This window comes from Caballeronia cordobensis (genome assembly GCF_001544575.2).
Lineage (GTDB): Bacteria > Pseudomonadota > Gammaproteobacteria > Burkholderiales > Burkholderiaceae > Caballeronia > Caballeronia cordobensis.
Genome location: NZ_FCNY02000015.1, coordinates 1 through 111,825, shown reverse-complemented (window position 1 = coordinate 111,825; position 111,825 = coordinate 1). Strand labels below are relative to the sequence as shown.

Below are 111,825 nucleotides of genomic sequence, written 5' to 3'. Positions count from 1 at the left end.
TCGCGGCGCTTTTTCAACTGGATCACATCCTGGCCTTGGTTTTTTCAGTGGTGCTGGCGCTTCATCACATCATCTGGTTCGCCGCTCATAGACAAATGCACATTCCGAGCGATGCATTCTTCAGAAAGTGGTATCCGTATCGGTGGCTCGCGCGCAATCACTGGATGCATCACCGGTATCGACAAGTGAACTACAACCTCGTCTTTCCGCTCGCCGACCTGCTGTTTGGCACGTACAGGGCGCCGAACGAACGCGACCGCGAACTGATGTCGAAGAACCGCGTGTGAAGGCCTTGCGTTTCAGGCCGCGCCAGCTTCGTCCGCGAGCGGCGGCATCGACCAGTTCACGTCGATCGTGCCGCATATCTGTCTTGTGCCGATCTGCTCAAGCCTGTTGGCCCATCGCCGACGTCTGCCCGATTCCCTCTCTACGCGCAGCTTGACGCTGCGCGACATCCGCCACAACCGTCGCGGACTCATCAATTTCCTCAGCAGCGCAGCACTCACGAGTGAAGCGCATTCTTCAAACGTATCGTTCGGCTCAATGACGACGGTCCGCCCGTCTGCCGCTCCCGCGCTCGCTTCCACGCCGTTTCATAAGCGATTGACAGAACACGATGTCTTCAAACGAAGCCACCCCCGTTCGTCCTCTCAATGCGTCCGGGACGATCTACCCGACTTGCATCGCCACGCGTGGACGCGTGACATCCGGATAGCGCGCTGGCAGGCGCCACGTCCATCAACCGATACGAAGGTGACCACGATGACGATCCCATTCAGCGGCGACGCCGCACCCCTGGACGAAGAAGGTGTCGGGACCGCGCTGGACACGCTCGGGCTCAAGGCGCCGGAACTGTGGGCCGTACTGGCGGTCGAGACCCGCGCGTGCGGCTTTCTGCCGGACGGACGGCCCGCGATCCTGTTCGAGCGTCACAAGTTTCACGATCAGACGAACGGCCGCTTCGACGCGACGCATCCCGAGATCAGTGCGCCTTCGTCGGGCGGCTATGGGGAAGGCGGCGCGCATCAGTACCTGCGTCTCGCGGAGGCCCAGGCGCTCGACGAGACGGCTGCGCTCAAGAGCGCGTCATGGGGCCTCGGGCAGGTGATGGGGTTCAACTTCTCCACGGCGGGATACGCCAGCGTGCAGGCCATGATCGCCGCGATGACGCGGTCGGAAGACGACCAGTTGCTCGCGACGGCGCATACGATGGCAGGGAACGGATGGCACAAAGCGCTGCGTCAACACGACTGGGCCACGTTCGCGAGAAGCTACAACGGCCCGAGCTATCGCGCCAACAATTACGACGTGCGGCTTGCTGGCGCCTACAGCAAGTTCGCCTCGGGCGGCACGCCGGACCTCGTGCTGCGCGCGGCACAGGTGTATCTGACGTATCTCGGGCTCGCGCCCGGCGCCATCGATGGCGTGATGGGCAGGTTCACCCGCTCCGCGCTGAACGCATTCCAGACGCAGCGTGGCTTGCCGCTCACGGACGGCATCGATCCGGATCTGCTCGGTCTGCTTAGGCAGGCGGCGCAGGAAAAGCGAGCGCTTCATTGAGGCAACCGCGAGCGAGCGCTGGCCGATGTCGCCGCCCGCCGAGGATTCGCCCACGCACACCGGCGCATCCCGGTCACCACCGCACGGTCAGTCCGCGGTAATCGAGGTATTCCAAGCCCGGTCGCCCTTGCTTGGCCAGCAGCACATTCACGACCCCAGGAACGCTCTCCTCGATCGACAGTGTCCCATCTGGCCCGCCCAGTTCGGTGCGCACCCAACCCGGTGCCATTAGCAACATGGCGCGGGGCGTTTGAGCCTGGCGCGCGGCAAAGCAGCGCATGAACTGATTCAGTGCCGCCTTGCTGCCACGGTAGACCTCTCGCTGGCCGGACTCGTTGTCGGCAATGCTGCCCTGTCCGGACGACATGACCCCGATCAGCCCTGTGGGCGGAACAAGATCGCACAGGCGTTCCACCACCCGCATGGGGCTGAGTGCATTGGTGATCATGAGGCTCACGTAATCGTCGGTCGACACCTCGCCGATAGTTTGGGATGGATCCGGATTGGTGGTACCAGCATTGACGAACAGAATGTCGAACGTCCGGTCGGACAAGCGCTCGTGCAGGGCCCGGATCTCATTAGGGCGGGTGATGTCCAGAGTCTCAATTTCGACCTTGTCCCGATGCTCATCGGCAAGCGCATGCAGCGGGGTCCGGCCGCTGCCGGCGCGCACGGTACCCACGACGCGCCATCCCTTCTTCAGAAACTCAGCCGCCATGGCATGGCCAAGTCCGCGCGAGGCGCCGATGAGCAGAATCGTGGGCGTGTGAGTGGGGTTTAGCGCTTGGGGCATGAGCGTTCCTTCTTCGTCGGCGTGATGTTGGTTATTCTGGGGACCACTCCAGCTTTGCACCAGACGCTCTGCCTGCAATCCATGATTGCACCAAACGCCACACCTGACCGCCTTTCCGCTATGCTGGCGCGATGTCACGCGTCGACCTCAACCTCCTGACGGCCCTGGATGTGCTGCTGACCGAACGCAGCATTACGGGAGCGGCCCGGCGCCTGAACCTCAGCGTCTCGGCCATGAGTCGCACGCTCACGCGTCTGCGTACGGCCACTGGCGATCGCCTACTGCTGCAGGCCGGCCGCACGCTGGTTCTCACGCCCTACGCGGAGCAGTTGAGCCAGCGCCTCCCTTCGCTGACGCGCGAAGCGCAGGCGTTACTGAGCCCTGCAGACCACGTGTTCGACGCCGCCACCCTCGAGCAACGCTTCACCCTGCGAGCGGGAGAAGGCTTTATCGACCTGCTCGGTGTGCCTTTGATGAACAGGATCCAGCGCGCGGCCCCCGGCGTGAAGCTTTGCTTCACGCCCAAGCCTGACTGGGACGCCCAGCCACTGCGCGAAGGCATGATTGATCTCGAGATCGGCATCGTCGGGACCAAGGCCCCCGAGATCCGTACGCGCCTGCTCTTTCGCGACCGCTACGTGGGCGTGTGCCGACTCGGGCATCCGCTTATGGGCGGCACCGGTTTCAGCATCGAGCACTGGACTTCGTGCGGCCATGTGGCGACTTCGCGGGTCAAGGATGCGGTTAGCACGGTGGACGCGGCCCTCGAAGCACTGGGCCTGCGGCGGAAGGTGGTGATGGTGGTTCCGTCCTATACCAGCGCCATGCAACTAGCCCGTTACTCAGACTTGCTTTCCACCATCCCGCATTCCTGTCTCGGCAACCCGTTCACACCCGACCACGCCGCGGCCAACGGGCTTCAATACTTCGAGCTGCCTGTGCTCACACCCGCTTTCAATGTCTCGGCGATTTGGCATCCCCGCCTGGACCAGGATCCGGGCCATCGGTGGCTTCGCGCCGAGGTGCTGGAGATGTGCCAGGCGGCCTATCCGCGAGATCCGAAGCCGGAAGATTCACTGCGATCCAATCGCTAGTCCGGTCGCACACTCCTCATCTTTTGACGCGTCGTTGCTCTCCTGCGATTGGCTGTGTGAACGACCGCAATCAGTTCACCGCGGATCCAACATCCGCGCCGCATGCTGCAGACACTCCAGCAACAACGCGGCGGCGGGCGTCAACGGACTGTCCCGCCGCGTCACGACGCGAACCGACACCGCCGGCAACGGATCGGCAATGGGGAAAATCGCGAGTCCCTCGCCGACCCACGGATGGTCGAGCAGCGCGGCCGGCATCGCAGCCAGCGCATCCGAGCCACGCAGCAACCCATGCGCGATGATGAAGCTCGGACACTCGATCACGCGCCCCGGCACCGTGAGCCCGCGCTCCGCATACGAATCCAGCAGCGCCTGCGTCGAGCTTTCCGGCGACGGATTCAACAGCCATTCCGCCTCCGATAACTCCGCGAGCGACGTGCAATGCCTCAGCGGATGATCCGCGCGCCCAACGATCGCCGAGCGGCTTTCGTACAACTCGATGTGATCGAACTCCGGCGCGAGATGCTCGGGCACGACGACCGCGACCACGAAATCGAGCGAGCCATCGCGCAGGCGCGGCATCGCCACGCCCGGAAAGCCTTCGATGAAACTCACGCGCGCATTCGGCATCTGCCGGCGAAACGCGCGGTACGCCTGCGGCAATATCGATAACGCCGCGGTCGGCGTAACGGCCGCGCTCACACTGCCCGCGCCCGCGCCTTTCATCTGCGCGATGTCGTCCTCGGCGCGCCGCATCTCGCTCACGATCAAATGCGCCCGCACGCGCAACTGCTGCCCGAACGCGGTCAGTTGCACCCCGCGCGCGGTGCGCAGAACCAGCGGCACGCCGAGATCCTGCTCCAGCTCCTTGATCGCTTTCGTCAGCGCGGCCTGCGACAGGTGCAGGCTGCGCGCGGCCGCGCGGATGCTGCCTTGCTCGGCGGTCGTGAGAAACGCACGGAGCTGGTGATACTTCATGCTCATGAGGGACATCCTAGGGTTATTTCCGACAACCATCGGTCATCACGCAATAAATTTACAGTCTTTTGGTTTGCGTTTCGGCTTTATATGCTTGGGACACTTGAAAAACGCATCGAGCAAGGAGTGTCACATGTTGTCAGTCGAGCCCGTCGTTCCAGGCATTGCCGCCATCGCGGCCGAATTCGTCGATGTCCGGCGGCGCATTCACGCGCATCCCGAAATGGCGTTCGAAGAAACGCAGACGAGCGATCTGGTCGCGCAATCGCTCGCGCAGTGGGGCTACGAAGTGCATCGCGGGCTCGGCAAGACGGGCGTCGTCGGCGTGCTGAAAGCGGGCGAGGGCGGCAAGCGCATCGGCCTGCGCGCGGACATGGATGCGTTGCCGATCGAGGAAACCACCGGTCTGCCGTATGCGAGCACCCACGCCCGCACGATGCACGCATGCGGCCACGACGGCCACACCGCGATGCTGCTGTGCGCCGCGCGTTATCTCGCTGAAAGCCGGCAGTTTTCGGGCACGCTCATCGTGATCTTCCAGCCCGCCGAGGAAGGCGAGGCGGGCGCGCGCGCGATGATCGAAGACGGCCTCTTCGAGCAATTCCCGTGCGACGCCGTGTTCGGCCTGCACAACATGCCCGGCCTGCCCGCGGGCGACATGTTCTTCACGCCGGGGCCGGGCATGGCGTCGTCGGACCGCGTGAACATCACGGTGCGCGGCGTCGGCGGTCACGGCGCGATGCCGCACGTCGCACGCGATCCGATGCCCGCGGTCGCATCGATCATGCTCGGCCTCAACAGCATCGTCGCGCGCGAAGTGGATGCGCAAAAACCCGCGGTCGTCACCGTCGGCAGCGTGCAGGCGGGCGAGGCGTGCAACGTGATTCCCGAAACCGCGCTGATGAAGCTCTCCGTGCGCGCCCTCGACGCGGGCGTGCGCGAACTCTTGCAGGCGCGCATCACCGTGCTCGCGAACGCGCAGGCGCTCGCTTACGGCTGCACGGCCGAGATCGATTACGAACTCGGCTATCCCGTGCTCGTGAATCACGCCGAACCGACGGCCTTCGCCACCGATGTCGCCGTGAAGATGCTCGGCTCGCAACGCGTCGAGCCGGCCGCCAAGCCACTGATGGGCAGCGAGGACTTCGCGTTCATGCTCGAAGCGTGTCCGGGCACGTATGCGTGGATCGGCAACGGCGTCGGCTCGAAGGGCGGCTGCATGGTTCACAACCCCGGTTACGACTTCAACGACGACATCCTCGCCATCGGCGCGAGCTACTGGGTGCGCCTGGCCGAAGCCTGGCTCGCCGACTGATTCCCTCGGAGCACATCATGAACGCACCCACCTTCGCCAGCGCGCCGGCGAATGCATCGACGCAGACCAGCCGCGCAGCGCGCACGCGGCTCGTGATGGCGGCGGCGGTCGGCAACGCGCTGGAGTTCTACGACTTCACGGTCTATGCGTTCTTCGCGCTCGTCATCGGCAAGCTGTTCTTTCCGGTGCACGATCCGGTTGGCCAGTTGCTGCTCGCGGTGGCGAGCTTCGGCGTCGGATTCTTCACGCGTCCCATCGGCGGCCTGCTGATCGGCATGTACGCCGACCGCGCCGGCCGCAAGAAGGCGATGCTGCTCACGCTCGGCCTGATGGCGCTCGGCACCGCGATGATCGCCGTCGCGCCGACCTACGCGCAGGCGGGCGTCGCGGGTCCCGTCATCCTCGTGATCGCGCGTTTGATCCAGGGCTTTTCGGCGGGCGGCGAAGTCGGCGCATCGACGACGCTGCTGCTCGAACAGGCGCCCGCGAACCGGCGCGGCTTCTACGCCTCGTGGCAGTTCGCGAGCCAGGGCTTGTCAGCGCTCGCGGGCGCATTGACGGGCGTCGCGCTCACCGCATCGCTGAGCGCGTCGCAACTCGAAAGCTGGGGATGGCGCGTGCCGTTCATCATTGGCACCGCAATCGTGCCGGTCGGCTGGTGGCTGCGGCGCACGATGGAAGAAGCGCCGCGCGAAAGCGTCGCGGCGCAACCGAAAGCCCCGAAGATTCCGCTCGTCACGGTGCTGCGCGAGCATGGCCGCGCCGTGCTCAACGGGCTCGGACTGACGATCGGCGGCACGTCGGCGCATTTCATCATCGTGTTCTATCTGTCGATCTATGGCGTGAAGCAGCTTGGCTTGCCGAGCTGGACCGCGATGCTCTCGGGCTGCGTGTCGGGCGCGATCCTCTTCATCGTCGCGCCGATCGGCGGCTATCTGTCGGATCGCATCGGCCGCAACAAGCTCGCGCAGACGACGCGCGTTCTGCTCATGCTCGCGATCTGGCCGGCCTTCGCGCTGCTGAACCAGTCGCCGACCACGGGAACGTTGCTCGCGGTGGTCACGGCGTTGTCGATCGTGCATTCGCTCAATGTCGGGCCGACCGGCGCGATGCTCGGCGAGCTTTTTCCGCGATCGGTGCGCGCGACGGGCGCGGCCATTGTCTACAGCCTGGGCGTTGCGATCTTCGGCGGCTTCGCGCAGTTTTTCGTGACCTCGCTCATCGTCATCACGAAGAGCGCGATGGCGCCCGCGTGGTACGTGATCGGCTGCGGCACGCTCTCGGTGATCGCGGTCGCGTGCATGCGTGAACGGTCGAGGGAATCACTCGACTGATCGTCAAATCTTGCGATAGAAAGCGCGCCGGGCCTGCGAGCGGGGTGTATAACTCGACAGGTCCGGTATCGAAACAAGGCCGCGCTCGCGGCCTTTTTCTCTGGATCCCACAATATGACGAACGCGCATCAAAAAGGGGACATTCATGCGCAAGCTACGCTCTCAAAGCTGGTTCGGCGGCAAGGACAAAGACGCCTTCATTCATCGCTCGTGGATGAAAAACCAGGGCATTCCTCACGATAACTTCGATGGCCGCCCGGTCATCGGCATCTGCAATACATGGTCCGAACTCACGCCGTGCAACGCGCATTTCCGCGAGCTCGCGGAATACGTGAAGCGCGGCGTGCGCGAAGCGGGCGGCCTGCCGCTCGAATTCCCGGTGATGTCGCTCGGCGAATCCAATCTGCGGCCCACCGCCATGTTGTTCCGCAATCTCGCGTCGATGGATGTCGAAGAGTCGATACGCGGCAATCCTATCGATGGCGTCATTCTTCTCGTCGGCTGCGACAAGACCACGCCCGCGTTGCTGATGGGCGCGGCATCGTGCAATCTGCCCGCGCTCGCCGTATCGGGCGGCGCGATGCTGAACGGCCGCTTTCGCGGCGGCACGCTTGGCTCGGGCACGGGCGTGTGGCAGATGTCGGAGGAAGTGCGCGCGGGCACGATGACGCAGGAAGAATTCGTCGAGGCCGAGTCGTGCATGAACCGCTCGCGCGGCCATTGCATGACGATGGGCACCGCCTCCACGATGGCCTCGATGGTCGAATCGCTCGGCATGGGTTTGCCGCAGAACGCCGCGATTCCCGCCGTCGATGCGCGCCGTCAGGTGCTTGCGCATATGGCGGGGAGGCGCATCGTCGATATGGTCAAAGACGATGTCACGATGGACAAGATCCTCACGCGCGAGGCCTTCGAAAACGCGATTCGCACGAACGCGGCTATCGGCGGATCGACGAATGCGGTCGTGCATCTGATCGCGCTCGCCAAACGCATCGGCGTGGAACTGACGTTGGAGGACTGGGAACTCGGCAGCAACGTGCCATGCCTCGTCAATCTGCAACCATCGGGCGAGTACCTGATGGAAGACTTCTATTACGCGGGCGGGCTGCCCGCGGTGTTGCGTCAGCTCGGCGAGCAAGGGCTTTTGCATCGCGATGCGCTCACGGTGAACGGCCGCTCGATCTGGGAGAACGTGAGCGACGCGCCGAACTACGACGAGAAAGTCATCACCACCTTCGCGCAGCCATTCAAGCCGCATGCGGGCATCGCGGTGCTGAAGGGCAATCTCGCGCCGAACGGCGCGGTCATCAAGCCATCGGCGGCGACGGCTTCGCTTTTGAAGCATCGCGGGCGCGCGGTCGTGTTCGAGAACGTCGAAGACCTGCACGCCAAGGTCGACGACGATTCGCTCGATATCGACGAGCACTGCATCATGGTGTTGAAGGGCGCGGGGCCGAAGGGCTATCCGGGTTTCGCGGAAGTCGGCAACATGCCGCTGCCGAAAAAAGTGCTTCAGAAGGGCATCACGGACATGGTCCGCATCTCCGATGGCCGCATGAGCGGCACGGCATACGGCGCGGTCGTGCTGCATGTGTCGCCGGAAGCGGCGGCGGGCGGCCCGCTCGCGCTCGTGCAGACAGGCGACATGATCGAGCTCGACGTCGAGGCGCGTCGCCTGCATCTCGACGTATCGGACGAAGAACTCGAACGACGCCGCGCCGCGTGGCAAGCGCCGGAGTTGCCGAAGCGCGGCTACTACCGCCTGTATGTCGAGCACGTCTTGCAGGCGGATCAGGGCGCGGATCTGGACTTCCTCGTCGGATCGAGCGGCGCGCCGGTGCCGCGCGACTCGCATTGATCGGAGGCGATTCATGACAGACCAGCATCAAGCGCCGCCGCCGGGCATGTGGCCGGTTCTCTATGCGTTCTTCGACGCGCTGAACCGCATCGACAGCGACGCCACGCGCAAGCAGATTGACGCGACCATCGCGGCGGGCGCGCCCGCCATCGTCACGCTCGGGCTTGCGACGGAAGTGAATCGCCTGTCGGAAGACGAAAAGCGCACGATGATCGACGATTGCGCCGCGCATATCGCAGGACGCGTGCCGCTCGCGGTCACCATCACGGGCGATAGCGTGGAGCGTCAGGTCGCGCTTGCCGATTACGCGCTCGAGCGCGGCGCGTCGTGGCTCATTCTTCAGCCGCCTTCAAGACGCGGCGAGCCCGAGGCGTTCTACTACGACTTCTTCGCCTCGGTGCTCGAACGAACCGGCGCGAGCGCAGGCCTGCAGAACGCGCCCGAATATCTGGGCGTGGGTTTGTCGGCGGAATCGATCGCCGCGCTCGCCGCCGAGCGGCCCAACTTTCGCCTGCTCAAGGGCGAAGGCCCGGCCGTGACGATACGCGCGACCATCGAGCGCCTGCGCGCGCTCGAACAGACGCTCGCCGTGTTCAACGGGCGCGGCGGCCAGGAACTCATCGATAACCTGCGCGCGGGCTGCGATGGCCTGATCGTTGCGCCGGATGCGTTCGATCGTCAGGTGGCGATCCACGAAGCGTTCGCCGAAGGCCACGAGCATGACGCCGAATCGCTCTACGCCGAAGTGTTGCCTGAGATCGTCTTCGTGATGCAGTCGCTGGAAACGCTCACCTGTTACGGCAAGCGCATCGCGGCGTGGCGCATGGGCTTCGATGTCGCGCACGATCGCGGCGCGCGCCCTACGTCATTCGGCCTCGAATGCGCGCGGCGGTTCGCGCAACATCTCGGTCCAACCTCACGCGTCTTGCGCCGCTGAACCGTCAGGCCGGGCGGCGCGTGAAGCGCTGCTCGGTCACCGCCTTGCCCCATTGCTGGCCTTCGGCTTCGTCCGTCAGCGTGAAGCCGAACGACTCGTACAAGTGACGCGCGGCGTCGAGACTCTTGAAGGTCCACAAATACGTCTCGTCGTAATGCGCGTCGGCGAAGTCCATTGCGCGCGCCATCAATTGCCGGCCCACGCCGCTGCCGCGCAATGCATCGTCGATGATGAACCAGCGCAGATGCGCGACGCGCGTCGCGGCATCGCCATCGATTGCGAGCGAGCCGAGCGTGCGCTCGCCTTCCATGACGAGCCACAAGGCCTTGCCTTGCGCCGGCAGATTCTCGGCGAACGCGGCCAGTTCCGTTGCCACCTTGCGCTCGAAGAACACGCCGAAGCCCGCATGATGCGCATAGAAGCGCGCGTGCAGACTCGCGATATCGCCGATGCATCCCGGCCGATAACCTTCGACGATACAGGCGCTTTCGGTATGCGCGGCGCGCGCCTTTTCGTGCTGGTGATCGTGACCGTGCGCGAGTGCATCGGCGTAAAGCGCGAGCGAGCGCACGAGCGTCTGCTGATCTTCGGGCACCATGCGGCGCAGCGCGTCGGAAACCTGGTCGGTGGCGAACTTGTCGATCTTTCGGCGCAACTTCTGCCCGGCCGACGTGAGATAAAGTTCCGACGAGCGCGCGTCGTCGCTCGAAGTCTGGCGCGTGAGCAGCCCCGCCGCCTCCAGCCGCGCGATCTGACGGCTCGCGTTCGACTTGTCGAGCCGCAGAATCGCGGCGATATCGCGCGCCTGGATGCCGGGCGTCGCGCCGATCTCGATGATCGCGTGCACCGCGGAAGGCGCGAGGCCGCTGTCCGCGAGCGTGTTGCGCATGAAGCCCAGTTCGCGCACGAGCTTGCGCGAAAACTCGCGTAATTCGAGGATGGTTTTGTCGCGGGATTGAACGGGGGTATCGACGAAGTCCATGACGGTTCCATTGGTTGCGAAGCGCAACGATGTTCTCGTAGACTAGTTGCGCCCCGCAACTTTTGCAAGCGAAACGATGCGGTAAATCGTGCTCCCGCAAAATCTCACCTTGCGGCAAACCGGCAAAAATGGACAGGCAAAAAAGAACCCGGCTCAAGGCCGGGTGAAGGAGATCGGGCGAGTTCCGAGTCACGCCCGATCGCGTGGCACGCTGCTGCGCGGTGATTCGCCGGCGAGCCGGCGCGTTCGACGTATAGTGCGTGGCCCAACCTTATGCGATGCTTAAAGCCTGCGCTTCACTTGGCCGTTGCCGGGCGACAATGTGCGTTCGCGCGCGTGACTTAAGTGGCGGTTAAGCATGCGGGCGGGAGAATCGGCGGCGACGCGTTAGAGCCTGGAGAATCGCATGCGCCTGTTACTGGTGGAGGACGACGAGATGATCGCGGAAAGCGTGCTCGCGGCGCTGCGCCGCGCGAGCTACACCGTGGACTGGGCGCAGGACGGCCGGGCCGCGGAGCTTTCGCTCGGCAACGACGTGTACGACCTCGTGTTGCTGGACCTGACGCTGCCCAAGCGTGACGGCATCGATGTGCTCGCGGACTATCGCAAGAAGGGCGGCGCCGCGCCCGTGATGATCCTGACCGCGCGCGATGCCATCGACGACCGTATCCGCGGCCTCGATACCGGCGCGGACGACTATCTGATGAAGCCCTTCGATCTGGACGAGCTTGCCGCCCGCGTGCGCGCGCTGCTGCGGCGGCGCACCGGCCACAAGCATCCCGTCTATACGCACGGCGAACTGACGCTCGACCCCGCCGCGCACGAAGCGGCCAAGGGCGGCGTCGTGCTCAATCTCGTGCCGCGCGAATTCTCGCTGCTGCAGGCGCTGATCGAAGAGCCGTCGCGCGTGTTCCGCCGCAACGAGCTCGAAGAAAAGCTGTACGGCTGGGGCGAGGAAGTCGGCAGCAATGCGATCGAAGTCCACGTGCACAGCCTGCGGCGCAAGATCGGCGCGGACGAGATCGTGACCGTGCGCGGCGTCGGCTATCGATTGAAGAGGATCGGATGACATCGATTCGCCGATGGCTGCTCGGCTGGCTCTTCTGCGGCCTCGGCATCGCGTGTCTGATCGCGGGAATCGGCATTTTCAGCGCTGCGCGGCTGGAGGCGGGCGAGCTCTTCGATTACGAACTGCGCACCGTCGCGCTTTCGCTGCCGCACAACATCACCGCCGACGGCATCGCAGAGGGACGCGATCCCGAACTGCACGGCATCGCGGACGACAGCCTCGTCATCGACATATGGGACCGCTCGGGCCGCCTCATTTATCACTCGCCGCGTGAGCCGGCGTTGCCGCGCTTCGGCGAGGGCTTTCAATCCGCCGATCGTGAAGGCTATCGCTGGCGCGCGTTCGGCGTCACGCAGCCGGATCGTTTCGTGCAAGTCTCGCAGCCCTACTTCATTCGCGACGACATGGCCGTGACGCTCGCGCTGCGCACCATCTGGCCGCTTGCGCTGCTCATTCCGGCGATCGTCGTGATCGTGCTTGTCGTCGTCGCGCGCGGGCTTTCGCCGGTGCGCTGGCTGTCGCAGTCGCTCGCCGCGCGCTCGCCGGAATCGCTCGAACCGATTGCATTGACCAAGCCGATGCCGGACGAACTGCGCCCGCTCGTCGACGCATTGAACGGCCTGCTCGCGCGCCTGAACGACGCGTCGCAGGCGCAACGAACCTTCGTCGCGGATGCGGCGCACGAGCTGCGCACGCCGCTCACCGCGCTGAAGCTGCAAATCCAGGGCGCTATCGGCGACGGCTCGCTACAGGTCGATCACGGGACGATCGCGAAAATCGACGGCCGCCTGAATCGTCTCATCCACCTCGCGCAGCAGTTGCTCAGCATGGCGCGCGAAGATGCCGCGCCCGAAGCCGCTATCGCGCCGATGAGCCTGCGCGCGCTCTGCGAAATGCGCGTCGCCGATTTCTCGCTGCTGGCGGAAGCGCGACACATCGATCTCGGTCTGGAACTCGAACACGCGCTGAGCGATGACGACGCCTTCACCATCCTGGGCGACACGCACGCGTTCGCCGCGCTCGTCAACAATCTGCTCGACAACGCGATTCGCCATACGCCGCCCGGCGGTCGCGTCGACGTGACCTTGCGGCGCGAAACGCAAGGCATTACGTTGACCGTGCTCGATTCCGGCACGGGCATTCCGGAGAGCGAGATCGACCGCGTGTGCGACCGCTTCTATCGTTGCAGCGGCACGTCGGGGCACGGCAGCGGGCTCGGGCTCGCCATCGCGCTGCGGGTCGCGCAACGGCACCATGCGACGCTCGATGTGAAGAACCGCGCGGACGCGAGCGGCCTCGCCGTCTCGGTGCGCGGCTTGCGCGTGGCGGCGTCGTCCTTGCGCGAGAGCGATATCGTCAGCGGAATGAATGCGTGAATGAAAGCGCAAGAAGCGGGGCGTCGCTATTTTCGCGCGCGACGATGCTGGTTGTTTCCATCCTTGCCGGCGGGCCCGTCATGAAGAAGCTCGTGCTCATCTGTGCATGCATTGCGTGGAGCGGCGCGGCGCATGCCGTGGAGGCAGCCGCATCCGAGGCCGCGTCCGAACCGAAAACCCTGAAAGAGCGCCTCGGCGACAAAGCCAGCGACGAGCAACGCGTGGACGATTGCAAGGTGCCCCCCGAACGGCGCGGCGCGAAGCATCGTCCGGATTCGTGCGTGCACTGAAAGCCGAACGGCGCACGATTGTGGTACCTTTCGTGAGTGAACCGTTTGGTACAAATTCAAGGAGCCGCCTTGTCGTCCACTCAAGCCTCTTCCGTCCTGCGCCTCGGCATTCTCGGCGGCGCGAACATCGCAAGACAATTCACGCGTGACGTCCGCCCGAGCGAGACCGTGCGCGTCGTCGCGGTCGCGAGCCGCAGCGATGAAAGCGCGAAGGCGTTCGCCGAAGCGAACGGCATCGAAACGTGGTTCGGCAGCTATGACGCGCTGCTCGCCTCCCCGGACATCGACGCGGTCTATATCCCGCTGCCGAACAGCCTGCATGCCGAATGGGCGATCAAGGCCGCGGACCACGGCAAGCACATCCTGTGCGAAAAGCCGCTCGCGCTCGATCGCGACGAAGCCGTGCGCATGTTCGAAGCCGCCGATCGCAATGGCGTGATGCTGCTCGAAGCGTTTCCGTATTACTTCCAGCCGCAAACGACCGCGATGATGACGCTGATCGGCGAAGGCGCGATCGGCGACGTGCGCGCGATCCAGGCCAGCTTCGGCTTCACGGTGGGCAATCCCGGCGCGAACATCCGCATGAAGCCGGAACTCGGCGGCGGCGCGCTGCTCGATGCGGGCAGCTATCCGCTGAGCCTCATTCGCCTCGTGATGGGCAGCGCGCCGCAACGGGTCGATGCCGTCGCGACGTGGGCCGATAGCAAGGTCGATATCAGCCTCATGGCGACGCTCGTCTATGCCGATGGCCGCCGCGCGCAAGTCTCGTGCTCGATGGACGCGGCCAATCATCGTCATGCGACGCTCATCGGCACGCAGGGCACGATCGACACCGAATATCTGAATCACACGAGCGCGCAGACTGCCGGCGATCAGTTCGGCTATTTGCCGAGCCAGTTGCGCGTGCGGCGCGGCATTCCGAATTCGGTGCCGTTCGAGACGGTCGCATCCGAAGCGGGCAGCGGTTTCTTCTTCGCGGCCGAAAGCTTCGCGCGCATGATCGCGACGCACGATGCCGCCGCAATCGAGTATTACGCGCAAGTGAGCCTCGACAATGCCGCGACGCTTGCGGCCATCATCGAAAGCGCGCGCAGCGAAAAGCCTGTGATGCTCTGAGTTCGCCGGGCGGCTCATGCGCCGTGCGGGCGCGCGAGCCGCTCACGACTTCAGCGCCTGACGATCACCACTTCGAGATACTCGCTCGGCACCACGAGCGACGCCGCGCCCGCCACGTTGCAGCGTTCGAGCAAGGCCGTGATATCGCGTTCGAGATCCGCCTGTTTCGCGGCATCGAGCGCGGCGAACGCACGATGCACCGGCCCGTAGAAATCGCGGAACACCTGAATCCAGTGCGCGCTCGATTCATAGCGCATGTTGAAGTGCTTGCGAACGCAACGGATATCCAGCGCTTCCGAGCCGAACAACGCGACCAGATGCGGCTCGGTGCCCCACAGCGCCGGCGATTGCAGGCCCGCGGGCGGCGGCACATATCCGCCGATCAGCTTGAATAGTTGTCCGATGAAACCTTCGGGCGTCCAGTTCGCCATGCCGATGCGCCCGCCGCTCTTCGCAACGCGCAGCATTTCGCTCGCCGGGCGCTTGTGATCGGGCGTGAACATCGCGCCGAAGGTGGACAGCACGACATCGAAGCTGCCGTCGTCGAAGGGCAGCGCTTCGGCATCGGCTTCCTTGAAATCGACGGCAAGGCCTTCGGCCTGCGCGCGCGCACGGCCCTTTTCGAGCAGCGCGGGCACGTAATCGGTCGATGTCACGTGAGCGAAACGGCGAGCGGCGGCGAGCGTCGCGTTGCCGTTGCCCGCGGCGATATCGAGAACACGTTCGCCTGCGCGCACGTCGATCGATTCAGCGAGCATTTCGCCCACGATCTGCAAGGTCGTGCCGATCACGGCAAAGTCGCCGCTCGCCCATGTGGCTTGCTGCTTGGCCTTGATCGCGGCGAAGTCGGGTTGTGCCTTGATCGGCTCGTCGCAGATCGCGGATGTATTCAACGCATGCATGGTTCCTTCTCCAGGTTCCCAGTTTCCAGATGAGGTGTCGAGCATCGCCCTGATGGCGGGCACAGGCAGTATCCCGTTACCATCGCTTCGATGCCTGTCCGCGAGTCGCCGCGAATTGCCCGATCGTCCGCTTTGCGACGCGCCGATGCTTTCGCTCACCGGGAGCCCACATGAGTCACGACATCCTGTCCGATGTGCTGCGCACGGTGCGCCTGCGCGGCGCGCTCTTCTTTCATGTGAGCGGAAACCGTAGCTGGGCGGCCGAGGCGCCGCCCGCGCGCGACATCGCCAGCATCGTCATGCCGGATTGCGAGCACGTGATGGAGTATCACGTCGTGACGCATGGCAACTGCTGGGGCGCGCTCGTCGGCGAAGCGCCGGTGCGTCTCGCGAGCGGCGACATCATCGTGTTTCCGCATGGCGATGCGCATGTGATTTCGAGCGCGCCCGGCATTCGCGCGGAGGCCGATATCGATCCGCTCTCGATGAAGATCGATCAGTTGCCCTTTACGCTGACCTATGACGCGGTCGAAGCGCGCAACAATCCGCGCCCCGCGGATTCATACGAAACAATGCTCGTGTGCGGCTTTCTCGGCTGCGATCTGCGGCCGTTCAATCCGCTGATCGCCACGTTGCCGCGCCTGCTTCATCTGAGCGAGACCGGCACGCAAGGCTGGATTAATCACTTCATGCAGCAGGCCGTGGTCGAATCGCGCCATAAGCGGCCCGGCGGCGAGGCGATGCTCGAACGCATGAGCGAAATGATGTTCGTCGATGCGGTGCGCCGTTACGTCGAAGTGCTGCCTGATCAAAGCCGCGGCTGGCTCGCGGGATTGCGCGACCGGTTCGTGGGCCGCGCGCTTGCCGTCATGCACGACGAACCGTCGCACGAATGGACCGTCGAGGAACTCGGCGAGCGCGTGGGTCTCTCGCGTTCGGCGTTGCACGAGCGCTTCGTCGACATGATCGGACTGCCGCCGATGCAATATCTCGTCAACTGGCGCATGCAGGTCGCATCGGGTCTCTTGCGCAACACCAACTCGACGATCGCGTCGGTTGCGCAGGACGTGGGCTACGCGTCCGAAGCGGCGTTCATCCGCGCGTTCAAACGCCTCGTCGGTAAGCCGCCCGCGACGTGGCGCCGCGAGAAAACGCGCGTGGAAGCCGTGGCGCAAACGCATTGAGCTTGACGCTGGCGTATTCTCTGACTAAGGTCAGAGAATTGAACTCGCCTTGGGCATCGCCATGAATCCGGCCGACATCAATCAGATTCGCAGCTTCAATCGCACCGTTGCCGAGGGCATCGGCGCGCTCAACGATCATTTTCTCGGACGCGGCCGGCCCATGGGCGAGTCGCGGCTGCTCTGGGAGATCGGCGCGCAAGGCGTCGATCTTCGCGTGCTGCGCGAGCGTCTCGGGCTCGACTCGGGCTATCTGAGCCGCACGCTGGCATCGCTCGAACGGCAAAGGCTCGTCGCGGTGGAATCCCGTCCCGACGACCGCAGGGTGCGCCGCGCCGTATTGACCGAAGCGGGCCGCGGCGAACGCGACGAACTCGAACGGCTGTCGGACACCGTCGCGGGCAGCATGCTGGAACCGTTGAACGAATCGCAGCGCGAGCGGCTCGTCGCGGCAATGGCGGAAGTCGAGCGCTTGCTGCAACCTTCGCTGATGCGCTTCGCGATCGAAGACCCGGCGAGCGACGATGCGCGATGGTGCATCGATCAATACTTCACCGAATTGAATGCGCGCTTCGATGCGGGTTTCGATCCGTCGCGCAGCCTGTCAGCCGATGCGCGCGAACTCGTCGCACCGCGGGGCGCGCTGATCGTCGCGAGACTGCGCGGCGCGGCGCTCGGCTGCGTGGCGCTCAAGTTTCATGGCAAGTCCGCGGCCGAACTGAAACGCATGTGGGTGAGCGCGTCCGCGCGCGGCCTCGGCGTCGGACGGCGCTTGCTGGGAGAAGCCGAGCAGCACGCGCGCCGAAGCGGAGCGAAAGCCGTGCGTCTCGAGACCAACAAGACGCTGAAGGAGGCGATCAAGCTGTATCGCCAGGCGGGTTATGTCGAAGTCGCGCCGTTCAGCGATGAAGCGTATGCCGATCACTGGTTCGAGAAAGCGTTGCGTTGATGCGCGCCGTCAGCGATTGCCGGTGAGCGCGATGACGAGATCGAGAAACGCCCGCGTCTTTGCCGGCGGATGATGCCGCGACGGATAAAACGCATAGAGCGGAAAGCGCTCGTCGGGCCAGTCGGGGAAGAGGTCGATCAGCTTGCCGTCCGCGAGCAGATGCTCGTGACCGAGCGCGAGAATCTGCGCGATGCCATAGCCCGACAGCAGCGTGCTCAGCATCGTGCCGGGATCGTTCAATGTCAGACGGCCGTGTGTCTGAACCGCGATGCGCTTCTTCTTCCGATGAAACTCCCACACGAACGGCCGCCCCGTTTCAGGGTCGCGAAACTCGATGCACGTGTGCGCGTCGTCGGCGAGCGACTGCGGCGTCGCGGGCTTGCCGCATCGTTTGATATAGGACGGCGCGGCGACGGTGTGCACCGGCGTATCGAGCAGCTTGCGCGCGATGAGACTCGATTCGCGCGGCTCGCCGAAGCGCACGGCGAGATCGAAGCCGTCCGCGATCATGTCGCCCAGCCGGTCGCTCGTGATGAGTTCCAGTTGCAGATCGGCGTGCGCCTTGAGAAACGCATCGAGCTTCGGGCCGAGCAAAAGCCGCGAAAAAATCGGATCGACATTCACGCGCAAGCGTCCGCGCACGGACGTCGAACTGCCCGATGCGGTGGCCGCCGCCTCTTCGAGCCCCGCGAGATGCGGCATGACCTGGGCGAAGAAGCGCCGGCCGTCGTCGGTGAGCGCGACGCTGCGTGTCGTGCGGTCGAAAAGCCGAATCTTCAGGCGCGCTTCGAGACGCGCGATGGCGCGGCTCACGCCGGGCTGCGACATGCCGAGACGATCGCCCGCCGCGGCGAATGTGCCCGCGTCGACGATCGCCGCGAACACGCTGATGCCGTTGAGGATGCGTTCGTTGAAGCCCGCCATTCATAACTCCGCGTCATCGATGAATTGGCATTCATGTTAAACGCTCACGCCGACTCGAAACGCCGGGCGCAAAAAAAACGGGCCCCGAAGGGCCCGTCAAACACTCCAGCACGGTCGATTTATGCGTGGCGCGCCTTCGCGACCTTGTCCACGTTCATCGAGTCGGCGCGCAGGCGCTCGTACTCTTGCTCGCTCATCGGCACGGCGTCCTTCTTGCCGAGATCGTTCAGGCGGATGCGATACGTCTCACGTGCCGAGTAAGCCGCGATTGCCGCGATGATCGTCACGCCGAAGGCAATGGCGCCGACCGTCAGCGGGATGTTGTCCGATCCCGGGGGCGCCACCGCTGCGAACAGCGCGGGCAGGAGCGCGGTGATGGTCGTGCCGACGTTCTGCGCAATCGCCATGGCCGAGACACGCGAGCGGGTCGGGAAGAGTTCCGGGTAGAAGCTCGGGAAGATCGCGTTGTAGCCCTGGTACACCACGCCCCACATCAGCAGCGACATCAGGAACGCGAGCGTCACGCTGTGGATGCTGATCGCATACAGATAGCCGAAGGCCAGCACGCCGGAGATCAGCGAACCGCCGATCATCATCGGGCGGCGGCCGATCTTGTCCGACAGATTGCCGACGAACGGAATCACCAGCACCGCGACGATATTGCCGACCACCGGAATCCACAGATACACGCTCTTGTGGAAGCCGATGCCATACGACGACTGCACCGCATACGCCGCACCGAAGATCGTAGCGACGACGGGAATCACGTTCATCAGCGCCATGCAGACGACGCGGATCATGTCGGGCGTGCTGTTGGCGAACGCTTCCTTGATCGGCGACTTCGGCAGATCGCCGTGCGATTCTTCGGACGTGAACGCCGGCGTTTCATGCACTTCCTTCCGGATGATGTAGCCCGCGACCAGCACGAAGGCCGACAGCAGGAACGGAACGCGCCAGCCCCACGAATTGAACATGTCTTCCGGCATGAACGTGGCGAGCGGCAGGAACACGGCGGCGGCGAGAATCTGGCCGGCCTGCACGCCCTGCAGCGTGAAGCTCGCGTAGTAACCGCGGCGTCCGAACGGCGCGTGTTCGAGAATCATCGAGCTTGCGCCGGAGATTTCACCCGCCACCGCAAAGCCCTGAACCAGACGCAGCACGACGAGCAGCGCCGGCGCGAGCATGCCGATCTGGTGATAAGTCGGCAGGAGACCGACCGCCATCGTCGAGAGACCCATCAGGAACATGCAGATGAGCAGCACGTTCTTGCGGCCGTGCGTGTCGCCGAGATGGCCGAGCACGAACGCGCCGATCGGACGAGCCACGTAGCCCACGCCATACGTCGCGAGCGACGCGATGATCGCCACCTTCGGATTGCCCGACGGGAAGAACAACTGCGGGAAAATGAGCGCTGCTGCCTGGGCGTAGATGAAGAAGTCGTAATACTCCAGCGCCGAGCCGATCCAGCCGCTCGCGGTCGCTTTTTTCGCCTGGCGGCCGCCGTGCGCGTCTTCCTTGAGGCTAGCCATAGAGATGTCTCCGAACAATGGGTTTATGGAGTTGAGCCTGAGAACCTGGGCGAGCGGCAGGGCATTCGGAAGGTCTGAATACGCGTCGCTCTGAAAGTGATTGGAGAATAAGAGCGCAACCCCTTTCGATCAACGTTTTATGATAAATTTTGCGCGATTATCGCACGCGCGTGTCCGATAATCGATCACTTTGGGGGTTAGCACTAGCCATTGGCTATTGTGGGAGGCCGAAACATCCCGTGATCCATAACTAAACAAGCATGTCAGCATGACTAAACCGGCACTCGACAAACGCGACTGGATCGCCGGCCTGGAAAAGGGCCTGGCGATTCTCGAAGCCTTCGACGATCAGCACGCCCGCATGACGCCGACGCAAGCCGCCATGCGCACGGGCTTGACGCGCACCGCCGCGCGCCGCTATCTGCTGACGCTCGCGCATCTCGGCTACGTGCAGACCGACGGCAAGCTCTTCAATCTCACGCCGCGCGTGTTGCGCATGGGCTGGTCGTATTTCGAGTCGGCGCGGCTGCCGCGCATCGTGCAGCCTTATCTGCAGCAGTTGAGCGCGTCGATACACGAGTCGGTGTACGTGAGCGTGCTGGACGACTGGGATCTCGTCATCATCGCGCGCAACGGCTCCACGCGCGTGATGACGACGGGCTTCGTGCTCGGCGCGCGCGTGCCGGCGGCGTTGATGTCGGGCGGCATCGCGATGCTCGCCTACAAGGACGAAGCCTCCGTGCGCCAGTGGCTCGACGCGACCGAGTTCAAGCCCTTCACGCCGCTCACGATCACCAACAAGGAAAAGCTCTACGAGAAGATCCGCCAGTCGCGTGTGGATGGTTACGTCGCGATCGAGCAGCAATTGCAGATGGGCGTGCGCGGCGTCGCGGTGCCGATGAAGAACCGGCATGGCGAAGTGGTGGCCGCGCTGTCGGTGAACATGCCGATCGGAAAAGAGACGAGCGAGGCCGCGCTGCTTCGCGTGCTGCAGCCGTTGCAGGAGACGGCGTTGTCGATGCTGAACGTGATCTGAGGTGAGGGTTTTCGGGAACGTGGGTTTGGAGCGCGTTTGAGGCCTTTGTTTTAAGGGGTTTCGGCGCGGCGGGGAGCGGGAAAGGTGAGGGTTTTCGGGATCAGCGATATTCAGGCCGGTCCCGGCGCTCACCGGCGATTCCCGCTCACGACCCACCCGTAAAGATCGGACCTTGCCCGCCCGGCACAAACGCGCGCGGTGCATGATCCGCATGCGCGCCCGACGCATCGCGGGCAGCCGAAGCCGATGCCGCCGGCGCAGGATCGCGCAACGTCACGGCCGTCTCCGGCGTGATCGGCACGCTGGGTTGCGCGAGCAGCTCCGTCTTGCGCATCGAGCCCGCCGACGTCCCGAAGTAATAGCCGATGATGCTGATCCACGCCGTCCCGAGCGCGCCGACCACGACGTTGACGAGATCGCGATTCGCCTCGGGCAAGGCGCGCAACGCCATCAAGAGCAGGATGCCGAAGAAGCCGGCGGTCACGCTCATCGCGAGCACCTTCGGCACCCAGTCCTTGTTGGCGATGCCCATTGCGCGCGCATCGGCGCGGTCGCCCGCCGCGATGCGCGCCATGTCCGCTTCGAACGACAGGCGCGCCTGCGCCGCTGCCACCACAAGCTGCTGCAACTGAAGCGAGTTCGCGTTTTCCGCTTTGCCGATCTTGTCGAGCGCGTCGGGATCGTTGAGCGCGGTCTCGACGACATCCGGATCGCTCGGCGTGCCGAGCGCATGCGAGATGATCGCGGCCGCCGTCGTCACGCCGAGACCCACCGGCCCGCCGATGAGACCCGCCAGAAGAGGCGCCTTCGCGCCGATCGTTGCCGCCACTTTCGACCAGTCCATCATGCTGCTCCCAAAAGAAGATTCACGGCCATGCGCTCGGTCCAGCCGCGGCTGAACGTCGGCCATGCGTGCAGGCCCTTCAGATAACGCAATCGATAAGCAATGAATCGGAGTACGAAACGCATCGGATCGGCGGCTTTGACGGCATCGACCGTATCGGGGCCGAACTTGCCGTCTTCCTTCGCGCCCGATGCCTTCTGCATCCACAGCACGACGAGTCCGCCGTTGTAGTTGGCGTCGAAGATCTGGAAGGCGACGCGCGGATCGAATTCATCGAGATGCAGCGGGTCCCAATACTTCTGCTTGGCGATACGCCTGGCGAGGTCGAGCGGCAGGTCCTTCATCGCGCCCGCATAGCCGTAGCCTCGCGCGACGCGCGCCGTCACACCCCACATCGTTTCGCCGCCCGGGTCCGCCGGGTGGAACGAGTAGCCGCCTTCGCTGCCGATGAGCGCTTCGAAGGCGTCGTCGAAGTTGTTCATGGTCGATTCTCCTTGTCGCCTGCGCGCGCCGCCGCAAGCTGAAGGCGCGGCGCCGGATGAAACGGGCCGGCGCGCGAGGCGGCCGGCCCGGTCGCATCAAACAGTGGCAGGCAGTCATGACGCGACGGCTAGGCCTTATGCATCGGCCGTGCCAGTCGTGCGGAAGGCTTCTGCTGCAAGGCTTCGCGGCATTCAGCGTGAACAAAGCGGAAGCGAACTGTCGTGCGTTGGCCGACGCTTTTCACCGCATTTGTTCGGGCGGCGCGAACAGCGTTGCATGCTCATTCGAGGCTCATTCTCCGTTCCTACGATGCAAGGCATCAGGCGGCGCGATTTCGACGAAGCAGCACGCACTGCCTTCAGTTGACGATGTTTCATCGAGGAGATAAGCCATGCGTCACTATCCATCGGACAGTCCCCGCGCGGCGGCGCGCATCGTCGTGATGTCGCTGATCGCGGACGGGCATATCGGGCGAGCGGAAATCGAAGAGCTCGAACGGTGCGGATTCTATGCGCGCCTAGGCCTTGCACCCGGCGATCTTCACGAGATCGTGCGCGAAGTGTGCGAGGACCTCATGCGCCATTCACCGCTCACATGGGACGACGCATGCCGCGTCGATCCTCACATCGTGCAGCAACTGGCCGAAGAAGTGCGCGACGAGCGCATGCGACGCGACGTGCTCACGTTATGCGAATCGGCGGTCGTCGCGGACGGCTTCATGACGTGCGCCGAAGCCGACGTGATCGATGCCGTGAAGCGCACATGGCGCATGCAGTGAAACGCGATCGACTGGAGACGACATCATGCAAAAACATATCCTCGTCGCGGTGGGGCCGGGCTTGAGCCATGCCGCGCTCACGCTCGGCATTGCCCGGGCCCGCGAATTCAACGCGCGTCTCACGGCGCTGCATATCGTGGACCGCATGCCGTTCTGGGCGGTATCGTCGGCACAGTACGACCTGGGCGCGGCGCTCGCGCATGTCGACCGGCTGGCGCGCGAAGTCGAGCGCCACACCTTGCAGACGATGCGCGCATCGGACGTGGACGGCGTCTGCGTCACGATGGATCTGCCGATGCGCGCGACGCTCGGGCGCGTGATCGCCCAGGCGGCGCGCGAGTTCGATGCGGATCTCATCGTGATTGGCCGCGCGAAGGGCGCGCACTGGCGCTTCTGGGAAGAGCGCGTGTCCGACGCGGTGAGCCGTCACAGCAACCGCCGCGTGCTGATCGCCTCGAACCGTGCGGGCGACGACGATGAAGCGCTCGCTGAAACAAAAGCGACACCGTTACGTTTTACCATCGTCGATTCGTCGCAGCGCAACGCTGCCCCATCATAGAGTTCGAGAGGAACGCCCATGCCGGATCGCATCGTCAAACCGTCCCGACGCACCTTGCTGAAGGGCCTCGTGTCCGGCACGGGGCTCGCGCTCACGGGCGCGGGTCTCGCCGATGCGCTCGCGCAAGGCGTGGCGCCCGCCGTCGTCACGGCGGACAGGCTGCGTCCGCAACTGCCCGGCGGCGTGATGAGCGGCGACGTGACCGCGACGAGCGGCATCGTCTGGAGCCGCACGGACCGGCCCGCGCGCATGATCGTCGAATACTCGACGAGCGAAAACTTCGCCACGTTTCAGCGGCGCATCGGACCGGCGGCGCTCGAAGGCAGCGGCTTCACGGCGCGCGTCGATCTGACCGCTCTGCCGCCCGGCGCGGACGTGTTCTATCGCGTGCGCTTCGCCGATCTCGTCGATGGCAAGGCCTATAGCGAGCCGGTGACGGGACGCCTGCGCACCGCATCGCCCGATGCGGCCAAGCCGATCACCTTCGTCTTCTCCGGCGACGAAGCGGGGCAGGGCTGGGGTATCAACGAGCGCTTCGGCGGCTATCGCATCTATGAAGCGATGCGCCGCGAGTCGCCGGATTTTTTCATCCATCAGGGCGATCAGATTTATGCGGACAGCGTGATCGAACCGGAAGTGAAGCTGCCCGACGGCACGATGTGGACCAACATCGTCACCGAGGGCAAGTCGCATGTCGCGCAGACGCTCGACGATTACCGCGCCGCGTTCGCCTACAACCAGCTCGATAAAAGCAAACGCCGCTTCGCCGCCGAAGTGCCGTTCCTCGTGCAATGGGACGATCACGAAGTGCGCAACAACTGGTATCCGGGCGAGCAGATCGGCGAGGCGGAGAAGCGTTATCAGACGCGTTCGATCAATCTGCTCGAAGCGCGCGCGAAACAGGCGATGTTCGAATACAACCCGTATCGCATCAATCAGCTCGATCCGGAGCAGGTCTATCGCGGCTTTCAGTTCGGCCCGCTGCTCGATGTGTTCATGCTCGACGAGCGTTCGTATCGCGGCGCGAATTCGCCGAACAGGCAGACGCGCCTCGACGCCGACTCGGCCTTTCTCGGCTCGCAGCAGAGCGAATGGCTGAAGGCGTCGCTGAAGGCATCGCGCGCGACGTGGAAAGTGATCGCGAGCGACATGCCGATTTCGCTCGTCGTGCCCGATGCGAACCCCGACGTGCCGAAGGGCACCTTCGAAGCCTGGGCCAACGCGGACGACGGCGCGCCGCTCGGCCGCGAGCTGGAGCTGCGGGACATCCTCGCCTTCATCAAGCGGGAAGACATCAAAAATGTCGTGTGGATCACGGCCGACGTGCACTACGCGCAGGCGACGCATTACGATCCGTCGCGCGCGCGGTTCACGGAGTTCAAGCCGTTCTGGGAGTTCGTCGGCGGGCCGATCAACGCGGGCACGTTCGGCCCGAACGATCTCGACATGACCTTCGGTCCCGAACTGCGTTATGTGAGCGTGCCGAAGGACAATCCGCAGAACCGCTCGCCCGCCGCGCTGCAACAGTTCTATGGCCGCGCGAAGATCGATCCGGCGAGCCGCGCGATGACGGTTTCCCTGCATGATCTGAACGGCAAGTCGCTTTACGAGGTGAAGCTCGACGTGGAGGCTTGAGCGCCGGGCGTCCGCGACGCCGCAACTGGCCCGCCCGCTCGAACCCAAATCGTTCATGGACGCGCCCGGCGTGGCTCGCCGACAATGCCGTACATTCCAGCCCGATGGAGATGCGACGGCCATGACCGACCACGCCCTGTTCAGCGCAAACCTGCTCATCGCGTATTCCGCGTACTTCGTCGGCACCGCGAGCCCGGGGCCGAGCAATCTCGCGATCATGTCGATCGCGAGCACCTCGGGCCGGCGCGCGGCGTTCGCATTCGCGGCGGGCGTGATGTCCGGCTCGTTCTTCTGGGCGATGCTCGCGGCGCTCGGCCTGTCCGCCGCGCTCACGGCGTATTCGGGCTTTCTCATCGGCGTGAAGATCTGCGGCGGGCTGTATCTGCTGTGGCTCGCCTTCAAGTCGGGGCGCGCGGCGCTCAGGCCGCCGGTGCGCGCATCGTCCACGGACGCGTCCGGACAGAGCGGCCGCAAGCTCTACGCGCGTGGCGCGCTCCTGCATCTCACCAACCCGAAAGCGATTCTCGTGTGGATGTCCGTCGCGGCGCTCGGATCGTCGTCGGGCGAGGGGGCGGGGCACATGCTCGTCGTCGTCGCGGGCTGTCTGTGCATCGGGGTGTGCGTGTTCGGCGGCTATGCCGCGCTCTTTTCGATGGCATCGGCGCGGCGTGTCTACCGGCGCATCCAGCGCGGACTGGACGCGTGCCTCGCGCTCGTGTTCGGCGCGGCGGGCATCCGGCTGCTGACCTCGCGCGTGTAGCGGATTTGCCGCACCGCGCGCAGTTCGGCTTTGCATCTGGACGACAGGCGGCTACGCTCAAGCAAACGCCGCTCTTTCGCCAGAACGATGCCAACCGACGATTCTCCCCGAAGCGCCCAGCCCATCCTCCATGAAAGCGCCGCGGCACTGGGCGCGCTTGCCCACATCGTCCGGGATGCCTTCGCGTCGCTCGGGCGCGAGCTGATCGCGATCCGGCCGACGCCCGCGCGCGCGCTTTTCGCCACGCAGGCCATGCTTTCGGTCGGGCTCGCGGTGGCGCTCGCCTATGCGTTTCACCTGAGCAACATCTGGTGGGCCGCGATCAGCGGCTTCGCGGTGATGCAGACGAAGTTCTCCGCGTGCGCCCAGCGCGGCGTGCAGCGCGTGATCGGCACGGTCGCGGGCGCGCTGATCGGCGCGGTGGCCGGGCCCGTCATCGGCGATGCGCCATGGCTCTTCGTGCCGCTGCTCGGCGTGATCACGGGCGTCGCGGTCTATCGCGCGCTCATTTCTGATGCAGGCTACGCGTGGGTACTCGGCGCGGTCACGTCGCTGATGGTGACGTTCGAGGCGCATCGGCTCGCGTCCGCGGCGGCGACGGCGTCGTTCGCGCTCTTGCGTGTCGCGGAAGTGGTCGTCGGGACGGTTGCGTGCGTGGCGGTGTCGGCGGTTTTTCACGCGGGCGTGCAGCACTATCGCAAGTCGCGCGGGGCGCCGCCGGTGCCGCGCGCGCAGGCGGCATCGACGATCGATCGCGTCGATGGCGCCAATGCGCAGCTCGTCACCGTCATGCCGTCCGATGCGGCCCGCGCCGTGCAGGCACTCGATGCGACGCACGTGGCGCGCGACGAGCACATCGCGCTCGCCATGCGCAAGCGCCTCGGCTGGCAGAGCGCGTGGTCGGTGATGATCCTTGCGTCGCTTGCCTACGTGTGGGACCTGCCCGGCTTCGCGCAGGCGATGGTGACGGCGATCGCCGTGCTGATCCTGCCCGCGTCGGCGCTCGGCAAGCCGACGCACAAGCCGATCGCGGAGCGCATGATCCAGCGCTTCGTCGGCTGTTTGCTCGCGGGCGCGGTGAGTCTCGCGCTGCTGCCCTTGCTCGGCGATCACGCGCTCGCCTGCATGATCGCGCTATGCGCGGGCGTGTGGATCGGCTGCCATGTGCAGACGGGCACGCAAGGCGCGAGCTATGTCGGGCGGCAGTTCGGCATCGCCTTCATCATGGTGTTCGTGCAGGACCATCACTGGTCGTCCGATCCTGCGCCCGCGCTGATGCGGCTTGGCGGCATTCTCGGCGGGATTGTGGTGCTCTCGGCGGTGATGGCGCTGGGTGCGGCGTGGGCGTCGAAACGCGCGCCGCACGCCGTCATGCGGTGAAATAACGTCGGCGCGTCAGGCCTCTTCCGCCCAGGCCTGATTTTCCCGCGCCATCAACGCGCTCGACGCCGCCGGCCCGAACGTTCCCGCCGTATAACCGCGCGGCCGGTCGCCCAGTTCCTTCCAGCCATTGAGAATCGGTTCGACCCACGTCCAGGCCGCTTCCAGTTCGTCGCGCCGCATGAAGTGCGTGAGGCGGCCGCGAATCACATCGATCAGCAAACGCTCGTACGCCTCGGCACGCCGCTGCGTCATGGCTTGCTGCAGGTCGAGATTGAGCGTCACGGGCTGCATGTGCATGCCGCTGCCCGGTTCCTTCGCCATCATCTGCAACTGGATCGATTCTTCCGGCTGCAACGTGATCGTGAGCCGGTTGCCGTAGTGACGCGGACCATCGGGGATGATCGAGAACGGCAGATCCGCGAAGTCGATGACGATCTCCGAGCGGCGATTCTGCATGCGCTTGCCGGTGCGCAGGAAGAACGGCACGTTGGCCCAGCGCCAGTTGTTGATATGCGCGCGCAACGCGACGAAGGTTTCCGCGCGGCTGTCCGCGGGCACGTTCGGCTCCTCCAGATAACCCTTCACCGCCTCGCCGCCCACCGCGCCCGCCGTGTACTGGCCGCGCACGGTGTCGCGCGCGATATCGGCAACGGACATCGGACGCAGCGACTTCAGCACCTTGAGCTTTTCGTCGCGCACGGCGTCCGGATCGAGCGAAACGGGCGGCTCCATCGCGACGATGCACAGCAGTTGCAGCAAGTGGTTCTGCACCATGTCGCGCAATGCGCCGGTGTGATCGTAGAAACCCGCGCGGCTGCCCACGCCGACCGTCTCCGACACCGTGATCTGCACGCTCTTGATATACGGCGCCTGCCACAGCGGCCCGAAGATCGCGTTGCCGAAGCGCAGCACCATCAGGTTCTGCACCGTTTCCTTGCCGAGATAATGGTCGATGCGATAAATCTGCTCTTCCTTGAAGTGCTTGCCGACCGCGTCGTTGATCGCGACCGCGGAAGCCAGATCGTGACCGAGCGGCTTTTCCAGCACGACGCGCGCGTGTTCATCGAGAATGCCCGCGTTGTCGAGGTTGTCGCAGATGGTCACGAACAGTTCCGGCGACGTCGACAGATACAGCACGCGCTGCGAGCCCGGCCGCACGGCCTGCGCGAGACGCTGGAAGTCCGACGGATTCTCGACGTCGATGCGCACGTAGTCGAAGAGGGCGAGGAATTTGTCCCACGACTGCGCATCGAAGACCTTGCCTTCGATGAACGGACGCGCCTGCTCTTCCATGAAGTTCTTCAGGTAGTCCTCGCGCGACCAGTCCTTGCGGCCGATCGCGAGAATGCGCGTGTCGGCGGGCAGGTTGCAGTGGGTGTGCGCCATGTAGAGCGCCGGCAGCAGCTTGCGCGCGGCCAGGTCTCCGCCGCCGCCGAAGATGATCATGTCGAGCGGGCGTTCGTTCGAGGGAGAGGTTGGTTTCGTCATGGTGCGTGAGCCGGTTAGGGTTCGGGAAAGCCGAAAGCGCGCCGATCGGTGCGATCGTTCGAGACAGCTATGTTGCATGTTTTGGCCGCATTTTGCACGGCGGGCGTGCTAACGGGCGTTCGATTCGCCGATGACAGACGAATTGTCACGCGCGAGGTGCAGGCATCAGCGCAGCGACGCGTCCGCGCGCAGCGTGGCCACGGCGAGATCGAGGAACGCGCGCACCTTCTGCGCAACGTGGCGTCCTTCGCGATGCACGAGATGAATCGGCAAGGGCGGCGGCTCGAACTCCGGCAGCACGATGACGAGACGCCCTTCGCACACGTCCTGCGCGACCTGATACGACATCAGCCGCGCGATGCCGAAATCGGCGAGCGCGGCGGCGATGGCCGAATCGTTGGTGGTCGTCGTGAAACGCGCATGCGCGCGCACGGGGATTTGCCGCTCGCCGTCGTGAAGACGCCACTCCGTCGGCGTCGAAGAACCCGTGGACGCGATCACGGCATGGTTCGCGAGGTCATCCGGATGGCGCGGCGTGCCGTGCTTCTCCAGATACGCGGGCGATGCGCACAGCACGCGCCGCACGCGCCCGACATTGATCGCCTGCAACGATGAATCCGGCAGTTGCGCGATGCGCACCGCAACGTCGATGCCTTCATCGACGAGATTCACGACGCGATCGACGAACCAGCAGTTCGCATCGGTTTCCGGATAGCGTTTGAGATAGTCCAGCACGATCGGCGTGACGTGCAGGCGGCCGAACATCACCGGCGCGGTGATCGAGAGCAGGCCGCGCGGCGACGAGTGCGTGCCCGTCGCGGACAATTCGGCGATATCGACTTCACCGAGAATGCGGCGGCAATCCTCGAAATAGCCGCTGCCGGCGTCGGTGAGGCGTACGACGCGCGTGGTGCGCGTGAGCAGGCGCACGCCGAGATGCTCTTCGAGCTCCGTCACGACGCGGCTCACGACCGACGGCGACACGTCGAGCTTGCGCGCGGCCGAGGCGAAGCCGCCCGTTTCGACCACCGTGACGAAGGTCGTCATTGCCTGTAATCGGTCCATGTGAGCGCGCCGGGCATCCGCTGAAAAGATGCCGTGCATTGTCGGGGATCGGCGCGCCCGACACAATCTAGAGATCGAGTCGCAAGGCTCCTTCCGAGTCGGCGGCAGGCACCGCGCAGCAGATCAGCGCTTCGCCGTCGTCCACATGGAAAGCGGGCTCGCTCTCATACGACACCGCGCCCTCGACGATGCGCGTCCTGCAAGTTCCGCACGTGCCCCCACGGCAGTTGAACTCCGGCGACAGGCCGCTTTCCTCGGCCAGTTCCAGCAGCGTGCCGCCGCCCGGCTTCCATTGCGCATCCGTGCGCGACTTCAGGAATTCGACCTTCACGGGCGCCGTGGCGGCGGGACGCATGGGCTTCACGTCCGCGCCGCGATCCGCTGTGCGCTTGAGCGCCGATGGCCCGAACGCTTCGGCATGAATGCGCGTATCGGCGACATTGAGCCCGCGCAGGCCGTCGTAGATCGTCTGCATGAACGCGCCCGGCCCGCACAGATAAAAGTCGTAGTCGTTGAACGGCAGGCGGCTCGTCAACAGGTCGATATCGATGCGCCCTGAAACGTCGTAATCGCGGTCGAGCTGCGCGCCGTTCGTGTCGCTGAGCACGCGAATCACGTTCACGGCGCCGCCCGCGCTTTGCGCAAGCGCATCGATTTCCTGTGCGAACGCGCGGCTCGCGAGCGAATGCGCCGACACGATCATCCACACCGGCCGTACGCGCCGCTTCCTCAGCCCTTCGTAGACGATGTGCCGCAGCATCGCCAGCATCGGCGTGATGCCGACGCCCGCCGCCATCAGCACGGCGGGACGCGGCTCCCGTGGATCGATCGTGAAGTCGCCCGCGGGCGCGCGCGCCTCGATGACGTCGCCCGCTTTCAGCGTGTCGTGCAGATACGCGGACACTCGGCCCTCGCGCTTCACGCTGATCCGGTACACGCCGTCCGATGGCGCCACCGACAGCGTGTAGGTGCGTATGGCCGGCTTCGTCTCGCCCGGCAGCATCACGCGGATCGGCAGATGTTGCCCCGCCTGGTGCGGCACGATGCCCGCGCCGTCGGCCGGTTCGAGATAAAACGAGCGAATCGCGTCGCTCTCGTCGACGGTCTTGCTCACGCGAAACGCGCGCCACGCGTTGGCGAGCGCGGCGGCCTTCAGGCGTTCGGCGACCTGCTGCCAGTCGCCCGTCATCAGCGAATTCGGCGACGCGCCTTCCGCACGCGCCTTCCATCGCAACGGCAACGCCTGAGCGCGATACACGATGCGGCGTGGCGTGAAGCGCCACAGCCTTTCCGCGCCCTGAAACGCGGCGATTTCGGGCGAATCGAGCAGCACTTCGGCGTCGCCCGCGAGTTGCAGGAGATCGCCCGTTTCGAAGTCCGTGAACACCAGTCCCGCGCGGCCATTGACCAGAATATTGCCGAGCGTGTTGAAGAAGAGATTGCCCGCGAAATCGGGAATGGTGAGCGAGCCGTCGTCGGAAAGGCGCACGAATCCCGGCTTGCCGCCGCGATGCGACACGTCCACTTGCCGATGCCCGTCCTCGCGATCGAAATACGATGCGACGAAAAACGCATCCGCGCCGGCGATCATCGCCTTTGCGCGGGAAGTGAGCGCGTCGAGCGCGAGCGGCGCAACGGGCGAGGGCGTGGCCGGATCGCGCACGAACTCGAAATCGCGCAATTGAATGTACTGCGGGCAGTTGCCGAAACTCTGCTCGACAGCCACGTGGAATGCGGCGTTCGCGCCGTCGCGGCGAATCACGCCGTTCATGCGGTTGCGACGGCGCGTGTGCAGTTCGATGCCGAGCAGCCCGATCGGTGCGCCGTCGTGCATGCCCTCGTCGGCGGGATCGAGCGGATCGCGCGTGAGGGTCATCGACAGTGTCCTGGCGTCGGGCGTCTGCATGAAGCCGGGATGTCCTGCGAGCAGCGTCGCCCACGCATCGCCGTGCTCGTCGACGGAACCGGCCACGATGAACGGCAACTGCGCGAAGAACTGCCGATGCTGGTCCGGCATGTGATCCCGCACGAAGCGCCGCCCGGCGCCGTCCATGCGCTCGAATGCGCCAAAGGCCTTCTGAATTTCGATTTCACCGCGATGCCACGGCGAAGGCGCGGTGGCCGTGGCGGCATGGGGAAGCGCTGAAGCGGACATGATCGTATGCCTCTTCGGTTCGGGCGCGGCTCGGGCGAACGGGGACACTAACGCGCCGCCGCCGCGCTCACTTTACGCCGCGAGACCCGCGGCCGTCTTTTGGAACGGAACGAAGCCGGGCAGCGCTTCGACGCGCGCGAGCCACGCGTTCACGTTCGCGTAGGCGGCGAGATCGACGTTGCCTTCGGGAGCGCTCGAGATATAGCTGTAGAGCGCGATATCGGCGATGGTCGGATGGGCGTTGCCGGTATCGGCGATCCATGCGCGGTTCGCGAGTTCCGCGTCGATCACCTTGAGCACGGCGTGCGCGCGGGCGATGACTTCATCCGCGTTGAACTTCGCGCCGAACACGGTGATGAGCCGCGCGGCGCCCGGGCCGAACGCGATCTGCCCCGCCGCGACGGAGAGCCAGCGCTGCACGGCCGCGGCTTGCGCGGGCGCCTCGGGCAGCCATTGCGAAGCGCCTGCTTTCTTCGCGATATAGACGAGGATCGCGTTCGAATCGGCGATCACGGTGTCGCCATCCACGAGTACGGGAACCTGGCCGAAGCTGTTCAGCTTGAGATACTCGGGCGTCTTGTGCGCGGCGGCGGCGAGATCGACGAAGACGTCTTCATGATCGATCGACAGCAGGTTGAGGAAAAGACGCGCGCGGTGCGCATGCCCGGACAGCGGATGGTAGTAGAGCTTCATGGCAAGTTCCCTTGGTTGGTCGTGTCGGGCGGGGAAGTCCCGCGCCGTGAAACCAGTATGGGTTTTTGCCTGGGGAAGCGGAATACCAGAGAAATTCAAATCACTGTTCTCGTAACGAGAACGGTGAGGGCACTTTGCCGCTTTGACTCACGCTTCAGCTTACGTTTCGGCTTATTCGCCGCGAGGGACGTTCGCCTTGTTGCCCGCGAGCGGCGAGCCGTATCCGCCGCTGTTCGCGTTGTTCGGCAGGCCATTGACGAGTTGCGCGCGCGGATCGCTCGGATTCAGATTGAGCTCGCCGGCCTGCGCGTTGCCGTGGGTCGGATACTGACTGCCGAGCGGTGCGTTCGGCATGAGCTTCGTGCTGTTTTGCGGCGCGTACATGTCGGTTTCCGCGCTCGGATGCAGTTGCGCGAAAGCGGCAGAGGCGGCGAAGGAAGCGGCGAGGAAGAGGGCGGCGGTCGTCAGTTTCATGGCTGACTCCGTGGAAAGCCGATGAGGCGTTCAGTGTAGTGCGCGCGCGCCGTTCGAGGCGCTATCACCCTGTTGCCGACCAGTCCAGCGTTTGTCCTTTCGCCGCGCTTACTTCTTGTGCTTCTTGAGCTTCGCCTTGCGCGCGGACCGGTCGTCGATGATGCGCACGCGATGTTTGTCCTTCATCTTCTTCCACTGCTTGCATTCGTCTTTAGTGCGCAGACAGCCGATGCAAAAGCCGGTCTTCTCGTCGAACTTGCAGATGCTGATGCAGGGCGAATCGACTGCCATGATGGGTTCCGTGCGTTGCGGTTGCGTCAATGTCGCACGCGCTTTGTGTGCGCATCCAACTGATTGTTTCGATCATTTCGATAGAGCGCGGCGCAAGTCCCGCGCCACTCCCGTATTGCCTCACCATTGCACCAGTTGCAGTAGAATTCGGCTCCCGAACCGACTCACCTTTGCGGCGCCGGCGCGCGCCCGGCGGCACGCGCCTTGCTTGATGCGTGTTGCCTCCGCACCCGCCGGGCGCCGCAGCCGTCACTCCAACAAGCGAGCCGTCACTCATGCCGCAAGCACCCGGGCCGCGCCGGCCACCCGCGAAGATCCTGCCGCCCGACGCGCCCAACGTGCGCGCGCTGGCGTCGCTGGTGACGGGCGTCGTCGTCATCTGCGCGCTGTACTTCGGCCGCGCGGTGATGATTCCGATCATCCTTGCGATTCTGCTGAGCTTTCTGCTCGCGCCGTTCGTCGATTTCCTGCGGCGTCTGCGCTTCGGCCAGGTGCCGTCGGTGATCGTCGCGGTGGTCGTCGCGCTGTCGGTGCTGACCGCGGTCGGCGCGCTGATCGGCGCGCAGGTCGCGCAACTCGCCGGCGATCTGCCGAAATATCAGGTCGCGGTCGAGCGCAAGATCGACACCGTGCAGAAGATGACGGTCGGCCGCGCCGACGAGTTTCTCGGCCGCGCCTCGCGCGCGCTCAAACGCCTGTCGCCGGCGCGCGAGCAGGAGCCGAAGAACGAGGACAACCCGGCCGCGTCGCCGATCGATCAGCCGATGCCCGTCGAAGTGCACGAACCGACGCCGACGCCGCTCGAACTCGCGCAACGCTTCCTGTCGCCGGTCATCAGCCCGCTGGAAACGACGGGCATCGTGCTCGTGGTCGCGGTGTTCATTCTTTTGCAGCGCGAGGATCTGCGCGACCGGCTGATCCGGCTGTTCGGCTCGCGCGACCTGCATCGCGCGACCACCGCGATGGACGAAGCCGCGCGCCGCCTGTCGCGCTATTTCCTCGCACAGCTCGGCATCAACGTGGGCGTGGGCATCGTGATCGCGGTCGGTCTCGCGATCATCGGCGTGCCGGGCGCGCTGCTGTTCGGCGTGATGACCGCGCTCCTGCGCTTCGTGCCGTATGTCGGGACATGGATCGCGGCGATCGTCGCGGTAGTGTTCGCGGCGGCCGTCGGACCCGGCTGGGCGATGTTCGTGTGGACCATCGTGCTCTTCGGCGCGACCGACATCATCGCGGGACAGGTCGTCGAGCCGCTGCTGTATGGGCACAGCACGGGACTATCGCCGTTCGCGGTGATCGTCGCGGCGATCTTCTGGAGCTGGATCTGGGGGCCGATCGGCCTCGTGCTGTCGACGCCGCTCACGCTGTGCCTCGTGATCCTCGGCCGTCACGTCGATCGGCTCGAATTTCTCGATGTGCTGTTCGGCGACCGGCCCGCGCTCACACCCGCGGAAAACTTCTATCAGCGCCTGCTCGCGAACGATCCCGACGAGGCGCTCGTGCAGGCGGAGACGCTGTTGAAAGAGCGCTCGCTCATCGCCTATTACGACGAAGTCGCGCTCGAAGGCTTGCGCTACGCCCATAACGACGTGCTGCGCGGCGTCGTGACGGCGGATCAGTTGCGGCGCATCAACGAGTCCGCGCTCGATATCATCGAAGGGCTGGAGGACGCCGAAGACACGGTTGTCACGATCGCGCCGAAGGAGGAATTGCCCGCGAGCTTCGAGTCGCCGGACGAAGGGCGAGGCGTGGCGCACGAGCTGCCGCCCGCGCGCTTCGACGCTGAAAAGGAAGGGCACACGGCGTCGGTGCTGTGCATCGCGGGCCGCAGCGAACTGGACGATCTGGCCGCGACCATCGCCGTGCAGCTATTCCGCAAGCATGGCCTGCACGCGGATCTCGCGGGCTACGAGCGCTTCTCGCGCGGACGCTTCGGCGAGGTGGACCTCGCGGGCGTGTCGATCATCTGCGTCGTGTCGTTCGATGCGGCCGAGTCGCCGCCGTATCTGCGCAATCTGCTGCGGCGGCTGCATCAGCGGGCGCCGTCGGCGGAACTGATCGTCGGGCTGGTATTTCCGGAAAGCCCGCTGCAAGGCGAAGCGCTCGTGCGCACGAGTTCGGCGGCGGTGTCGTTCCGGGAACTGGTCGAAGCATGCGTGGCCGCCGCGCGCCGGCAGTCCACCGACGGCGTGCCGTGGGCGGGTCTGAACGACAAGGACGGCTCGGCGGCGCTGAGCGGCCCGGGCGAGGATGTCGCCGCCGAGCGGCCCTTCGCCTGAGCCGCGTTCAGCGGTTGCCGTCGAACAGATCGTTGAGCATGGTGTCGAAGGCGGCCTGGGCGTCTTCGAGTTCCTGCAGCGCGGCGTCGAAGGTTTGCAGCGCCATCTGCGACGGGCGGCCGTCGCCTTCGGGCGGAAAGTGCGTCTGCAGCGCGAGAAAGGCGGACTGAACCTGGCGCGTCGCGTTGACGATACGTTCCATCGCTCGCGCTTCTTCCGTGCGATTGTTCTCAGCGGTCATCGGAGACACTCCTCGTTGTGAATGCTCCGATAGTACCAAGCGCTGCGCCGATCCTTAAGCCTTCGCCACCGTGAAAAGCCGCACGGCCTCGTCAAGCACCTCGGCGCGTTCCGCGAGACGCTTGGCGGTGGCGGCGGCCTGCTCGACGAGCGCGGCATTCTGCTGGGTCGAGTCGTCCAGATGCGCGACGGCCTGGTTCACCTGCGCGATGCCGTCGGCCTGCTCGCCGCTCGCCTTCGCGACTTCCATGATGATTGCCGATACGCGGTGCACGGCTTCGTCGATCGCGCGCATCTGGCTGGTCGTGCGCGAGACGAGGCTCGTGCCTTCCGCGATCTGCGCGACGCTCGTCGCCACGACGCCTTCGATTTCCTTCGCCGATGCCGCGCAGCGCTGCGCGAGGTTGCGCACTTCGGTCGCGACCACGGCGAACGAGCGGCCCGCCTCGCCCGCGCGCGCCGCTTCGACGGCGGCATTCAACGCGAGGATGTTGGTCTGGAACGCGATGCCGTCGATGACGTCGGTGATATCCGCGATGCGCCGCGACGCCGCCGTGATGCCCGCCATCGTCTGCTCGACCTGGCTCGCGATGCGCCCGCCGTCGTCGGCCGCGGCCTGCGCTTCCTTCACGAGTTCGAGCGCGCGCACGGTGGCGTCGGCGTTGCCTTGCACGGTCGTGGTGAGCTGGTCCATCGTCGCGGCGGTCTGTTCGAGCGATGCCGCCTGCATCTCGGTGCGGCGCGACAGATCCGTGTTGCCGCTCGAAATTTCGTTGGCGGCGTCGAGCATGCCGCCGATCTGGCCGCGCACGTCGAAGACGATCGCCGCGAGATTCGCCTTCAGTTGGGCGAGCGCGCGCTGCACGTCGCCGAGATCGTCGCGACGGACGATGGCGGGCATATCGACGGTCAGATCGCCGGCCGCCATGCGCGCGGCGAAGCCGGACATCGAGCGCACGGGCGCATCGACCTGACGCGACAGCGCGAGCCACCCCGCGACGCTTACGGCCGCGCCCGCGCCGAGCGCGCACCAGAAGGGCAGCGGCGGCGCGCCGCGCCAGCCGGCGAGCGCCGCGATCAGCATGGCGGCGGGCACGGCGGCGAAGGCCATGCCAAGACGCGCGCTCACCGGCAGATGCGCGAGCGCGGCGAATTTGCCCGCGATGCCATCTTTCACCAGCGCGCCGCGCACGAGCTTGTGCGAGGCATCGCCCGCGTTCATCCGTGCGTAGAGCGCGGTGGCGTCGCGCACTTCATCGCGCGTCGGCTTCACGCGCACCGACAGATAACCGACCGCCTTGCCGTGTTCCATGACCGGCGTCACGTTCGCGCGCACCCAGTAGTGGTCGCCGTTCTTGCGGCGGTTCTTGACGAGCGCGGTCCACGAGCGGCCGGCGCGCACGGTCGCCCATAGATCGGCGAAGGCTTCGCGCGGCATGTCGGGATGGCGGATGACGTTGTGCGGCTGCCCGATGAGCTCGTCGCGCGAGAAGCCGGACACCGACACGAAGGCCGGGTTGCAGTACTGGATGTTGCCGGAGAGATCGGTGGCGGAGACGAGCATCTCCGAGGCGGGGTAATCGAACTCTTGCTGGGTGACGGGCTGGTTGTTGCGCATGATGTCCTTTTCTTCTTCGATTCGCGCGCCGCTTGGCGAGGCGGCGCGCGTCTGATTACAAGGACATAACGGCTAAAGGCCCCACGTTCTTTAAGGGAATCCGAGTGAAACGCTCAAGTGCGACGGTTTGTCGCCGATAAAGCGGGGCCCTTGTTACTGCGCGCTCCAGCCGCCGTCGATCTGCAGCGCCGAGCCGCGCATTTCGCTTGCGGCGTCGGAGCACAGGAACACGGCCATGTCGCCGATCTGCTGCGCCGTCACGAATTGCGCGGAGGGCTGCTTGTCGCCGAGCAGCTTCGTGCGCGCCGCGTCGGGCGAGAGCGAGTCGCGTGCTGCGAGATCGTCGATTTGCTTCTGCACGAGCGGCGTGAGCACGAAGCCCGGGCAGATTGCGTTGATGGTGACGCCGCTGCGCGCGTTTTCGAGCGCGGCGACTTTGGTGAGGCCGAGAATGCCGTGCTTCGCGGCGACGTAAGCCGACTTGCCCGCGGAGCCGACGAGCCCGTGCACCGACGCGATATTGATCACGCGGCCCCAGTTGCGCGCGCGCATTTGCGGCAGCGCGACGCGCATCGTGTGGAAGGCGGAGCTCAGATTGATCGCGATGATCGCGTCCCAGCGATCGACGGGGAATTCCTCGATGGTTGCGACATGCTGGATGCCGGCGTTGTTCACGAGGATATCGACGCCACCGAACTGCTCGTTCGCGAAGGCGATCATCGCTTCGATTTCTTGCGGCTTCGTCATGTCGGCGGGGTGATGCACGGCTTTCACGCCGGTTGCCTCGATTTGCTTCAGGGCGCCGTCGATGTCGCCGAAGCCGTTGAGGACGAGGTTCGCGCCGTTTTGCGCCAGCGCGGTGGCGATGGCGAGGCCGATGCCGCTCGTGGAGCCGGTGACTAGCGCCGTCTTGCCTGCGAGGGATTTGTTTGAGGTCATGGGTTGTTTCCTTTGGGTTTGGTTTTTTCTTACTGCGGGAGTTTGGATTGCTGTGGGGGTGCGGGGAATTGGGGTTTGTTTTGGCTTTTTGGTTTTTGTTTTTTTGTTTTGGTTTCGGGGAACTTGCTTTGTTGTTGGTCTATTAGCACTGCCCCTCCCCGGGGCGGGGGTAACTTTCTTTGCTGCTGCAAAGAAAGTCACCAAAGAAAGCAGCTTTGTCACCGCCCGCGGTCACACGCAGTTTGGCCACTTTTCTCCTTCGGGAACGGCCCTCGCCTAAAGAGTGCCCCCATAGGCCCAATCGGGCTTGGATCGCGCACGATCCGTCACATCGCGCCACTGATGTATTGGTACAGCCATATCAAGTTCCGGCCCGCTTCGCGGCCGACGGGTCAATCGGGTATGCGTGGGTTTCCCCGGCATACCCAGCGGCAGCGCGTAGCGCTGTGCCGAAGCTATTTCGTGCTGAACCAGCGCGCTTTGCGCACTGGCTTGTCGGACCGTGCGCGATCCAAGCCCGATTAGTCCTTTGGGGGCGACACTTAGGCGAGTGCCGCCTTGGAGGAGAAGAGTGGCCAAACTGCGTGTGACCGCGGGCGGTGAGAAGCTGCTTTCTTTGGTGACTTTCTTTGCAGCAGCAAAGAAAGTTACCCCCGCCCCGGGGAGGGGCAGTGCAAATAGACCGACACGAAATCAGGATTCCCCGACACAAAAAAATCAAACAACGCCAGTCAAGTAATACACCCCAATAACAAAAAACACCGCCAAAGTCTTAATCACAGTAACAGCAAAAATATCCCGATACGACTCCCGATGCGTAAGCCCGGTCACTGCCAGCAACGTAATGACCGCCCCGTTATGCGGCAGCGTATCCATCCCCCCCGAGGCCATCGCCACAACCCGATGCAGCACTTCCAGAGGAATATGCGCCGCCTGCGCCCCGGCAATAAACGTATCCGACATGGCAGCAAGCGCGATGCTCATCCCGCCGGAAGCCGACCCGGTAATCCCCGCAAGCGCCGAAACGGAAATCGCCGCATTCACGAGCGGATTCGGAATGCTCTTGAGCGCATCGGACACGACGATAAACCCCGGCAACGCCGCGATCACGCCGCCGAAGCCATACTCGGAAGCCGTATTCATCGCAGCGAGCAAGGCGCCCGCGACCGCCGCCCGCGTGCCCACCGCAAACCGCTCCTTCACGCGCGAGAACGCCGTCAGCAGCACGAGCACGATGCCGAGCAGCAACGCACCTTCAACGGCCCAGATCGCGACGACGGTCTTGATCGCCGTGGTGACAGGCGCATGCACGCCCGGGAGCACCTCCGGCGGAACCGAATAGCTCGCGCCGTACCACGTCGGAATCCACTTGGTCAGCGCGAAGTTCGCCACGCCCACCAGAATCAGCGGCGCGATCGCGAGAACGGGATTCGGCAGCGACGTCGATTCGACGCGCTCCGGCTCGTTCACGAGCGACGTGCCGTAGCCTTCGCCCTTCGCCATCGCGGAACGGCGGCGCCATTCGAGAAACGTCAGGCCCACGACGATGATGAACAGCGAGCCGATCACGCCGAGCCACGGCGCAGCCCAGCCGGTCGTCTTGAAGAACGTCGTCGGGATGATGTTCTGGATCTGCGGCGTGCCCGGCAACGAATCCATCGTGAACGAGAATGCGCCCAGCGCGATCGCGCCCGGCATCAGGCGCTTCGGAATATTGCTCTGGCGGTACATCTCCGCCGCGAACGGATACACCGCGAACACCACGACGAACAGCGACACGCCGCCATAGGTGAGCAGCGCGCACACCGCGACGATCACCGCATTGACGCGCGCCTTGCCGATATAGCGGATGGCCGCGGCCACGATCGACTCGGAGAAGCCGGACAGCTCGATGACCTTGCCGAACACCGCGCCGAGCAGAAACACCGGGAAATACAGCTTCACGAAGCCGACCATCTTCTCCATGAAGATGCCGGAAAACACCGGCGCAACGGCGGCCGGATCGGTGAGGAGCACGGCCGCGAGTGCTGCGATCGGCGCGAAGAGAATGACGCTGTAGCCGCGATAGGCGGCAAGCATCAGGAACGCCAGAGCGGCGAGCACGATGATGAACGACATTGAGTCTCCTGGTGGTTTGTTCTTTGAAACGGGTCCGCGCTTCTCGTGGAAGCGCCTGCGGCGCGAGGATACGCACCGCGCGGGCCAAATGCAGATTTCGTGCCAGCGCCGCGAGACAAGGCGTGGCGGGCATCCGGTGAGGATGACATCGCCACGTTTCAGCCACATGTCTCCAAATGGAGACGCCTGAAAAGCCGCGCGCGGGCACCGGCGCAGTCAAGAGATTAGTACAGATGCGGATTGCCGGCTCGTCTCGAAATTGAGATCCTTCGTCTCCATAAAGAGAAAGAGGAGCTTTCAGGCGCCATGCGCAACGACTGGATCAACGTCCCCGCGGACTACAGCGACGTGATGCGCCGCGCGATGGAGTCGCTTTTCAAGACCTTCGAGAATCTGAGCGAAGGCACTTTCATCGTCGATGCGGACGCGCGCGTCGTGTGGATCAACAAGCGCTACGCGGCGCGTTTCGGCTTTGCGGACCCGCTCGACGCGATCGGCCTCGACTGTGAAGCGGTCATTCCGAACAGCCTCATGCGCGAAGTCGTCGCGACCGGCAAGCCGATTTTGCTCGACGTGCTGGAAACCGACCGCGAACCGCTCGTCGTCACGCGGCTGCCGCTGAAGGATGAAGCGGGCGCGACCATCGGCGGAATCGGCTTTGCGCTTTTCGACGAGATGAAGGCGCTCACGCCGCTCTTCGCGCATTACTCGCGCGTGCAGCAGGAACTGATCGCGACGCGTCAGTCGCTGGCTCAGGCGCGGCGCGCGAAGTACACGTTTTCGAGCTTCGTCGGCACGAGTCCGGCGAGTCTCGAAGTGAAGCGCCAGGCGCGGCGCGCGGCGCTCGTCGATTCGCCCGTCCTGCTGCTCGGCGAAACCGGCACCGGCAAGGAACTGCTCGCGCACGCGATCCACGGCGCATCGACGCGCGCGGGCAAGCCGCTCGTCACCGTGAACGTGGCCGCGATTCCGGACACGCTGCTCGAAGTCGAATTCTTCGGCGCGGCGGCGGGCGCGTACACCGGCGCGGAGCGCAAGGGCCGCGTGGGCAAGTTCGAACTCGCGGACGGCGGCACGCTCTTTCTCGACGAAATCGGCGACATGCCGCTGCCGCTTCAGGGCAAGCTGCTGCGCGTTTTGCAGGACAAGGAGTTCGAACCGCTCGGCTCGAATCGCATCGTGCGCGCGGATGTGCGGATCATCGCGGCGACATCGGCGGAGTTGCCTGCGCTCGTCGCGGCGGGGCGTTTTCGCGCGGACCTGTTTTATCGGCTGAACGTGCTGACGATTCACGCGCCGCCGTTGCGCGAGCGGCCCGGCGATATCGAGGCGCTCGCCTACGCGACGCTCGAAGATCTGTCGGCGGATACGCGCCCTGGGCAGGTCGGCCATTTCGTGCTGCACCAGGACGCATTGCGCCTGCTCGAAGCGTATTCGTGGCCGGGCAACGTGCGCGAACTGCGCAATACGCTGGAACGCGCGCTGATGCTGTCGGAGACCGAGCACATCGACGCGCGCATGCTGAGCGCGTTCATCGATGCGGGGCGTCTCGCGCTCGCGCCGCCGGCGGACGCGCCGCTGGACGATGAGCCTCCGATGCCGTCTTACGCCGACGCGATGGCCGACTTCGAACGGCGCTTTCTCTCCGATGCGTTGCGCGCAAGCGGCGGGCGTGTCGCGGATGCGGCGGAGAAAATCGGCATCGGGCGGGCAACCTTGTACAAGAAGATCGCCGCGCTGGGCATCGCGGTCTGAAGCGCTTTCGCGAACAGGCAAATCGACGCGAAAGCTTCGCGTGGCATACTCCCGAAATCGAAAATAACGACCAAGAATCAAAGGGGTATGAGATGAAACGCGGGATGAAAACCGGCCGTGCCATCGGCCTTTCAGTCATGCTTGCGGGCAGCGCGTGGGCGCTCGCCGGATGCAGCAGCGCGCCGCCGCTCTTTTCCGCCGATGGACGCCCGACGCAGCAGATCCAATGCCCCGCGTATGGCGGCTGGCGCAATTGCACCGATAACGCCAAAGTGCTCTGTCCGAGCGGTTACGACGTGCTCGGCCAGACCACCGAGAACAATCAGAACTCGTTGCTCGTCGCGTGCAAGGGAAGCTAGGCGCGCGTGCCGCTCAAGCCTGCTGCGTCTCGCGCAGCATCGTGACGTCGTAACCCAGCGCCCGCGCGCGCTCGATCAGCGTGCGGCGCAACTCCGCCGAGGGTTTCGCCTCGCGCGTCAAGATCCACAGATAGCGGCCGGTCGGCTCGCCGACGATGGACCACGTGTAGTCGTCGGCGTGATCGAGAATCCAGTAGTCGCCGACGTAGAACGGGCCGAAGAACGACACCTTCAGCTTCGTTCCATTCGATCCCGGCACGACCTTCGCGCGGCCTTCCGCCGAGCGGTACGGACCGGTGAGCCCGCCTTGCCTGCATGCATTCACGATGGACACGAGTCCGTCGTCACGCCGCGCGTAGTTCGCCGTGACGGCTTCGCAGTTGCGCTCGAAGCGGTTCTCATAGCGCGCGAACTCGTGCCACTGGCCGAGATAGCGATCGAGATCGACCGCCTTCGACGGTTCCGGCACATGGTCGTTGCCGCTCTTGCGCGCCCCGTTCGATGAGCACGCGAGCAGCGTCGCGATGCCGCCGATCAACGCAAGCGCGGCGGCGCCGTATGCCCAGGATCTTCGGATGTTCATGTTTCCCGCGTCGTTGAAGTGATTCAGGGAAGACGGAGCAGCAAGCTTCGTTCCGTCCGGGGCGGCTCCCGCATTGCCTCACCTTTCCCCTTCAGCGATGGCGTCCGCCCGCGTGCCGCCGCAACCGCGTGAGCCCGTAAGTGCTTGTCTTCGCGGGGATTTGCCTCGCGCCGAGGACGTGGCGGAATGCAAACTTCGCGCCCGCGGTGCCGCTCCCGAATTGCCTCACCTCAAAGCCGAATCGGCCTTCGTCGCCTCGAATGAGATGGATGCGGAGCGAGACGGTGCGCGCCGCGCGATGTGCTGCAAGCCTGATCGGCGTGCAAATCTAATACGTTATGGAACAACGGCTTGCATCATCCAGCTAACAATGTGACTGAGATGATGGCTTTGCTTCGCGATCCCGATGATTCGTCAAAGAGTGAGCCTCGCGCCAAGCAGGCGGCTCACCGTCGCGATACTCCCGAAATGCCTCACCTTTTCGATGAGGAGTATCCTCACGCTCTCTCCATTCCGCACTCAAAGCAGCTGCCTCATGCCTTCGCCGGTTCCGTCGCTTCAAGCATTCGCATCACTGCCTTCGCTGCTCACGCCACTCTTCACGATCATCCTGCCGGTCTTCGGCCTCATCTTCGCGGGCTACGCATGCCGCAAGCTGAACAAGCTCGGCCCGAGCGCGGCATCCGAACTCAATCGCTTCGTCGTCTATCTCGCGCTGCCCGCGCTGCTCTTCGACATCATGGCGAAAACGCCGTGGAGCATGCTCGATCAGCCTGCGTTCATCGCCGCTTTCGGCATCGGCTCGGCGGTGATCTTTCTGCTCACGCTCGCCGTGCGCCTCATGCAGTCGCGTCATCTCGCGGATGCGAGCATCGACGGTTTGAACGCCGCTTACCCGAACACCGGCTTTGTCGGCATACCGCTTTGTCTGCTCGCGTTCGGCAAGGAGAGTCTCGCGCCCGCCGTGATCGCGACGATCCTCACCGTGTGCGTGTTGTTCGCGGTGGCGATCGTGCTGATCGAGCTCGGGCTTCAGACGGAGAAGCACATCGGCGCGACGCTCTTGCAAGTCGGAAAGTCGCTCGCAAAGAATCCGTTGCTGGTCGCGCCGGTCGCGGGCGCGTTGCTGAGCGGCTCGGGCGCGCGCGTGCCGGAAGGCGCTGAAGCATTGCTCAAGCTGCTGGGCGGCGCGGCGAGCCCCTGTGCGCTCGTCGCGCTCGGGCTCTTTCTCGGCGCGAAAGGCGAGGCGCACAACGTCAAGACGACGAGCGCGCTCGTCGCGCTCAAACTGCTCGCTCAGCCCTTGCTGACGTGGTGGCTGGCATTGCATCTGTTCGGCTTGCCGCCGCTTTGGGCGAAGTCGGCGGTCATACTCAGCGCGCTGCCGACCGGCACCGGACCGTTCATGCTGGCGGAGTTTTATCGGCGGGACGGTGGCGTGACGTCGAGCACGATTCTCTTCTCGACCGTGATTTCGCTCGTCACGGTCACGTTCTGTCTGACCGTCCTGCTGTAGCAGACAAAAAAACGCCCGATGCGAGCGCATCGGGCGAAACCACCTTCTGTTCGACGGTGGAGGAGGGCCAGTTCAGATTGCCGCTCTGATTTTCAAACCGGTTACGAATTAACGCGAACTGCCGCCGTCGCGCATGTCGGCACGGAGTTGCGCATGCCGCTCCTGGTACGGACGCAGTTGCGGGTAGCTCAGCGAATTGATGGCGTCGAGATCACCGGCGCTCCGCGCGCTGGCGAGTTCCGCCTTGACTTCGGCGCGCGTTTTTCCTGCGGACGTCGATTGAGCGAACGCGGGCGCTGCGGCCAGAATCGCGGACATGACGAGACCGCTGATCAGCATCTTTTTCATCGTAACCTCCAGGATGGCTTTGCGTCGGATGACGCTTGAGAGGAAGTCTACGAGTAAAGCTATTGGACAAAAATACCGATTGAACCAATACATTGTTGTCAGGAGTGGTGGAATGCTGGCGCGCAATTCGCCTCTATCCACGCGCGAAATTCGTCTACCTGAGCAGGCGCGCCGCCCATTCGGGTGCACCGTGTTTCGTCTGCGTATCAAAAAATGAAAGCCGGAACACTTACCCCAAACTTATCCACAGAAACTGTGGATAACCGTGGGGATAGCTCGCCGCGAACCGCGTGGCGTCGCGGCGCGAGGTAGATTGCACGATTCATCGCAAAAATAGGCGGAATGCATCGGCGGGTATCGAAGACGGTTTCCTTGCGTTGCGCCTATCATGTGCTCGCACGTCGTCATGAGGGCGGCGTTTTCCGGTCGGGAGCATCGTCCGGTCATTCATCTTTTCAACCATTCACGAGGGAAATGTCATGGCCTTGAAGATCGCGGTGGTCGTTGGAAGCCTGCGGCGGGATTCGTTCAACAAGCAACTCGCGCACGCGCTTGCATCGCTCGCGCCGAGTGATTTTTCCTTCGACTTCGTCGATATCGGCGGCCTGCCGCTGTATAGCCAGGACTACGACAGCGACTTTCCCGAAGTCGCGCGCGCATTCAAGCAACAGATCGCCGATGCCGACGGCCTTCTGATCGTCACGCCCGAATACAACCGCTCGATGCCCGGTGTGCTGAAGAACGCGCTCGACTGGGCCTCGCGTCCGTGGGGGCAGAGCGTGTGGGGCGGCAAGCCGGGCGCGATCATCGGCACGTCGGTCGGGGCGATCGGCACGGCCATCGCGCAATCGCATCTGCGCGGCGTGTGCGCGTATCTCGATATCGTGTTGATGAATCAGCCGGAGATGTACATCAAGCACGACGAAAGCCGTATCGACGCGAACGGCAACATCGTGAGCGAGGACACGCGCAAGTACCTGCAGACGTTCATGGACAAGTACGCCGCATGGGTGCGCGACCGCACAGTGTAAGCGCTCACCTTTGACAAGCAAACGGCCCGCAAGCGCGGGCCGTTCTTCCATCAGCGCGAAAATTCCCGCGCGTCAAACGTGATGATGCCCCGTCACGCGATCCCAGCCGTGGCGAATCGCGGCCTTGAAGCGCTCCCACGTATCGCCTTCGGGATGCTTGCTTTCCCAGTCGCGTTTCGTCTCGTACTCCATCTGATCGTCCCACGCGCGGCTGCGGTAGCGATCGTCGTTGCCGAGCGTCGCGCCATAGCGATACGCGCCCTGATAGTCCTCGTACGGCTCGCCCGTCGCCGAATATTTGGATTCATAGTCGGCGCGGAAGTCCTCCTCGTACTCCATGAACTCGTTGGGCGTGGTTTGCGGATACATCGTGGGCGACGGACCGACCGGCCCCGATGCCTGCGTGCCCGCCGATGTCACGACCGGATCCGGCGACGATCCCACTGCGCGCGCCGCGCCCGGCTGATACGGCGCCGCCGGTTCGTCGAGCGGGCTGAGCGGTTCGACCGAGCGCCATTCCGACGCCGTGTCGGTGCGCACGCCCGGCAGCGGGTCGCGCGCCTTCAGCGGATCGTCCATCGCGGCGCGCTCGGGCGGAACGGCGCCCGTCGTGCGCAGCGGATCGCGGCCCGCGAGCGCATCGCGCTCCGATAGCGATTCGCCCGTGAGTTCGGTGCGCGCCGCGAGCGGATCGGCGGGCGTGCCGGCGAGCGGATCGGCAAGCGGATCGATGCCGGTCGTCGCGTACGGATCGCGGCCTGTCAGCGGATCGCGTCCTGCAAGCGGGTCTTTGCTCATCATCGATTGCGTCGATTGGGACTGCGACTGCATCGACTGCGATTGCGACTGCATGCCCTGGCGCGGCATCAGCGGATCGTCGGCCGGGTCGCTGACGTAATCGCGCGGCGCGAGTGCGGCCGGATCGCCGACATCGGCGCGCGGATATGCCCGCGCACGCATCGCCGGCGTGGCGTCCGGGTCGTTGATCGGCTCGCGGCCGGGCACGGCGCTGCCGCGTCCGAGCCCGAGTTCGTCGAGCACCGAATGATCGCGGTCGTCAGCCGCCGCCGTGGAAGCGGGCGTGCCGTGTTCCAGCGTCGTCCAGCTTGCCGCGCGCTCGTCGATATCGATCGCGCCCTGGTCGCTCAGCGTCGCGCGGGCGACGTCCGCCTGCTCGACGCTCGGCGTATCGACCGCAACGAGCACCGCGCCGCGCCGCACGGCCTCGGAATAATGCGCGACTTCGGGCGGCTGATCGCGTCCGCCGAAGAGCATGCTGAAAAAGCGCTCGATGTTCGCCAGAAAACCCGGCTCGGCGTGCGTTTGCGCGTCGGGCATGTCGGAGGGCGCGGCGGCGTCGTCGCGTTTCGGATTGGCCTGCAACTCGATATCCGCGCGCGGGAAGCCGGCCGCGATCAGGGCCGAGCGCGCGTCCTCGGCTTGCGCGAATGTGTCGAAAACTCCGATGACGGTGTGTCGCATAGTCTCCTCCGGCGATGGGCGGAATTCCTTGGGATCGGCAACGTGGTGTCGCCGTGCATGAGGGGATTCACGCAACTCGCGTGCCGGATCGGCGCGGGCGGCGCGCGCCTGTCATCGGGGATCAAACGCGGACGCGCTTTTACAAGCGCGCGTAGAAAAAGCGCTCGGATCAGCGGTCGGCGGAACGCGCGGTGCGGCTGTCCACGCCCGGCGTGTGCACGCGCTCGCGAATCGCGCGCAACAGCGAGTCGAGCAACGCGATATCGAACGGTTTGGACAGCACGCGCGCGCCGACCTGCCGCGCGCGGTCGAGCTCCTCGGCGTAGCCGGTCACGAGAATCACCGGAAGATGCGGCTCGGCGCGCTGGAGCATTTCCGCGAGATCGATGCCGTTCATCTGCCCCGGCATGTGGATGTCGGACAGCACCACGTCGAACGGGAATTCCGTCGATGCGTCGGCGCGCGCGGCTTCGAGCACCGTCGCGGCGGTATCGGCGTTGAAGACGTAGGTGACGTGGTGGCCCATCATCGTGAGCAGTGCCTCAGTGCCGGCGGCCACCTCTTCGTTATCTTCGACGAGCAGCACGCGCAAGCCGTCGGCTTCCTTCTCGGTGGCCTGTTCTTCGGCCGCCGTCGCCTCCGTCGCGCCCGCCGCCGGCGCGCGCGGCAGATACAGGCGCACGGCCGTGCCCGCGCCGACCGCGCTGTCGATGGTCGCGAGCCCGCCCGCGCGCTCGCAGAACGCGAACACCTGCGGCAGGCCGAGCCCTGTGCCCATGCCTTTGGGCTTGGTCGTGAAAAGCGGCTCGAACGCGCGCCCGAGCACGTCGGAACTCATGCCGAAACCGTTGTCCTCCAGCGTGATCTGCACGAATTCGCCGGTGATCGGAAAGCCGTCCTGATGACGAAAGCGCACGTTGTCCGCGCGCACGGTGAAGGTGCCGCCATTGGGCATCGCGTCGCGCGCGTTCACCGCCACATTGATGAGCGCGAGTTCCAGTTCCGCCGGATCGACGCGGATCGCCCACAGGTCGGGCGCGACCTCGACGTTGAGCGCCACTTTCGCCCCGAGCGACGCGCGCAGCAACTCGCGCCCGGCCGGCACCCATTTGCCGATGGCGATGATCTCGCTGCGCAACGGCTGCTTGCGCGCGACGCCGAGCAACTGGCGCGTGAGCGACTGGCCGCTTTTCAGCGCGCGCTCCATCGCCGTCAGCTCGCGATCGAGGCCGGGCGCGCCGCGCCGCCGCGCGATCTGCACGTTGGTCGAGACGATCATCAGCAGATTGTTGAAGTCGTGCGCGACGCTGCCGACGAGATTGCCGAGCGCTTCCATCTTGCGCGCCTGCCGGTACGCGGATTCGATCGAGCGGCGCATCGACGCTTCCGCCTGCCAGCGCTCCCACGCTTCTTCTTCCGTCGCGAGCCGCCGCAGCGACTGGCCGATCACGCCCCACAGCACCACGCACGGCGCGAAGATCGACAGCGCGAGCACGCTCAGATGCTTCCACCATGCGGACCAGATCGTCGCGATCGGATAGCCGCTCGACACGTAGACCGGATACGCGCCGACGCGCCGGAACGCGACGATCTTCAACTGATTGTCGAGCCCCGACACCATCTTGACGACGCCGCTGCGCACGCCGCCGCGATATGCGTCGCGCAGCGGCGAACTGGCCGCGAGCGTCATGCGGTCGGGCGGGCGCGGCGGATACCACGCGAGCACTTCGCCGTCGGAGCGCGACAGGCCGAGCGACACGCTCGGGTTGTCGCCGATCAGCTCGCGATAAAACGCCGCGAAATAGGCGGGCCTCAGCGCGATCGAAACCATGCCGTCGAACTTGCCCGAGGGCGTCAGGCGCGCGACGGCCGTGTTGAACACCTGCTCCCCGGCGACGCGGCCGGTCATCACGCGCGAAATCTGCTCGATTTGCTGGCCCGTGCGCAGTCCGCCGAAGTCTTCGCGATTCGCAACCGAGATGTCGGGCGTGGGGAACGTGCGGCTCGTCGCGAGCAGTTTGCCGCCCGGTCCGAACACCGACGCGGCCGCGACCTGCTGATAACTATTGCTGACGGCTCTCAACCGCTGATGAATGGTGGCGCTCTCGCGGCGGATCGCGTCGGCGTCGAGCCCGTCGAGCAGATCGACGATGCGCTCGTTGAGCGTCACGTTGAGATCGAAGACCTTGAGCGCGTGCTCTTCGGCGACCCGCGCGTTGCGCGCGACCTGCTCGGAGGCGTCGGCGACGCGCGCGTGGTAATCGGTGAACGCGGTCGCCACGACGTACACGCAGGGCAGCACGATCGCCGCGACGAGCAGCGCATACAGCGTCATGCGTTGCGCGGCGAAATTGCGCTCCGGCACCACCGGAAATGGCGGATCGTCCTGCCATGATTCCGCAGCAGGCCCGGCCTCGGACTCCTCACGTTGCAGCGTCATTTTTGGCAGCGAATTGGAAAACTTACTCGGCGCCCAACCCTTCCGTACACGCTGGGCGCGTACGCGGGCACGGTCCGTCCGACGTGAGCGGTGGAACCGCAAAAAGAACGCACGAAACATGCCGGGCAATCTTTCGTAGCGCGCGCAACGGTCGAGGAAAGACTCGAACGCGCCGCGCAGTTAGCGAGATTCCCGGAAGCGCAAACGTACACAAAAGTATGAGAACGTATCACATTGCGGTTCGTCGAGTGAAAATGGCCCGATCATCGGATATTTTCATCAGATTATTTCGCGTGAAGCACTTTGGCGAGTTGCCTTGACATTCTCATAAGCACACAATGCAATCATCCGACGTATACGCCGCCAGAGCGGGCGCCGGAAATACAAGCAGCCTCGCGGCGCGCGCCGGGGAGCAGTACCGCTGAGTCCGTCGATGACGCCGGCCAGCAGCGCGACCGGGCGAGGAGAAAAGGCCACGGTCCGGCAACGTCCGGATCACGCACGGGGCAGTCGATATGACGCCGATCGGGACTCAACACGCATCGCGTGCCTTGCGCGCGCTGATCGTCCAACGCACGCCCGCCGCATGGCGCGCCTATATCCACGGGCGCCGCGCGTGGCTCATTGCCGCCGACCCGCACGTCCGACAGCGTCCGCACAATCGCCGCGTCAAGGGGTTCGCGCCGGTCGCGCCGTGAACATCGCCATAAAGTTCGCCGCGCGGATGCCGTAATTACTTGCGAGAGCATGCCGTGTAAGCCGAGACGGCCGCTTCAGCCCGAAAACGCACAAGAGATCCAGCCAGCCATGCCGTTGCCGATTGTCATTGCCGATGATTCCCTGCTCGCGCGCAAGGTGCTGACGCGCGCGCTGCCGCCGGACTGGGATGTCGAGATCTCCTACGCGACCAACGGACGCGAGGCGCTGGAGCATTACCGCGCCGGCCGCGCCTCGGTGATGTTCCTCGATCTGACGATGCCCGACATGACCGGCTATCAGGTGCTCGACGCCTTACAGCACGAAGACCTGAACACGTTCGTGATCGTCGTGTCCGCCGACGTGCAGCCGATGGCCCAGGAGCGCGTGCGTGCGCTCGGCGCGATCGCGTTCCTGCCGAAGCCGGTGACGCCCGAAGCGCTGCGTCCCGTTTTGAAGGAGTACGGACTTCATGGTTGATGCCGCCCTGAACGAAGATCAGCGCGACGCGCTGCAGGAAGTCGCCAACATGGCGATGGGCCAGGCCGCGACGCGTCTGTCGGCGCTGCTCGGCACGTTCATCGAGCTCTCGGTGCCGCGCGTGCGGGTCGTGAGCGTGGCCGAGGCGTCCGCCGCGCTCGCCGAGATGACCGGCATCACCGATACCGTCACGGCCGTGCGGCAGGGTTTCCGCTCGGACATCAAGGGCGAGGCGATCGTGCTGTGCAAGAGCGGCAGCGTCGATCAGTTGTGCGCGCTCGTCGACGATCCGTACACCAAGTCCACCTACGAAGCGACGACGCGCACCGAACTCGTCTTCGATGTCGCTACCGTCTTGATGGGCGCGTGCGTGTCGTGCATTCTCGACCGCCTCGGCCGCTCGCCGATTTTTTCGCCGCCGGGCATGCTCGGCCAGGAAATCGGCCTCGACGACGTCTTCCAGCCCGCGATGCTCGCGTGGAAGACCGCGCTCTTGCTCGAAGTGAACTTCGCGCTCGAAGACCACAGTTTCCGCGCGCATCTCGTGATGCTGATGGCCGAAGACGCCATCGTGCACTTGAGCGACGCGCTCGACACGCTGCTGTCGAGCATCTGAACGGGGCGTTATCGTGAGCATGGACGAACTGCGGCACGCGCTTTCCGAACTCGTGATCGAGCGCGTGGGCTTCGGCATTTTCGTGCTCGATCGCGACCTGAACGTGCTGATGTGGAACCGCTTCATGCAGGACCACAGCGGCAAGACGGCGGATCAGGTCATCGGCAAATCGATTTTCGCGAGCTTTCCGGAACTGCCGCGCGTGTGGTTCACGCGCAAGGTGGAAAGCGTGTTCCAGCTCGGCAGTTTCGCGTTCAGTTCGTGGGAGCAGCGGCCGTATCTCTTCAAGTTCGACCATGACCGTCCGATCACGGGCGGCGTCGATTTCATGCAGCAGGACTGCACGTTCATGCCGCTCACGCTCGAACGGGAGGTGCGCGCCGTGTGCGTCACGATTTCCGACGCGACGCACGCGAGCATGATGCAGCGCGCCCGCGACGAAGCCGTGGCGAAGCTGCAGGAATTCGCCGACCGCGACGGGCTGACCGGCATCGCGAACCGGCGCTATTTCGAACTGCGCCTCGCGGACGAGTTTTCGCGCTGGCAGCGCTACGGCGGCGAGCTTTCGATGCTGCTGTTCGATCTCGACCACTTCAAGCGCATCAACGACGATCTCGGCCACCTCGTCGGCGATACGGTGTTGCGCGTGATGGCCGAGCGCGTCGCGAAAAGCGTGCGCGTTCAGGACGTGTTCGGGCGCTTCGGCGGCGAGGAATTCGCGCTGCTCCTGCCCTGCACGAACTTCGACGATGCGATGATCGTCGCGGAGAAGGTGCGCCGCGAGATCGGCGAGACGCCCATCGACGTGCAGGGCGCGCGCGTGCCGGTGACGGCGAGCGTCGGCGCGGCGCGGGCGAGAACCGGCGTGACGTCGTCGTACGAGGCGCTCATCAACGAGGCCGACGCCGCGCTTTATACGGCCAAGCGCGAAGGGCGCAACCGGGCGGTGGGCTTCGCCTGACGCGCCGCGCGGCCCGGCGCGATCAGGCGCAATCGGGCAAAGTATTGATATACTCTTTGCCGCTTCCGGCGCAGTCGCAGCCGGCTTGCGCCGGCTTTCTCTTCGAGTCCTCCCTCACAGCGCCAGGTGGTTCCGCGCGCGCCGGGTTGCATCGAGACCGGCGCCCGATCACTTAATTTGCCCTTGGGGGCGCCACAGCGGAGTTCGTCTTGGCCGTTTCCAACATCATCGCTGACGAATCTGCTCCGGACGCCGCGAAAACGTCGTCGGGCAGCTCGTTCTATCTCGCGATGCGCATCCTTCCCGCTGCGCAGCGCGACGCGATGTACCAGATTTACGCGTTCTGCCGCGCGGTCGACGACATCGCCGACGAAGGCACGCTGCCGCGCCGCGAGCGCGCGCTCGCGCTCGACCAGTGGCGCGCGGATATCGACGCGTGCTACGCCGGCACGCCGAAGCCGGCGCTCGAAGCGCTCACGCGTCACATCCAGGCTTTCCAGCTTTCCCGCGACGACTTCCACGCCGTGATCGACGGCATGGCGATGGACGCCGCCGGCGATATCGTCGCGCCCGACGAAGCCACGCTCGACCTGTATTGCGATCGCGTGGCGAGCGCGGTCGGGCGGCTATCGGTGAGGATCTTCGGGATGCACGAGGACGCCGGGCGACGCCTCGCGCATCATCTCGGGCGCGCGCTGCAACTGACCAACATCCTGCGCGACATCGACGAAGACGCGGAAATCGGCCGTGTCTACCTGCCGCGCGAGCTGCTCGCGCGCGAAGGCATTTCGACGAGCGATCCGGCGACCATCGTCGGCGATGCGCGTCTGCCGCGCGTGTGCGCCGTGCTTGCCGAGCGCGCGAAGGGCCACTACGCCCAGTCCGACGCGATCATGGCCGCTTCGCCGCGCTCGCAGGTGCGCGCGCCGCGCATCATGTCGGCGGCGTATCGCACGGTGCTCGACGCCAATCTGAAACGCGGCTTCGACCTGCCGCGCACGCGCGTGCGCACGCCGCGTGCGCGCCTGCTGTGGATCGTGGCGCGCCATTCGATCTGATGTTCCGGCGGGTTGTCGTCGTCGGAGCGGGCGTAGCCGGTCTCGCCGCCGCGGTCGAGGCCCAGCGGCGCGGCGCGCGCGTCGTACTGCACGAGGCGGCGCCTCACGCGGGCGGTCGTTGCCGCTCGTCCTTCGATCCGAAGCTCGGCGTGACGCTCGACAACGGCAATCATTTGCTGCTGTCAGGCAATCAATCGACGATGGCGTATCTGCGCGCGATCGGCGCGACGGACACGCTGATCGGCCCGGCGCAGCCCGAGTATCCGTTCTTCGACGCGGCGAGCGGCCAGGCCTGGACCATTCGCATGTCGCCCGGCCGCCTGCCGCGCTGGCTTTTCGACGCCGATGCGCGCGTGCCCGGCACGCAGCCCGCCGACTACCTCGCCGTCCTGCCGCTCTTTTTCGCGAAGCCCGGACGCACGGTCGAGGCATCCGTGCGCCGCAAGGATCGCGTCTGGAATCTGCTCGTGCGGCCGCTGCTGCGCACGATGCTCAACGCCGATCCCTCCGAGGCGAGCGCCGAGCTTGCCGCCGGCCTGCTGCGCGAGACGGTCGGGCAGGGCGGTCAGGCGTGCCGTCCGCTCGTCGCGAGAAGCGGGCTGTCGCATGCGTTCGTCGAGCCGGCGCTGCGCCTTTTGCAATACGGCGGCGCGGATATCCGGCTCGGCTCGCGCGTGGCGAGCATCGGCATATCGGGCACGGATTCGAGAGAGCGTGTAAGCTCGCTCGCTTTCGAAGGCGCGGCGGAGCCGGTCATGCTCGGCGCGGACGATGGCGTGGTGCTCGCCGTGCCGCCCGATGCGGCGCGCCGCGTGGCGCCGGGGCTGAGTGCGCCGGATGCCTGGCGGGCGATTGTCACGGTGCATTTCGCCGTCGATGCGCCCGCCGGACTTCAGCCGCTGACGTGTGTCGTCAACGGCATGTCGGACCGGATTTTCGCGGCCGGCGGGCGGCTTTCGGTCACGCTCGCGTGCGCCGACCGCTGGCTCGCGACGCCGCACGACGAACTCGCGCGGCGTGTCTGGCAGGAAACGTCGAAAGCGCTGCGCATGCCCGCCGCGCCGACGCCGCCCTGGCAGGTCGTCGCGGAGCCGCGCGCCACGTTTGCCGCCGTGCCCGCGCAGGAAGGCTTGCGGCCCGCCACGCGCACGCGCTGGCACAATTTCACCCTCGCGGGCGACTGGACGGCGACCGGCCTGCCCGCGACGATCGAAGGCGCGATCCGCTCTGGCCAGAAGGCCGCGGACGCGCTGTTGAACCCATCGATGGAACGCTGATGAACGATTTATCCCTGTCGGCCGTGGGTGCGCGCGTGTCGGGCGCCCCGCTCGACGCCGCTATCCACCAGGCGACCGATGCGCTGCTCGCGGCGCAGCATCCCGACGGCTACTGGCTGTACGAACTCGAAGCCGACGCAACCATTCCGGCCGAATACGTGCTGCTCGTCCACTATCTCGGCGAGACCGCCGACGAGAAGCTCGAAGCGAAAATCGGTCGCTATCTACGGCGCATTCAACGTGAGGACGGCGGCTGGCCGCTTTTCACCGACGGCGCCATGGATGTCTCCGCGACCGTCAAGGCGTACTTCGCGCTGAAGATGATCGGCGATTCGCCCGACGCCGAGCACATGCAACGCGCGCGCGCCGCGATTCTCGCCGCGGGCGGCGCGGAAAAGGTGAACGTGTTCACGCGCATCCTGCTCGCGCTGTTCGGCGTGGTGTCGTGGCGCGCGGTGCCGATGATGCCCGTCGAGATCATGCGGCTGCCGATGTGGTTCCCGTTCCATCTCTCGAAGGTGTCGTACTGGGCGCGCACGGTGATCGTGCCGATGCTCGTGCTCAACGCCAAGCGCCCGCGCGCGCGCAATCCGCGCGGCGTGCGCATCGACGAAGTGTTCACGAATCCGCCGGTCAATACCGGCATGCCGTCGCGCTCGGGGCATCAGAGCCGCGGCTGGTTCGCGTTCTTCCGCGTCGTCGATTCGATTCTGCGCCTAGCCGATCCGCTCTTGCCGAAAGCGGGCCGCGAGCGCGCGGTCGATGAAGCGGTGCGTTTCGTCGACGAGCGCCTGAACGGCGAAGACGGCCTCGGCGCGATTTTCCCGGCGATGGCCAACTCGGTGATGATGTACGACGTGCTGGGCTATCCGCCCGAGCACCCGAATCGCGCGATCGCGCGCAAGTCGCTCGACAAGCTGCTGATCGTCGATGAAGCCGACGACGGCGAGGCGTATTGCCAGCCGTGCCTCTCGCCGGTGTGGGACACGTCGCTCGCGGCGCATGCGCTGCTCGAGACGGGCGAGCCGAAGGCGCGCGCGGCGGTCACGCGCGGCCTCGAATGGCTGGTGCCGCTGCAGATTCTCGACGTACGCGGCGACTGGGTTTCGCGCCGCCCGAACGTGCGGCCGGGCGGCTGGGCGTTCCAGTTCGCGAACCCGCATTATCCGGACGTCGACGACACCGCCGTCGTCGCGATGGCGATGGAGCGGGCCGACCGCGAGAACGGCACGGCGCTGTACGGCGAATCGATCGCGCGGGCGCGCGAGTGGGTCGTCGGCATGCAGAGCAGCGACGGCGGCTGGGGCGCGTTCGAACCCGAAAACACGCAGTACTACCTGAACAACATTCCGTTCTCCGATCACGGCGCGCTGCTCGATCCACCGACGGTCGATGTCTCCGCGCGGTGTCTCTCGATGCTCGCCCAGCTCGGCGAGACGTCGCTCAACAGCGAGCCGGCGCGGCGCGCGTTCGAGTACATCGTGAACGATCAGGAACGCGACGGAAGCTGGTATGGCCGCTGGGGCCTGAACTACGTCTACGGCACCTGGTCGGCGATGTCCGCGCTGAACGCGGCGGGCGTCGCGCCGACGGATCCGCGCATGACGCGCGCGGCGGACTGGCTCATCGGCATCCAGAACGCGGACGGCGGCTGGGGCGAGGACGGCGACAGCTACAAGCTCGACTACCGCGGCTACGAACAGGCCGCGAGCACCTCGTCGCAGACCGCTTGGGCGCTGCTCGGGCTGATGGCGGGGGGACGGGTCGAGCATCCGGCGGTCGCGCGCGGCATCGGCTATCTGATGAAGACGCAGCGGACCGACGGGCTGTGGGACGAAACGCGCTTCACCGCGACGGGTTTCCCGCGCGTGTTCTATCTGCGCTACCACGGCTATCGCAAGTTCTTCCCGCTGTGGGCGCTCGCGCGTTACCGCAATCTGACGCGCGAAGGCCTCACGCGCGTGACGGCGGCGATGTGAGCGCGCCCGTCGTCGCCGTGACCGGCATGGCGTTCGAGGCGAAGATCGTGCGCGGGCGGGGCGTCGATGTCGTGTTCGCGGCGCGCGCCGACTGGCTCGAACGCGCGTTGTCCGATGCGATCGCGCGCGGCTGCTCGGGCGTGATCAGCTTCGGTACGGCGGGCGGGCTGGCGCCGGATCTCGCGCCGGGCGCGCTGATCGTCGCGGAAAGCGTGTGCGGGCCGTTCGGCGAGTTGCGCACCGACGCGGCATGGTCGGCGCGCATCGTCGATGCGTTCGCGGGCACGCCCGTGGAGCGCGTCATGCGGCGCGGCAAGATGTCGGGCGTGACGGCGCCCGTCAAGAGCGAGGCGGAAAAGCGCTCGCTGCATTCGTCGACGGGCGCGCTTGCCGTCGATATGGAATCGCATATCGCCGGCGCGATCGCAACCGCGCGCGGGCTGCCGTTCGCGGTGTGCCGCGCGGTGGTCGATCCGGCCTGGCGCACGCTGCCGCCCGCCGCGACCGCCGGTCTACGCGACGACGGCACCACGGCGATTGGGCCGATTCTGCGGGAGTTGCTGCGCGAGCCGTCGCAACTCGGCGCGCTGCTGCGTCTCGCGTCCGATGCGCGGGAAGCCCGCGCGACGCTCGTGCAGGCGCGGCATGCGATGGAATCGGCGCGGGCGTTGGCGTTGGGATAAACGGTTACGCAGCCCTTGCTTTCTGCGGGTTAACCCCTAGATTTGTATAATCAGGGAAAACCCTAGTCAGCGTGCGTCGTGAGCCTTCGTTTCACGGCGCGCGCAGCAAGCAAGCGAGGCACTGCAAATGAATTTTCACACCCGCAAATGGGTCAAGCCCGAAGACTTGAACCCGAACGGCACCCTCTTCGGCGGCAGCCTTCTGCGCTGGATCGACGAGGAAGCCGCCATCTACGCGATCTCGCAACTCGGCAATCAGCGCGTCGTGACCAAGTTCATGTCGGAGATCAACTTCGTGAGTTCCGCGCGCCAGGGCGACATCATCGAACTGGGTATCACCGCGACGCATTTCGGCCGCTCGTCGATCACGTTGCGTGCGGAAGTGCGCAACAAGATCACGCGCAAGAGCATTCTGACCGTCGAGAGGATGGTGTTCGTGAATCTCAGCGAGCAGGGTGAACCGGAGCCGCATGGCCGCACGCAGATCCGTTATGCCGACGAGCTTTTCGAAGCGTATCGTCGCGATCAGCGCGCGGTGGAAGCACCGAAAGTTTCAGGCGACGATCTGATCGAGGAACAGGCCGAAGAAGCAGCCCACTAAAAACAAACGGGCGCCGCAGCGCCCGTTGTCTCGCCCGTCAACTCATCACTTCGCCGGCTGCGCCGCCGGATCGTCATACTGCGGCAAGCCCTGTCCCTGACTGGAACTCGGCGACGGCTGCGCCTTCGGCGCATTCTCCACCGGCGCGGGCGATTTGCCGCCCATCCCGCCCGCGGGCGACGCCGCCGCGCCCGGATCGTCATACGCCGGCAATCCCTGCTCCTTGCTGCCGCCGCCGGTTTCGCCCGGCGCGCTCGCGCCTTCGGGCGCCGACACACCCTCGTCGCCGTAATCGGGCAGCGTGGAAGCGCCGCCGCCCGTCAGCAGATACTGCCGACGCTGCGTGTACGCGTCGCGCACGAACGCGTATTTGTCGAGCGCCGCCGCCGAAAGAAGGTCGGTCGCGCCGATCAAATCGGCACGCGCGCTCACGAAGTTCACGCCGAAGAGCGGCCAGCGAATCTCCGCTTCCGAGTAGCTAAGCGGGTTCACGCGCCAGTCGACGAGCCACGTCGTGGAATCGCGCACCGAACTCGGCCCCAGCAGCGGCAACACCAGATACGGCCCCGCCGGCATGCCATAGTGCCCGAGCGTCAGGCCGAAGTCCTGATGATGCTTCGGCAGACCCGCGGGCGACGCGATATCGATCAGGCCGCCGATACCGAACACCGAGTTCATCGCGATACGCATCAGATCCTGCGTCGCATCGGTGATCTTCAATTGCAGCAGATTGTTCGCGAAGTTGGAGAAATCGCCGAGATTCGAGAAGAAGTTGCTGACGGCCGTGCGGAAGGGGCTCGGCGTGTAATCCACATAGAACTGCGCGACGGGCTTTGCAACGTAGGTGTCGAGCGTGTCGTTGAACGTGAAGATCTTGCGGTTCATCGGTTCGAGCGGGTCTTTCGGATTCCGATCCGGACCGGTCGCGCAGCCCGCGGTCGCGAGCGCGCCCGCGATCATCAGACTCAATCCCAACTTACGCATTGCACGAGCGGACAATGCCGCCGATCCCGACTTCATTCTTCAATTCCTCTTAGGTTGTCATGGCGTCGCGCCGCCCGCAGCTTCGCGCGATCGGCCGCACGCACTTTGCGCGGCTTGCCCATCAGCACGGGCTGGAACACCACCGCGCCGATCAGCGTGCACAGGAGCGACAGCGCAAGCAGCCGTCCCATGCTGGACGTGCCCGGATGATGGGAGAACCACAGGCTGCCGAATGCCGTCGCGGTCGTGGCCGCACTGAACATAACGGCATGGGTGAGGCTCGACTGTAGCAGCCGCGTCTGGCCCGAGCGCCACGCCATCACGAAATAGATCTTGAACGCGACGCCGACGCCCAGCATCAGCGGCAGCGCGATGATGTTCGCGAAATTGAGCGGCATCCGGAAGACGACGCACAGTTCCAGCGTGACGATCGCAGAAACCAGCAACGGTACCAAAGTTCGCAAAACATCGCCAAAACGACGTAGCGCGATCCACAGCAGCACCGCGATCGCAATGAGCGAGTAGAGCGCCGCCTGCTGGAACGCCTTGATGATGGTGTCCGCCGAATGGCGCACGGAAATCGGCCCGCCGATCGCGTCCGGCTCGGCCTTCTGCACGGCATCGGCGAAGCGGGCGAGCAGCGCGTCGTCGTTGGGATCGACGCCCGCCGGAATTTTCGGCGATACATCGACGAGCGCCTCGCCGTTCGGCGTCACGAACGACGCGACCATTTGCGGCGGCAGCGTCGCGCGCGTGATTTCCGTCGGCGTGAGCAGCGCGCGCAAATGCGCGAGCGCGAGGCGCAGCGGCTCGGCCATCGCGTGCTCGGCGCGGTCGCGCGCAGCGGCGTCGGCCTGTGCGAGCTTTGCGAGCGTCTGCGACAGATGTTTCGCCTGTTTGTCGCCGGGTCCGGGATGCTCGTCGGCGGCGAGCGACAACTGGTTCGACAGGCGCTTCAATGCCGCGACGCGCACTTCGTCCGTCACCGGCGCGGCGGTCTTCTGATCGAGCGCGGGCAAAAGCTGATCGGCGGCGGCTTTGATGAGCGCGAGCTTCTTCGGCTGATCGTCGGGAATGAGCGACGAGAGCGTGGTCGCGCGCTCGACTTCGAGCAGCTTTTCCAGCTTCGCGGCGATACGGTCGGCTTCGGCGAGCGACGGCGCAAGAACCGCGACATCGTTGACCGCGCCTTCGGGCGAATCCTTGAGCGAGGTGAGCGTCGCCATCGACTCGGTATGCGGGTCCTTCAGATGCAGCGGGTTGAAGTCGAAGCGCAGATCGAAGAGCAGCGGCAGCGCGCCGATCACCACGACGAGCGTGCCGATCAGCACGGGCTTGCGATGCCGGTCGAGGAATTCGTCGACGGGCGCGAGCACCGGAAAGCCCGGCGAATGCGCTTCGCCCGGCGGCGCGAAGACCTTGATGAGCGCGGGCAGCAGCGTCATGTTGGTGGCGTACGCGACGAACATGCCGACGCCTGCGATCAGCCCCAACTCCGACACGCCGCGATACGCGGTCGGCAGGAACGAGAAGAAGCTCGCGGCGGTCGCGGCCGCAGCGAGCGTAAGCGGCACCGCGACATGGCGCGCGGTTTCCGCGAGCGATACGTCGAGCCGCTTGTGCCTGAAACGCTCTTCGCGATACTTCACGCCGAACTGAATGCCGAAGTCCACGCCCAGGCCCACGAACAGCACCATGAACGCGACCGAGATCATGTTGAGCGCGTGGACCATCATGAGGCCGAGCGCGGCGGTGATCGCGAGCCCGACGAAAAGCGTGATGAGGACCGCGAGAATCATGCGCTTCGAGCGCAGCGCGACCCACAGAATGATCAGCACGACGAGGAAAGTCAGCGCGCCGTTGAGCTCGGCGCCGTCCTGCACGGAGGCGAATTCCTCGTCGGCGAGCGGCTGCGCGCCGGTCAGATGCAGCGTCGCGCCGTACTTCTTGTCGATGCCGAGTTCCGCCGCCTTCGCGCGTATCTCGTCCGACGCGCCCGCCGCCGCCTTCAGCGCATTGAAGTTGAGCTCGGGCAGCACGGTGACGAAGGCGCGCCCGGCCGTATCGGTCTTCGACGAATCGGCCAGATCGCGCCACGAGAACGCGGCGGGCTTCTGTTCCAGCACGCGGTCGAGCACGGTAGCGCTCTTGTCGAGCAGACCGGCCATCTGGCCGAGACTGACCTGCCCGAGCGTCAACGGCAGATTGAGCGTGGTGTTGAGCGTCTGCGCGAGACCCGTGAGCGTCGGGTCGTGCGCGAGCGTGTTGATGAGCGGGCGCGCCTGCACGAGCTGCTTCGTGGTTTCTTCGACCTTCGCGGCCGGCAGATAGAGCAGGCCGTTGTGCTCGAAGAACGCGCCGCCCTGCGGCTGCGACACCGACTTGAAGCGCTCCGGCTCCTTGGCGAGCGCGGCGGCGAGCTCGTTCGCGGCGGCATCGGCGAATTCCTGGCCGGGCGCTTCCACGACGATCAGAAGCGTTGCGCCGCGCTGCGGAAACGCCTCGTCGATGGCCTTGCTGCGGGCGGCCCATTCGGGCTCGGTTTCGATCAACTGGCTGACATCGGTGCTGATGCGGAAATTGTGAACGACATAAATCGTGGACAAGACGCCGAGCAGGATCGAAACGGCGATAATCCACGCCGGGCGGCGGATGGCGAGTGTGACGAAGCGGGTAATGTTGGACGTCAGCATGAAGACGCTACCTGTGTGTCCTGTTATTTTTGCGCGTGCGAACGCGCGGATTGCATGATGCCGACCGCCGGATTCCGAACCGTGCCGTTAAGACACGCGGTGTGCCGCGCCAGTATAGCGGGCGCGTCGGGACACTCCGTGCTTGAACTGTTGCGGCGCTGCGGTGTCGGTATACTGACCCCGCAGCCATATGGCCGCTTTTGCAACGTCCGAAGGCCGCAGAATCAGCCACGCCGCGCGCCAACAAACCTGATCAGAGAACGGGTGCCATGAAACGCTATCTGTCCATTTGCTTCGCTTTTCTCCTTGCCTCGATGTCTTTCACCGGCGAGGCGCTTGCACAAACGAGTCCCGATGCCGTCGTGAAGAACGCCGTCGAGGGCACCGTCAACGCCATGAAGGCCGACCCGCAGGCGCGCGGCGGCGACATGGCGAAGATCACGCAGCTCGTCGAAACGCGCTTTCTGCCCGCCACCGACTTCCAGCGCACGACGCGCATCGCGGTCGGCAAGGCCTGGGCGAGCGCCACGCCCGAGCAGCAGAAGCAGCTTTACGACCAGTTTCAGACGTTGCTGGTCCGTACCTATGCGGCGTCCCTGTCGCAATTGCGCGACCAGGACGTGAAGTTCAAGTTCGACGCGCCCAGCCTCGACGCCAACGCGAAGGACACGGTCGTCGAATCCCACGTCATCTCCACGGGCGGCGACAATCCGGTGCGTTACCGTCTGCAAAAGACGCCGCAGGGCTGGAAAATCTACGACATCGACATGATGGGCGCATGGCTTATCCAGGTCTATCAGCAACAGTTCGCCGGTCAGTTGCAAAAGGGCGGCGTGGACGCTCTCATCAAGTTCCTCTCGGAGCATAACGCCCGTTCGGCGGGTTGATCACGCGCTTCTCTCCGGCGCGGCCGGGCTTCACGTTCTGCGGTGCTCCACCGCGTACTTGATCAGCTCGGCCTGCCCGTCGATATCCAGTTTGCGCTTGAGATTCAAACGGTGCGTCTCCACCGTGCGCACTGAAAGTCCGTGCTGCTGCGCGATCTGCTTGCTGGACAAACCTTCGGCAAGCGCATCGAGAATGTCGAGTTCGCGCGGCGTCAGGCGTTCGTGCGGCGTCTGCATCGACTGTGCCTGGATCATGCGCGCGGCGAGCCCCGCGCTGAAGAACGTCTTGCCGGCGAGCACGGCGTCGATCGCCTGAATGATCTCGGCCGAGGGCGAGTCCTTGAGCACGTAGCCGCTCGCGCCCGCGCGCACCGCCTGCTTCACATACTCGACGTTGTCGTGCATCGACAACATCAGCACGCGTATGCCCGGAAAACGCTCGTGAAACAGCGCCGCCAGCTCGATGCCGCTCATGCCCGCCATGCCGACGTCCATCAGCGCGAGATCGGGCGGATTCGACTCGTCGGCGGCGAGCGCGAGCGCTTCCTTCGCATTGCCTGCCTCGCCGATCACGCGTAAATGCGGCACGGAGTCGAGCCGTGCGCGCAAGCCATCGCGCACGAGCGGGTGATCGTCCACGAGAATGATGCGGGCGGATTCAACGCTCATCGGTATATCCCTGAAAATTCGGTGCGGCGAGCGGCAACGGCACCGTCGCGGTGATCGACGTGCGGCCGAGCTGCGAACTGATCGCGAGTGCGCCGCCGAGCGTATCGAGCCGTTCTCGCATGTTGCGCAGGCCGACGCCGCTCGACGGGCTGGAAAACGCGTCGTGCGCATCGAAGCCGCGGCCGTTGTCGGTGATGTCGAGTGTGACGGCGTGCGGCGCGATATCGAGCGCGATCGCCGCGCGCGATGCCTGCGCATGCCGCGCGATGTTGGTCAGCGCTTCCTGCGCGATGCGAAACAGGACGGTATTGACGGGATCGGGCAAGATCGCGCGCTGCGCCGCACAAGGTTTGCCTTCCGTCATCGATTCGAAGCGCACTTCGATGCCGTCCTGACCGTCGAGCTCGCGCGCAAGCTGTTCGAGCGCGGCGGCGAGCCCGAGATCGTCGAGCATCGCGGGCCGCAGCGCGTGCGAGATGCGGCGCACTTCGCGCAAGGTGCCGGAGAGACGGCCCAGGCTCGTTGCCAGCGCGGCTTCGGCGGTCGGCTCGCGCGCGGCGCCGCGCTCGAACCGCGCGAGCGCCGATTCGAGCAGCAGCTTCACGGAGACGAGCATCTGGCTGATGCCGTCGTGCAGTTCGCGCGAAAGTCTTGCGCGTTCCTGCTCCTGCGAATCCACGACCTGCCGGGCGAGGCGCTTGAGCTTCGCGTCCGCGCTGCGATGTTCGCTGATGTTGAGCACCGCGCCGCACACCGCGATGATCGCGAGCGCCGCAAGCGCGATCGCGCCGATCCATTTGAGCGTGCGTTCGATGTTCGCGGCCGCCTGCGAATCGATGCGCGCGAGCGTCGTTTCGACATCCTCCAGATAAATGCCGGTGCCGATCATCCAGCCCCAGCGCGGCAGCGGCACGACATAGCCGAGCTTCGGCGCGAGCAGGCCGGTGGACGGCCGCCGCCACACATAGCGCACGTAGCCGCCGCCTTTCGACGCTTCCTCGATGAGCTGCTGGATGGTCAGCGCGCCGTTCGGATCGCGCATGAGCCAGAGATCGCGGCCGACGAGATCGGGCTGGCGCGGATGCATCAGCGACGTGCCGCGCATCGTGTAGACGAAAAAGTAGCCGTCCTGGCCGAAATCCAGCCGTTGCAGCGCGTCGAGCGCGAGGCGGCGGCGCTCGTCGTCGCTGCGCGGATCGTCGGCGGCTGCGTCGTAATAAGGCGCGACCGCGCTCATCGCCAACTCGACGTAATGCCGAAGCTCGATTTCCTTGCTCGACATATACGCGGCCTGCGTGGTTTCGTGCTGCGCCTGTGCGAGCGATTCGGCCTGCTGGCGCACGCCATAGGTGATTCCGGCGATCGCCAGTGCGAACGGCACCACTGCGAGCAAAAAAATCTTCGACTTCAGTTTCATCGATACAGGGTTTTCCGCTACGTGAAGCCACGTAGCGCGCATACGTAGTTATGCGCTTGTAAGCGCCCGGGCGAAAGCGAATACTACCGCCCAATGCGCTATCACGGCGCAACCATCGGCCGACACGGTCAATAACTAAGGAGACGCCATGAATCGGGCTTCCGGATTCCTGGTCTGGATCGCGCTCGCGCTATTGGGCGCGTTCGCATTCGGCACCATCGCGCTCGCACACGGCGAGCGTATCAGCGCACTCTGGATCGTCATCGCGGCGGTCTGCGTGTATCTCATCGCTTACCGGTTCTACTCGCGCTTCATCGCGGGCAAGGTGCTGCAACTCGACGGCCTGCGCATGACGCCCGCCGTGCGCCACAACGACGGCCTCGACTACGTGCCGACCAACCGATACGTGCTGTTCGGCCACCACTTCGCGGCGATCGCGGGCGCGGGTCCGCTCGTCGGCCCGGTGCTCGCGGCGCAGATGGGCTACACGCCCGGCATGCTGTGGATTCTCGCGGGCGTGGTGTTCGCGGGCGCGGTGCAGGACTTCGTCGTGCTGTTCATCTCGACGCGCCGCGACGGCCGCTCGCTCGGCGATCTCATCAAGATGGAGCTCGGCACCGTGCCGGGCGTGATCGCGCTGTTCGGCGCGTTCCTCATCATGGTGATCATTCTCGCGGTGCTCGCGCTCATCGTCGTGAAGGCGCTGACGAATTCGCCGTGGGGCACGTTCACCGTCGCCGCGACCATTCCGATCGCGCTCTTCATGGGCGTCTATACGCGCTACATTCGTCCGGGGAAGATCGGCGAGGTGTCGATCATCGGCTTTATCGGGCTGATGCTCGCGATCATCTACGGCGGCCAGGTGGCCGAATCGGCAGCGCTCGCGCCGTACTTCACGTTCACCGGCACGCAGCTCGTGTGGATTCTGATCGGCTACGGCTTCGTTGCGTCGGTGCTGCCGGTGTGGCTCTTGCTCGCGCCGCGCGATTATCTCTCGACGTTCCTCAAGATCGGCACGATTCTCGGCCTCGCGATCGGCATCCTGATCGTCGCGCCGGAGCTGAAGATGCCGGCGTTCACGAAGTTCGTCGATGGTTCCGGTCCGGTCTGGGCGGGCAACCTCTTCCCGTTCCTTTTCATCACGATCGCGTGCGGCGCGGTGTCGGGCTTCCATGCGCTGATCTCGTCGGGCACGACGCCCAAGATGATCGATAACGAAGTCAACATGCGCTTCATCGGCTATGGCGCGATGCTGATGGAATCGTTCGTCGCGATCATGGCGCTCGTCGCCGCCTGCGTGATCGAACCCGGCGTGTACTTCGCGATGAACAGCCCCGCCGCGCTGCTCGGCACGACGCCGGAAGCGGTCGCGCAGACCGTGTCGAGCTGGGGTTTCGCGCTGACGCCGGACATGCTGACATCGACGGCGAAGGCGGTGGGTGAAACGACGATCGTCGCGCGTGCGGGCGGCGCGCCGACGCTCGCGGTCGGCATGGCCGAGATCCTGCATCAGGTGATCGGCGGCCCGGCGATGATGGCCTTCTGGTATCACTTCGCGATTCTCTTCGAGGCGCTCTTCATCCTGACCGCCGTCGATGCGGGCACGCGCGCCGGCCGCTTCATGCTGCAGGACTTGCTCGGCACGTTCCATCCGGCGCTGCGCCGCACGGAATCGCTGCCGGCGAACTTGACCGCGACCGCGCTGTGCGTCGCCGCGTGGGGCTACTTCCTGTATCAGGGCGTGGTCGATCCGTTCGGCGGCATCAACACGCTGTGGCCGCTCTTCGGCATCTCGAACCAGATGCTCGCGGGCATCGCGCTGATGCTCGGCACCGTCGTGCTCTTCAAGATGAAGCGCGAACGCTATGCGTGGGTGACGCTCGTGCCGACCGTGTGGCTGCTCATCTGCACGTTGACGGCTGGCTGGCAGAAGATTTTCGACGCCAATCCGAAGGTCGGTTTCCTCGCGCACGCGGCCAAACTGAAAGAAGCGTTCGACGCGGGCAAGGTCATGGCCCCGGCGAAGTCGCTGCCGGAGATGCAGCGCATCATCTTCAATGATTATGTCGATGCGGCGCTGGCCGGTCTGTTCATCTTCGTGGTGCTGAGCATCGCGGTGTATGGCGTGCTGGCGGTGCTGCGCGCCCGCCGCGAATCGAAGCCGACGGTGCGCGAGACGCCGTTCGAGGCGATGCCTGCGGGCGCTTCCAGCACCGTGCGTGCGGGTCATTGAGGAGTCGAGCAATGTTCAGCGATCTTCGGCAAGCAGGACGGTATCTCGGCCAGACGATGCGCCTGATGGTCGGCATGCCCGATTACGACGCCTACGTCACGCACATGCAGACGACGCACCCCGACAAGCCTGTCATGTCGTACGCGGAGTTCTTTCGCGAGCGGCAGGAGGCGAGGTATGGCAGCGGGGCGGGGAAGTGCTGTTGACTCAGCGCTATTGAGGCAGCGCTGCTGACTTGCAGATGAGAACGCGACGGTGATGAGCCGTCGCGTTTTTTTTGGTGCGGGCGGACTGTCGCTTTTGCCTATTCCATCCGGACGAGGGTAAAATGACTATCGTCACATGACCAGGGTCGCTATCATGACTGTCAAACGAGTTTCTAAATCGGAGTTCAAGGCCAAGGCGCTTGAGTATTTCCGGCTCGTCGAATCCACGGGAGAAAGCATGATCGTGACAGACCATGGCAAGCCGGTGCTGGAAGTGCGCCGGTATGAGAGTTCGACACTTACGCCGCTAGAAGAATTGCGCGGCAGCGTGCTGTTTTGCGAAGACGCGTTCGAGCCGATTGGCGAGGGCGATTGGGAGGCGTATCGATGATCCTGCTGGACACGCATACCCTGCTGTGGTGGGTCGGCGGAGGCGCGCTCAGCAAGCAAGCGCTCTCGGCTATAAGAAAGGAATCAGGCGACGACGGCGAGATCATCGTCTCCACGATCACAGCCTGGGAAATCGCGCTGCTCGTGCGACGAGGCAAGATACGCCTTTCGATGGACGTCGGGGACTGGATCGAGAAAGTGAATCGAATCGACGGGGTGAGTTTCGTACCTGTGGACAACAATATCGCCATCAGGTCGATCGATCTGCCTGGTGAGTTTCACAATGACCCGGCAGACCGCTTGATCGTGGCGACGGCGCGTTCGCTGTCGGCGCCCATCGTCACGAAGGATCGATTGATTCGCAAGTACGAGCACGTCAAGACGATCTGGTAAGCAGCAAGAAAAAAGGCGGACGCTCACCAGCCGTCCGCCCTTTCATCGATCAACGCGACACGCGAATCAATTCACCGCCGCCGCCGCCTTCGCGCCCTTGTTCTTCTGCTTGCGTCCGATCTCTTCCAGCTTGATCTCGACATGCTTCGAGAACACGAATTCCGCCGGACGCTGCTTGTCGATCGGCAGATCCTTCGCGAACGCGCCGGTCGTGCGCGGGCCCGACAGCGCGATTTTCGCCGCCTTGAGCGGATGCGCCACCGTATCCATCACGGCAGTCGCTTCGAAGCCGCAGTGCACCATGCAGTCCGCGCACTTCTCGTACTTGCCGGTGCCGTACTTGTCCCAGTCGGTCGTTTCCATCAGTTCCTTGAAGGTCTTCACATAACCTTCGCCGACCAGATAGCACGGCTTCTGCCAGCCGAACACCGTGCGCGCCGGGTTGCCCCACGGCGTGCACTGATACGTCTGATTGCCCGCGAGAAAGTCGAGGAACAGCGTCGACTGGCTGAACGACCAGTTCTTGCCGTTGTTGCCGCGCTTGAAGATCTCGCGGAACAGATTCTTGGTCTTGTCGCGGTTCAGGAAGTGCTGCTGGTCCGGCGCGCGCTCGTACGCGTAGCCCGGCGACACGGTAATGCCATCGACGCCGATGGGACCGAGCGTATCGAAGAACTTCGCCACGCGCTCCGGTTCCGCGTCGTTGAACAGCGTGCAGTTGATGTTCACGCGAAAGCCGCGGCGCTTCGCTTCCTTGATGGCCGCGACAGCCTTGTCGTACGTGCCCGGTTGCGAGACCGAGTGATCGTGCGCCTCGCGGTCGCCGTCCAGGTGCACGGACCAGACGAAGTACGGGCTCGGCTCGTAATCGTCCATTTTCTTTTCCATCAGAAGCGCGTTCGTGCAGAGATACACGAACTTCTTGCGCGCCATGATGCCCTTTACGATCTGCGGCATTTCCTTGTGCAGGAGCGGCTCGCCGCCCGCAATGGACACGACCGGCGCGCCGCACTCGTCGACTGCTTCGAGGCATTCCTCGAGCGACAGACGCTGGTTCAGGATCGGGTCCGGATAATCGATCTTGCCGCAGCCGTTACACGCGAGATTGCAGCGGAACAGCGGTTCCAGCATCAGCGCGAGCGGATAGCGCTTCGTGCCCGTGAAGTGCTGCTTGAAAATGTAGGCGCCAACGCGGGCCTTCTGGAGCATCGGGATAGACAATTGCGTCCTCTCCTTATTCTTCGCGAATCGCGGTTGCCGCAACGGCGGCGACCGGCTGGATAAGTTTCGCGGGGAGTTTGAATTCGACCTTTTCCTCGCGGCCGTTCATCGTCGTGACTTCGACGTTGCCGAATGCGCGCAGGGCATCGATCACATGTTTGACCATTTCCTCGGGCGCCGAAGCGCCCGCGGTGAGGCCGACCGTCTGCACGTTGGCAAACCATTCCGGCCTGATCTCTGAACCGTCCGCGACGAGGTAGCTCGGCACGCCGCTTTCGGCGCCGATCTCCCGCAGACGATTCGAATTGGAGCTATTGGTCGCGCCGACCACGAGCAGCACGTCCACCTGCTTCGACAGCTCGCGCACCGCGGCCTGCCGGTTTTGCGTCGCGTAGCAGATGTCGCGCGTGTCAGGCCCGACGATATCCGTGAAGCGGCGCTGCAAGGCGTCGATGATGCCGCGCGTGTCATCGACGGACAGCGTGGTCTGCGTGACATACGCGACGGGCGTGTCGGGCGCGAGCGTCATCTTCGCGACCTCGGCTTCGCTTTGCACCAGCACGACGACGCCCGGAATCTGCCCGATCGTGCCTTCGACTTCCGGATGGCCCGCGTGGCCGATCAGAATCAGCGTGCGTCCCTGCGCGACATACTGGCGGCCTTGCACGTGAACCTTGGTGACGAGCGGGCAGGTGGCGTCCAGCACATCGAGACCGCGTGTCTGCGCGTCTTTCTCGACGCTTCGCGCGACGCCGTGCGCGCTGAAAATCGCGACCGCGCCGTGCGGCACTTCATCCAGTTCTTCGACGAAACGTGCGCCCTTGCTGCGCAGATTGTCGACGACATGACGGTTATGAACGATTTCGTGACGCACGTAGACCGGTGCGCCATGCCGTTCGAGCGCCCGATCGACGATCTCGATCGCGCGGACCACGCCCGCACAAAAGCCGCGGGGTTGAGCAAGGATAATACGCATATTCGAACGAACTCCGACTGACGCGGGTCTCGGGTTAGCCGGCGCGAAGCTCGCGCTTTCCCAAAGACGCGGCCCTGAACGACACTCGGAGACGTTCGGAAGGCCCGGGAAAGCAGATCGGAAAAAAAGACACGGTGATGTCGGTCTGCGCGCCGAAGATGACCGCGTATTCTAACGCGTTCCCTTTTTGGGTGCTCAATGCCTGTTTCAATGCCGGCGCTGGCGCGAGGCGTGTAAATACGGCGGTTCGCAGAAGCCAGTAAACTGTCGGACGCTTCGGGCCCCGCGCTGCGCGACTCGCGCGTCGCGGGCCCGTGCCGCAGGTGACCGGACTGGGCTTCCTACCTTCTCGCGCGGTGTATTTTTCGCGCAACGTTACGGTATGGACGCAGGTCGAATGCGGGTCCAGAAGCGGCCGGATCGCAGTCCGGCCGCAAAACTGTTTACAAGTGAATCATTAATTTCATGCTATTGATCGCCTGGCTCTCATTCCTGATATGGATCGTGCTGCTTTTCGCCCGCGGCGGCTTCTGGCGCGCGCAGGCTGCGCCGGCGCTGTCCGATACGACGATCCACGCCCTCGGCAACGCTGAGATCGCGCGGCGCGGCGCGTGGCCCGCGCTGGTCGCGGTCGTGCCCGCGCGCAATGAAGCCGATGTGATCGGGCGCGCGGTCGGCTCGCTGCTCAAGCAGGACTACGCGGGCGCATTCCATGTGATCGTCGTCGATGACCACAGCACCGACGGCACCGCCAGCGTCGCGCTCGCCGCCGCACGCGATCTCGGGCTCGAAGACCGCCTGACCGTGCTGACCGCCCAGCCGTTGCCGCCGGGCTGGTCGGGCAAGGTGTGGGCGCAGTCGCAGGGCATCGGCGCGATCGATTCGCTCGGCCTGCCCGCCGAGTTCCTGTTGCTGACCGATGCCGACATCTACCATCCCGCCGACGCCGCCACGCAACTCGTCGCGCGCACGATTCTCGAAGACCGCGATCTGGTCTCGCTGATGGTCCGCCTGCGCTGCGATTCGCTCTGGGAAAAAGCGCTGATTCCCGCGTTCGTCTTCTTCTTCGCGAAGCTGTATCCGTTCGCGTGGGTCAACGACGTGAAGAAGTCCACCGCGGGCGCGGCGGGCGGATGCATGCTCGTGCGCCGTTCGGCGCTGGTGGAAGCGGGCGGCATCGAATCGATCCGTCAGGAACTGATCGACGATTGCAGTCTCGCCGAGCGCATCAAGCACCGCGCGGGCCGCAACGACGCGCGTCCGATCCGCCTCGACCTCGCCGAGCGCAGCGAATCGCTGCGTCCGTACGACAACTGGCGCGAAATCTGGAACATGATCGCGCGCACCGCGTTCACGCAGTTGCGCTATTCGCCGCTGCTGCTTGCCGGCACGCTGCTCGGCATGGTGCTCATCTATCTCGTGCCGCCGGTCTTCGCGCTGGCGTTCGGCCCGCGCGCGTGGCCCGCGTGCGCGGCGTGGGCGTTCATGTGCATCGCCTATGGGCCGATGCTGCGCTATTACCGCAGATCGCTCTTGTGGGCGCCGCTCCTGCCGCTCGTCGCGTTGTTCTATGTCAGCGCGACGATCGGTTCAGCCGTGCGTTACTGGAGCGGGAAGGGCGGGCAATGGAAGGCGCGCGTGCAGGCGCCGACTCAGGAAGGTTCGTGATTGCGTGACCGCGCGGGCGGCTTCGGCAACGAAGCCGCCTTATTTTTTCGTCAACATGGCGTACAGCTCGATGACCATGTTCGGCGACAACGTGAACGGCACCCAGCCGTGCCCGCCGTGACGCATGAGCAGCAGGCGGTCGCCGTTGGGGTACTTCTGCGTCGCCATGAGCGGATTCTTGGTAGCCGCGAAGCGCCATCCCGGTGCGACGCCCATCGGCTGCTCCGCCGACATCGACGCGCGCACGTTCGACAACTCCTCGATCAGCTCGGACACGCCTTCCGGGCTCAGCTTCACGGTCTTGCCCGCGATGGTCATTTCGATGGCGTCGCGCTCCGGGCGCGACACGACGAGCGTCGGCGGCTCGTTCAGCGCGGGCGGTTCGGCGGGCGCGGCGGAATCGGTGGAATCGGCGGGTTCGCGGGCATCGCGCAATGCGGGCGGTTCGCCGGGCGAAGCAACGTTCGTCGGCGAAGCCTGTTCAGCCGGTTCAGCCGATGTCAGGTCAGATGCGGCGGCGGTCCTGAGGAGCGTGTCGAGGCTCGACTCCAGCGCGCCGAGCTGGTCTTGTAGATTCATGCGAATGTGTCTGTGTCGGTGTCTTGCAGCCGTGCGGCGAGGCAACGATTTTACCCGCTCGACTTTGGCGAGGCTGGCACAGGTTGTAACCAATTGCACCGAAGGCACGGATTACGCGGAAGAAATCGTCGGCTCAAAAACAAAACCGGCATCTCGAAAAGAGATGCCGGTTTGCCGGAACGCGCATGACGCGCGTCCGCTTCGGCCTTACTTCGCCTGAGCTTGCGCGAGTGCGTCGTTGAGCGTCTTGCTCGGGCGCATCACCGCTTCGAGCTTGGCCTCGTCCGGCTTGTAGTAGCCGCCGATATCCGCCGCATTGCCTTGCACGGCGGCGAGTTCGTCGACGATCTTTTGCTCGTTCGCAGCCAGCGTCTTGGCGAGCGGCGCGAACTGCTCGGCGAGCGCCTTGTCTTCCGTCTGCGACGCGAGTTCCTGCGCCCAGTACATCGCGAGATAGAACTGGCTGCCGCGATTGTCGAGCTGACCAGTCTTCGGCGACGGGCTCTTGTTATTGTCGAGCAGCTTGCCAGTGGCCGAATCCAGCGCCTTCGCAACAAGCTTCGCGCGCGCGTTGTCGTTCTTGATGCCGAGCTCTTCCAGCGAGACAGCCAGCGCGAGGAATTCGCCGAGCGAGTCCCAGCGCAGGTGGTTTTCCTGCACGAGCTGCTGGACGTGCTTCGGCGCCGAACCGCCCGCGCCCGTTTCATACAGGCCGCCGCCCGCCATCAGCGGAACGATCGACAGCATCTTCGCGCTGGTGCCGAGTTCCATGATCGGGAACAGGTCGGTGAGGTAGTCGCGCAGGATGTTGCCCGTGGCCGAGATCGTGTCCATGCCGCGAATCACGCGTTCGAGCGTGTAACGCATCGCGCGCACTTGCGACATGATCTGGATGTCGAGGCCGGTGGTGTCGTAATCCTTCAGGTACGTCTCGACCTTCTTGATCAGTTCGGCTTCGTGCGGACGGTACGGGTCGAGCCAGAACACGGCCGGCGTGCCCGAGTTCTTCACGCGCGTCACGGCGAGCTTGACCCAGTCGCGGATCGGCGCGTCCTTCACGAGGCACATGCGCCAGATGTCGCCCTTCTCGACTTCCTGCGTCAGCCCTTCGATGACTTCGCCCGTCGCGTTGTCGACGATGCGCGCCGTGCCGTCTTCGGCGATCTCGAAGGTCTTGTCGTGCGAGCCGTACTCTTCGGCCTTCTGCGCCATCAGGCCGACGTTCGGCACCGTGCCCATGGTCTTCGGGTCGAACGCGCCGTTGGTCTTGCAGAAGTTGATGATTTCCTGATAGATGCGCGCGAACGTGCTTTCCGGAATCAGGCACTTGGTGTCTTGCGGACGGCCGTCGGCGCCCCACATCTTGCCGCCGGCGCGGATCATCGCGGGCATCGATGCGTCGACGATCACGTCGTTCGGCGCGTGCAGGTTCGAGATGCCCTTGGCGGAATCGACCATCGCCAGCGCCGGGCGCTTTTCGTGGCACGCGTGCATGTCGCGGATGACTTCGTCGCGTTGCGATTCCGGCAATGCCTCGATCTTCGTGTACAGATCGACGAGGCCGTTGTTGACGTTGATGCCGAGTTCTTCGAAGAGCTTCGCGTGCTTCGCGAACGCGTCCTTATAGAAGACCTTCACGGCGTGGCCGAAGACGATCGGGTGCGAGACCTTCATCATGGTCGCCTTGACGTGCAGCGACAGCATGACGCCCGTGTCGAACGCGTCCTGCATCTGGTCTTCGTAGAACTCGACGAGCGCCTTCTTGCTCATGAACATGCTGTCGACGATCTCGCCGTCCTGCAGCTTGACCTTCGGCTTGAGCACGATGGTTTCGCCGCGCTTCGTGACGAGTTCCATGCGCACTTCGCGCGCTTTATCGTTCGTGACCGACTTTTCGCCGTGATAGAAGTCGCCGTGCTTCATGTGCGCGACGTGCGTGCGCGAGGCCATGCTCCACTCGCCCATGCTGTGCGGATGCTTCTTCGCGTAGTTCTTGACGGCGAGCGGCGCGCGGCGGTCCGAATTGCCTTCGCGCAGCACCGGATTCACCGCCGAGCCGAGACACTTGCCATAGCGCGCGCGGATGGCCTTCTCTTCGTCGTTCTTCGGCTCTTCGGGGTAGTCGGGCAGCTTGTAGCCCTTCGACTGCAATTCCTTGATCGCGCTCGTCAACTGATGCAGCGACGCGCTGATGTTCGGCAGCTTGATGATGTTGGTGTCGGCGTCCTGCGTGAGCTCGCCGAGCTTCGCCAGGTTGTCGGGGACCTTTTGCGCGTCGGTCAGGTATTCGGGGAATTCGCCCAGGATGCGCGCGGCCACCGAAATGTCGCTCGTCGCGACGTTGACACCCGCCGGCGCGGTGAAGGTACGGATGATCGGCAGAAAGGCGCTGGTCGCGAGCAGCGGAGCTTCGTCGGTCAGGGTGTAGATGATGGTGGGTTGCTGGTTACTCATCGCTTGTCTCGACATCCGAAAACAGGTTGGAAAAAACCGCCGGCTGCGTCACCCCTCCGGCAACAAACCGCTATTCTGCCTGATTTTGCGACGCGCGCGTGTGAATTTCGGCTCGCGCGGACGGCGAAAACAGGCGTTTATCTTGCTATATCAACGACTTAAGATTTTTCAAGTCTTATAGAAGAGTTGCGACGTTTTGCCCTCGTTGCGGCAGCCGGAACGTTTCACGCACCGATTTCGCGATTCACTAGGCGAGATAACCGTTCGCGCGGAACCATTCGAGCGCGTCGCGCAACCCTTCCCGATACGGCCGCGCGGCGTAGCCGAGCTCGCGCTCCGCCTTTGCCGACGTGAACCACATCTTGTTCTTCGACATGCGCAGCGCGTCGACCGTCACCATCGGCTCCTTGCCGCTGAATTTCGCGAACAGTTCCGCGCCGATCGCGACGGGGTAGAGCGGCCCGCGCGGCAGTTTGACGGTCGGCGGCTTGCGCCCGACGAATCCGGCGATATCCGCGAGCATCTGCTGCAAGGGCAGGTTCTCGCCGCCGAGGATATAGCGTTCGCCGATCCTGCCGCGTTCCAGCGCGAGAAAATGCCCGTTCGCGACGTCATCGACGTGCACGAGGTTCAGGCCCGTATCGACGAACGCGGGAATCTTGCCCGTCGCCGCCTCGACGATGATGCGCCCAGTCGGCGTCGGGCGCACGTCGCGCGGGCCGATCGGCGTCGACGGATTGACGATCACCGCCGGCAATGCGTTCTGCGCGACCATGCGCTCGACCGCGCGCTCGGCGAGCACCTTGCTGCGCTTGTACGCGCCGATCGTGCTCTGCGGATCGGACGGCTTCGTTTCGTCGACGATCGCGCCGGAACTCGTCACCTTCAGCGTCGCGACGCTGCTGGTATAGACGATACGCTCGACGCCTTCCGCCAGCGCCGCGCGCATCGTCGCTTCGGTGCCTTCGAGATTGGCGCGCTCGATCTCGGACGGATCGGGCGCCCAGATGCGGTAATCGGCGGCGACGTGAAACAGGAAGCGGCAGCCCTTGAGCGCGGCGCGCATCGACGCTTCGTCGCGCATGTCGCCGACCACGATCTCCGCGTTCAGCGATTCGACGTTCTTGCGCGGGCTGGTCTTGCGCACGAGCACGCGCACGTCGAAACCGCGTTCGATGGCGAGCCGCGCGACCGCGGACCCGACGAACCCCGAGGCGCCCGTGACGAGCACGCGAGAGCCGGAAAAATCAGTCATTCTTACCTCGATGAAAACGCTGGCGCGGCGGTCTTTCGTAACAACTGCCGCGCGAAAACGCATGCGCCGATCGGCTGCAAAGCCCGATGTGACAAGGACTTGCGGCTCATGCTAAGGTCGCTGCCTGCCGTCGCGCGCGGGCGCGCAAAACATGAACATAACCGGTCAACGATGCCTCAAGACACTCGAAACCTCATCTCCTGGATCTACTTCGCCATTGCTATCGCGCTCGCCGTCGTGTTCGCCGTCGACGTGCTCACGCCGATGCGCGTCGCGATCTGGGTCTTCTATCTGCTGCCGGTCGTGCTGTGCGTCTGGGTGGACCGTCCCGCCGTGCCGATCGTCACCGCGGGCGCTTCCGCGGTGCTGATGGTCGCGGGTTACGCATTGTCGCCTCTCGATCCGGACGCAAGCCGCGAAGTGCTCCAGGTGAATCGCGCGATGGGCATCGTCGTGCTGCTCACGCTCGCGGCGGTGGCGCATCTATATATCAAATCGCGGCTCGCCGTACAACGCACGACCTGGCTTCAGCAAGGCATCGTGCAATTGAGCGTGAAGCTGCGCGGCGAACAGTCTCCGGCTTCGATCGGCGTGAGCATCCTGCGTTCGATCGTGCCGTACCTGGAGGCGAAAGTCGGCGTGGTCTACGCGCTCGAAGGCGATGCGCTCGCGCGTGTCGCGGCGTGGGCCCTGCCGGACGAAAACAGCGCGCCGCGCACGATCGCGCGCGGCGAGGGGCTCGTCGGCCAGGCGCTCGCCGACGAACGCGTGCTCGAACTGCGCGATGCCTCCGCGCATTATCTGCGAACCGGTTCCGCGCTCGGCTCCGCGAAGGCTTCACGCGTCGTCATCGCGCCGCTTTTTGCCGATGGCGAAGCCGCGGGCGCGATCGAACTCGGCTTTGTCGGCGACGAAGGCCGGTTCGACGACGCCCGCGCGCTGCTCGACATGGCCGCGGAACCGATCGGCATGGCGATGCGCTCCGCGCGCTATCGCGCGCGTCTCGTGGAACTGCTCGAAGAGACGCAGCGCCAGAGCGAGGAATTGCAGGTTCAGCAGGAAGAGCTGCGGGTCTCGAACGAGGAGCTCGAAGAGCGCGGCCGCGCGTTGCAGGACTCGCAGGCGCGGCTCGAACAGCAGCAGGCCGAGCTCGAACAGACCAACGTGCAACTGGAAGAGCACACGCAGCATCTCGAACGGCAAAAGTCCGAGCTTCTGCAGGTGCAGCAGGAACTGACCGCGAATGCGCTGGAAATGGAGCGCGCGAGCCAGTACAAGTCGGAGTTCCTCGCGAACATGTCGCACGAGTTGCGCACGCCGCTCAACAGTTCGCTGATTCTCGCCAAGCTCTTGCAGGACAACAAGCAAGGCAATCTCACCGACGAGCAGGTGCGTTTCGCCGCGACGATCCATTCGTCGAACAGCGACCTGCTCGCGCTCATCAACGACATTCTGGATTTGTCCAAGGTCGAGGCGGGACAGATGGACGTGCAGTTCGCGCCCACGTCCGTCGATTCGATCTTGCAGGCGCTCAGGCAGTCGTTCGCGCCCGTCGCCGAAAGCAAGGGGCTCGAATTCGTCACCGAGCACGGCGAGAACGTGCCGGACTATTTCGTCACGGACAGCCAGCGGCTTTTGCAGGTGTTGCGCAATCTGCTCTCGAACGCGTTCAAGTTCACCGAGCGCGGCCGCGTGACGGTCGCGGCGCACCGCGCGGGCGACAACGCGCTGCGCTTCGAAGTGCGCGATACGGGCATCGGCATCGCGCGCGAGAAGCAGGACATGATCTTCCAGGCGTTCCAGCAGGCCGACGGCACCACGAGCCGCAAATACGGCGGCAGCGGGCTCGGCCTGTCGATTTCGCGCGAGTTCTCGCGTCTGCTCGGCGGTTCGGTGGCGGTGTCGAGCGAACTGGGGCACGGCAGCGTGTTCTCCGTGACGCTGCCGGTGGCCGCGCGCGAAGGCGTCGTCACCGCGAAACTCGAAGCGATCGGCCAGACGAGCGAGCCGGAGCCGGCCGCGGTCAAGCCGCAGCCGCTTCCCGTTGCGCCGCCTGTCGTGTTGCCGGAGCCCGTGGCCATCGCCGACGACCGCGCCGAGCGCAAGCGGCCTGATCGCGTGATTCTCGTCATCGAGGACGATCAGCCGTTCGCGCGCATCCTCTACGATCTCGCGCACGAGCTCGATTTCGACTGCGTGCACGCGGCCACCGCGACGCAGGGCGTCGAGCTTGCGCGCTCGCTGCAGCCGAACGGCATCCTGCTCGATATCGGCTTGCCGGACCAGTCGGGCCTCACGGTGCTCGAATGGCTCAAGCACGATCCGCTCACGCGCCACATTCCGATCCACATCGTCTCCGCGACGGATCACGCCGATGTCGCGCTGCATCTCGGCGCGATCGGCTATACGCTGAAACCGAGCGCGCGCGACGAACTCGCCCTCGCGATCCGCAAGCTCGAAGCGCGCTCGGCGCAGGGCATGCGGCGCGTGCTCGTCGTCGAGGACGACCCGGCGCTGCGCCAGAGCATTCACGCGCTGCTCGCGAGCGACACCGTGGCGATCGTCGGCGCGGGATCGATCGCGCAGGCCATCGAGGAAATGCAGCGCGGCGTGTTCGATTGCGTCGTGATGGATCTCGCGCTGCCCGACGGCTCCGGCTACGAACTGCTCGAACGCGTATCGACGAGCGGCGGGCATGCGTCGCCGCCGGTGATCGTCTACACGGGACGGCTGCTGTCGCAGGAAGAAGAGCAGCGCCTGCGCCGCTACTCGAAATCGATCATCATCAAGGGAGCGAAATCGCCGGAGCGCCTGCTCGATGAAGTCACGCTCTTCCTGCACAGCGTCGAAAGCGCGCTGCCGCCCGAACAGCAGCGCATGCTGCGCGCGGCCCGCCAGCGCGACGACGTGTTCGAAGGGCGCACGATTCTTCTCGCGGAAGACGACGTGCGCAACATCTTCGCGTTGTCGCGCGTGATCGAGCCGCTGGGTGCGACGCTCGAGATCGCGCGCAACGGCCGCGAGGCGCTCGAAGCGCTGGCGCGCCGCAACGACATCGACCTCGTGCTGATGGACGTGATGATGCCCGAGATGGACGGCCTGACCGCGATGACCGAAATCCGCAAGCAGTCGGAGCATGCGCGCCTGCCGATCATCGCGCTGACGGCGAAAGCGATGCCGAGCGACCGCGAGAAATGTCTCGAGGCGGGTGCGGACGATTACATATCGAAGCCCATCGACGTGGATAAGCTCGTGTCGCTGTGCCGCGTGTGGCTGCGGCAGCGATGAATAGATCCTAAGATGAACGACACACGGCACGACGAAGACGACACGTTCGACATCGAACTGAAGCTGATTCTGGAAGCGATCTATCTGCGCTATCAGCACGACTTCAGGCATTACTCCGTGAGTTCGCTCAGACGCAGGCTCGCGCAGGCCGTGCACGATTTCAGCCTGCCGACGCTCTCGCATTTGCAGGAGCGCATCCTGCGCGATCCGGCGCTCTTCGCGCGGCTCTTTCAGTACCTGACGGTGCAGGTGAGCGAGATGTTTCGCGACCCGCAGTACTTTCGCGCGATCCGCGAGCAGGTCGTGCCGATTCTGCAGACCTATCCGTCGATCAAGGTATGGGTCGCGGGATGCAGCAGCGGCGAAGAACTGTGGTCGCTCGCGGTGCTGTTCGCGGAGGAGAAGATCGCGGATCGCACCGTCTTCTATGCCACCGACATCAACGCCGAAGCCTTGCGTCAGGCCGAGGGCGGCATCTATCCGCTCGATCGCATGGCGGGCTTCAGCCAGAACTATCTCGCGGCGGGCGGCAAGCGCTCGCTGTCCGACTACTATCACGCGGCCTACGGCGCGGCGAAGTTCTCGCAGACGCTCAAGTCGCGCGTGGTGTTCGCCGATCACTCGCTCGCCACCGACAGCGTGTTTCTGGAAGCGCATCTGGTGTCGTGCCGCAACGTGCTGATCTATTTCGATCGCGCGCTGCAGGACCGTGCGCTCGGCCTGTTCAGCGATTCGCTCGTGCGGCGCGGCTTTCTCGGTCTCGGCAGCAAGGAGAGCCTGCGCTTTTCGAAGTACGCGGACCGCTTCGCGGACTTCAATCCGCGCGAGCGCCTTTATCAGAAGGTGTGACGATGTTCGACACTATCGGCATGCAGCACATCGGAGCGGTCGTGATCGGCGCATCGGCGGGCGGCGTCGATGCGTTGAGCCACTTGTTGCCCGCACTGCCGAAGGCGTTCGCGCCGCCGGTGCTCATCGTGGTGCATGTGCGGCAGGGCCAGCCGAGCCTCTTGCCGGCACTCTTCGCGACGCGCTGCGTCCTGCCCATCGAAGAGCCTTTCGACAAGGACGAGATCGCGCACGGCACCGTCTATTTCGCGCCGGCGGGCTATCACATGCTCGTGGAGGCGGAAGGCGGCGAGGCGCCGTCGATCGCGCTTTCGGTCGATCCGCCGGTGCGCTTCTCGCGGCCTTCGGTGGACGTGCTGTTCGAATCCGCCGCGCATGCCTACGGCGAGCGGCTGCTCGGCATCGTGCTCTCGGGCGCGAACGACGACGGCGCGCGCGGCGCGCGTGCGATCCGCGATGCGGGCGGCGCGTGCTGGGCGCAGGACCCGACGACGGCCCCGTCGCCCGCCATGCCGCTCGCGGCCATCGCGGAAGGCGCGGTGCACGAAGTACTGACGCTGGACGCAATGACGATGCGGCTTTCGCAATGCATCCGCCGCCAGCCATGAAAAGAAGGCAAGGAGTCACCAGATGACGCAACCCATCCACGTGCTGATCGTCGACGACATCCGCAATAACATCACCGCGCTCGAAGCATCGCTCGCGCGGCCGGATCTGTCGGTGCTGAAAGCCGAATCGGGGCCGGCCGCGCTCGAACTGCTGCTCAAGCACGAAGTCGCGCTGGCGATTCTCGATGTCAACATGCCCGGCATGGACGGCTTCGAGCTCGCCGAACTGATGCGCGGCAGCCCGCGCACGGCGCACGTGCCGATCATCTTTCTCACGGCCACGGCGCAGGACACGAACCGCACGTTTCGCGGCTACGAAGCGGGCGCGGTGGACTTTCTCTACAAGCCGTTCGATTCGCGCATCCTCAATTCGAAGGTCGATGTCTTCATCCAGATGGAGCGGCAGAAGCAACAGCTCGCGACGCAACTCGCGACCGTGCAGCAACTCCTCGATGCGAACGAAATGCTCATGGCCGTGCTCGGACACGATCTGCGCACGCCGCTTTCGGCGGTGATCGCGTCGGCGGAATATCTGTCGCGCTTCGTGAAGGACGAGAACGTCGCGAATATCGGCGAGCGCATCAAGTCGAGCGGCATGCGCATGGTGCGCATGGTCGATCAGTTGCTGAACCTTGCGCGCCTGCGTGGCGGGCGCGTCACGCTGCAGCCGCGCGCGGTGGAACTGATGACGCTGGCGAAGAATATCGTCGACGAATACGAGGCGCGCGTCGGCAAGGGGCGCGTGTTCGTGCTGCGTCAGGGCGACACGCTCCTGCAAGGCGACGGCGATCTGCTTTCGCAGGTCTTCTCGAATCTCATCGGCAACGCGCTGCAGCACGGGCTCGAAGGATCGGCGATTCAGGTGCGCCTTCAGGGCGATGCCGACGATGTGACCATCAGCGTGCAGAACGCCGGCGAAATACCCGCCGACGTGGTGCCGACGATCTTCGCGCCGTATCGTTCGGGCCGGCGTCAGCATGAATCGAGCGGCCTCGGGCTCGGGCTCTACATCACGCGCGAGATCGCGCAGATGCACGGCGGCGACGTCAGGGTGCGATCCACAGCCGAAGCCGGCACGACCTTCGAGGTGACGCTGCCGCGCGTGTTTCACCCGCGTCCGGGCGAGCGCGCGGACGGGGCGCAGCCGTTCAGGCTGAGCTGAATCTACAATGCGGCCTATGAACGACGAACGAAGGGAGTCCGCAATGCCAGGCCCGGATCTGGATACGAGAATCGAAACCTATTACGTGCGCGTGCGCGGCGTCGTGCAGGGCGTGGGCTTTCGCCATCACACGGTCAGGAAGGCGCATGCGCTCGGCGTGCGCGGCTGGGTCGCCAATCTCGATGACGGCTCGGTCGAAGCGGTCGTGCAGGGCGCGGCCAATCAGGTCGATCTGATGCTCGAATGGCTGCGACGCGGGCCGCCGCATGCCCGCGTCACCGACTTTCACAGCGAAGAGCGCCACGTCGAAAAACGCTACGAGCGCTTCGAGCAGCACTAACGCGCGACCAGCAAGCTCTCCGCGAACTGCCATTCCTCATCGCGCCACTGGTGCGTGCATTCGAAGCCCGCGTCGGCGGCGATCGGCGCGACTTCCTCGGCGGCGTACTTGTGGCTGCTTTCCGTCCAGATCGTCTCGCCTTCGCGGAATTCCACGCGCAAGTCCGCCTCGCGCACGCGCACGGAAAGCGCACGCTTCGCGCGCAGGTGCATTTCGATGCTGCGCGCATCCGGATTGAAACGCGCGACGTGCTCGAACGCATCGAGCGGAAAATCGCCGCCCAGCTCGCGATTGATGCGCGCGAGCATGTTCAGGTTGAACGCGGCCGTGACGCCGATCGGATCGTCATACGCGGCGATCAGCACCGGCAGCGGCTTGATGAGATCGGTGCCGAGCAGAAGCGCATCGCCGGGCTTGAGCATGCCGCGAATCGAGCGCAGAAACCGGGTCGCGGCGAGCCGCGCGAAATTGCCGATGGTGCTGCCGAGAAACAGCACGAGCAGCCTTTCGCCATCCTTGCGCCTTGCGCTCACTTCCGACAGGCCGGCGAGATAGTCGCGCTCATGTCCGACGATCGACACGCGTTCGATGTCGCTCAGTTCGCGCCGGCACAACTGCAGCGCGGTGCGAGAAATTTCAATCGGATGGTAAGCGGTGGGCTGCTTTTTACACAGCGCTTCCAGAATGCGGCGCGTCTTGCGGCCGCTGCCGCTGCCCAGTTCCGCCACTTGTATTTCGCCTGACAAGGCCGCGACGATGTCCGTCGCATGATCCTTCAGCACGCGTTCTTCGGCGCGCGTCACCCCGTATTCGGGCAGCGCAGTGATGACTTCGAAGAGGGCCGAGCCGACTTCGTCATACAGATACATCGAGGGCAGTTCTTTTTGCGGGCGCTTGCTGAGTCCTACGTACACGGCCTCCGCGAAGGCGTTGGCGAAGCGGGGCGACAAGGCAGGTTGAGTCATGACGTCTCCATCGATGCGGCGTTTTCTTCGCGTGCCTTCAGCGAAAAACGAGGGCACGGCGCGTGTTGCTGCGGATGCAATGACGTGAGCGGCGGAGGAAACGCGCGAGCTGCCGCTCGGACTTCGGGACCGGACCGGCCAATCGCGCGCCGGACCGGCAAGGGTCGCCGATCATCGTGACCGGCTGAAGACAGTCGCGTGAGACGGCGTTCACGCGATGAAGTTCACGTCGAAATGCGACGCGTCTGACAAGCAAGAAGCGCGCACGCCGGCGAATCGTGTATGAAGCGGGTTTTGAAAAAGACGCTCGCGCTGCGATTAGAATGCGCTCTCGCCGTTTCGATCGGCGTGCATTCACTTTCGCGCGAGGGCGCTTCTTTTTCGATGAATCAGCATGATCTGGGGCGCGGCATCGCGCTGTCCGTGGCGGCTTCCACGCTTTTCGCGCTCATGTCCGGCTATACGAAATGGCTCGCGCCGCTCGATGGCCTCGACATCTTCGCCTGGCGCATCTTGTGGACGCTGCCCGGCGCGCTTGCGCTCGTCGCCGTGCGAAAACGCTGGCCGCAATTATGCGCGCTCGTCGCGAAGCTCGCCAAAACGCCGCATCTGCTGCTTGCGTTCGCCGCCGCCGCCGCGTTGCTCGGCGTGCAGTTGTGGATTTTTCTCTGGGCGCCGCTGCACGGGCGTGCGCTCGAAGTCTCGCTGGGCTATTTTCTCTTGCCGCTCGCGATGGTGCTGCTTGGGCGCTTCCATTACGGCGAGCGGCTCGATGCTTTCCAGTGGGCGGGCGTCGCCGCCGCGTCCGTCGGCGTGGCGCACGAACTCATCGTCACGCATGCGTTCGCATGGCCGACGCTCGTCGTGATGCTCGGCTATCCGCCGTATTTCATGCTGCGGCGCAAGCTCAATGCCGATCCGCTCGTGTCGTTCGCGGTGGAAATCATGTTGATGGCGCCCGTCGCGGCCATCATGCTGTTCGTGCGCGGCTCGTTCGCGGAGATCGCGGGCGAGCCGCATCTCTGGCTGCTGCTGTTGCCGGGGCTGGGCGCGCTGAGCACGATCGCGCTCGCCTCGTATCTGCGCGCGAGCCGTCATCTGCCGATCGCGCTGTTCGGCATTCTCGGTTATGTGGAGCCGGTGCTGCTCGTCGGCGTGGCCGTGCTCTTGCTCGGCGAGCCGTTTTCATCGCGTGAACTGGGCACGTATGTGCCGATCTGGATCGCCGTCCTGCTGACGGGCGTGCACAGCGCGCGGCTCCTGATGCGCGAACGTTCGCGCAGGCAGGCCTTGCCAATGAGCGAGCATCACGCGAGCGTCGAACACGAAACGGTGGCGGAGGAGATTGAGCGCGTCGATTAACGCACGGCGCGCGCGTCGATCGCATCGCGCAGGCCGCGCATGAGACCGAGCCCGAACAGCAACTCGATGAGAATGAAAAGCGGCCCGATCAATAGCCCGATGATGTCGTCGACGAACGCGGGCTTGCGATGCTCGTAGCGCACATGTCCGACGAACTGAAACACCCAGCCGATCACGAAAAAGCCGATGCCGATGGCAAGCCATGTCGATGTGACCTGCGACGCGGCCCACCGCCCGAACGCCGCGCTCGCAGCGGACACGATACCCATCGCGATGCCGAGCGGCACATCGAGCCAGAGATAATAGAGCGTGGCGAGCGCGAACAGCACGCAGGCCGGCGTGAGCATGAACGCGCCCGAGAGCACGGGCCACGCGGGCCGGCTCAGCAACGCGGCAATGGCGAGCACGATCAGAGGAATGCCGACGAAGTGCGTCGCGATATTGCGCCTGTCGCGATGATAAGCGGCGTACTGCGACAACTGATCGGTCAGCGTGCGCATGGCGGGGCGTCTCCTTCTTTTTATGTTTCACCCATGATAAGCCGCGCGCCGATCACGCAACTAGAGCATTTCCTTTAGTCGAAAGCAAAAAGGCGAGCCCGAAGACTCGCCTTGTGGAACGCACCGGTTGATTATCCAGCGTGCCCGGTGCGCGATGCGATGACGCCGGCCTCCCTTACTTCTTCGCCGCGTCTACCTTCGCATCGGCCGCCGCCTTGTTAGCGTCGCTTTGTGCCTCGACTTTCTCCTTATCGGCCTTCGCTTGCGCCACGTTGGCATCCTTCGATGCCTCGTGCTTCTTCTTGTCGGCCTTCGTCTGCGCAGCGTGCTTCTTTTTGTCGGCTTTCGCCTGTGCCTTGGCGGCATCACCGCGGGCGTCGGAAGCTTGTTCCGGCGTGGTCGCCTGCGCTACCTTCGCGGCTTCCTTGTTGGCGTCGGCTTGCGCCGATGCCTTGTCCTCGTTCGCCGATGCCTGCGCCTTCGCGGCATCGTGCTGCGCTTCCGCCTTCTTCTTGTTGGCGGTCGCCTGGGCTTCGGCCTTTTCGTTATTGGCCTTCAGTTGCGCTTTGCCGGCATCGGTGGTGGCGGTTTGCGCGAATGCGGTGGAGACAAGCATGGCGGATGCGAGAGCAGCGACGATCTTCTTCATGGTTTGAAACTCCCTTGGATCTTTTAATAAGGACACGAGGCGCAGTGCGCCGCGCTGAGGATGAAAACGCCGTGTCCGTCGATATAGTTGACGTTCTTCTGGTGACAAAGCGTAACCAGTGGCGAGCAAATGAAACGGCGTACGGTAAAAGCGGCTGAGCCGTTTGCGTAAGGCGATCCGCATTACCGGCCGCAGCAAAAAGCTTGTTACGATTTCGCGAATTCGCATCCATTTGTAACTAGCCTTAGGGTAATTCGGTATCCGAATCGAATTTTCTTTTAGCAGATTTCCAACGCCGTATTTGTAATCGTTGAAATGCACAGTTACCAACTGCAGCAGTTATTTCTTAGCCGGTTGCTTAAGATGACTTCCACGAACCCGGCCAAACGGGAAATGGAGAAGCTCATGAAACGCGCAGCAATTGTCTTGACGATGATCGGCAGTCTGACGATGGCCGGCCAGGCATCGGCGCATGGACACGGCGGCGGCGGCCATCACGGTGGCGGCGGCGATGGCGGCGCGATTGTCGGTGCATTGATCGGCGGCGCGGTGCTGGGTGCGCTGGTGACGTCGGTCGCGAACGCACAGCCGGTGTACGCGCAACCGGCCTATGCGCAACCCGTCTATGAACAGCCCGAGTACGCGCAACCGGTGTACGCCCAACCGGCGCAGCCGCCTGGCTACTGCTACGACAACTATCGCCGCGCCTATGTGCCTTGCGGTTATTGATTCGATGCCGGATGCGGCACGTCGCTTGCGCTGATGCGCACACGGTCGTCGCATCCGATACGTTGCCGCGACCGGCAGGCAAACTCTGGAGACGTGCGATGAACGCGACTACGAAGAAGCTGGTGATTTCGGCGCTGGTGTTGGGCTTGTCGGGCGGCGCCTATGCGCAGGCGGGCGGCTCGATGGGCGCGGGCGGCAATGGGTCGTCGGGGGCGGGGTCGGCTGCGGGTGGCAAGGGCGGCGCCACCGGCATGGGCGGCGCGGCGGACAGCACCACGGGCACCGGCGCGAAGAGCGGCATGAGCAACGACGCCACCAATGGCATGGGCCAGGACAAGGGCACGGTGCAACGCAGCGTGCCGAATAACGGCGACATGAACTCGGGCGGCATGAAGTCGAACGGAACCGGCACGCACAAGGCGTATTGATGCGGACGGCGGCGCGCGAGAAACAGCGTGAGACTTACTGACCGGCCGCTGATGCCGCATCCACCGATGCAGCCGGCTCGAAGGTCTTCGCGCGCAAGCTGACCTTTTCGGCATAGGCGCGCGAGCCGCCGTAGTTTTTCAGCGCGGCGTCCATGTCGCCCTGCGCGGACTTCATATAGCCGTAGAGGATGGCCGACCCGGTTTCGATGTTGTCTTCCGGGTCCGTCAGATCCACGTTACGCACGAGCTTCTTGTGCGCCGACGGCACCACCTGCATCAGCCCCGTGGCGTTGTTCGGCCCCTTCGCCGTTTCCTTGAAGCGCGATTCGATCGAAATGATGGCGAGCAGCAGCGCGGGCGGGAGCGAATATTTCGCCGCCGATGCCATGACCGCCGACGCGATGGTTTGCGCCTTTTCGCGCGCCACGCCGAACTTCCGGGTGAGCATGTTCGAAATCTTGTGACCGGCTTCCTGTGCCTTCGGGTCTTGCGCGGCGGCGTCGCTGGCGGCGGCGCTCGTCGGCGCTTCCTGGGCGAGCGCGGTGTGCGCGGAACTCAACGAGAAGGCAAGCGCGGCAAAGAAGACGAGGATACGACGCATCGGACGGGAGAGATCAAAGCGGAACCGCATTATAGCCACATAAAAAACCTATGTGGATCAGGTACTTGTCTTAAATATGATGTTTATTTTGACAATTCGGCATGATTTACGTGCGCTCGGCCCGTTTGGCCGATGACGGTGCCGAAATGCCCTCGCCAGCGTCCGCCGAGAGGCGCGCGAACATCGGCAGCGAAGCCAGCACGACGATCGCCGTGACGATGAAACCGCACGCCAGTTGCCAGCGCTCGGTATGCACGCTGCCGGAAACGAGCATCGTCGCCTGAATCGTGCCGGCCGCGACCGTTACGCCAACCGCCTTCATCAACTGCTGCGCGGTGCCCTGGAAGGACGTCGCGGCGGCGAGCCGCGGCTTGGGGATATCGGCGAAAGCGAGCGCGCCCATCGTCGCGAAACTGAGCGAGCGGCCGAGTCCGCCCACCAGCAGGAGCAGGAAGATGGCGGCGGCGGGCCACGCCTGCGACATCGTCGAGCAGACGAGCAGCACCGCCGCGAAAATCACGCTGCCCGCGCATAAGACCGTGCGCACCGAAAAGCGCCGCAGGGCGAGCGCAGTCATCGGGCGCATGCAGAACGAGCCGAGCGCGCTCGCGAAGGTGACGAGGCCGCTTGCCGTCGCGCTATAGCCGAAGCCGGTCTGCAGCGTCAGCGGCACGAGAAACGGCAGCGCGCCCGCGCCAGCGCGAAACAGGCTGCCCGCGATCGTCGCGGCGTGAAACGTGGGAATCGACAGCAGCGAAAAATCGATCGCCGGATTGGCCACGCGGCGGCAATGCAGCACCGTCACGCGAAACAGCAGCAGACCGGACGCGGCGCAGATCCACGGCACGCCCGCCGGCAGCACGCCGCGCCCCGCGCTTTCGATGCCGATCATGAAGAGACTCAGCGATACGCCCGCCAGCAGCATGCCGCGCAGATCGGGCGGCGTGCGGTCTTCGGGCGTCGATGGCGGCAGCAGTTTCCATGTGAGATAGAGCCCGATCGCGCCGACCGGCACGTTGACCCAGAAGATGCTGCGCCATGAGAGCGCGTCGGTGAGAAAGCCGCCGAGCGGCGGGCCGAGCAACGGGCCGACGAGCGCGGGCATCGTGAGCCATGTGGTCGCCAGCAGAAGCTCTTCGCGCTTGACGCCGCGAAACAGGATCAGCCGGCCGACGGGCACCATCATCGCGCCGCCGAGGCCTTGCACGACGCGCGCGGCGAGCAGTTGCGGCAACGTCGTCGCGGCGGCGCAGGCGATGGACGCGAGCGTGAAGGTCGCGATCGCCCACATGAACACGCGCCGCGCGCCGAAGCGGTCGGCGACCCATCCGCTCGCGGGAATGAAGACGGTCAAGGCGACGAGATACGCGGTGATCGCGCTGGAGAGATGAACCGGATCGACGTTGAGATCGCGGGCCATCGTCGGGATGGCCGTCGCGACGATCGTGCCGTCCATGTTCTGCATGAACAGGGCGCTGGCGACAACGGCGGCGGTGACGCGGAAGTTGCCGCCTTTCACGATGCGGTGCTCGCGTGACGCGAGACGTATTGGAATGGGATTCGATGCATGGCGCACAGTCTAGCGCGATACACGAACGGACGTTTTCGTGCGCGGGCTAGCTCGACGAACGCGCGACGCTCGCCGCCATCGCCAGGAAATACGGCAGGTCCGGCGTGACGCGATGCGCCTCTTTCGCCTCGTCGTCCCAGCGGCGCAACGCAATCGCGTCTTGCGCGTAGGGCTTCGAGAGAAACGCTTGCGCGGCGTCGTCGCCGAAGATGCCGCCCTGCAATTGCAGGCTGCGCACCGAATCCGCCGATAAACGCGCGTAATACGACGGATCGATCGCGCACAGGCAACGCTTCGCATCGACGTGCAGGCGAATCGGTTCGAGCACGGCATCGGAAAAGAGCGGGCGCAGGAACGGCAGCGCGTAGTACTGATGCAGATCGTCGATGCCGCGTTCGCTCGGCGTCGCGCCCTGCAGGTTCAGCAAGTGCCCGAGATCGTGCAGCAACGCGGCGACGACGAGCTCGCGGCTCGCGCCCGCCGCTTCGGCGAGCGTCGCGCTCTGCAACGCGTGCTGCAACTGCGTGACCGGCTCGCCGCTGTAGGCGATCGAGCCGTGCCTGTCGAAAAGCTGCCGGATGTCGTCGAGTGAAAGGGCCATCGTAAGGAAACCGTCGAGCGGTTATGCTGAAAGCGGGAAGCGCGCGATTTTCGCAGGCTTTCATGACGCGACGATGGCTGCGTTCGCCGCATCGTGCGCAAGGACCGATACGATGCCCTTCTCGTTCAGCCGCCATCCGGCGCTCGCCGGGCTCGATCGTGCGTCACGCCGCGACGTGCGCCGCATCGCGTGGCATTTCGCGCAAAGGCACTGGACCTTGCACGCGCCCGCGTTCGTGTGGATCGTGTTCGTGCTGCTGCATACGCGCTATCACGTCATGCCGGAGCGGCGCGACTATCTGCTCGTCACGCTCGTCATTTTCGTGCTGGCGGTGGTCAATATCCGGCTGCATATCGCGCGCTATCTGAGGCCGGCGCGCGCCCTCTTCGATGCGCTCGGCAGTGCCGGCGCACGCGCGGTCGTCGGTCGATAAGGGCTTGTGTTGCAACGCCGCATCGCGCGAAGGGGCCCCGTTTTTCGCGTGTTACGATGACCGGCACCCGTATCCACCGAACGCAAGATGGCAACGCTATACGAAACGCTCGGCGTGAACGAGCACGCCAACGAAGCAGAAATCAAACGCGCGTATCGCAAAGCCGCGATGCGCTGCCACCCCGACCGCAACGCGGGCAACGAAGACGCCGCCCGCGCGAAGTTCCAGGAAATCAAGGAAGCCTACGCCATCCTGTCCGACCCCGCGCAGCGTGAGGTCTACGATCGCATCTATGCGGAAGAGATGCGTCGCTGGGAAGAGCGCACGCGCCGGGAAGAAGCGGAACGCGAGGCGCGCGAAGCGAAGGCGCGCAAGGCACGCGAGGCGCGTGAAGCGAAAGAGCGCGAGGCGCGCGAGGCGCTCTATGCAAAGCGCATATCGCTCGCGATGCGTTTCGCGTCGCAAGGCCATAACCGCGATGTCGTGTTCGGCGTGCTGCTCGGCGCGCAATGCGATGAATCCACGGCGCGGCAGATAGCCGACAGCGCGATCGCGCTGCATGAATCGCGGCAGGCGAAGGCGGAAGCGCTCGATAAGGAACAGAAGAAGCCCGAGGAAAAGGCGGAAGCGAAGCCGGAGCCGAAAAAGGATGAGAAGGAAGCCGCCACCGCCGGCGCTGCGAATCCGCTCGGCGCGATGTGGTTTCAGTTCCTCAACAATATGCGTTTCTAGTTATGTGCTGCTGTCGCGAGGAACGCTCTGTCTTCGAGCGGGGCGGCTGAAACCGGACAATCTAATCAGACCTGCAAAACACGCAAAAGAAGCATCGAATCACGCGGCGAGCCGTTCGCCGCGCATGTTGTTTCGGCTAGGCGCGGGCGGGTAGACGCACCAGTGTCCATCGTCGTGACGAAAGAAGAACAGCGCTCTCGATACCGCGCCGTGCAATGCCTCGACACAGACATACCGGCGTCCATCGGAACGCGTGCGGCTGAACTGTCGCACATGCACCGGCACACAGCCGGGCGCCAGCCATTTCTCGACCTGGTAACGCAGGGACCGCTCGTTCGCGCATTTCATTTCAGTCTCCAGCACGCGGCATTCATGTTCGGGATAACGGCAGAACCCGCCGTTGTTTGAAGCCCCGTCCGATGAATCCCCTGCCGCGACGCACCACGTTCTTGACAAAGCACTTGAACTCTACGCCTGGATTCCAGGCCCGTGCCCGTTTTTGCGAAATAGCAACAGCGAGCTTTCACGCATCTTCGGCGATGCCTTGTTTCTGCAAGATGCGTCACGCCATGGAGTCATCCTCGTGCAACGCGATGCGAGGGTATGTGCGCGATCGGTCATATGAAAGGGCGAATGCGTACGCTACCCGTCACTGGGTATGAAGCGAACGTCGTGCCTGCGCGCGTCGGATCAGAGCGGGCGCGCGAAGCTCAGTTCGTGACCGTCGGGGTCGGTGAGATGGAAGTAGCGCTCGTTCCAGGGCGCATCGCGTGGCGCGAATTGCGGCTCGATGCCCTGCGCCAACGCCTTCCGATAGAACGCGTCCACATCGGACACGTAGATGATGACGCGGCCCCAGAACTGGATCGGGCTATGCGTCTCGCTGGTGAGATTGAGGTATGAACTGCCGGAACTGCCGAGGGCGAACGACGTGAATGCCTCGTTCACGCCGCCATACAACATGCGAAAGCCCAGCGCTTCATAGAAGCGCACCGCGCGGTCCATGTCGCGCGTCGCGAGCGTGATCGCGCTCAGGCTTTCGATGCGCGCTTCGCGCTCGTCCGGCTGCTGATCGCCGCTCATCCGGAGTGATGCTGATGCGATACGAGCGGCAACACCGACAGATCCGGATGCGTGCCGTCGATGATGCTCTTGCCGATATGCCGCGCATCGTCCACGGCATCTTCCGCGGTCTTGTACGCGTCGTCGCCGTCGGCATGAAAATGCACGGCTTCGCCGGGCGTGTCGGCGTGGGCGCCGGGCCTGCACACATGACCGATATACACGTAGCGCTCCATCTTGCTGGGCGGCGCGTGCTCGGGCGTCGGCTTCGCTTGCGGCAGCACGTGGATCTCGAATCCTTCGTAATCGAAGACGCGCCATTGAGCGGGATCGTCGGGCATGATCGCCTCCTTTGTAGTGTTCGCTCACGAGTCAACGTTACTCTTGTTGACGCGATGAATCCACCGCGATGCACGGCTGATCGTTCACGTCAGACGAAAGACGCGTTGCGCGGAAATTGACAGCGTTCTCGCGCGCGGCGGATACTTTTCCGCGCACCTTCAGCGCATCTGTCAGCCGTTTTCCCGCCTCCGGGAGGCGCCGTGAAGCCAGCCACGACATATCGCACGGTCCTTGAGCGCGCCATGCCGCGCGCGACCGCGCTCGTCGGCGACATCACCGCGGGCACGGTCTCCACGCTCGTCATGCTGTGCTATGCGATGAGTCTCGGCACGCTCATCTTCAGCGCCGATCTCGCGCGCTATGCGGAGCTCGGCGTGCCGACCGCGCTCGTGAGCTGCATCGTCACCGCGTTCGTGATCGCGCTGACGAGCTCGATGCGCATGAACATCGGCGGGCCGGACAGCAACGCGACGGCGTTCCTCGTCGGCGTCGCGGCGGGCGTCGCGAGCAGCGTGCGCGCGAACGGGGGCACGCCCACGGTGATCCTGCTGACGGTGCTCGTCGCCATCGCGCTGTGCTCGCTCGTGACGGGGCTCATTCTCTTCGCGATCGGCTCGTCCAAGCGCAGCCGCTCGCTGCAATTCCTGCCGTATCCCGTGATGGGCGGCTTTCTCGCCGGCACGGGCTATCTGCTGATCGCGGGCGCGTTTCGCGTGCTGACGGGCGTCGCGCTCGACTGGCATGCGCTGCCGCGGCTCGTGCACCTGCACTGGCTCGCATGGGCGCCCGCGCTGTTCGTCGGCGCGCTCGCGACGATCCTCGCGCGCACCTGGCGTCATTCGGCCGCGTTGCCGATCACGCTCGCTATCGGTATCGCGCTCTTCTATGCGCTGCTGCACGCCTCGGGCATCTCGCCTGACGAAGCGCGCGATCTGGGCCTTCTGCTTCAGCATGTGCCGATGCACGCGCTGCATATTCCCGAGCTGCATCTGCCGTCATCGCTTGCGCGCGGCGAGATCGACTGGCGCGCGATCGTCGCGCACATGCCGGAGACGCTCATCGTGACGTCAGTGTCGGCGATCACCATCATCATGAACTCGACCGCGATGGGCGCGGCGACCGGTCAGGACATCGACCTGAATCGCGAGATGCGGGCCGCGGGCCTCGCGAATATCGCAAGCGGGCTTTTCGGCGGCATGGTCGGCTACCAGTCGTACAACCGCTCGATGCTCAACGCGCGCGCCGGCGCGACGAGCCGCGCGGCGGGCGTGTTCGCCGCGCTCGCGTGCCTCTTCGTGCTGATCGCTTCGCCCGATCTCGTCTCGCTCTTTCCGGTGCCCGTGCTCGTCGGCATGCAGATCTACATGGGCTTGCGGCTCATGATGGACTGGCTCGTCGGCGCATACCGCAAGCTCGCGTGGCACGAGTATGTGCTCGTGCCGCTGATTCTCGCGGTGATTGCCTTCTATGGCGTGATTGCGGGCGTCGTCGCGGGCGTGGTCGCGGCATGCGTCACGTTCGCCTTGCTGTATGGCCGCGCGGGTTGCGTGCGCATGGAGTTCGATGGCCGCACGCGCACGTCGAATGTCGAGCGCAGCATCGAGGAGACGCGCTTTCTGATCGACCGCGGCGATGAAATCTGCGGCGTCTGCCTGCAAGGCTTTCTGTTCTTCGGCTCGGCGAACTCGATGCTGCAGCGTATCCGCGAGCGCATCCGCTCGCATGGCCCGCGTCCCGTGCGCTATGTCGTGCTCGATTTTGCGTGGACCAACGGCATGGATGCGTCGGTGTCGCTCGCGTTCGTGAAGCTGCGTCAGGCATGCGCGGCGATCGGCGCGGAACTCGTGCTGACCGCGCTGCCGCGCAACTCGCGCGCGCGGCTCATGCGCACGGGCGCGCTCGCGCTCGGCATTCACGAGTTCGAGACGCTCGATGCCGGGCTCGAATGGATCGAGGGGCGCCAGCTCGCCGCGTTGACGCGCGCGTTCGAGCCGTGCGCGCCGTCCGGCGATTTCCGCGCGATGCTCGCGCCGCATTTCACGGCGCGCGCGCTCGATGGCCTCGCGCACTGGCTCGATGTCTGCGACGTCGGCGCGGGCGAAGCGCTCTTCCGGCGCGGCGATGCGGGCGATGCGCTCTATATCGTCGAGGAAGGGCGCGTGACCGTCTCGCTGCCGCTCGCGGACGGGCGCTCGGTGCGGCTGCGCTCGTTCGGGCCGGGCACGATCATCGGCGAGATGGCGGTGTATACGCATGCGCCGCGCAGCGCGGATGTCGTCGCCGACGAGCCCGCGCGCTTGCGTCGTCTCACGCTCGCGGCATTGCGCAAGCTCGAACTCGAGGATCCGCTGACCGCGCAGGAATGGCATCGCTTCGTCGTGAAGATGATGGCTTCGCGGCTCGCCGTCGCGGATGAAGCGCTGCGCGCGGCGTCGTGAGCACGCATCGCGGATCGGATGCGTGCCCGGCGCGTGCGTTTAGTTGTCGCGTTCGCTGCCCTTGATGCGGCCTTCGAAGATCGCGAGGTTGGCGTCCCAGTCGTCGATGGTTGCATAGCCTCTGCCGTCGACGGTCGCGAGCACCGCGCGGCCGCCGACGATGCGCTTCATCTGCGCTGGCGTGAGCGACGCTTCGATGGCGTCATCGGGACCGGCCTTCAGGTCTTCGACGATCAGCATGCGTTTCATGATGGTTCTCCTGGCTTGAGTGGATTCGGCGTGTCGAGCACGGCACATGCTCGCGAGGTTTTTTGCAAGCCCCATGCCATTTGCCGCGATCGAAGTGCGCGCCCGCGCATGACGGCGCGCGAGCCTTGCCGGAGCGGGTTCGCGGGGGTGGTCGCTTCATGCGTCGCGCCGCTTGATCGCGGCGCTCGCCGCCGGTATGTTGGATGGGCGCGAACAGGTATGCGGTCTGCTGTTGGCGCAGACAGCCGCACAATCGAGGCCATGACCATGATCCCCACACTTCGCGCGATGCTCGCGATGACACTCGCTATCTTCATGAGCGGTGCGCTGGCGCAAGGCGCGGCGCAGTCGATCGCCATGCTCGACTGCACCCTGATCGACGACAACGCCGCCTACAACGACGCCGATATCGACCGCATTCAGTCGCAGCGCCTGAAGATGGTGAGCGGCGCATTGCGCGACGACGTGCGCGAACGCGCGCTCTTTCGCGTCGCCGACAACGCGCAGGCGGGCGAGCTCATCGCTTCGCTGCAAGGCGCGCAGGATATGAGCGCATGCAACGGCTGCGAGCTGCGCGTGGCCAAGCAACTCGATGCATCGCGCGTCGGCGTGTGCTGGGTGCAGAAGATCAGCAACCTCATTCTCAACATGAACCTGCGCGTCGAGGATGCCGGCACTGGCGCGACGCTTTTTCAGCGTTCGGTGGATATTCGCGGCAACACCGATCTCTCGTGGCGGCGCGGCGCGAAGGCGCTCGTCGATCTGCTCGCGAGCGATCCGGACGCGACGCGCTGAATGCCGCGACGCCGCATCTGCGGCGATTTCGGGAATTTCTCCCGGCCGATGCCGTTGCCAGCGCGCCTTCGATTGGGCTAAGTTGGGCTTGCAGGCACGCGCGCTGTGCGGTGCGCCGCGCGCGTGCGTCCGAACGAACTCGAATAAGCCACACGAAACCGCTGGAGACGACCATGCAAGTCAGAATCGCGCCATCGCTCGCGCTTGCCGTTGCATTCGCCGCGAACGTCGCGCACGCCGCCGCGCCCACCGCCTACGTGACGACCGAGAAGGCGGGCATCGGCGTCATCGACCTCGAAAATCTTTCGCTCACGAAGACCTGGGACTTCGGCAAGGACGGCCCGCGCGGCCTCTCGCTGAACAAGGACGGCACGCGGCTCTACGTGGCCAACAAGGCGACGGGCGATCTTTCGGAAATCGATACGTCGACGGGCAAGGTTACGCGGCGCGTGAAGATCGGCCAGAATCCGGAGTTCGTGCGCGTGTTCGGCGGCTATGCGTATGTGACCTACGAACCGGGAGAAAGCGGCGGCCCGCCGAAGCCGGGCGAACCCGAAAAGGACGATGACGGCCCCAACTCGCCGCCCGCCGAGATCGCCATCGTCGATCTGAAGACCTTGAAGGTCACGCATTCGGTGAAGAGCGGGCACGAGACCGAGGGCGTCGAGTTTTCGCCGGACGGCAAGCTGATTCTCGTGACCAACGAGGGCGACGATACCGTGTCGGTGTATCGCGTCGGCACGGGCAAGCCGGTGCGCACGGTGAAGCTCGCGAAGGGCTCGCGTCCGCGCGGCATCAAGGTATCGCCGAGCGGCAAGCAATACGTCGTGACGCTGGAGAACGCGAACAAGTTCGTCGTGCTCGATGGCACGAGTCTGAAGACGCTGAAGACGGTCGATACGAAGACCGGTCCGTATGGCGTCTCGTTCGATCCATCGGGCAAGCGGCTTCTCGTGGCGGCATCGCGCGACAAGACGCTTCAGGTGTTCGACGGCACCACGTTCGCGCACATGCAGGACGTGCCTGTCGGGCAGCGCTGCTGGCACTTCAGCTTCACGCCGGACGGCTCGAAGCTGCTGCTCGCGTGCGGCCGCTCGAACGCGGTCTATGTGCTCGACGGCGCCGACTATAAAGAGGTCAAGCAGATCGGCGACTTACCGCTCGCGTGGGGCATCGTGACGTATCCGGCGAGCGCGGGGTCGATTGAAGGGCGGTGAGGGGGAAGGACGAGAGTCTGACGATGGCCGCCGCGTGCGGCCATACCTTGTTTCACACTTCGGATTCACGAGGCGCGGATAATCGAGGATTGCCCGCTCGCGCTCTCACCGAATCATGCCGAAGATATCTGTAGTTATCCCGACGTATAACGCCGGGAAACACATCGTCGAAACGTTGCAGTCGCTGCTGCATCAGGACGCGGACTTCGAGATTCTCGTGCTCGACGACGCGAGCACCGACGCCACGCTCGATCTTGCGCGCAGCCTGAACGATGCGCGCATCCGCGTTTTTCCGCTCGAACACAATCTGGGCCGCCCGGCCAACGCGAATCGGGGTTTCGATCTGTGCCGCGGCGATTACATCGCGCGTATCGATCACGACGATATCGCGGAGCCGGAGCGGCTGAGCAAGCAGGCCGCGTTTCTCGATGCGCATCCGAACATTACGGTCGTCGGCTCGCAAATCCGGCATTTCGGCGAAGACGATTTCGTGAGCGATTTCCCGCTCGACGACGCGCACATCAAGGCGCGCTTCGTCGCAGGTCAGGCGTATATCGCCAATCCGAGCACGATGTTCCGCCGCGCGTTCGTTCAGCGGCACGGCATTCGCTACGATCCCAATCTCGATATCGTCGACGATCTCGGCTTCTGGTTCGATTGCATGTTGCGCGGCGCGCGCTTCGCGAATCTGCCTGAAGCGCTGACCCGTTACCGGATTCATCGCGGCATGACATCGCTGAATCTGAACTTGTGCGCGTTGTATGAAGCCAAGGCTCGCCTGTATGCGCGTATCCTGCCGGCGTTCTACCCGCGCGTGACGGGACATGACATCGCCAACCTGTGCAAGCTGTACGCGCATCCACCGAAGTGCGACTGGAACATGAGCGAACTTCTGGCGCTGCATCGTTCGGTGGGCGTCGCGATATCGGAAATCGATCTGCGCTGGGGCGCGAGCCCCGCCGTACTCGAAGGCGGCCTACTGGGCTTGCTGCACCAGACGCTGACTCTGTTCGACGAAGTGCATCCGCGCAGCGATCCGGACAAGCACGAATGCAACGTGGCGATGTGGGACGGGATCAACGCACGCGGCATTCCGTGGAAGTCCTGGCAGGACTAGACGGCGCGCGTTCGAACGCCCTCACTTCCACGCATACCGCATCCCCACCCACACGCCGCGCGGCGCGCCCACGCCGAGAAACTGCTCGTTCACCGTCGCCCCGTTGTTGAACGTGTGATTCGGCCCGTCGAAGAAGTTCTCGCCGAGAATCGCGAAGTTCGCATAGCGCTTGTTCAGCAGGTTCTTCACCGTCGCATAGACCTGCAACTGCTTGGTCACGTTGTAGGTCGTGTCGAGATCGATGATGAAATAGCCCGCGATGCTGCCGTTCACGTCCTGATTGTTCTCGTCGCCGCGCGCGAAGATATTGCTGCGATACGTGAGATTCGTGCCGATATTCCAGCGCGAAATCGGGTTGTAGTCGATGCGCATCTTCACCGTATTGGCCGGAATGCCCGGAATGCGGTCGCCCGAATGCACGGTGATGTTGCCATCGTCGTCGGCGCTCGAATTGCTGGAGCTGCTTTCCGACCACGTCGATCGATACGTCGCATTCACATAGCTATAGCTCGCCGCGACGCCCACCGGCCCCCATTGCGTGCGGCCCGCGAGCTCGAAACCCTGCCGCCGCGTCTTGCCCACGTTCTGAAAATAGCCGAGCGTGCTTCCCGCGCCCTGGGCGCTGACGAACTGAATGTCGTCGGTGAGCGTGGTGCTATAGGCCGCCGCGCTCCACGACGTATGGTTGCCGATACGGCCGCGCGCGCCGATTTCGAAGGTCTTCGAAATAACAGGCTTCAAGTCCGGGTCCGCGATGAAATCGTTGGGCAGCGAGCAGGGCGCGGCCGGGTCCGCGCACGCGAGTTCGATGGCCGTCGGCGAACGCATGCCTTCGTTATACGTGGCGTAAGCGGTGAAACCAGGCGTCGGATTCCAGTTGAAGCCCACGGCCGGATTGAAGCGCGAGAACGTGTGATTCCCGTCGAGCAGCGGCTGCACGCCGCTTTCGTCGCCGATGACCGCCTTCGCCCAGTTATAGCGGCCCGCGAGCGTCATCGACCATTGTTCGTTGAAGGAGAAGGTGTTCTCGAAGTAGATGCCCCAGTTCTGGTTGCGCGTCTTCGCATCCGTGGTCGGCGCGAACGGACCCGTGCCGATGGTCGCGCGGTTCTCTTCGAATGCCGCCGGCTGCGAGGCCTGCGTGAAGTGCGAATTCGCGAAGTCGCCCGCCGCGCCGAGGATCAACTGATTGTCTTTGCCGAACAGCTTGTTGAGCAGCGTGAGCTGGAGGCTCGCGCCGTAGCTGTCGGTCACGATCACCGACTGATCGTTGAAGGCCTGCGAGAGTTCGTCTTCGTCGTCGCCGTCCGGATCGAAGTCGTCGTTGACGTTCGAACTCACGTTCTTGTTGCGATAGTGGCGGTAATACACGTTGCCGCTCAACTGCACGTTCGGCGTGAAGTAATGCTCCGCGTTGATCGTCAGATAGCCGACCTGGTTCTCGTTGGTGTCGGGGAACGTGTAGGCCTGGCGGAAGTTGTCCATGAACGAGCGCGGGATCGTCTGCGAGCCGTTCAGCGTGTTGTCCGCGCCGCCCATCGAAACGGAAATGGTGGTATCGGCGTCGGTATAGCGGATCTTGCCGAACGCCTGGCGCAGCTTGCTCGAATTGTGATCGGCCCAGCCGTTGTCGTTCAGGATATTGGCGGTGAAGTAGTAATCGAGGTGATCGCCGATCACGCCGCCTTGCTCGATCTGCGCGCTCTTGCGTCCCCACGAGCCGAAGCTCACGTCCACGTTGCCGCCGGGATTGCTGCGGCCGTTCTTGGTCTGCACCGCGACCGCGCCGCCGAGCGTGTTGAGGCCGAAGGTCGGATTCGAGCCGGGAATGATCTGCATCGTCTGGATCGCGGCTTGCGGAATCAGATCCCAGTTGACGACATCGCCGAACGGCTCGTTGATGCGCACGCCGTCCATGAACACGGAAAGACCCTGCGGCGTGCCGAGCAGCGGCGAAGCGGTGAAGCCGCGATAGTTGATGTCGGTCTGCCACGGATTGCCCTGCGCGTCGTTCGTATCGACGCTGACGACGTTCTTCTCCAGGTAATTGGTGATGGTCGGCGAGTGCTGCGCCTCGATCTCCGCGCCCTTGATGGTCTGCACGTTGGCGGGCACTTTCTCGAGCGGCGTGCCCACGCCCACGAGCGGCGTGGTCCCGACGACGATGATCGAAGGCAGTTCCGTATTCGGCGGCGCATCGGCTTGCGCCACGGTGGCGGAGGCCGGCGCGGGCGCTTCGGCGGTATCGGCCGGCGGCGTCTGCGCCCACGCGGCCACGGTGATGCTCGCGAACGCGCTGCCGAAGACGAGCCGCAGTCCTGCTCGGGGTTTGAACGGATGCGCGTGCGCGGGCTTGCGCGGCATGCTCTTCATCATCGTCTCCTCTTCTATTTTTGATCCACGCGAAAGGAATATTTCTTTCAATGAAAGCGTCGCATAAGAACGGCCGCGTGGACCGGGAGCTTTTCCCGATCGCGCAGGGAAGCGTTCCCAATTGCGTTTCAGGCACCGCACTGTGCGATGAAGCCGTGCGTAGAATGGATTCCGTGATGCCGACCGAATCCTTGCCCTCTACCGCGCAAGACACGAAAAACGCAGAGCGCCGCGCGCCTGTGTGGCGCGATCTTGCGTGCGTGTTCGGCGTGACCATCGTGGCCGGCGCGCTCTTCGCGCGCTTCGATTTCAGCGAGTTCGCGTATCACTGGACGCGCAGCGCCGAGCGCTTTCAGCTCGACGAATTGCCGCCCACGCTCGTCGTGCTCGCGCTCGGTCTCGCATGGTTCGCCTGGCGCAGATATCGCGAGGCGCAATCGGAAGTGCAAAGACGCCGCACGCTCGAAGAGGAAGCGGCTCATCTGCTGGCGGAGAACCGGCGCCTCGCGAATCAGGCGCTAGCCGCGCAGGAAACCGAGCGCCGCCATCTCGCGCGCGAACTGCACGACGAGCTCGGTCAATACCTCAATGCGATGTCGCTCGATGCGGGGCGTATCCGCGATCTGTCGGCCGGGCGCGAGGCGGAGATCCATCGGCTGTCGCTCGCGCTGATGCAAAGCGGGACGCATGTGTATCGCGAGATCGGCGGGATGATTCGCAAGCTGCGCCCCATCGGCCTCGACGAATTCGGCCTGCCGACCGCGCTGGAACATTGCGTGGATGGCTGGCGCGAGCGTTTGCCCGATGCGACCTTCACGCTCGCCGTCGATGGCGATTTCGACGATCTCAGCGATACGCTCAACATCACCTTGTACCGGCTCGTGCAGGAGGGGCTGACGAACGTGTCGAAGTTCGCGCGGACGTCGCGCGTCGAGATCTATCTGGCGCGTGCGCCGGAAGAAATCGTCGTGACGATGGCCGATGACGGGCCGGGCGTCGATCTCGCGAAGCCGCGCAAGGGGCTTGGGCTGATCGGCATGCGCGAGCGCGTCGAAGCGCTCGGCGGCGAGTTTCAGATCGCGAGCGAGCCGGGTTCGGGCTTTCTGTTTTGCGCGCGCGTGCCGGCTCAGGCGGGACTGCCGTTGCCGACTTCGGTCCCGAACGAAGCCGCCGCCGACGAAGCGAAATCGGCGAAGTGAAGCCCCAGGCGATTCGCGATCTGCGCGAGTTGCACGCCGTTGTCCGCGCCGAACTTCTGGCGGATCACGGACTGATGATTCGCGACGGTCTTCTGGCTCAACCCCAGCTTCTCCGCGATGCTCGGCAGCGTATAACCCTGCACCAGCAGGCGCAGCACTTCGAACTCGCGCGCCGATAGCTGGCGTCCTTCCTGAATGCTCGCGCGCAACGCGAGCGCCTGCGAAACGTCCGGGCTCAGATACGAAATGCGCCGCGCGACGGCGCGCACCGCTTCCACGAGCACATCGGGCGCGCTGGCCTTCGTCACATAGCCGCGGGCGCCGGCATCGAGCGCGCGGCGCACGAAGATGGCTTCCTCGTGCACGCTGAAGATCAGCACGTGCGCATGCGGCTCGCGCGCGAGCATGCGCCGCATCGCCTCGATGCCGCTCGCGCCGGGCAAGGCGAGATCCATCACGACGACATCCGGCTGCAACGCGCAAAACTTCTGGTAAGCCTCGGCCGCATTCGCCGCTTCGCCCGCGACATTCACGTCGGGACTCAGTTCGAGCAGACGCTTGTAGCCTTCACGCACAACGGCGTGATCGTCCACGAGCAGCACGGAGATGTCGGCAATCATGGTTTGTCTTCTCCTTTTTCTGCACCATTCTCGCGATCGAGCGCCGCGATGCGTTTCGAGTTCGCATCGTTGCGGAAGATGATCGGCTGTTCCTGCGGTTCCTGTCTCGCCGATGCCGCGCGCACCACTTCGATCACGCGCTCGTGATGGGGCGACTTGTCGCACACGGGATCGGCATTCGCGGGATCTTGCGTGAGCAGATACGCCTGACAGCGGCAGCCGCCCATGTCGATGGCCTTTTCATCGCAACTGCGGCACGGCTCCTTCATCCAGCCGAAACCGCGAAAGCGATTGAACGCGTCGCTCTCGTACCAGATGTCCTTGAGCGGCATGTCGGTGACGTTCGGAAACGTGAGGCCCGGCAGCGAGCGCGCGGTATGGCACGGCAAGGCGGCGCCGTCGGGCGCGATGCCGAGAAACACCGAGCCCCAGCCGTTCATGCAGCGCTTCGGCCTGCGCTCGTAGTAATCGGGCACCACGAAGAAGATCTTGCACGCGTCGCCGATCTCGTTGCGATAGCGCTCGACCACGGCTTCCGCTTCGTCGAGCTGTTCTTTCGTCGGCATGAGTTGCGCGCGGTTCGCATGCGCCCAGCCGTAATACTGCGTGTTTGCGAGTTCGAGATATTCCGCGCCCATCTCGAGCGCCATGTCGATGATGCGTCCGATATGCGGCAGGTTATAGCGATGCAGCACGCAGTTGAGCACCATCGGAAAGCCGTGCGCCTTGATGAGATTCGCGACGCGCTTCTTGTAGTCGAAGGTCTTCGTGCTGGAGAGAAAATCGTTGAGCTCTTGCGACGAGTCCTGAAACGAGAGCTGGATGTGATCGAGGCCCGCGTCCTGCAACGCGCCGATGCGCTTCTCCGTGAGACCGATGCCCGACGTGATGAGGTTCGTATAGAAGCCGAGCTTGCGCGCTTCGGCCACGAGCGTTTCCAGATCGTCGCGCAGGAGCGGCTCGCCGCCGGAAAAGCCGAGCTGCGCCGCGCCCAAAGCGCGCGCCTGACGCAAGACGTCGAGCCATTGATCGGTATCGAGTTCGCGCGTGTGGTCGGCGTAGTTCACCGGGTTGTAGCAGAACACGCAATGCAGCGGACAGCGATACGTCAATTCCGCAAGCAGCCACAAAGGCGGCGCAATCGGTGTATTCGGCGCGTCTTCGTGCGCCGGCTTCGCGATGGGTTCGGACAAGTCAGTCATGACGCTACTCCAGCCAGCCCCGCGCACGCGCGCCGGCGATGAACGCCCGCACGTCGTCGCCGAGGCCGCTTGCATTGAACGCCGCTTCGAGATCGGCGACGAGCGCGGGAATATCGCGCGTGCCGTCGCATCGCAGAAGAATTTGCGCGGCGCTCTGATTGAGCTTCACCATGCCTTCCGGATACAGCAGCACATGCGCGTCCTGCGCCGGTTCCCATTGCAGGCGAAAGAGGCGCTTGAGCTTCGGATGCAGCGAATCGTCCGGCGCCTCGACGGCTTCCTGCTTTCGTTGAGTCGGAGGGATATCGCTCATTGCGGGAAGGCCTTTTCGATCGAATCGAGCATGGTCCAGAGGATGTCGAGCTTGAATTGCAGAATGTCGAGCGCGCGCTGCTGCGCCAGACGCGTCGTGAAATGCGCGAGCGTCACTTCGAGGCCGTGTTCGACATCGCGCTGCGCGAGCGACACGCGCGAGCGGAAATAATGCAGCCCGTCCGGCTCGATCCACGTGTAGTGCTCGGGCCATGTCGCGAGACGGTCCTTGTGAATCTGCGGCGCGAACATCTCGGTGAGCGACGAGCAGACCGACTCCTGCCACGGCGCGCGGCGCGCGAAGTTCACATAAGCATCGACGGCGAAGCGCACGCCCGGCGTCACGAGCTTGAGCGACCAGAGATCGTCGCGCGAGAGACCGACCGCATCGCCGAGCCGCGCCCATGCTTCGATGCCGCCGGGCTGATCGCCGTGACCGTCGTGATCGAGAATGCGCAGCACCCAGCGGCGGCGCGTTTCGCGATCGGGGCAATTGGACATCACCGCCGCATCCTTCAGCGGAATGTTGATCTGATAGTAGAAGCGGTTCGCGACCCAGCCGCGTATCTGCTCCTTCGAACAGCCGCCGCTATTCATCTTCACGTTGAACGGATGATGAATGTGATACGCCGTGCCCTTCGCGCGCAACTGCGCCTCGAATTCATCGCGCGTCCACGCGGGGCCGTCGTCGTTCACCTTCGTGAAGATCGGGCCTGTGGTGGGGTTCAGCATCGGGTCGTTCTCCATGGCGTATAGGTCACAGCGAGGTCACAGCTCGAATGTCATGCCGTCGTGCGCGACTTCGATGCCGTGCTCCGAGAGCATGCGTCTTTCGGGTCCGTCTTCGATGAGAATCGGATTCGTGTTGTTGATGTGGATGAGCACCTTGCGTACACCGTCGCGACCGATCGAATCGAGCACCTCGATCATGCCGCCCGCGCCGCTTTGCGCCAGGTGACCCATGTCCTTGCCGGTCTTCTTCGTGAGTCCGAGGCGAATCATTTCATCGTCGGTCCATACGGTGCCGTCGACGAGCAAAAGGTCTGCCTCGCGCATCGCGTCGAGCACATGCGGCTCCAGCGCGCCGAGCCCCGGCGCATAGAACGCGCGCTTGTTCGTAGCGGTATTCGTGAACATGAGCCCGATGTTGTCGCCCGTTTCCGGCGCATCGCGATGCGGCGAATAAGGCGGCGCCTTGCTCGACAGAGGCAAGGCGTCGATCCTGACGCGCGGTAGTTCGGGCGCCGCAAACGCGTTGCCATCGAGCGCGATGCGACGATGCTCCACGCCGCAGTAATGCGAAAGGATCGACGTGATCGGAAAGCCCGTCGAGAGGTCTTGCCACACGGCGTCGGTCGTATAGAGCGGCAAGGGCGAGCCGCGTTCGCGCAGCATCAGAAGACCCGTGACGTGGTCGATCTGCGCATCCATCGTGACGACCGCCGCGATGCCCGTGTCGCGCACCTTGCGCGCGGGCTGCAATTCCGGATTCGCCGCAATCTGCGCAAGAATGTCCGGCGATGCATTGACGAGCAGCCAGTCCTCGCCGTTATCGCTCACGGCAATGGACGATTGCGTGCGCGCGCGCGCCGCGATCGTGCCGCGCCGCACGCCGTCGCAATTGCGGCAGTTGCAGTTCCATTGCGGGAAACCGCCGCCCGCCGATGAACCCAGCACGCGAATCTTCAAGGCCACATCCTCCGCAAGAGACCGTCGCGATCGATCAGTTGATGCTTCATCGCGCCCAGAAAATGCACGATGACCAGTGCCGCCATGATCCACGCGATCGTCTCGTGAATGCCGAAAAAGATGCCGCGCAAGTGCTTGTCGTCCCAGCCCCATTGCGGCAGCGTGAGACCCCAGAACTTCGTGCCGAACTTGTTGAACGACGAGCCGAGATAGCCGGTGAGCGGCATCGCCACCATCCCTACGTATAAAAGAGCCTGCGTAATGCTCGCGGCGGCGCGTTGCCACGTTGGCATCGGCGGCAGAGGCGGACGGCCATAAGCCAGGCGTACCAGGATGCGCATCAGCACCAGCAGGAAAACGGTGATTCCAAGCGATTTATGGAAGTTGATGAGATCGGACTTGAACGGCAGCCCGCGCGGCAGGCCGACCATATAGAAGCCGATGCACAGCATCGCGATGATTGCGACGGCGATCAGCCAGTGCAGCGCGATCAATGGGCCTGCGAAACGCTCGCTCGGGCCGGGCAGCCTGCCGTCGCGCGACGCCGCGGATGTCCGCGCGGTGCTCATCGCCTCTCTCCTTTGAAGTGCCAACATTCCATTGTTCATCTCCTGCCTATGAATTGGCGATCAGCAATTCCCCGCGTCCGTCGACGGCGAGATCGCCGGCGTAGCGTCGCGGCAACATCGTGCCCGCGAGATGTGAAAACGGTGCGATCTCTTTCGCAAGCATGCGCGTGAACAGCAGCCAGAACGTGTCGAAGCCGTGGCCGCCTTCCGTGAAAGTCGGCGGAAGGCGAGAGGGCGCGTGCGTCAGAAACAGCGTGCCGCGCCGCATACCGTATCCCAAGTGTGCGCCCACTTCGCCGCCGATGCAGACCGTGCCCGCAACGAGCCGCGACGCGGCGAAATCGCCCGCATGGCCCGCGACGAGCACGGTGCCGCGCCGCATGCGGTCCGCGAGGCGCGCGCCGGCGTTGCCGTGGATCGTGAGCGTGCCGCCTGTCATGCCTTCCATGTCGCCGGGCAGCGCGCCTGCCGCGAAATCGCCCGCATCGCCGTGAATCGTGAGCCGTCCGCCCTGCATTTCGCACGCGGCGAACGCGCCGGCATCGCCATGAATGTGCAACGCGCCGCCGAGCATTTTCGCGCCCGCATGATCGCCCGCGTGGCCATGCACCGTGAGCGTGCCTTCGGTCATGTTCGCGCCGATGCGATCGAGCCATCGCACGTCGCCCTCGATGGTAAGACTCGGCGTTTCGGCTTGCGTGCGCGCGATATCGAAAAGATCGCCGAGCGCGCACGTTTCGCCCGCGCCTTGCAGCACGATGCGCGGCAACTCGTTCGATTCGGCCGACGCGAGCACCGCGGGCAGTAAATTCGACGCATCGACGCGAAAGCTCGGCGTATTTTTTACGCGCAGTTCGATGGCGTTCATGCGCGGCTCCCGTCGATATCCTTCGACAGTTCATGCAGCTTGAAGTGATACGGTCCGAGCTTGCCGCCATAATTGCCCGCCGAAATTCGCAGCACGCCGCCCGTGCGCCCGATCTTCGTCGCGGCCGCGATGCCCGCCGTCATCGCGGCGCCGACGTCCGCATCGGTCAGGCCGTCGATCACGATTTCGAGCACGCACGCGACATCCGGCGTCAGTTCGCTTTTCTTCGACAAGCCGACGAGCGTCGGGCAGAACGCATCGTTGGTGGATGCGCTCGCGCCCGCATATTTGGAGCCGATCTTCGAGCCCGAACGCACGACGCCGCCCGGAAATGGCGTGATGACGTTCGGCAAGCGATGCATCGCGGCGACGGCGGATTCGGCCGCATGCAGGGCGCTGTCGATATCGCGCGCGAGGAAGAGCAGGTTGCCGCCGCCGACCGCCTTCACCGTCGCGGTGAATTCCTCGCAGACGAATTCGCCGTCCATCACCGGCACGCGCCAGTATCGCGTGCCGCCGAGCACTTTCGATATCTGATAGCCGTCGCCGAAAAAGCGCAGGCCCGCGCCGAGCGGCGCGTTATCCGAAAGCGGCGCGCGCACGCTCGACGGATCGATGCCGCCATACACGGCGGTGGTCGGGCACGTGAGCACGCATTGCCCGACGCGCCGCGCGATCTGCTTGGCCAGTTCTTTCGAGGAGATCGCGAAGATCAGCACGGAAACGCCCGGTCTTCCGTCAGGCGTTTCGTCGCCTGCGAGATCGCGTTCGATGCCCGCCTCGCAGCCGCAATCGATCACGGAGGTGGCGAATCCCGTCAGCGAATTCGCGGCGTGCCGCGCCCACACCGGCGTATGCGCGGTAATGACGAGGCGAGTCGCCTTCATCGGGAAGGCTTCGGCGAAGGTGTCGTCGATCTGCGTGTCGTTGATGACCATGCGTCAGACTCCGCTCGCCGCGAAGCACGCAACCGGCAGCAGCCTGCCGCCGTTGCAGCACGCGCAGATTTCGTCGTCGCCGATGGCGATGTTTTCAAAGCGCGTCGCGAGATTCGCTTGCGCATAGTCGCGCACGCGCTTTTCGATCGCGCGATCGTACTCGGGCCGCACGTAATGGATGCCGCCCGTCGGCGTTGCGAGCAGTGTGCCGTCGCGCGCGATCAGCTCGCCGTCCTTGAACACGAACGCGGGCGATGTGAACATGCGCTCGCGGTCGGCGTCGTTGCGATACACGGCGATATCCGCCGCCGCGCCCGCGCCGAGATGGCCGCGGTCTTTCAGGCCGAGCAGCTTCGCCGGACCGGCGCGCGTGATGATCGCGATGTCGTATAGCGAGAACTCACGCGTGATGCTGGCCAGAGCGCTCGCGGTTTTCGCGTCGGCGTGCAGCTTGTCGAGTTGTTCGTCGCGAAACGATTTGTCCATCAAGAGGCGGATCAGATGCGGATAGCTCGTGAACGGCGCGCCGTTCGGATGATCGGTGGTCATCGAGACGCGCCACGGATCGTCGACGAGCAAAAAGATCTCCAGCCCGATGATCCATTGCAGCGCATTCACATAGCTTTGCTCGCGATACTTGAACGGCACGACGCCGCAGCCCGCATCGCATTCGATATCGCCGAGCACCCACTTGCGCGGCTTGGCCATCGGCGCGTTCTTGAACTGCATCATCGTGTCGCCGGATGCGGTCACGGTCTGACCGAAGATGATCTGGCCGACGTCGATGGTCACGTTGGGCCGCGCGTTCACGGCTTCGGCGATCGCGCGCGCGCCCGACGAGAACTTGCGCGGGCCTTCCGTGCCGTAGCTGTGGAACTGGATATGCGTCAGATGAATGGGCAGGCCAATGGCTGCGTCCATCGTCCTGATGGTCGAATCGATGTTGCCGGGCACGCCCAGATTGCTCGCGTGCACATGCAGCGGATGCGGCACGCGCAGATCGGTGAGCGCGCGCGTGAGCGTCATGAGCACGTCGCGCGGCGTGATGCCGTAATGCACGTGCTTTTCATCGACATCCAGCGAACGCTGATTGAACTTGAACGCCGAGATGCCGCCCGGATTCACGACCTTCACGCCAAGCGCTTTGCTCGAATCGATGGTCCAGCCGACGTAATCGCGCAGGCGCTCGAAGTCTTCTTTCGCGGCGAGCATTTGCAGGAAGAGCTCGTCGTTGCCCATCATCACATACGCGCCGTGATCGATGATCGGCGTGTCGCCCATTTCCAGATGCGCGTGGCGTGCGTTGGAGGCGATCATCGCGGGTTCGAACGCGGCCGTGTAGCCCATTTCCGCATAGCGATAGCCCGCCGCGAGCGTGCCCGGCGCGCACACGCCGCACGAAGGCAGGCGCATATAGCGGCCTTCGTTTGGGCGATCGGGCACGGCGCGCGGATCGTCGCGATGATCTTCGGGCAGCAGGAGGCGCGACAGATTCGTCTTGCCGCCGCCGATATGCGAATGCAGGTCGATGCCGCCCGCCATCACGACCATGCCGCTCGCGTCGTAATCGTGTTCGATGCGCTCGTTCGACGCATCGCCGACGATGCGGCCATCGCGAAAGAAGAGATCGCGCTTTTCGCCGTCGATGCCGTTCGCCGGGTCGTAGAGCGTGCCGCCTCGCAGGCGCGTGACGCTCATTGCGGCCTCCTTGCCTGCGCGAGTTGCGAAGCGATCGATGCGACCGTGGGCAACGCGCTGTCGCGTGCGGCGGCGAGCGGCGCGACCACCGACGTATCGACGCGGAACAAATGCCCGCCGCTGTCGATTCCCGGCGCCGCGACGGGAATGAACACGGTCGGGGCGTTGCGCGCGGGCAGTGTCGTCGATGGATGGCCGAGGACGATGACCGGCACGTCATCGGCGAGCGAGGCGGGCAGCGGCTCGGGCGCGAAGCTCGAGATCCATAGCAGCGCGTCGATTTCGCCGCGCTGCAGAAGCGTTTCCGTGCGATAGCGATGCGCATCGTGATCGAGCGGCAAGCCGTAGGCGACACGCGTGCGCACCGGGAAACCCGACAGCCATGTGATGGCCTGATTGACGGACGCGGCGCCATCGTCGCCGGTCAGCGCGAGCGCGCCCGCACGCGCGGTGCGGTTGATCGCCTTCACGATGCGCTGCAGCGCTTCGATCGCGAGCGCGGCGTGTTGTGTCGGCAGTGCGGACGGCTCGTAGACGAACGCCGTGTACTGCGCCTTCATGATGCGCTCTGTCAGCGCGACGAGTTCAGCGAGGGGAATCGGCCGGCCGCCTTCGACATGCGCGGACCAGAGCGCGAGCGTATCGAAGGGATCGGTGCCGGGCAGGATCGATTCGGCGTGGGCGGGCGCGGCCTGATCGACATCGCATCCGACGAATACGATGTTCACGCCGCGATCTTCGGCGATGACGCGTTCATAGAAGCGCGGATAGCGTCGCGCGGGTTCGCACGCGAACACGACGATGAGATCGGCGCGCGAGCGCACTTCGGAGAGCGTGGTGAAGAACGCGCCGCGGTCTTGCAGTACGCGGTTGCTGTCGGCGAGCGCGTCGCCGTGCAGATGATCGAGGATCGCGCCGCACTGCGCCGCCAGTTCATAGAGCGCGCGTGCGCCGGCTACGTCGGTCGCGAGTCCGCCGAAGAGCGGCCGCCGTGCGTGCGACAGGATCGATGCGGCTTGCGAGAGCGCCGAGGTTGGATCGGTGGGCTGCCCGTTGATGGCTGGCTTTCGACTTGCGTCGTGCTGAGTGAAGCTTGCAAGCGATTCGGCTAGCCGCGGGCAGGCGGTGTGCGGGGCGGTTAGGCGTTCGTCGGGGGTACGCGCGAGCGGGATGTCGTCGCATAGCAGGGGGCAGAATGGACACGTCCAGAGGGGGGTTTTTGCTGGCGCTGGTGGTGTTTTGGGGAGCGTTGGCATGGTGTTGGGCTTGTTAGCAAGGTTAATGCCGGTTTTGTTTTTTGGTTTTGGTTTCCGTGGAACTTGCTTTCATGTCGGTCTATTAGCACTGCCCCTCCCCGGGGCGGGGGTAACTTTCTTTGCTGCTGCAAAGAAAGTCACCAAAGAAA

At 64.7% G+C, this 111,825-nt stretch carries 106 protein-coding genes (1 of these 106 only partly in view); 53 read left to right on the top strand and 53 right to left on the bottom strand.

The annotated features are described in order from the left end of the window. A protein-coding gene (locus AWB70_RS26325) for a sterol desaturase family protein (protein ID WP_060854214.1) crosses the window boundary here: on the top strand, positions 1-287 show its 3' portion. Its footprint begins 271 nt before the window's first position; 287 of the gene's 558 nt are visible here — the last part of the coding sequence; its start codon lies beyond the left edge, outside the window; it ends in the stop codon at positions 285-287. 12 nt (positions 288-299) lie between these two features. Here AWB70_RS26325 and AWB70_RS26320 read toward each other — a convergent pair whose 3' ends face one another. Further along, positions 300-587, bottom strand: a complete 288-nt coding sequence (locus tag AWB70_RS26320; RefSeq protein WP_060854213.1) for a hypothetical protein — start codon at positions 585-587, stop codon at positions 300-302. 175 nt (positions 588-762) lie between these two features. On the opposite strand from AWB70_RS26320, the gene AWB70_RS26315 reads away from it, so the two are divergent. After that, positions 763-1,560: an N-acetylmuramidase domain-containing protein gene (locus AWB70_RS26315; RefSeq protein WP_053569712.1), complete on the top strand. Its 798-nt coding sequence runs from the start codon at positions 763-765 to the stop codon at positions 1,558-1,560. 73 nt (positions 1,561-1,633) lie between these two features. On the opposite strand, the gene AWB70_RS26310 is transcribed toward AWB70_RS26315, so the two are convergent. Beyond that, a complete protein-coding gene (locus tag AWB70_RS26310; protein WP_053569713.1) occupies positions 1,634-2,353 on the bottom strand; it encodes an SDR family NAD(P)-dependent oxidoreductase in 720 nt (239 codons plus the stop codon). Between the two features lie 131 nt (positions 2,354-2,484). On the opposite strand from AWB70_RS26310, the gene AWB70_RS26305 reads away from it, so the two are divergent. Next, positions 2,485-3,447 carry a LysR family transcriptional regulator gene (locus tag AWB70_RS26305; RefSeq protein ID WP_053569714.1) on the top strand — a complete coding sequence of 321 codons (963 nt, stop codon included), beginning with the start codon at positions 2,485-2,487 and terminating at the stop codon, positions 3,445-3,447. A 75-nt stretch (positions 3,448-3,522) separates the two neighbouring features. Here AWB70_RS26305 and AWB70_RS26300 read toward each other — a convergent pair whose 3' ends face one another. Further along, a complete protein-coding gene (locus AWB70_RS26300; RefSeq protein WP_053569872.1) occupies positions 3,523-4,425 on the bottom strand; it encodes a LysR substrate-binding domain-containing protein in 903 nt (300 codons plus the stop codon). 133 nt (positions 4,426-4,558) lie between these two features. On the opposite strand from AWB70_RS26300, the gene AWB70_RS26295 reads away from it, so the two are divergent. The 4 genes from AWB70_RS26295 (at position 4,559) to AWB70_RS26280 (ending at position 9,869) form a co-directional block, all read left to right on the top strand. After that, positions 4,559-5,740, top strand: a complete 1,182-nt coding sequence (locus tag AWB70_RS26295; RefSeq protein ID WP_053569715.1) for a M20 aminoacylase family protein — start codon at positions 4,559-4,561, stop codon at positions 5,738-5,740. A 17-nt stretch (positions 5,741-5,757) separates the two neighbouring features. Then, complete coding sequence (locus AWB70_RS26290; protein WP_053569716.1) at positions 5,758-7,074, top strand: MFS transporter; 1,317 nt, start codon at positions 5,758-5,760, stop codon at positions 7,072-7,074. Between the two features lie 145 nt (positions 7,075-7,219). Then, positions 7,220-8,932, top strand: coding sequence for an IlvD/Edd family dehydratase (locus AWB70_RS26285; protein ID WP_053569717.1), 1,713 nt, complete (start codon positions 7,220-7,222; stop codon positions 8,930-8,932). Between the two features lie 13 nt (positions 8,933-8,945). Further along, positions 8,946-9,869 (top strand): dihydrodipicolinate synthase family protein, encoded by a 924-nt coding sequence (locus tag AWB70_RS26280; RefSeq protein ID WP_200826440.1) that lies wholly within the window; start codon positions 8,946-8,948, stop codon positions 9,867-9,869. A gap of 4 nt (positions 9,870-9,873) precedes the next feature. On the opposite strand, the gene AWB70_RS26275 is transcribed toward AWB70_RS26280, so the two are convergent. Beyond that, the gene (locus tag AWB70_RS26275) at positions 9,874-10,851 is read right to left on the bottom strand and encodes a helix-turn-helix domain-containing GNAT family N-acetyltransferase (protein ID WP_053569718.1); all 978 of its coding nucleotides are present in this window, start codon (positions 10,849-10,851) and stop codon (positions 9,874-9,876) included. Between the two features lie 406 nt (positions 10,852-11,257). Between AWB70_RS26275 and AWB70_RS26270 the strand changes: the two genes are divergently transcribed. The 4 genes from AWB70_RS26270 (at position 11,258) to AWB70_RS26255 (ending at position 14,702) form a co-directional block, all read left to right on the top strand. Beyond that, complete coding sequence (locus AWB70_RS26270) at positions 11,258-11,920, top strand: response regulator (protein WP_014251572.1); 663 nt, start codon at positions 11,258-11,260, stop codon at positions 11,918-11,920. Further along, positions 11,917-13,296 (top strand): ATP-binding protein, encoded by a 1,380-nt coding sequence (locus AWB70_RS26265; RefSeq protein WP_053569719.1) that lies wholly within the window; start codon positions 11,917-11,919, stop codon positions 13,294-13,296. Before AWB70_RS26270 ends, AWB70_RS26265 begins: the two co-directional genes overlap by 4 nt. Positions 13,297-13,376: 80 nt before the next feature. After that, on the top strand, positions 13,377-13,586 hold the full coding sequence (locus AWB70_RS26260; protein ID WP_053569874.1) for a hypothetical protein: 210 nt from the start codon (positions 13,377-13,379) through the stop codon (positions 13,584-13,586). Positions 13,587-13,655: 69 nt separating this feature from the next. Continuing rightward, on the top strand, positions 13,656-14,702 hold the full coding sequence (locus tag AWB70_RS26255) for a Gfo/Idh/MocA family protein (RefSeq protein ID WP_053569720.1): 1,047 nt from the start codon (positions 13,656-13,658) through the stop codon (positions 14,700-14,702). Positions 14,703-14,752: 50 nt separating this feature from the next. On the opposite strand, the gene AWB70_RS26250 is transcribed toward AWB70_RS26255, so the two are convergent. Continuing rightward, on the bottom strand, positions 14,753-15,604 hold the full coding sequence (locus AWB70_RS26250; protein ID WP_014251576.1) for a class I SAM-dependent methyltransferase: 852 nt from the start codon (positions 15,602-15,604) through the stop codon (positions 14,753-14,755). Between the two features lie 170 nt (positions 15,605-15,774). Here AWB70_RS26250 and AWB70_RS26245 point away from each other — a divergent pair, with 170 nt between their 5' ends. Both AWB70_RS26245 and AWB70_RS26240 read left to right on the top strand, forming a co-directional pair. Continuing rightward, entirely contained in the window at positions 15,775-16,788 is a 1,014-nt protein-coding gene (locus AWB70_RS26245; protein WP_053569721.1) for an AraC family transcriptional regulator, read from the top strand. A gap of 61 nt (positions 16,789-16,849) precedes the next feature. Further along, positions 16,850-17,734, top strand: a complete 885-nt coding sequence (locus tag AWB70_RS26240) for a bifunctional helix-turn-helix transcriptional regulator/GNAT family N-acetyltransferase (RefSeq protein ID WP_053569875.1) — start codon at positions 16,850-16,852, stop codon at positions 17,732-17,734. A 9-nt stretch (positions 17,735-17,743) separates the two neighbouring features. On the opposite strand, the gene AWB70_RS26235 is transcribed toward AWB70_RS26240, so the two are convergent. Both AWB70_RS26235 and AWB70_RS26230 read right to left on the bottom strand, forming a co-directional pair. Further along, positions 17,744-18,658 carry a LysR family transcriptional regulator gene (locus AWB70_RS26235; protein ID WP_053569722.1) on the bottom strand — a complete coding sequence of 305 codons (915 nt, stop codon included), beginning with the start codon at positions 18,656-18,658 and terminating at the stop codon, positions 17,744-17,746. Between the two features lie 119 nt (positions 18,659-18,777). Then, complete coding sequence (locus AWB70_RS26230; RefSeq protein ID WP_014251580.1) at positions 18,778-20,187, bottom strand: MFS transporter; 1,410 nt, start codon at positions 20,185-20,187, stop codon at positions 18,778-18,780. Between the two features lie 268 nt (positions 20,188-20,455). Between AWB70_RS26230 and AWB70_RS26225 the strand changes: the two genes are divergently transcribed. Beyond that, positions 20,456-21,223 carry an IclR family transcriptional regulator domain-containing protein gene (locus AWB70_RS26225; RefSeq protein ID WP_045452576.1) on the top strand — a complete coding sequence of 256 codons (768 nt, stop codon included), beginning with the start codon at positions 20,456-20,458 and terminating at the stop codon, positions 21,221-21,223. 145 nt (positions 21,224-21,368) lie between these two features. On the opposite strand, the gene AWB70_RS26220 is transcribed toward AWB70_RS26225, so the two are convergent. Next, entirely contained in the window at positions 21,369-22,067 is a 699-nt protein-coding gene (locus AWB70_RS26220) for a hypothetical protein (RefSeq protein ID WP_053569723.1), read from the bottom strand. Continuing rightward, complete coding sequence (locus AWB70_RS26215; protein ID WP_045452586.1) at positions 22,067-22,549, bottom strand: glycoside hydrolase family 108 protein; 483 nt, start codon at positions 22,547-22,549, stop codon at positions 22,067-22,069. The genes AWB70_RS26220 and AWB70_RS26215 overlap by 1 nt, the downstream gene beginning before the upstream one ends. A 392-nt stretch (positions 22,550-22,941) precedes the next feature. On the opposite strand from AWB70_RS26215, the gene AWB70_RS26210 reads away from it, so the two are divergent. The 5 genes from AWB70_RS26210 to AWB70_RS26190 all read left to right on the top strand — a co-directional run bounded on the left by AWB70_RS26210 (position 22,942) and on the right by AWB70_RS26190 (position 27,662). Beyond that, positions 22,942-23,328: a tellurite resistance TerB family protein gene (locus tag AWB70_RS26210; RefSeq protein WP_014251585.1), complete on the top strand. Its 387-nt coding sequence runs from the start codon at positions 22,942-22,944 to the stop codon at positions 23,326-23,328. A 25-nt stretch (positions 23,329-23,353) separates the two neighbouring features. Then, a complete protein-coding gene (locus tag AWB70_RS26205; protein WP_053569724.1) occupies positions 23,354-23,887 on the top strand; it encodes a universal stress protein in 534 nt (177 codons plus the stop codon). 18 nt (positions 23,888-23,905) lie between these two features. After that, positions 23,906-25,522: an alkaline phosphatase D family protein gene (locus tag AWB70_RS26200; RefSeq protein ID WP_053569725.1), complete on the top strand. Its 1,617-nt coding sequence runs from the start codon at positions 23,906-23,908 to the stop codon at positions 25,520-25,522. 121 nt (positions 25,523-25,643) lie between these two features. Next, entirely contained in the window at positions 25,644-26,282 is a 639-nt protein-coding gene (locus AWB70_RS26195; RefSeq protein WP_014251588.1) for a LysE family translocator, read from the top strand. 87 nt (positions 26,283-26,369) lie between these two features. Continuing rightward, a complete protein-coding gene (locus AWB70_RS26190) occupies positions 26,370-27,662 on the top strand; it encodes an FUSC family protein (RefSeq protein ID WP_053569726.1) in 1,293 nt (430 codons plus the stop codon). 15 nt (positions 27,663-27,677) lie between these two features. On the opposite strand, the gene zwf is transcribed toward AWB70_RS26190, so the two are convergent. The 6 genes from zwf to AWB70_RS26160 form a co-directional block, all read right to left on the bottom strand. Beyond that, positions 27,678-29,153, bottom strand: a complete 1,476-nt coding sequence (zwf, locus tag AWB70_RS26185) for a glucose-6-phosphate dehydrogenase (RefSeq protein ID WP_014251590.1) — start codon at positions 29,151-29,153, stop codon at positions 27,678-27,680. A 165-nt stretch (positions 29,154-29,318) separates the two neighbouring features. Beyond that, on the bottom strand, positions 29,319-30,218 hold the full coding sequence (locus AWB70_RS26180; protein ID WP_053569727.1) for a LysR family transcriptional regulator: 900 nt from the start codon (positions 30,216-30,218) through the stop codon (positions 29,319-29,321). A gap of 67 nt (positions 30,219-30,285) precedes the next feature. Continuing rightward, positions 30,286-32,373 carry a 2Fe-2S iron-sulfur cluster-binding protein gene (locus AWB70_RS26175; RefSeq protein ID WP_053569728.1) on the bottom strand — a complete coding sequence of 696 codons (2,088 nt, stop codon included), beginning with the start codon at positions 32,371-32,373 and terminating at the stop codon, positions 30,286-30,288. Between the two features lie 72 nt (positions 32,374-32,445). Next, positions 32,446-33,066 carry a glutathione S-transferase family protein gene (locus AWB70_RS26170; protein ID WP_014251593.1) on the bottom strand — a complete coding sequence of 207 codons (621 nt, stop codon included), beginning with the start codon at positions 33,064-33,066 and terminating at the stop codon, positions 32,446-32,448. Between the two features lie 171 nt (positions 33,067-33,237). Then, positions 33,238-33,540, bottom strand: a complete 303-nt coding sequence (locus AWB70_RS26165; protein WP_014251594.1) for a hypothetical protein — start codon at positions 33,538-33,540, stop codon at positions 33,238-33,240. 108 nt (positions 33,541-33,648) lie between these two features. Beyond that, entirely contained in the window at positions 33,649-33,831 is a 183-nt protein-coding gene (locus tag AWB70_RS26160) for a DUF1289 domain-containing protein (RefSeq protein ID WP_014251595.1), read from the bottom strand. 275 nt (positions 33,832-34,106) lie between these two features. Here AWB70_RS26160 and AWB70_RS26155 point away from each other — a divergent pair, with 275 nt between their 5' ends. Then, a complete protein-coding gene (locus tag AWB70_RS26155; protein ID WP_053569729.1) occupies positions 34,107-36,110 on the top strand; it encodes an AI-2E family transporter in 2,004 nt (667 codons plus the stop codon). Between the two features lie 7 nt (positions 36,111-36,117). On the opposite strand, the gene AWB70_RS26150 is transcribed toward AWB70_RS26155, so the two are convergent. From AWB70_RS26150 to AWB70_RS26130, 4 genes are all read right to left on the bottom strand, one after another. After that, positions 36,118-36,351, bottom strand: a complete 234-nt coding sequence (locus tag AWB70_RS26150) for a hypothetical protein (protein WP_014251597.1) — start codon at positions 36,349-36,351, stop codon at positions 36,118-36,120. Positions 36,352-36,405: 54 nt separating this feature from the next. After that, complete coding sequence (locus AWB70_RS26145) at positions 36,406-37,968, bottom strand: methyl-accepting chemotaxis protein (RefSeq protein WP_053569730.1); 1,563 nt, start codon at positions 37,966-37,968, stop codon at positions 36,406-36,408. A 153-nt stretch (positions 37,969-38,121) separates the two neighbouring features. Continuing rightward, positions 38,122-38,907, bottom strand: a complete 786-nt coding sequence (locus AWB70_RS26140; protein WP_053569731.1) for a 3-hydroxybutyrate dehydrogenase — start codon at positions 38,905-38,907, stop codon at positions 38,122-38,124. 717 nt (positions 38,908-39,624) lie between these two features. Continuing rightward, positions 39,625-41,025, bottom strand: coding sequence for a GntP family permease (locus AWB70_RS26130; RefSeq protein WP_014251600.1), 1,401 nt, complete (start codon positions 41,023-41,025; stop codon positions 39,625-39,627). Positions 41,026-41,331: 306 nt separating this feature from the next. On the opposite strand from AWB70_RS26130, the gene AWB70_RS26125 reads away from it, so the two are divergent. Together AWB70_RS26125 and AWB70_RS26120 are read left to right on the top strand one after the other, a co-directional pair. Continuing rightward, entirely contained in the window at positions 41,332-42,780 is a 1,449-nt protein-coding gene (locus AWB70_RS26125) for a sigma-54 interaction domain-containing protein (RefSeq protein WP_053569732.1), read from the top strand. A gap of 104 nt (positions 42,781-42,884) precedes the next feature. After that, positions 42,885-43,139 carry a hypothetical protein gene (locus AWB70_RS26120; protein ID WP_050878526.1) on the top strand — a complete coding sequence of 85 codons (255 nt, stop codon included), beginning with the start codon at positions 42,885-42,887 and terminating at the stop codon, positions 43,137-43,139. Between the two features lie 13 nt (positions 43,140-43,152). Here the strand turns inward: AWB70_RS26120 and AWB70_RS26115 are convergent, their stop codons facing one another. Continuing rightward, complete coding sequence (locus tag AWB70_RS26115) at positions 43,153-43,722, bottom strand: lipocalin family protein (RefSeq protein WP_053569733.1); 570 nt, start codon at positions 43,720-43,722, stop codon at positions 43,153-43,155. Between the two features lie 535 nt (positions 43,723-44,257). Between AWB70_RS26115 and AWB70_RS26110 the strand changes: the two genes are divergently transcribed. Continuing rightward, positions 44,258-45,238 carry an AEC family transporter gene (locus AWB70_RS26110; RefSeq protein ID WP_235024354.1) on the top strand — a complete coding sequence of 327 codons (981 nt, stop codon included), beginning with the start codon at positions 44,258-44,260 and terminating at the stop codon, positions 45,236-45,238. Between the two features lie 108 nt (positions 45,239-45,346). On the opposite strand, the gene AWB70_RS26105 is transcribed toward AWB70_RS26110, so the two are convergent. Continuing rightward, on the bottom strand, positions 45,347-45,586 hold the full coding sequence (locus AWB70_RS26105; protein WP_041731995.1) for a DUF4148 domain-containing protein: 240 nt from the start codon (positions 45,584-45,586) through the stop codon (positions 45,347-45,349). A 479-nt stretch (positions 45,587-46,065) separates the two neighbouring features. On the opposite strand from AWB70_RS26105, the gene AWB70_RS26100 reads away from it, so the two are divergent. Further along, complete coding sequence (locus AWB70_RS26100) at positions 46,066-46,617, top strand: NADPH-dependent FMN reductase (protein ID WP_053569734.1); 552 nt, start codon at positions 46,066-46,068, stop codon at positions 46,615-46,617. 72 nt (positions 46,618-46,689) lie between these two features. Here the strand turns inward: AWB70_RS26100 and AWB70_RS26095 are convergent, their stop codons facing one another. Together AWB70_RS26095 and AWB70_RS26090 are read right to left on the bottom strand one after the other, a co-directional pair. Beyond that, the gene (locus AWB70_RS26095; RefSeq protein WP_053569735.1) at positions 46,690-48,099 is read right to left on the bottom strand and encodes a hypothetical protein; all 1,410 of its coding nucleotides are present in this window, start codon (positions 48,097-48,099) and stop codon (positions 46,690-46,692) included. Positions 48,100-48,268: 169 nt separating this feature from the next. After that, entirely contained in the window at positions 48,269-50,539 is a 2,271-nt protein-coding gene (locus AWB70_RS26090; RefSeq protein ID WP_053569736.1) for a hybrid sensor histidine kinase/response regulator family protein, read from the bottom strand. 807 nt (positions 50,540-51,346) lie between these two features. Here AWB70_RS26090 and AWB70_RS26080 point away from each other — a divergent pair. The 8 genes from AWB70_RS26080 to AWB70_RS26045 all read left to right on the top strand — a co-directional run bounded on the left by AWB70_RS26080 (position 51,347) and on the right by AWB70_RS26045 (position 58,890). Then, the gene (locus tag AWB70_RS26080) at positions 51,347-51,715 is read left to right on the top strand and encodes a response regulator (protein ID WP_014251608.1); all 369 of its coding nucleotides are present in this window, start codon (positions 51,347-51,349) and stop codon (positions 51,713-51,715) included. Then, positions 51,708-52,331, top strand: coding sequence for a chemotaxis protein CheC (locus AWB70_RS26075; protein WP_014251609.1), 624 nt, complete (start codon positions 51,708-51,710; stop codon positions 52,329-52,331). The genes AWB70_RS26080 and AWB70_RS26075 overlap by 8 nt, the downstream gene beginning before the upstream one ends. Before the next feature lie 19 nt (positions 52,332-52,350). Continuing rightward, entirely contained in the window at positions 52,351-53,292 is a 942-nt protein-coding gene (locus tag AWB70_RS26070) for a GGDEF domain-containing protein (protein ID WP_053569737.1), read from the top strand. A gap of 209 nt (positions 53,293-53,501) precedes the next feature. After that, positions 53,502-54,350 (top strand): presqualene diphosphate synthase HpnD, encoded by an 849-nt coding sequence (gene hpnD / locus AWB70_RS26065; RefSeq protein WP_053569738.1) that lies wholly within the window; start codon positions 53,502-53,504, stop codon positions 54,348-54,350. Beyond that, positions 54,350-55,627: a hydroxysqualene dehydroxylase HpnE gene (gene hpnE / locus AWB70_RS26060; protein WP_053569877.1), complete on the top strand. Its 1,278-nt coding sequence runs from the start codon at positions 54,350-54,352 to the stop codon at positions 55,625-55,627. Before hpnD ends, hpnE begins: the two co-directional genes overlap by 1 nt. Next, positions 55,627-57,606 carry a squalene--hopene cyclase gene (gene shc / locus AWB70_RS26055; protein ID WP_053569739.1) on the top strand — a complete coding sequence of 660 codons (1,980 nt, stop codon included), beginning with the start codon at positions 55,627-55,629 and terminating at the stop codon, positions 57,604-57,606. The genes hpnE and shc overlap by 1 nt, the downstream gene beginning before the upstream one ends. A 26-nt stretch (positions 57,607-57,632) precedes the next feature. After that, positions 57,633-58,289, top strand: a complete 657-nt coding sequence (locus AWB70_RS26050; RefSeq protein WP_053569878.1) for a phosphorylase — start codon at positions 57,633-57,635, stop codon at positions 58,287-58,289. Positions 58,290-58,416: 127 nt separating this feature from the next. Further along, positions 58,417-58,890 (top strand): acyl-CoA thioesterase, encoded by a 474-nt coding sequence (locus AWB70_RS26045; RefSeq protein WP_053569740.1) that lies wholly within the window; start codon positions 58,417-58,419, stop codon positions 58,888-58,890. A gap of 45 nt (positions 58,891-58,935) precedes the next feature. Here AWB70_RS26045 and AWB70_RS26040 read toward each other — a convergent pair whose 3' ends face one another. Together AWB70_RS26040 and hpnN are read right to left on the bottom strand one after the other, a co-directional pair. Then, positions 58,936-59,874 (bottom strand): MlaA family lipoprotein, encoded by a 939-nt coding sequence (locus AWB70_RS26040; RefSeq protein ID WP_053569879.1) that lies wholly within the window; start codon positions 59,872-59,874, stop codon positions 58,936-58,938. Positions 59,875-59,906: 32 nt separating this feature from the next. Beyond that, complete coding sequence (gene hpnN, locus AWB70_RS26035; protein WP_053569741.1) at positions 59,907-62,567, bottom strand: hopanoid transporter HpnN; 2,661 nt, start codon at positions 62,565-62,567, stop codon at positions 59,907-59,909. Positions 62,568-62,836: 269 nt separating this feature from the next. On the opposite strand from hpnN, the gene AWB70_RS26030 reads away from it, so the two are divergent. Then, the gene (locus AWB70_RS26030) at positions 62,837-63,454 is read left to right on the top strand and encodes an MlaC/ttg2D family ABC transporter substrate-binding protein (protein WP_014251618.1); all 618 of its coding nucleotides are present in this window, start codon (positions 62,837-62,839) and stop codon (positions 63,452-63,454) included. Between the two features lie 30 nt (positions 63,455-63,484). Here AWB70_RS26030 and AWB70_RS26025 read toward each other — a convergent pair whose 3' ends face one another. Both AWB70_RS26025 and AWB70_RS26020 read right to left on the bottom strand, forming a co-directional pair. Beyond that, the gene (locus AWB70_RS26025) at positions 63,485-64,123 is read right to left on the bottom strand and encodes a response regulator (protein WP_014251619.1); all 639 of its coding nucleotides are present in this window, start codon (positions 64,121-64,123) and stop codon (positions 63,485-63,487) included. After that, positions 64,113-65,540, bottom strand: coding sequence for a cache domain-containing protein (locus AWB70_RS26020; RefSeq protein ID WP_053569742.1), 1,428 nt, complete (start codon positions 65,538-65,540; stop codon positions 64,113-64,115). Before AWB70_RS26020 ends, AWB70_RS26025 begins: the two co-directional genes overlap by 11 nt. Positions 65,541-65,688: 148 nt before the next feature. On the opposite strand from AWB70_RS26020, the gene AWB70_RS26015 reads away from it, so the two are divergent. The 4 genes from AWB70_RS26015 to AWB70_RS26000 all read left to right on the top strand — a co-directional run bounded on the left by AWB70_RS26015 (position 65,689) and on the right by AWB70_RS26000 (position 68,762). Further along, positions 65,689-67,773: a carbon starvation CstA family protein gene (locus AWB70_RS26015; protein ID WP_045452643.1), complete on the top strand. Its 2,085-nt coding sequence runs from the start codon at positions 65,689-65,691 to the stop codon at positions 67,771-67,773. 11 nt (positions 67,774-67,784) lie between these two features. After that, entirely contained in the window at positions 67,785-67,979 is a 195-nt protein-coding gene (locus tag AWB70_RS26010; protein WP_008354281.1) for a YbdD/YjiX family protein, read from the top strand. 151 nt (positions 67,980-68,130) lie between these two features. Then, positions 68,131-68,370 carry a type II toxin-antitoxin system Phd/YefM family antitoxin gene (locus AWB70_RS26005; RefSeq protein WP_374730260.1) on the top strand — a complete coding sequence of 80 codons (240 nt, stop codon included), beginning with the start codon at positions 68,131-68,133 and terminating at the stop codon, positions 68,368-68,370. Beyond that, positions 68,367-68,762, top strand: a complete 396-nt coding sequence (locus tag AWB70_RS26000; protein WP_053569743.1) for a type II toxin-antitoxin system VapC family toxin — start codon at positions 68,367-68,369, stop codon at positions 68,760-68,762. Before AWB70_RS26005 ends, AWB70_RS26000 begins: the two co-directional genes overlap by 4 nt. A gap of 66 nt (positions 68,763-68,828) precedes the next feature. Here the strand turns inward: AWB70_RS26000 and hpnH are convergent, their stop codons facing one another. Then, entirely contained in the window at positions 68,829-69,983 is a 1,155-nt protein-coding gene (hpnH, locus tag AWB70_RS25995; RefSeq protein WP_014251624.1) for an adenosyl-hopene transferase HpnH, read from the bottom strand. A gap of 13 nt (positions 69,984-69,996) precedes the next feature. Further along, a complete protein-coding gene (gene ispH / locus AWB70_RS25990) occupies positions 69,997-70,959 on the bottom strand; it encodes a 4-hydroxy-3-methylbut-2-enyl diphosphate reductase (protein WP_045452649.1) in 963 nt (320 codons plus the stop codon). 465 nt (positions 70,960-71,424) lie between these two features. Here ispH and AWB70_RS25985 point away from each other — a divergent pair, with 465 nt between their 5' ends. Next, positions 71,425-72,627: a glycosyltransferase gene (locus tag AWB70_RS25985; RefSeq protein ID WP_041732003.1), complete on the top strand. Its 1,203-nt coding sequence runs from the start codon at positions 71,425-71,427 to the stop codon at positions 72,625-72,627. Between the two features lie 39 nt (positions 72,628-72,666). On the opposite strand, the gene AWB70_RS25980 is transcribed toward AWB70_RS25985, so the two are convergent. The 3 genes from AWB70_RS25980 to hpnA all read right to left on the bottom strand — a co-directional run bounded on the left by AWB70_RS25980 (position 72,667) and on the right by hpnA (position 76,915). Then, a complete protein-coding gene (locus tag AWB70_RS25980) occupies positions 72,667-73,206 on the bottom strand; it encodes a hypothetical protein (RefSeq protein ID WP_053569744.1) in 540 nt (179 codons plus the stop codon). Between the two features lie 207 nt (positions 73,207-73,413). Further along, the gene (locus tag AWB70_RS25975; RefSeq protein WP_045455420.1) at positions 73,414-75,660 is read right to left on the bottom strand and encodes an NADP-dependent isocitrate dehydrogenase; all 2,247 of its coding nucleotides are present in this window, start codon (positions 75,658-75,660) and stop codon (positions 73,414-73,416) included. A 247-nt stretch (positions 75,661-75,907) separates the two neighbouring features. Continuing rightward, complete coding sequence (gene hpnA / locus AWB70_RS25970; RefSeq protein ID WP_053569745.1) at positions 75,908-76,915, bottom strand: hopanoid-associated sugar epimerase; 1,008 nt, start codon at positions 76,913-76,915, stop codon at positions 75,908-75,910. Between the two features lie 171 nt (positions 76,916-77,086). Here hpnA and AWB70_RS25965 point away from each other — a divergent pair, with 171 nt between their 5' ends. From AWB70_RS25965 to AWB70_RS25945, 5 genes are read left to right on the top strand one after another with little or no spacing between them, the layout of a single operon-like run. Further along, the gene (locus tag AWB70_RS25965) at positions 77,087-80,203 is read left to right on the top strand and encodes a response regulator (protein WP_053569746.1); all 3,117 of its coding nucleotides are present in this window, start codon (positions 77,087-77,089) and stop codon (positions 80,201-80,203) included. Positions 80,204-80,215: 12 nt separating this feature from the next. Then, positions 80,216-81,052: a CheR family methyltransferase gene (locus AWB70_RS25960; protein WP_014251631.1), complete on the top strand. Its 837-nt coding sequence runs from the start codon at positions 80,216-80,218 to the stop codon at positions 81,050-81,052. Positions 81,053-81,054: 2 nt separating this feature from the next. Then, the gene (locus AWB70_RS25955) at positions 81,055-81,660 is read left to right on the top strand and encodes a chemotaxis protein CheB (protein ID WP_231927783.1); all 606 of its coding nucleotides are present in this window, start codon (positions 81,055-81,057) and stop codon (positions 81,658-81,660) included. Between the two features lie 22 nt (positions 81,661-81,682). After that, positions 81,683-82,822 (top strand): hybrid sensor histidine kinase/response regulator, encoded by a 1,140-nt coding sequence (locus AWB70_RS25950; protein ID WP_014251633.1) that lies wholly within the window; start codon positions 81,683-81,685, stop codon positions 82,820-82,822. A gap of 43 nt (positions 82,823-82,865) precedes the next feature. Beyond that, positions 82,866-83,162: an acylphosphatase gene (locus tag AWB70_RS25945; RefSeq protein WP_014251634.1), complete on the top strand. Its 297-nt coding sequence runs from the start codon at positions 82,866-82,868 to the stop codon at positions 83,160-83,162. Here AWB70_RS25945 and egtD read toward each other — a convergent pair. Next, a complete protein-coding gene (gene egtD / locus AWB70_RS25940) occupies positions 83,159-84,127 on the bottom strand; it encodes an L-histidine N(alpha)-methyltransferase (protein WP_014251635.1) in 969 nt (322 codons plus the stop codon). The genes AWB70_RS25945 and egtD overlap by 4 nt on opposite strands. 384 nt (positions 84,128-84,511) lie before the next feature. Here egtD and rarD point away from each other — a divergent pair, with 384 nt between their 5' ends. Next, entirely contained in the window at positions 84,512-85,489 is a 978-nt protein-coding gene (rarD, locus tag AWB70_RS25935) for an EamA family transporter RarD (protein ID WP_053569881.1), read from the top strand. On the opposite strand, the gene AWB70_RS25930 is transcribed toward rarD, so the two are convergent. Together AWB70_RS25930 and AWB70_RS39740 are read right to left on the bottom strand one after the other, a co-directional pair. Next, positions 85,486-85,989 (bottom strand): Mpo1 family 2-hydroxy fatty acid dioxygenase, encoded by a 504-nt coding sequence (locus AWB70_RS25930; protein ID WP_053569747.1) that lies wholly within the window; start codon positions 85,987-85,989, stop codon positions 85,486-85,488. The two genes, rarD and AWB70_RS25930, sit on opposite strands and share 4 nt — an antisense overlap. A 175-nt stretch (positions 85,990-86,164) precedes the next feature. Next, positions 86,165-86,959 (bottom strand): hypothetical protein, encoded by a 795-nt coding sequence (locus AWB70_RS39740; RefSeq protein ID WP_235024352.1) that lies wholly within the window; start codon positions 86,957-86,959, stop codon positions 86,165-86,167. Between the two features lie 84 nt (positions 86,960-87,043). Between AWB70_RS39740 and AWB70_RS25920 the strand changes: the two genes are divergently transcribed. Together AWB70_RS25920 and AWB70_RS25915 are read left to right on the top strand one after the other, a co-directional pair. Continuing rightward, positions 87,044-87,367 (top strand): hypothetical protein, encoded by a 324-nt coding sequence (locus AWB70_RS25920; RefSeq protein WP_053569882.1) that lies wholly within the window; start codon positions 87,044-87,046, stop codon positions 87,365-87,367. A 98-nt stretch (positions 87,368-87,465) separates the two neighbouring features. Continuing rightward, entirely contained in the window at positions 87,466-87,795 is a 330-nt protein-coding gene (locus AWB70_RS25915; RefSeq protein ID WP_053569748.1) for a hypothetical protein, read from the top strand. Positions 87,796-87,829: 34 nt separating this feature from the next. Here the strand turns inward: AWB70_RS25915 and AWB70_RS25910 are convergent, their stop codons facing one another. The 3 genes from AWB70_RS25910 to AWB70_RS25900 form a co-directional block, all read right to left on the bottom strand. Further along, positions 87,830-88,396 (bottom strand): transglycosylase SLT domain-containing protein, encoded by a 567-nt coding sequence (locus AWB70_RS25910; protein ID WP_053569749.1) that lies wholly within the window; start codon positions 88,394-88,396, stop codon positions 87,830-87,832. A 106-nt stretch (positions 88,397-88,502) separates the two neighbouring features. Then, complete coding sequence (locus tag AWB70_RS25905; RefSeq protein ID WP_053569883.1) at positions 88,503-89,915, bottom strand: DHA2 family efflux MFS transporter permease subunit; 1,413 nt, start codon at positions 89,913-89,915, stop codon at positions 88,503-88,505. A 97-nt stretch (positions 89,916-90,012) separates the two neighbouring features. Next, on the bottom strand, positions 90,013-90,567 hold the full coding sequence (locus AWB70_RS25900; protein WP_053569750.1) for a phosphonate degradation HD-domain oxygenase: 555 nt from the start codon (positions 90,565-90,567) through the stop codon (positions 90,013-90,015). Positions 90,568-90,679: 112 nt separating this feature from the next. Here AWB70_RS25900 and AWB70_RS25895 point away from each other — a divergent pair, with 112 nt between their 5' ends. Further along, the gene (locus tag AWB70_RS25895; RefSeq protein WP_235024351.1) at positions 90,680-91,000 is read left to right on the top strand and encodes a hypothetical protein; all 321 of its coding nucleotides are present in this window, start codon (positions 90,680-90,682) and stop codon (positions 90,998-91,000) included. An 87-nt stretch (positions 91,001-91,087) separates the two neighbouring features. Continuing rightward, positions 91,088-91,732, top strand: coding sequence for a DnaJ domain-containing protein (locus AWB70_RS25890; RefSeq protein WP_053569751.1), 645 nt, complete (start codon positions 91,088-91,090; stop codon positions 91,730-91,732). Between the two features lie 99 nt (positions 91,733-91,831). On the opposite strand, the gene AWB70_RS25885 is transcribed toward AWB70_RS25890, so the two are convergent. From AWB70_RS25885 to AWB70_RS25875, 3 genes are all read right to left on the bottom strand, one after another. After that, entirely contained in the window at positions 91,832-92,080 is a 249-nt protein-coding gene (locus AWB70_RS25885) for a hypothetical protein (protein ID WP_014251646.1), read from the bottom strand. Between the two features lie 342 nt (positions 92,081-92,422). Continuing rightward, positions 92,423-92,815, bottom strand: a complete 393-nt coding sequence (locus AWB70_RS25880; RefSeq protein ID WP_053569752.1) for a VOC family protein — start codon at positions 92,813-92,815, stop codon at positions 92,423-92,425. Then, on the bottom strand, positions 92,812-93,135 hold the full coding sequence (locus tag AWB70_RS25875; protein WP_045452688.1) for a hypothetical protein: 324 nt from the start codon (positions 93,133-93,135) through the stop codon (positions 92,812-92,814). The genes AWB70_RS25880 and AWB70_RS25875 overlap by 4 nt, the downstream gene beginning before the upstream one ends. 243 nt (positions 93,136-93,378) lie before the next feature. Here AWB70_RS25875 and AWB70_RS25870 point away from each other — a divergent pair, with 243 nt between their 5' ends. After that, entirely contained in the window at positions 93,379-95,574 is a 2,196-nt protein-coding gene (locus AWB70_RS25870) for a SulP family inorganic anion transporter (protein WP_053569754.1), read from the top strand. A 39-nt stretch (positions 95,575-95,613) separates the two neighbouring features. Here the strand turns inward: AWB70_RS25870 and AWB70_RS25865 are convergent, their stop codons facing one another. Continuing rightward, on the bottom strand, positions 95,614-95,823 hold the full coding sequence (locus tag AWB70_RS25865) for a hypothetical protein (RefSeq protein WP_014251650.1): 210 nt from the start codon (positions 95,821-95,823) through the stop codon (positions 95,614-95,616). A 267-nt stretch (positions 95,824-96,090) separates the two neighbouring features. On the opposite strand from AWB70_RS25865, the gene AWB70_RS25860 reads away from it, so the two are divergent. The 3 genes from AWB70_RS25860 to AWB70_RS25850 all read left to right on the top strand — a co-directional run bounded on the left by AWB70_RS25860 (position 96,091) and on the right by AWB70_RS25850 (position 98,952). Beyond that, positions 96,091-96,618 (top strand): DUF3280 domain-containing protein, encoded by a 528-nt coding sequence (locus tag AWB70_RS25860; RefSeq protein ID WP_235024350.1) that lies wholly within the window; start codon positions 96,091-96,093, stop codon positions 96,616-96,618. 173 nt (positions 96,619-96,791) lie between these two features. Next, positions 96,792-97,835, top strand: a complete 1,044-nt coding sequence (locus AWB70_RS25855) for a beta-propeller fold lactonase family protein (RefSeq protein ID WP_053569756.1) — start codon at positions 96,792-96,794, stop codon at positions 97,833-97,835. Positions 97,836-97,950: 115 nt separating this feature from the next. Next, positions 97,951-98,952, top strand: a complete 1,002-nt coding sequence (locus tag AWB70_RS25850) for a glycosyltransferase family 2 protein (protein WP_060854212.1) — start codon at positions 97,951-97,953, stop codon at positions 98,950-98,952. A gap of 21 nt (positions 98,953-98,973) precedes the next feature. Here AWB70_RS25850 and AWB70_RS25845 read toward each other — a convergent pair whose 3' ends face one another. After that, positions 98,974-101,325: a TonB-dependent receptor gene (locus tag AWB70_RS25845; RefSeq protein WP_053569758.1), complete on the bottom strand. Its 2,352-nt coding sequence runs from the start codon at positions 101,323-101,325 to the stop codon at positions 98,974-98,976. Between the two features lie 176 nt (positions 101,326-101,501). Between AWB70_RS25845 and AWB70_RS25840 the strand changes: the two genes are divergently transcribed. Continuing rightward, entirely contained in the window at positions 101,502-102,524 is a 1,023-nt protein-coding gene (locus AWB70_RS25840) for an ATP-binding protein (protein WP_045455435.1), read from the top strand. On the opposite strand, the gene AWB70_RS25835 is transcribed toward AWB70_RS25840, so the two are convergent. From AWB70_RS25835 to AWB70_RS25790, 10 genes are read right to left on the bottom strand one after another with little or no spacing between them, the layout of a single operon-like run. Next, positions 102,452-103,144 (bottom strand): response regulator, encoded by a 693-nt coding sequence (locus tag AWB70_RS25835; protein ID WP_041732013.1) that lies wholly within the window; start codon positions 103,142-103,144, stop codon positions 102,452-102,454. The two genes, AWB70_RS25840 and AWB70_RS25835, sit on opposite strands and share 73 nt — an antisense overlap. Further along, entirely contained in the window at positions 103,141-104,346 is a 1,206-nt protein-coding gene (gene pqqE / locus AWB70_RS25830) for a pyrroloquinoline quinone biosynthesis protein PqqE (protein ID WP_053569759.1), read from the bottom strand. Before pqqE ends, AWB70_RS25835 begins: the two co-directional genes overlap by 4 nt. A gap of 4 nt (positions 104,347-104,350) precedes the next feature. Continuing rightward, positions 104,351-104,659, bottom strand: a complete 309-nt coding sequence (gene pqqD / locus AWB70_RS25825; RefSeq protein ID WP_231927786.1) for a pyrroloquinoline quinone biosynthesis peptide chaperone PqqD — start codon at positions 104,657-104,659, stop codon at positions 104,351-104,353. Continuing rightward, positions 104,656-105,390 (bottom strand): pyrroloquinoline-quinone synthase PqqC, encoded by a 735-nt coding sequence (gene pqqC, locus AWB70_RS25820; protein WP_053569885.1) that lies wholly within the window; start codon positions 105,388-105,390, stop codon positions 104,656-104,658. Before pqqC ends, pqqD begins: the two co-directional genes overlap by 4 nt. Positions 105,391-105,426: 36 nt before the next feature. Continuing rightward, the gene (gene pqqB / locus AWB70_RS25815) at positions 105,427-106,347 is read right to left on the bottom strand and encodes a pyrroloquinoline quinone biosynthesis protein PqqB (protein ID WP_053569760.1); all 921 of its coding nucleotides are present in this window, start codon (positions 106,345-106,347) and stop codon (positions 105,427-105,429) included. Next, positions 106,344-106,916: a cytochrome b gene (locus tag AWB70_RS25810; RefSeq protein WP_014251659.1), complete on the bottom strand. Its 573-nt coding sequence runs from the start codon at positions 106,914-106,916 to the stop codon at positions 106,344-106,346. Before AWB70_RS25810 ends, pqqB begins: the two co-directional genes overlap by 4 nt. A 46-nt stretch (positions 106,917-106,962) precedes the next feature. Next, positions 106,963-107,784, bottom strand: coding sequence for a formylmethanofuran dehydrogenase subunit C (locus AWB70_RS25805; RefSeq protein WP_053569761.1), 822 nt, complete (start codon positions 107,782-107,784; stop codon positions 106,963-106,965). Next, positions 107,781-108,722, bottom strand: coding sequence for a formylmethanofuran--tetrahydromethanopterin N-formyltransferase (fhcD, locus tag AWB70_RS25800; protein WP_053569762.1), 942 nt, complete (start codon positions 108,720-108,722; stop codon positions 107,781-107,783). The genes AWB70_RS25805 and fhcD overlap by 4 nt, the downstream gene beginning before the upstream one ends. 3 nt (positions 108,723-108,725) lie before the next feature. Then, positions 108,726-110,420, bottom strand: a complete 1,695-nt coding sequence (locus AWB70_RS25795; RefSeq protein WP_053569763.1) for a formylmethanofuran dehydrogenase subunit A — start codon at positions 110,418-110,420, stop codon at positions 108,726-108,728. After that, the gene (locus AWB70_RS25790) at positions 110,417-111,676 is read right to left on the bottom strand and encodes a molybdopterin-binding domain-containing protein (RefSeq protein ID WP_053569764.1); all 1,260 of its coding nucleotides are present in this window, start codon (positions 111,674-111,676) and stop codon (positions 110,417-110,419) included. The genes AWB70_RS25795 and AWB70_RS25790 overlap by 4 nt, the downstream gene beginning before the upstream one ends. Positions 111,677-111,825 lie beyond the last annotated feature (149 nt).

Bases quoted from the DNA above. Each gene is read 5' to 3' on its own strand.
- AWB70_RS25875 (WP_045452688.1), bottom strand. From the start codon at position 93,135: ATGCCCGACGATCCCGCTCAATGGCGCGTCTTCGATTACGAAGGATTC.
- AWB70_RS26200 (WP_053569725.1), top strand. From the start codon at position 23,906: ATGCCGGATCGCATCGTCAAACCGTCCCGACGCACCTTGCTGAAGGGC.
- AWB70_RS26220 (WP_053569723.1), bottom strand. From the start codon at position 22,067: ATGGACTGGTCGAAAGTGGCGGCAACGATCGGCGCGAAGGCGCCTCTT.
- AWB70_RS25895 (WP_235024351.1), top strand. From the start codon at position 90,680: ATGCCCTTCTCGTTCAGCCGCCATCCGGCGCTCGCCGGGCTCGATCGT.
- AWB70_RS26080 (WP_014251608.1), top strand. From the start codon at position 51,347: ATGCCGTTGCCGATTGTCATTGCCGATGATTCCCTGCTCGCGCGCAAG.
- AWB70_RS26140 (WP_053569731.1), bottom strand. From the start codon at position 38,907: ATGACCTCAAACAAATCCCTCGCAGGCAAGACGGCGCTAGTCACCGGC.
- AWB70_RS26195 (WP_014251588.1), top strand. From the start codon at position 25,644: ATGACCGACCACGCCCTGTTCAGCGCAAACCTGCTCATCGCGTATTCC.
- AWB70_RS25890 (WP_053569751.1), top strand. From the start codon at position 91,088: ATGGCAACGCTATACGAAACGCTCGGCGTGAACGAGCACGCCAACGAA.
- AWB70_RS26015 (WP_045452643.1), top strand. From the start codon at position 65,689: ATGAATCGGGCTTCCGGATTCCTGGTCTGGATCGCGCTCGCGCTATTG.
- pqqD (WP_231927786.1), bottom strand. From the start codon at position 104,659: ATGAGCGATATCCCTCCGACTCAACGAAAGCAGGAAGCCGTCGAGGCG.
- AWB70_RS25985 (WP_041732003.1), top strand. From the start codon at position 71,425: ATGCTATTGATCGCCTGGCTCTCATTCCTGATATGGATCGTGCTGCTT.
- AWB70_RS26025 (WP_014251619.1), bottom strand. From the start codon at position 64,123: ATGAGCGTTGAATCCGCCCGCATCATTCTCGTGGACGATCACCCGCTC.
- AWB70_RS25810 (WP_014251659.1), bottom strand. From the start codon at position 106,916: ATGAGCACCGCGCGGACATCCGCGGCGTCGCGCGACGGCAGGCTGCCC.
- AWB70_RS26155 (WP_053569729.1), top strand. From the start codon at position 34,107: ATGCCGCAAGCACCCGGGCCGCGCCGGCCACCCGCGAAGATCCTGCCG.
- AWB70_RS26230 (WP_014251580.1), bottom strand. From the start codon at position 20,187: ATGGCTAGCCTCAAGGAAGACGCGCACGGCGGCCGCCAGGCGAAAAAA.
- AWB70_RS26050 (WP_053569878.1), top strand. From the start codon at position 57,633: ATGGCGTTCGAGGCGAAGATCGTGCGCGGGCGGGGCGTCGATGTCGTG.
- AWB70_RS25860 (WP_235024350.1), top strand. From the start codon at position 96,091: ATGATCCCCACACTTCGCGCGATGCTCGCGATGACACTCGCTATCTTC.
- AWB70_RS25885 (WP_014251646.1), bottom strand. From the start codon at position 92,080: ATGAAATGCGCGAACGAGCGGTCCCTGCGTTACCAGGTCGAGAAATGG.
- AWB70_RS26290 (WP_053569716.1), top strand. From the start codon at position 5,758: ATGAACGCACCCACCTTCGCCAGCGCGCCGGCGAATGCATCGACGCAG.
- pqqE (WP_053569759.1), bottom strand. From the start codon at position 104,346: ATGACTGACTTGTCCGAACCCATCGCGAAGCCGGCGCACGAAGACGCG.
- egtD (WP_014251635.1), bottom strand. From the start codon at position 84,127: ATGACTCAACCTGCCTTGTCGCCCCGCTTCGCCAACGCCTTCGCGGAG.
- AWB70_RS26275 (WP_053569718.1), bottom strand. From the start codon at position 10,851: ATGGACTTCGTCGATACCCCCGTTCAATCCCGCGACAAAACCATCCTC.
- AWB70_RS26280 (WP_200826440.1), top strand. From the start codon at position 8,946: ATGACAGACCAGCATCAAGCGCCGCCGCCGGGCATGTGGCCGGTTCTC.
- ispH (WP_045452649.1), bottom strand. From the start codon at position 70,959: ATGCGTATTATCCTTGCTCAACCCCGCGGCTTTTGTGCGGGCGTGGTC.
- pqqC (WP_053569885.1), bottom strand. From the start codon at position 105,390: ATGCTGAACCCCACCACAGGCCCGATCTTCACGAAGGTGAACGACGAC.
- AWB70_RS25955 (WP_231927783.1), top strand. From the start codon at position 81,055: ATGTTCGACACTATCGGCATGCAGCACATCGGAGCGGTCGTGATCGGC.
- AWB70_RS25795 (WP_053569763.1), bottom strand. From the start codon at position 110,420: ATGAGCGTCACGCGCCTGCGAGGCGGCACGCTCTACGACCCGGCGAAC.
- rarD (WP_053569881.1), top strand. From the start codon at position 84,512: ATGAATCAGCATGATCTGGGGCGCGGCATCGCGCTGTCCGTGGCGGCT.
- hpnA (WP_053569745.1), bottom strand. From the start codon at position 76,915: ATGACTGATTTTTCCGGCTCTCGCGTGCTCGTCACGGGCGCCTCGGGG.
- hpnE (WP_053569877.1), top strand. From the start codon at position 54,350: ATGTTCCGGCGGGTTGTCGTCGTCGGAGCGGGCGTAGCCGGTCTCGCC.
- AWB70_RS25930 (WP_053569747.1), bottom strand. From the start codon at position 85,989: ATGCGCACGCTGACCGATCAGTTGTCGCAGTACGCCGCTTATCATCGC.
- AWB70_RS26045 (WP_053569740.1), top strand. From the start codon at position 58,417: ATGAATTTTCACACCCGCAAATGGGTCAAGCCCGAAGACTTGAACCCG.
- AWB70_RS25880 (WP_053569752.1), bottom strand. From the start codon at position 92,815: ATGAGCGGCGATCAGCAGCCGGACGAGCGCGAAGCGCGCATCGAAAGC.
- AWB70_RS26110 (WP_235024354.1), top strand. From the start codon at position 44,258: ATGCCTTCGCCGGTTCCGTCGCTTCAAGCATTCGCATCACTGCCTTCG.
- AWB70_RS26120 (WP_050878526.1), top strand. From the start codon at position 42,885: ATGAAAACCGGCCGTGCCATCGGCCTTTCAGTCATGCTTGCGGGCAGC.
- AWB70_RS26150 (WP_014251597.1), bottom strand. From the start codon at position 36,351: ATGACCGCTGAGAACAATCGCACGGAAGAAGCGCGAGCGATGGAACGT.
- AWB70_RS26145 (WP_053569730.1), bottom strand. From the start codon at position 37,968: ATGCGCAACAACCAGCCCGTCACCCAGCAAGAGTTCGATTACCCCGCC.
- hpnN (WP_053569741.1), bottom strand. From the start codon at position 62,567: ATGCTGACGTCCAACATTACCCGCTTCGTCACACTCGCCATCCGCCGC.
- AWB70_RS25945 (WP_014251634.1), top strand. From the start codon at position 82,866: ATGCCAGGCCCGGATCTGGATACGAGAATCGAAACCTATTACGTGCGC.
- AWB70_RS26020 (WP_053569742.1), bottom strand. From the start codon at position 65,540: ATGAAACTGAAGTCGAAGATTTTTTTGCTCGCAGTGGTGCCGTTCGCA.
- AWB70_RS26130 (WP_014251600.1), bottom strand. From the start codon at position 41,025: ATGTCGTTCATCATCGTGCTCGCCGCTCTGGCGTTCCTGATGCTTGCC.
- AWB70_RS25805 (WP_053569761.1), bottom strand. From the start codon at position 107,784: ATGAACGCCATCGAACTGCGCGTAAAAAATACGCCGAGCTTTCGCGTC.
- AWB70_RS26235 (WP_053569722.1), bottom strand. From the start codon at position 18,658: ATGGCGGGCTTCAACGAACGCATCCTCAACGGCATCAGCGTGTTCGCG.
- AWB70_RS25915 (WP_053569748.1), top strand. From the start codon at position 87,466: ATGAACGCGACTACGAAGAAGCTGGTGATTTCGGCGCTGGTGTTGGGC.
- AWB70_RS26105 (WP_041731995.1), bottom strand. From the start codon at position 45,586: ATGAAAAAGATGCTGATCAGCGGTCTCGTCATGTCCGCGATTCTGGCC.
- AWB70_RS26100 (WP_053569734.1), top strand. From the start codon at position 46,066: ATGGCCTTGAAGATCGCGGTGGTCGTTGGAAGCCTGCGGCGGGATTCG.
- AWB70_RS26250 (WP_014251576.1), bottom strand. From the start codon at position 15,604: ATGCATGCGTTGAATACATCCGCGATCTGCGACGAGCCGATCAAGGCA.
- AWB70_RS26010 (WP_008354281.1), top strand. From the start codon at position 67,785: ATGTTCAGCGATCTTCGGCAAGCAGGACGGTATCTCGGCCAGACGATG.
- AWB70_RS25840 (WP_045455435.1), top strand. From the start codon at position 101,502: ATGCCGACCGAATCCTTGCCCTCTACCGCGCAAGACACGAAAAACGCA.
- AWB70_RS26260 (WP_053569874.1), top strand. From the start codon at position 13,377: ATGAAGAAGCTCGTGCTCATCTGTGCATGCATTGCGTGGAGCGGCGCG.
- AWB70_RS25865 (WP_014251650.1), bottom strand. From the start codon at position 95,823: ATGAAACGCATGCTGATCGTCGAAGACCTGAAGGCCGGTCCCGATGAC.
- AWB70_RS25960 (WP_014251631.1), top strand. From the start codon at position 80,216: ATGAACGACACACGGCACGACGAAGACGACACGTTCGACATCGAACTG.
- AWB70_RS26070 (WP_053569737.1), top strand. From the start codon at position 52,351: ATGGACGAACTGCGGCACGCGCTTTCCGAACTCGTGATCGAGCGCGTG.
- AWB70_RS26095 (WP_053569735.1), bottom strand. From the start codon at position 48,099: ATGCGACACACCGTCATCGGAGTTTTCGACACATTCGCGCAAGCCGAG.
- AWB70_RS26305 (WP_053569714.1), top strand. From the start codon at position 2,485: ATGTCACGCGTCGACCTCAACCTCCTGACGGCCCTGGATGTGCTGCTG.
- AWB70_RS26240 (WP_053569875.1), top strand. From the start codon at position 16,850: ATGAATCCGGCCGACATCAATCAGATTCGCAGCTTCAATCGCACCGTT.
- AWB70_RS25910 (WP_053569749.1), bottom strand. From the start codon at position 88,396: ATGCGTCGTATCCTCGTCTTCTTTGCCGCGCTTGCCTTCTCGTTGAGT.
- AWB70_RS26245 (WP_053569721.1), top strand. From the start codon at position 15,775: ATGAGTCACGACATCCTGTCCGATGTGCTGCGCACGGTGCGCCTGCGC.
- AWB70_RS26180 (WP_053569727.1), bottom strand. From the start codon at position 30,218: ATGGACCGATTACAGGCAATGACGACCTTCGTCACGGTGGTCGAAACG.
- AWB70_RS25855 (WP_053569756.1), top strand. From the start codon at position 96,792: ATGCAAGTCAGAATCGCGCCATCGCTCGCGCTTGCCGTTGCATTCGCC.
- AWB70_RS25870 (WP_053569754.1), top strand. From the start codon at position 93,379: ATGCCGCGCGCGACCGCGCTCGTCGGCGACATCACCGCGGGCACGGTC.
- AWB70_RS25950 (WP_014251633.1), top strand. From the start codon at position 81,683: ATGACGCAACCCATCCACGTGCTGATCGTCGACGACATCCGCAATAAC.
- AWB70_RS26300 (WP_053569872.1), bottom strand. From the start codon at position 4,425: ATGAAGTATCACCAGCTCCGTGCGTTTCTCACGACCGCCGAGCAAGGC.
- AWB70_RS26160 (WP_014251595.1), bottom strand. From the start codon at position 33,831: ATGGCAGTCGATTCGCCCTGCATCAGCATCTGCAAGTTCGACGAGAAG.
- AWB70_RS26115 (WP_053569733.1), bottom strand. From the start codon at position 43,722: ATGAACATCCGAAGATCCTGGGCATACGGCGCCGCCGCGCTTGCGTTG.
- AWB70_RS25835 (WP_041732013.1), bottom strand. From the start codon at position 103,144: ATGATTGCCGACATCTCCGTGCTGCTCGTGGACGATCACGCCGTTGTG.
- AWB70_RS26125 (WP_053569732.1), top strand. From the start codon at position 41,332: ATGCGCAACGACTGGATCAACGTCCCCGCGGACTACAGCGACGTGATG.
- AWB70_RS25965 (WP_053569746.1), top strand. From the start codon at position 77,087: ATGCCTCAAGACACTCGAAACCTCATCTCCTGGATCTACTTCGCCATT.
- AWB70_RS25850 (WP_060854212.1), top strand. From the start codon at position 97,951: ATGCCGAAGATATCTGTAGTTATCCCGACGTATAACGCCGGGAAACAC.
- AWB70_RS26310 (WP_053569713.1), bottom strand. From the start codon at position 2,353: ATGCCCCAAGCGCTAAACCCCACTCACACGCCCACGATTCTGCTCATC.
- AWB70_RS26165 (WP_014251594.1), bottom strand. From the start codon at position 33,540: ATGAAACTGACGACCGCCGCCCTCTTCCTCGCCGCTTCCTTCGCCGCC.
- AWB70_RS26315 (WP_053569712.1), top strand. From the start codon at position 763: ATGACGATCCCATTCAGCGGCGACGCCGCACCCCTGGACGAAGAAGGT.
- AWB70_RS25900 (WP_053569750.1), bottom strand. From the start codon at position 90,567: ATGGCCCTTTCACTCGACGACATCCGGCAGCTTTTCGACAGGCACGGC.
- AWB70_RS25980 (WP_053569744.1), bottom strand. From the start codon at position 73,206: ATGAATCTACAAGACCAGCTCGGCGCGCTGGAGTCGAGCCTCGACACG.
- AWB70_RS25790 (WP_053569764.1), bottom strand. From the start codon at position 111,676: ATGCCAACGCTCCCCAAAACACCACCAGCGCCAGCAAAAACCCCCCTC.
- AWB70_RS26270 (WP_014251572.1), top strand. From the start codon at position 11,258: ATGCGCCTGTTACTGGTGGAGGACGACGAGATGATCGCGGAAAGCGTG.
- AWB70_RS26265 (WP_053569719.1), top strand. From the start codon at position 11,917: ATGACATCGATTCGCCGATGGCTGCTCGGCTGGCTCTTCTGCGGCCTC.
- AWB70_RS26030 (WP_014251618.1), top strand. From the start codon at position 62,837: ATGAAACGCTATCTGTCCATTTGCTTCGCTTTTCTCCTTGCCTCGATG.
- AWB70_RS26215 (WP_045452586.1), bottom strand. From the start codon at position 22,549: ATGAACAACTTCGACGACGCCTTCGAAGCGCTCATCGGCAGCGAAGGC.
- AWB70_RS26285 (WP_053569717.1), top strand. From the start codon at position 7,220: ATGCGCAAGCTACGCTCTCAAAGCTGGTTCGGCGGCAAGGACAAAGAC.
- AWB70_RS25845 (WP_053569758.1), bottom strand. From the start codon at position 101,325: ATGAAGAGCATGCCGCGCAAGCCCGCGCACGCGCATCCGTTCAAACCC.
- AWB70_RS26210 (WP_014251585.1), top strand. From the start codon at position 22,942: ATGCGTCACTATCCATCGGACAGTCCCCGCGCGGCGGCGCGCATCGTC.
- AWB70_RS25920 (WP_053569882.1), top strand. From the start codon at position 87,044: ATGAAACGCGCAGCAATTGTCTTGACGATGATCGGCAGTCTGACGATG.
- AWB70_RS26075 (WP_014251609.1), top strand. From the start codon at position 51,708: ATGGTTGATGCCGCCCTGAACGAAGATCAGCGCGACGCGCTGCAGGAA.
- AWB70_RS26170 (WP_014251593.1), bottom strand. From the start codon at position 33,066: ATGAAGCTCTACTACCATCCGCTGTCCGGGCATGCGCACCGCGCGCGT.
- fhcD (WP_053569762.1), bottom strand. From the start codon at position 108,722: ATGGTCATCAACGACACGCAGATCGACGACACCTTCGCCGAAGCCTTC.
- AWB70_RS26040 (WP_053569879.1), bottom strand. From the start codon at position 59,874: ATGCGTAAGTTGGGATTGAGTCTGATGATCGCGGGCGCGCTCGCGACC.
- AWB70_RS25975 (WP_045455420.1), bottom strand. From the start codon at position 75,660: ATGAGTAACCAGCAACCCACCATCATCTACACCCTGACCGACGAAGCT.
- zwf (WP_014251590.1), bottom strand. From the start codon at position 29,153: ATGACGAAACCAACCTCTCCCTCGAACGAACGCCCGCTCGACATGATC.
- AWB70_RS26295 (WP_053569715.1), top strand. From the start codon at position 4,559: ATGTTGTCAGTCGAGCCCGTCGTTCCAGGCATTGCCGCCATCGCGGCC.
- AWB70_RS26190 (WP_053569726.1), top strand. From the start codon at position 26,370: ATGCCAACCGACGATTCTCCCCGAAGCGCCCAGCCCATCCTCCATGAA.
- AWB70_RS26175 (WP_053569728.1), bottom strand. From the start codon at position 32,373: ATGTCCGCTTCAGCGCTTCCCCATGCCGCCACGGCCACCGCGCCTTCG.
- AWB70_RS26225 (WP_045452576.1), top strand. From the start codon at position 20,456: ATGACTAAACCGGCACTCGACAAACGCGACTGGATCGCCGGCCTGGAA.
- AWB70_RS26205 (WP_053569724.1), top strand. From the start codon at position 23,354: ATGCAAAAACATATCCTCGTCGCGGTGGGGCCGGGCTTGAGCCATGCC.
- AWB70_RS26000 (WP_053569743.1), top strand. From the start codon at position 68,367: ATGATCCTGCTGGACACGCATACCCTGCTGTGGTGGGTCGGCGGAGGC.
- AWB70_RS26090 (WP_053569736.1), bottom strand. From the start codon at position 50,539: ATGACGCTGCAACGTGAGGAGTCCGAGGCCGGGCCTGCTGCGGAATCA.
- shc (WP_053569739.1), top strand. From the start codon at position 55,627: ATGAACGATTTATCCCTGTCGGCCGTGGGTGCGCGCGTGTCGGGCGCC.